74 protein-coding genes, 1 other RNA gene and 3 pseudogenes are annotated in these 94466 nt (G+C 56.0%); 20 read left to right on the plus strand and 58 right to left on the minus strand.

From position 1 onward, the window contains the following. A pseudogene (locus MELB17_RS14470) lies at positions 1-280 on the minus strand (iron-sulfur cluster biosynthesis family protein); the annotation flags it as partial. 270 nt (positions 281-550) lie between these two features. On the opposite strand from MELB17_RS14470, the gene metH reads away from it, so the two are divergent. Together metH and MELB17_RS14480 are read left to right on the plus strand one after the other, a co-directional pair. Further along, complete coding sequence (gene metH, locus MELB17_RS14475) at positions 551-4249, plus strand: methionine synthase (RefSeq protein ID WP_007351031.1); 3699 nt, start codon at positions 551-553, stop codon at positions 4247-4249. Between the two features lie 29 nt (positions 4250-4278). Further along, on the plus strand, positions 4279-4521 hold the full coding sequence (locus MELB17_RS14480; RefSeq protein WP_007351032.1) for a DUF2970 domain-containing protein: 243 nt from the start codon (positions 4279-4281) through the stop codon (positions 4519-4521). 206 nt (positions 4522-4727) lie between these two features. On the opposite strand, the gene MELB17_RS14485 is transcribed toward MELB17_RS14480, so the two are convergent. Together MELB17_RS14485 and sohB are read right to left on the minus strand one after the other, a co-directional pair. Next, entirely contained in the window at positions 4728-5747 is a 1020-nt protein-coding gene (locus MELB17_RS14485) for a YhdH/YhfP family quinone oxidoreductase (RefSeq protein ID WP_007351034.1), read from the minus strand. 49 nt (positions 5748-5796) lie between these two features. Then, the gene (gene sohB / locus MELB17_RS14490) at positions 5797-6885 is read right to left on the minus strand and encodes a protease SohB (RefSeq protein ID WP_007351035.1); all 1089 of its coding nucleotides are present in this window, start codon (positions 6883-6885) and stop codon (positions 5797-5799) included. Positions 6886-7066: 181 nt separating this feature from the next. Here sohB and MELB17_RS14495 point away from each other — a divergent pair, with 181 nt between their 5' ends. Then, entirely contained in the window at positions 7067-7381 is a 315-nt protein-coding gene (locus MELB17_RS14495) for an SCP2 sterol-binding domain-containing protein (protein WP_007351036.1), read from the plus strand. Positions 7382-7453: 72 nt separating this feature from the next. On the opposite strand, the gene MELB17_RS14500 is transcribed toward MELB17_RS14495, so the two are convergent. The 4 genes from MELB17_RS14500 to MELB17_RS14515 form a co-directional block, all read right to left on the minus strand. Further along, positions 7454-9166, minus strand: a complete 1713-nt coding sequence (locus MELB17_RS14500) for a hypothetical protein (RefSeq protein ID WP_007351037.1) — start codon at positions 9164-9166, stop codon at positions 7454-7456. A gap of 174 nt (positions 9167-9340) precedes the next feature. Continuing rightward, on the minus strand, positions 9341-10051 hold the full coding sequence (dnaQ, locus tag MELB17_RS14505; RefSeq protein WP_007351038.1) for a DNA polymerase III subunit epsilon: 711 nt from the start codon (positions 10049-10051) through the stop codon (positions 9341-9343). Between the two features lie 33 nt (positions 10052-10084). Further along, the gene (rnhA, locus tag MELB17_RS14510) at positions 10085-10525 is read right to left on the minus strand and encodes a ribonuclease HI (RefSeq protein ID WP_007351039.1); all 441 of its coding nucleotides are present in this window, start codon (positions 10523-10525) and stop codon (positions 10085-10087) included. Next, the gene (locus MELB17_RS14515) at positions 10522-11304 is read right to left on the minus strand and encodes a class I SAM-dependent methyltransferase (RefSeq protein WP_007351040.1); all 783 of its coding nucleotides are present in this window, start codon (positions 11302-11304) and stop codon (positions 10522-10524) included. Before MELB17_RS14515 ends, rnhA begins: the two co-directional genes overlap by 4 nt. Positions 11305-11454: 150 nt before the next feature. Here MELB17_RS14515 and gloB point away from each other — a divergent pair, with 150 nt between their 5' ends. The 8 genes from gloB (at position 11455) to MELB17_RS14555 (ending at position 22589) form a co-directional block, all read left to right on the plus strand. Next, positions 11455-12258 carry a hydroxyacylglutathione hydrolase gene (gene gloB, locus MELB17_RS14520; RefSeq protein WP_007351041.1) on the plus strand — a complete coding sequence of 268 codons (804 nt, stop codon included), beginning with the start codon at positions 11455-11457 and terminating at the stop codon, positions 12256-12258. Between the two features lie 287 nt (positions 12259-12545). After that, the gene (locus MELB17_RS14525) at positions 12546-14285 is read left to right on the plus strand and encodes a LysM peptidoglycan-binding domain-containing protein (protein ID WP_007351042.1); all 1740 of its coding nucleotides are present in this window, start codon (positions 12546-12548) and stop codon (positions 14283-14285) included. A gap of 327 nt (positions 14286-14612) precedes the next feature. Continuing rightward, on the plus strand, positions 14613-15956 hold the full coding sequence (gene iscB / locus MELB17_RS14530; RefSeq protein ID WP_083796401.1) for an RNA-guided endonuclease IscB: 1344 nt from the start codon (positions 14613-14615) through the stop codon (positions 15954-15956). Positions 15957-16109: 153 nt separating this feature from the next. Continuing rightward, positions 16110-17873, plus strand: a complete 1764-nt coding sequence (locus MELB17_RS14535; RefSeq protein WP_227498922.1) for an extracellular solute-binding protein — start codon at positions 16110-16112, stop codon at positions 17871-17873. Positions 17874-17940: 67 nt separating this feature from the next. Further along, positions 17941-19023: a microcin C ABC transporter permease YejB gene (locus tag MELB17_RS14540; protein ID WP_007351045.1), complete on the plus strand. Its 1083-nt coding sequence runs from the start codon at positions 17941-17943 to the stop codon at positions 19021-19023. Positions 19024-19026: 3 nt separating this feature from the next. Next, positions 19027-20070: an ABC transporter permease gene (locus tag MELB17_RS14545; protein WP_007351046.1), complete on the plus strand. Its 1044-nt coding sequence runs from the start codon at positions 19027-19029 to the stop codon at positions 20068-20070. A 1-nt stretch (position 20071) separates the two neighbouring features. Next, positions 20072-21691, plus strand: coding sequence for an ABC transporter ATP-binding protein (locus MELB17_RS14550; protein ID WP_007351047.1), 1620 nt, complete (start codon positions 20072-20074; stop codon positions 21689-21691). 103 nt (positions 21692-21794) lie between these two features. Continuing rightward, positions 21795-22589 (plus strand): enoyl-ACP reductase, encoded by a 795-nt coding sequence (locus MELB17_RS14555; protein ID WP_007351048.1) that lies wholly within the window; start codon positions 21795-21797, stop codon positions 22587-22589. 18 nt (positions 22590-22607) lie between these two features. Here MELB17_RS14555 and MELB17_RS14560 read toward each other — a convergent pair whose 3' ends face one another. Beyond that, positions 22608-22883, minus strand: coding sequence for a hypothetical protein (locus MELB17_RS14560; protein WP_007351049.1), 276 nt, complete (start codon positions 22881-22883; stop codon positions 22608-22610). Between the two features lie 253 nt (positions 22884-23136). On the opposite strand from MELB17_RS14560, the gene MELB17_RS14565 reads away from it, so the two are divergent. After that, positions 23137-24213 (plus strand): 3-deoxy-7-phosphoheptulonate synthase, encoded by a 1077-nt coding sequence (locus tag MELB17_RS14565; RefSeq protein ID WP_007351050.1) that lies wholly within the window; start codon positions 23137-23139, stop codon positions 24211-24213. 75 nt (positions 24214-24288) lie between these two features. Here the strand turns inward: MELB17_RS14565 and serS are convergent, their stop codons facing one another. From serS to leuC, 18 genes and pseudogenes are all read right to left on the minus strand, one after another. Beyond that, positions 24289-25563: a serine--tRNA ligase gene (serS, locus tag MELB17_RS14570; protein WP_007351051.1), complete on the minus strand. Its 1275-nt coding sequence runs from the start codon at positions 25561-25563 to the stop codon at positions 24289-24291. Positions 25564-25751: 188 nt separating this feature from the next. After that, positions 25752-27089: a replication-associated recombination protein A gene (locus tag MELB17_RS14575; protein ID WP_007351053.1), complete on the minus strand. Its 1338-nt coding sequence runs from the start codon at positions 27087-27089 to the stop codon at positions 25752-25754. Further along, entirely contained in the window at positions 27089-27775 is a 687-nt protein-coding gene (lolA, locus tag MELB17_RS14580; protein ID WP_007351054.1) for an outer membrane lipoprotein chaperone LolA, read from the minus strand. The genes MELB17_RS14575 and lolA overlap by 1 nt, the downstream gene beginning before the upstream one ends. 18 nt (positions 27776-27793) lie before the next feature. After that, positions 27794-29293, minus strand: a pseudogene (locus MELB17_RS26515) (DNA translocase FtsK); the annotation flags it as partial. 630 nt (positions 29294-29923) lie between these two features. After that, positions 29924-30460, minus strand: a pseudogene (locus tag MELB17_RS26520) (DNA translocase FtsK 4TM domain-containing protein); the annotation flags it as partial. 6 nt (positions 30461-30466) lie between these two features. Further along, positions 30467-31708 (minus strand): O-succinylhomoserine sulfhydrylase, encoded by a 1242-nt coding sequence (locus MELB17_RS14590; RefSeq protein ID WP_007351056.1) that lies wholly within the window; start codon positions 31706-31708, stop codon positions 30467-30469. A gap of 58 nt (positions 31709-31766) precedes the next feature. After that, a complete protein-coding gene (purF, locus tag MELB17_RS14595) occupies positions 31767-33290 on the minus strand; it encodes an amidophosphoribosyltransferase (protein ID WP_007351057.1) in 1524 nt (507 codons plus the stop codon). Between the two features lie 114 nt (positions 33291-33404). Next, positions 33405-33902, minus strand: coding sequence for a CvpA family protein (locus MELB17_RS14600; RefSeq protein WP_007351058.1), 498 nt, complete (start codon positions 33900-33902; stop codon positions 33405-33407). Between the two features lie 96 nt (positions 33903-33998). Further along, on the minus strand, positions 33999-34643 hold the full coding sequence (locus MELB17_RS14605) for an SPOR domain-containing protein (protein ID WP_007351059.1): 645 nt from the start codon (positions 34641-34643) through the stop codon (positions 33999-34001). Beyond that, positions 34640-35977, minus strand: coding sequence for a bifunctional tetrahydrofolate synthase/dihydrofolate synthase (gene folC / locus MELB17_RS14610; RefSeq protein ID WP_007351060.1), 1338 nt, complete (start codon positions 35975-35977; stop codon positions 34640-34642). The genes MELB17_RS14605 and folC overlap by 4 nt, the downstream gene beginning before the upstream one ends. Further along, a complete protein-coding gene (accD, locus tag MELB17_RS14615) occupies positions 35961-36887 on the minus strand; it encodes an acetyl-CoA carboxylase, carboxyltransferase subunit beta (RefSeq protein ID WP_036184922.1) in 927 nt (308 codons plus the stop codon). The genes folC and accD overlap by 17 nt, the downstream gene beginning before the upstream one ends. A gap of 225 nt (positions 36888-37112) precedes the next feature. Next, positions 37113-37739 carry a phosphoribosylanthranilate isomerase gene (locus MELB17_RS14620; RefSeq protein WP_007351062.1) on the minus strand — a complete coding sequence of 209 codons (627 nt, stop codon included), beginning with the start codon at positions 37737-37739 and terminating at the stop codon, positions 37113-37115. Then, the gene (gene truA / locus MELB17_RS14625; RefSeq protein WP_007351063.1) at positions 37732-38643 is read right to left on the minus strand and encodes a tRNA pseudouridine(38-40) synthase TruA; all 912 of its coding nucleotides are present in this window, start codon (positions 38641-38643) and stop codon (positions 37732-37734) included. Before truA ends, MELB17_RS14620 begins: the two co-directional genes overlap by 8 nt. Before the next feature lie 92 nt (positions 38644-38735). Then, positions 38736-41639: a FimV/HubP family polar landmark protein gene (locus MELB17_RS14630; RefSeq protein ID WP_007351064.1), complete on the minus strand. Its 2904-nt coding sequence runs from the start codon at positions 41637-41639 to the stop codon at positions 38736-38738. Positions 41640-42002: 363 nt separating this feature from the next. Further along, complete coding sequence (gene asd, locus MELB17_RS14635; RefSeq protein WP_007351065.1) at positions 42003-43118, minus strand: aspartate-semialdehyde dehydrogenase; 1116 nt, start codon at positions 43116-43118, stop codon at positions 42003-42005. A gap of 161 nt (positions 43119-43279) precedes the next feature. Beyond that, positions 43280-44353 carry a 3-isopropylmalate dehydrogenase gene (gene leuB / locus MELB17_RS14640; RefSeq protein WP_007351066.1) on the minus strand — a complete coding sequence of 358 codons (1074 nt, stop codon included), beginning with the start codon at positions 44351-44353 and terminating at the stop codon, positions 43280-43282. A 45-nt stretch (positions 44354-44398) separates the two neighbouring features. After that, on the minus strand, positions 44399-45046 hold the full coding sequence (gene leuD / locus MELB17_RS14645) for a 3-isopropylmalate dehydratase small subunit (RefSeq protein WP_007351067.1): 648 nt from the start codon (positions 45044-45046) through the stop codon (positions 44399-44401). Positions 45047-45065: 19 nt separating this feature from the next. Continuing rightward, positions 45066-46484: a 3-isopropylmalate dehydratase large subunit gene (leuC, locus tag MELB17_RS14650; RefSeq protein WP_007351068.1), complete on the minus strand. Its 1419-nt coding sequence runs from the start codon at positions 46482-46484 to the stop codon at positions 45066-45068. Between the two features lie 222 nt (positions 46485-46706). Here leuC and MELB17_RS14655 point away from each other — a divergent pair, with 222 nt between their 5' ends. Next, positions 46707-47594 carry a LysR family transcriptional regulator gene (locus MELB17_RS14655; RefSeq protein ID WP_007351069.1) on the plus strand — a complete coding sequence of 296 codons (888 nt, stop codon included), beginning with the start codon at positions 46707-46709 and terminating at the stop codon, positions 47592-47594. A 36-nt stretch (positions 47595-47630) separates the two neighbouring features. On the opposite strand, the gene MELB17_RS14660 is transcribed toward MELB17_RS14655, so the two are convergent. The 10 genes from MELB17_RS14660 to MELB17_RS14705 all read right to left on the minus strand — a co-directional run bounded on the left by MELB17_RS14660 (position 47631) and on the right by MELB17_RS14705 (position 58877). Beyond that, the gene (locus tag MELB17_RS14660) at positions 47631-48803 is read right to left on the minus strand and encodes an MFS transporter (protein ID WP_007351070.1); all 1173 of its coding nucleotides are present in this window, start codon (positions 48801-48803) and stop codon (positions 47631-47633) included. Between the two features lie 116 nt (positions 48804-48919). After that, entirely contained in the window at positions 48920-50014 is a 1095-nt protein-coding gene (gene aroC, locus MELB17_RS14665; protein WP_007351071.1) for a chorismate synthase, read from the minus strand. A 47-nt stretch (positions 50015-50061) separates the two neighbouring features. Beyond that, positions 50062-50964, minus strand: a complete 903-nt coding sequence (prmB, locus tag MELB17_RS14670) for a 50S ribosomal protein L3 N(5)-glutamine methyltransferase (protein ID WP_007351072.1) — start codon at positions 50962-50964, stop codon at positions 50062-50064. A 69-nt stretch (positions 50965-51033) separates the two neighbouring features. After that, positions 51034-52299, minus strand: coding sequence for a patatin-like phospholipase family protein (locus tag MELB17_RS14675; RefSeq protein WP_007351073.1), 1266 nt, complete (start codon positions 52297-52299; stop codon positions 51034-51036). 4 nt (positions 52300-52303) lie between these two features. Beyond that, positions 52304-53167 (minus strand): DUF4892 domain-containing protein, encoded by an 864-nt coding sequence (locus MELB17_RS14680; RefSeq protein WP_007351074.1) that lies wholly within the window; start codon positions 53165-53167, stop codon positions 52304-52306. A 68-nt stretch (positions 53168-53235) separates the two neighbouring features. Beyond that, complete coding sequence (locus MELB17_RS14685) at positions 53236-54156, minus strand: alpha/beta fold hydrolase (RefSeq protein WP_007351075.1); 921 nt, start codon at positions 54154-54156, stop codon at positions 53236-53238. 8 nt (positions 54157-54164) lie between these two features. Then, positions 54165-54515 (minus strand): PilZ domain-containing protein, encoded by a 351-nt coding sequence (locus MELB17_RS14690; RefSeq protein ID WP_007351076.1) that lies wholly within the window; start codon positions 54513-54515, stop codon positions 54165-54167. 147 nt (positions 54516-54662) lie between these two features. Continuing rightward, positions 54663-55685 (minus strand): DNA polymerase III subunit delta', encoded by a 1023-nt coding sequence (locus tag MELB17_RS14695; RefSeq protein ID WP_007351077.1) that lies wholly within the window; start codon positions 55683-55685, stop codon positions 54663-54665. Next, positions 55594-57831 (minus strand): DUF3488 and DUF4129 domain-containing transglutaminase family protein, encoded by a 2238-nt coding sequence (locus MELB17_RS14700; protein ID WP_007351078.1) that lies wholly within the window; start codon positions 57829-57831, stop codon positions 55594-55596. Before MELB17_RS14700 ends, MELB17_RS14695 begins: the two co-directional genes overlap by 92 nt. After that, complete coding sequence (locus MELB17_RS14705) at positions 57828-58877, minus strand: DUF58 domain-containing protein (protein ID WP_007351079.1); 1050 nt, start codon at positions 58875-58877, stop codon at positions 57828-57830. Before MELB17_RS14705 ends, MELB17_RS14700 begins: the two co-directional genes overlap by 4 nt. Before the next feature lie 101 nt (positions 58878-58978). On the opposite strand from MELB17_RS14705, the gene pabB reads away from it, so the two are divergent. Then, the gene (pabB, locus tag MELB17_RS14710; RefSeq protein WP_007351080.1) at positions 58979-60382 is read left to right on the plus strand and encodes an aminodeoxychorismate synthase component I; all 1404 of its coding nucleotides are present in this window, start codon (positions 58979-58981) and stop codon (positions 60380-60382) included. A gap of 77 nt (positions 60383-60459) precedes the next feature. On the opposite strand, the gene thrH is transcribed toward pabB, so the two are convergent. From thrH to MELB17_RS14740, 6 genes are all read right to left on the minus strand, one after another. Then, complete coding sequence (gene thrH, locus MELB17_RS14715; RefSeq protein ID WP_007351081.1) at positions 60460-61074, minus strand: bifunctional phosphoserine phosphatase/homoserine phosphotransferase ThrH; 615 nt, start codon at positions 61072-61074, stop codon at positions 60460-60462. A 120-nt stretch (positions 61075-61194) separates the two neighbouring features. Further along, positions 61195-62172, minus strand: a complete 978-nt coding sequence (gene cysB, locus MELB17_RS14720; protein WP_007351082.1) for an HTH-type transcriptional regulator CysB — start codon at positions 62170-62172, stop codon at positions 61195-61197. A 118-nt stretch (positions 62173-62290) separates the two neighbouring features. Beyond that, complete coding sequence (gene dinG, locus MELB17_RS14725; protein WP_007351083.1) at positions 62291-64420, minus strand: ATP-dependent DNA helicase DinG; 2130 nt, start codon at positions 64418-64420, stop codon at positions 62291-62293. Continuing rightward, complete coding sequence (locus tag MELB17_RS14730; protein ID WP_007351084.1) at positions 64420-65160, minus strand: general secretion pathway protein GspB; 741 nt, start codon at positions 65158-65160, stop codon at positions 64420-64422. The genes dinG and MELB17_RS14730 overlap by 1 nt, the downstream gene beginning before the upstream one ends. A gap of 3 nt (positions 65161-65163) precedes the next feature. Then, on the minus strand, positions 65164-66945 hold the full coding sequence (locus MELB17_RS14735; RefSeq protein WP_007351085.1) for an ExeA family protein: 1782 nt from the start codon (positions 66943-66945) through the stop codon (positions 65164-65166). 63 nt (positions 66946-67008) lie between these two features. Then, entirely contained in the window at positions 67009-67857 is an 849-nt protein-coding gene (locus MELB17_RS14740) for a VacJ family lipoprotein (protein WP_007351086.1), read from the minus strand. Between the two features lie 41 nt (positions 67858-67898). Here MELB17_RS14740 and MELB17_RS14745 point away from each other — a divergent pair, with 41 nt between their 5' ends. Further along, positions 67899-68306, plus strand: a complete 408-nt coding sequence (locus tag MELB17_RS14745; RefSeq protein WP_007351087.1) for an acyl-CoA thioesterase — start codon at positions 67899-67901, stop codon at positions 68304-68306. Between the two features lie 57 nt (positions 68307-68363). Here MELB17_RS14745 and MELB17_RS14750 read toward each other — a convergent pair whose 3' ends face one another. The 14 genes from MELB17_RS14750 to ffs all read right to left on the minus strand — a co-directional run bounded on the left by MELB17_RS14750 (position 68364) and on the right by ffs (position 85245). After that, positions 68364-69485: a beta-ketoacyl-ACP synthase III gene (locus tag MELB17_RS14750; protein ID WP_007351088.1), complete on the minus strand. Its 1122-nt coding sequence runs from the start codon at positions 69483-69485 to the stop codon at positions 68364-68366. An 82-nt stretch (positions 69486-69567) separates the two neighbouring features. Then, positions 69568-73563: an ATP-dependent RNA helicase HrpA gene (gene hrpA, locus MELB17_RS14755; protein WP_007351089.1), complete on the minus strand. Its 3996-nt coding sequence runs from the start codon at positions 73561-73563 to the stop codon at positions 69568-69570. Beyond that, entirely contained in the window at positions 73544-75220 is a 1677-nt protein-coding gene (locus MELB17_RS14760; protein WP_036184951.1) for an AMP-binding protein, read from the minus strand. The genes hrpA and MELB17_RS14760 overlap by 20 nt, the downstream gene beginning before the upstream one ends. Positions 75221-75411: 191 nt before the next feature. Then, the gene (locus tag MELB17_RS14765; protein ID WP_007351091.1) at positions 75412-76590 is read right to left on the minus strand and encodes a vWA domain-containing protein; all 1179 of its coding nucleotides are present in this window, start codon (positions 76588-76590) and stop codon (positions 75412-75414) included. 97 nt (positions 76591-76687) lie between these two features. After that, on the minus strand, positions 76688-77530 hold the full coding sequence (locus MELB17_RS14770) for an AAA family ATPase (RefSeq protein WP_007351092.1): 843 nt from the start codon (positions 77528-77530) through the stop codon (positions 76688-76690). 17 nt (positions 77531-77547) lie between these two features. Beyond that, a complete protein-coding gene (locus MELB17_RS14775; RefSeq protein WP_157133313.1) occupies positions 77548-79833 on the minus strand; it encodes a VWA domain-containing protein in 2286 nt (761 codons plus the stop codon). Between the two features lie 72 nt (positions 79834-79905). Beyond that, positions 79906-80244, minus strand: a complete 339-nt coding sequence (locus tag MELB17_RS14780; RefSeq protein WP_007351094.1) for a hypothetical protein — start codon at positions 80242-80244, stop codon at positions 79906-79908. Continuing rightward, entirely contained in the window at positions 80244-80693 is a 450-nt protein-coding gene (locus tag MELB17_RS14785; protein WP_007351095.1) for a YcgN family cysteine cluster protein, read from the minus strand. Before MELB17_RS14785 ends, MELB17_RS14780 begins: the two co-directional genes overlap by 1 nt. Next, positions 80690-80986 carry a YcgL domain-containing protein gene (locus tag MELB17_RS14790; protein ID WP_007351096.1) on the minus strand — a complete coding sequence of 99 codons (297 nt, stop codon included), beginning with the start codon at positions 80984-80986 and terminating at the stop codon, positions 80690-80692. Before MELB17_RS14790 ends, MELB17_RS14785 begins: the two co-directional genes overlap by 4 nt. Continuing rightward, positions 80983-82131, minus strand: a complete 1149-nt coding sequence (locus MELB17_RS14795; protein ID WP_007351097.1) for a ribonuclease D — start codon at positions 82129-82131, stop codon at positions 80983-80985. The genes MELB17_RS14790 and MELB17_RS14795 overlap by 4 nt, the downstream gene beginning before the upstream one ends. A gap of 24 nt (positions 82132-82155) precedes the next feature. Then, on the minus strand, positions 82156-82758 hold the full coding sequence (gene recR / locus MELB17_RS14800; RefSeq protein WP_007351098.1) for a recombination mediator RecR: 603 nt from the start codon (positions 82756-82758) through the stop codon (positions 82156-82158). Positions 82759-82781: 23 nt separating this feature from the next. Continuing rightward, positions 82782-83105, minus strand: a complete 324-nt coding sequence (locus tag MELB17_RS14805; RefSeq protein WP_007351099.1) for a YbaB/EbfC family nucleoid-associated protein — start codon at positions 83103-83105, stop codon at positions 82782-82784. A 4-nt stretch (positions 83106-83109) separates the two neighbouring features. Next, positions 83110-84978, minus strand: coding sequence for a DNA polymerase III subunit gamma/tau (gene dnaX / locus MELB17_RS14810; protein WP_007351100.1), 1869 nt, complete (start codon positions 84976-84978; stop codon positions 83110-83112). Positions 84979-85148: 170 nt separating this feature from the next. Further along, positions 85149-85245: signal recognition particle sRNA small type (gene ffs, locus MELB17_RS23915), an RNA gene on the minus strand. Between the two features lie 175 nt (positions 85246-85420). Between ffs and prsK the strand changes: the two genes are divergently transcribed. The 5 genes from prsK to MELB17_RS14835 all read left to right on the plus strand — a co-directional run bounded on the left by prsK (position 85421) and on the right by MELB17_RS14835 (position 93446). Beyond that, on the plus strand, positions 85421-87535 hold the full coding sequence (gene prsK / locus MELB17_RS14815) for an XrtA/PEP-CTERM system histidine kinase PrsK (RefSeq protein ID WP_007351101.1): 2115 nt from the start codon (positions 85421-85423) through the stop codon (positions 87533-87535). Between the two features lie 129 nt (positions 87536-87664). Next, complete coding sequence (gene prsR / locus MELB17_RS14820; protein ID WP_007351102.1) at positions 87665-89044, plus strand: PEP-CTERM-box response regulator transcription factor; 1380 nt, start codon at positions 87665-87667, stop codon at positions 89042-89044. A gap of 156 nt (positions 89045-89200) precedes the next feature. Further along, positions 89201-91630, plus strand: coding sequence for a tetratricopeptide repeat protein (locus MELB17_RS14825; RefSeq protein ID WP_007351103.1), 2430 nt, complete (start codon positions 89201-89203; stop codon positions 91628-91630). Between the two features lie 581 nt (positions 91631-92211). After that, complete coding sequence (locus MELB17_RS25690; protein ID WP_007351104.1) at positions 92212-92892, plus strand: PEP-CTERM sorting domain-containing protein; 681 nt, start codon at positions 92212-92214, stop codon at positions 92890-92892. Positions 92893-93212: 320 nt separating this feature from the next. Further along, the gene (locus MELB17_RS14835; RefSeq protein WP_036184928.1) at positions 93213-93446 is read left to right on the plus strand and encodes a PEP-CTERM sorting domain-containing protein; all 234 of its coding nucleotides are present in this window, start codon (positions 93213-93215) and stop codon (positions 93444-93446) included. 231 nt (positions 93447-93677) lie between these two features. Here the strand turns inward: MELB17_RS14835 and MELB17_RS14840 are convergent, their stop codons facing one another. Together MELB17_RS14840 and MELB17_RS14845 are read right to left on the minus strand one after the other, a co-directional pair. After that, complete coding sequence (locus MELB17_RS14840; protein ID WP_007351105.1) at positions 93678-93971, minus strand: type II toxin-antitoxin system RelE/ParE family toxin; 294 nt, start codon at positions 93969-93971, stop codon at positions 93678-93680. Further along, positions 93964-94206 carry a type II toxin-antitoxin system ParD family antitoxin gene (locus tag MELB17_RS14845; protein WP_036184932.1) on the minus strand — a complete coding sequence of 81 codons (243 nt, stop codon included), beginning with the start codon at positions 94204-94206 and terminating at the stop codon, positions 93964-93966. The genes MELB17_RS14840 and MELB17_RS14845 overlap by 8 nt, the downstream gene beginning before the upstream one ends. Between the last annotated feature and the right edge of the window lie 260 nt (positions 94207-94466).

Raw genomic sequence — 94466 nt, forward strand, 5'->3', positions numbered from 1 at the left:
TGATGTCAGCTGTCCGCCCATTTGGTCCTTGGATATCCACGTAGGCTTCTTCCAAAAATGGCACAGAAGCATGGTCCAAATACAAAGTGAACTTTTCCAGATCGAATTGCTCATCCGTCGGCACAATTTCATTAGGCGGACAGTAAGCAAGACAGGTTTCGGCATTTTTGGTGCCGGGCTGGGTGACAAAAATGCGCACACCCATACCTTTAACGTCCTGTTTTGAAATCAGTTCCGCAAGATAATCCCGCGCGGGGTCGGTCACAGTTACCACGGACATATTCTTAACTCGCTTTAGAATTTCATGACATTTTACGGCAGATGGCGGCAACATGAAAGACCAACCAAATTGGTTGGTCTTTATGCGGTATAATTACTTTCCGCTATTGCTCCAGTGCGGATTATCCAGCGTAAGAAGTACGCCAGAGGCGCAAAGTTTGCTATGATTTGCCGCCGAAAATTAACAGCAACGCCCTAGCGCCATTTTTACAGCGCTCAGTAGCCAGCAACGCCCGCGCCTGTTTTAAAACAATCGACGAAAGAGAAGCCCATGACTGACCGCACCACCCGCCTGAAACAACTGCACCAAGCCCTTAAAGAACGCATTGTAATTCTAGACGGCGGCATGGGCACCATGATCCAGCAACTGAAGTTGGACGAATCAGCATTTCGGGGTGAACGATTTGCCAATTACGCAAGCGATCTGCAGGGCAACAACGACCTGCTGAACCTGACCCAGCCCGCGCTTATGCGCAATATTCACGCAGATTACATGGATGCGGGCGCAGACATTATTGAAACCAACACATTCAACTCTTCACGTTTGTCGCAAGCGGATTATGGTCTGGAAGACATCGCCAAAGAGCTGAACGTGGCTGCCGCGCGAATGGCGCGAGAAATCGCCGATGAGTTTACTGCCAAAAACCCCGCGAAACCGCGCTTCGTGGCCGGCGCCGTAGGCCCCACGTCGCGCACCGCCTCGCTTTCACCGGATGTAAACAACCCGGGCTATCGCAACGTGGATTTCCAGGCCCTGGTGGATAACTACTACGAAGCGGTGGAAGGCCTGGTTGAAGGCGGTTGCGACCTGATTCTGATCGAAACCATTTTCGACACCCTGAACGCCAAAGCCGCCATTTACGCCACCCAGCAGTATTTTGAAGACAGTGGTATCGAGCTGCCCATCATGATTTCCGGCACCATTACCGATGCCTCTGGCCGCACTCTTTCTGGCCAGACCACCGAGGCTTTCTGGAATTCCATTGCCCATGCCAAACCCATCTCGGTCGGTCTGAACTGTGCCCTGGGCGCTGACGCCCTGCGGCCATACATAGAAGAGCTGTCCGCGAAAGCGGATACCTATGTGAGCGCCCACCCCAACGCCGGTCTGCCCAACGAATTCGGGGAGTACGACCAGACCCCGGAGGAAATGGCCGAAATCATCGAAGGCTTTGCCCGCGACGGTTTTCTTAACATTATTGGTGGCTGCTGCGGTTCGCGCCCAGACCATATTGAAGCCATTGCCAACGCCGTCGCCAAATACCCGCCACGGAAAATCGCGCAGCCGAAGCCGGCACTGCGCCTGTCGGGCCTGGAACCGTTTACCGGCGATGAACACACCCTGTTCATCAATGTGGGTGAGCGTACCAACGTCACTGGTTCCAAGCGTTTTTTACGCCTGATCAAAGAAGAACGCTACGAAGAAGCTCTAAGCGTGGCACGAGACCAGGTTGAGAATGGCGCGCAAATCATTGATATCAACATGGACGAAGGCCTGTTGGATTCGAAAGAGGTGATGGTCACCTTTTTGAACCTGGTGGCTTCAGAGCCAGACATCTGCCGCGTACCCATCATGATTGACTCCTCCAAGTGGGAAGTCATCGAAGCCGGTTTACGCTGCATTCAGGGCAAGGCCGTGGTGAACTCCATCAGCCTGAAAGAAGGCGAGGAAGAATTCTTCAAGCGAGCCCGGGACTGCATGCGCTACGGCGCCGCCGTGGTGGTTATGGCGTTTGACGAAAAAGGCCAAGCCGACACCTTCAAGCGTAAAACTGAAATCTGCAAACGCTCTTATGACGCACTGATGAGCATTGGTTTTAAACCGGGCGACATTATTTTTGACCCGAATATTTTTGCCATTGCCACCGGCATTGAAGAACACAACAACTACGCGGTGGACTTCATAAACGGCTGCCGCTGGATTCGCGCCAACCTTCCCCACGCCTCGATTTCCGGCGGTGTCAGTAACGTTTCGTTCTCGTTCCGCGGCAACGACGTGGTGCGCGAAACTATCCACTCGGTATTCTTGTACCACGCTATAAAAGCCGGCCTGAATATGGGCATCGTCAACCCCGGCCAGCTGGTGATTTATGACGACATTGAAGCGGAACTGAAAGAAGCGGTAGAAGATGTAGTGCTGAATCGCCGCGAAGACTCTACCGACCGCCTGCTGGAACTTGCCGAGCGCTTCAAAGGCCAGGGTGTAAAAACCCCGGAAGAAGACTTGGCATGGCGTGACCTGCCGGTCAAAAAACGCCTGGAACACGCCTTGGTGAAAGGCATTACCAGCCACATCATTGAAGACACTGAAGCCTGCCGGCAAGAAGCGGATCGCCCCATCCACGTGATTGAAGGCCCGTTGATGGACGGCATGAACGTGGTTGGCGATCTGTTTGGCGACGGCAAGATGTTCCTGCCTCAGGTGGTCAAAAGCGCCCGGGTTATGAAGCAGGCGGTAGCCCACCTGATTCCGTTTATTGAAGCGGAAAAATCCGGAGGCCAACAGGCCAAGGGCAAAATCCTGATGGCCACGGTGAAGGGCGATGTGCACGACATCGGCAAAAACATTGTGGGTGTGGTGCTGCAGTGCAACAACTACGAAGTGATCGACATGGGCGTTATGGTGCCCTGCGACAAAATTTTGGCCGCGGCGAAAGAGCACAACGTGGACATTATTGGCCTTAGCGGGCTGATCACGCCGTCACTGGACGAAATGGTGCACGTAGCCCGTGAGATGCAGCGTCTGGATTTTCACCTGCCACTGATGATCGGCGGCGCTACGACCTCCAAAGCCCACACCGCAGTGAAAATTGAGCCGCACTATAAAAACGACATCGCCCTTTACGTGTCAGACGCCTCGCGCTGCGTTAACGTGGCCTCAAAACTGCTGAGTAAAACCGCCAAACCTGACCTGGTAAAAGCGGCCCGGGCGGAGTACGACGAAATCCGCGAACGCCGCAAAAACCGTAGCGAGCGCACTAAACTGGTGTCGTTGAAGGAAGCTCGCGACCGCGCGCCGGAGATCGACTTTGACAATTACGTGCCCCCCAAGCCGGCCTTTCTGGGCGCCCGCTTGTTCGAAGAATACGATCTGAACGAACTGGTGCCTTACATTGACTGGACACCATTCTTTATTTCCTGGGATATCGCGGGCAAATATCCGCAGATTTTTGACGATCCAAAGCGCGGTGAAGTCGCCAAAACCCTGTTCGACGAAGCTCAGGTTATTCTTCGCAAAATGATTGATGAAAAGCGCGTAACCGCATGTGGTATAGCTGGTTTCTGGCCGGCGAACCGTCGTGGCGATGACGTTGTTGTGTACACCGATGAAAGCCGCACTGAAGAGCTCGCCGTGCTGCACCACCTGCGTCAGCAAGATGAAAAGGCACCCGGAAAGCCGATGATGGCGCTGTCAGACTTCGTGGCTGCTAAAGGCTATGAACACCCTGATTACGTAGGTGGCTTCGCGGTCACCACCGGCATCGGCGCTGAAGAAATGTCTAATGAGTACAGAGACGCCAACGACGACTACAACGCCATTATGGTAAAAGCCCTGGCAGATCGCCTGGCAGAAGCCTTCGCCGAGCGTCTGCACGAGCGCGTGCGCACTGAGTTCTGGGGCTACGCCAGTGACGAGAGCATGGACACCGCCGCGCTGATCAAAGAGCGCTATCAAGGTATTCGCCCGGCACCCGGCTATCCCGCCTGCCCTGACCACATTGAAAAGGCCACACTGTTTACCCTGCTGGACGCAACCGCCAAAACCGGCATCACCCTGACCGAGCACTTTGCCATGTTCCCGGCCGCTGCGGTCTCTGGCTGGTACTTTTCGCATCCGCAGTCCAAATACTTTGCCGTAGGTCGCATTGGCGTAGATCAAGTTGAAGACTATGCTGATCGTACCGGCCAAACCAAAGCCGAAGCCGAACGCTGGTTACAACCCAGCTTGGCGTACGATCCAGCGGAATAACGCTCTGATGTAAACAGCGGAGACCGGCTATGGACACAAAAGGCAATAATGAAACCGCTCAGCCCGGCAGCAAAGCGCTGCCGCGGCCGAGCTTCTTGAAAGTGATGCAGAGTATTTTGGCGGGCGCTCTGGGCGTTCAATCCAGCAAGCGCCACCAAGAAGATTTTGCCAACCCCAGCCCGTGGGCCTACATTGTTGGCGGGATACTGTTTACCACCTTGTTGATTGGCGGCTTGGTACTTCTGGTGAATGTGGTGCTGGCCAGCACCTGATCGCTTAAATCCAATGGCACCTACTGGCCAGAAACCCAAATCACCGCAAAAACGACCGCAAGTGTTATCAACACAACGGCTGCAATGGCGTCTGCCTGGCTATCACTGCGTACAGATTTACTCATATCCACTTCCCCGTGCTTAACTGTGAGAATAATTTCCCACAGTTAAGCACGAATTGCGCTATTTGCCACTCTCGGGATTAATTATCTGTGTTCCAACACAATCTTGCCGCTGGATTTGCCTGCCAGAAAGGCTTCCAGTGCGCTGGCAAGATCACTGCGTCCAATGACCTTGGCCGACTTTTCCGTTTGCGGACAGCCCCAAGGGCCAGCGAGTTTGTCCCAAATGACTTGTTTATCCGCCAGCGGAATTTCTACCGAGTCGATACCCAATAGGTTCACGCCGCGCAATATGAACGGCAGCACGGTGGTAGGCAACTCAATGCCGGCCACCAGGCCGCAACAGCTAACAGATCCGCCGGGCTGTACCTGCTTCAGCAGTTCTGCCAGCGGCGCGCCACCTACAGTGTCCACCGCATTGGCAAACGCCGGTTTCAACATCGGTTTCTTTTGCGCCTCCAGTGCATCACGGCCCAAAATTTCAGCCGCACCCAAGGTGCGCAAAGTGTCTTCCTGCTCGGCTTTGCCGCTGATAGCCACCACGTCAAAACCCAGAACCGATAGAATTTCCACCGCCACGCTGCCTACAGCGCCGCTGGCGCCCGAAACAGCGACTTTGCCCTGCCCGGGTGCTGCGCCCATGGTTAGCAGCTTGTGAACGCTCAGGCCGGCCGTAAGCCCTGCGGTGCCATAGGTCATGGCGGTTTTTGCCATCCAGCCCTCAGGCATGGCAATACACCATGCTGCTGGCACGCGAATGTACTCGCCGAATCCGCCAGCGGTGTTCATGCCCAAATCGTAACCGGTCACCAGCACCTGGCTGCCAACCGGGGGCGTGCCGGTTGCCGACTCAACCACTTCACCCGCGGCATCAATACCGGGTGTGTGAGGGAACTGTCGGGTAACGCCTTTATTGCCGGAGGCAGACAACGCGTCTTTGTAATTAAGTGATGAGTGGCTGACCCGGATCCACACGTCGCCAGCCGGCAAATCGGCTGTACTCAGCGTCGTTTCGCAGCCGCGATAACCGCCATCCTGCTCACTGACCTGCCAGGCCTGATAAGTCTGTCCATTTTGCTGCGGGTTGCTCTGAGATTCACTCATTGACGACTCCTGGTTTTGGGCACTGCAGGGCATTAACTACAGAACCTTTTTAATGCAAGTTCTGGTTGCGAAACACACTTAGCAAGCGCCAAACCGTATGCTCGACGGCGGCACTGGCTGCCAGCCCGAGCTTTTCCGGTAATGTGCGTTTGCGTTGATACGACACCAACACCAGCTCTGCGCGTTCTGCCGCCTCCAGTAAATACTCGTCTGAGGTTTGTATAACGTCAATCAGCTTTACGTCTAACGCACGGCGGCCAAACCAGATATCACCATTGGCAACCGCCGCCATGTCTAACTGGGGCCGCCGCTCACCTACGTAATCTTTGAACAGCTGATGGATGTCTTCAAGGTCTGCCAGAAATTTCTGACGGCCCTTATCGGTGTTTTCACCAAACACGGTCAACGTGCGTTTGTGCTCACCCGCAGTCAATACTTCAAAGTCTACGTTGTTCTTTTTCAGCAACCGGTGCACGTTGGGCAGTTGCGCCACCACGCCGATGGAACCCAGAATCGCAAACGGCGACGCCACAATGCGGTCTGCTACACAGGCCATCATATAGCCACCGCTGGCGGCTACTTTGTCTACACACACGGTCAAATTCAGTCCTTTGGCGCGGATGCGGTCCAGTTGTGCTGCGGCCAGGCCGTAGGAATGCACCATTCCGCCGCCACTTTCCAGGCGCACCACCACTTCGTCATGTTCCGGCTTAGCCACACTGAGTACGGCCGTAATGGCACGGCGCAGGCCCTCGGTGTCACTGGCCTTTATGTCACCATCAAAATCCAGCACAAACACTCGAGTTTTGACTGCGTCGTCCGCGGTCTCGGCGGTGTCGCTTTTTGCGCTTTTAACTTTGGCTTTTACCTTTTCGGCTTTGCGCTCGGCTTTCTCTTCTTTTTTGCGCAACTTGGCGAAGGCTTTGCGATCGAGGTCCGTCATCAAACGCGCTTCAATGCCCTCGCGCAATTTACGGTAGTTGTCATTGAGTTTGCGGATGCGCAGTTCACCGTCTTCGTGTTCACTGCTTTTCTCCCGCTGGGCGGCGGAGATAATCAGGGTAATAATCACCACCACAGCCAGCACCAAGGTAACGGCTTTCGCAAGGAAAAGACCATAGTCTGCAAGGAATTCCAAAGGGTTTCTCCCGTAGGTTCAGATAAGCAGACAAGTGTAACCCAGAGCTCATCGGGTGATAACCCGGGCATAAATTAAAACAATCGTTTGAACGCACTTGACAGCTGTCGCTACCGGCCATAAAGTCAGGAAATGAGTCGGGCTGTGTCGCCGTCATCACAACCATTTAAAGGGTAATTTTATGTCCGTAGAACAAATCTTTGAAAAGCTGGAACAGAGTTTTAACGCCGAAGCCGCGCAAGGTCTGGACCTGGTTTTTCAGTTCGATATTGAAGACGACAAAACCTACCACCTGGTGATTAACGACGGCACCTGCAAGCTACACGAAGGCGCCCACGACGACCCTTCCGTTACCCTGATCATGAATTCCGAAACCTTGGAAGACGTCGTTTCTGGTGAAACAGACGGCATGCAGGCGTTCATGGCTGGCCAACTGCGCGCCGAAGGCGACATGATGCTGGCTACCAAACTCGGCGACCTGTTTAACATGGGCTGAGTCTGTCCGCGTTTAAAAAAACCTGCCATGTCGGCAGGTTTTTTTCGCTCCGGGTTTGCTAGGTCGTCGGTTTTAAAGACGAACTTCGTCCAAAGACGTTTTCGCCAGGCGCAACACGTCGGCATTTCCGGGCTCGTGCTTGCCAATGTTGCCAATGTAGTATTCGAGGGATGTCAAAGCATCCGCCATGGCTTCCAGTACCTGTTCAGATGGCGGCTCGCTGTTGTCCAAAAGCTGGTGCTGTATGGCACCACCAACACGTTGCAGCACTTCGGCGGCATCCGGGTCGTTAATCATCACCAGTCCACCCCAAATGGTGTGCAGGGTGGTGGGCACGTTAGCCAGGTGCAGTTTGTCGTAATCCGATTCAATGAACGCTGTGATCGCTCGTTTGGCCAGAGTCAGCGCGCTACGGGCTTCGTCCGCCACCACCCACACGGCTTCGCGCAGGCACAGTGACTCTTCACGGCTATCAGACGGGTTAACGCTTGCCAGATCTGCATCGTTGGTAATGCCACGATTGGCAATCTGCAACACAACTTCTTCGATACCAAGCACAGAGTCCGCCAGACTGTGCAGTTCGGTTTCGTCTGGCAGACGCGATTCGTGCTCCAGCTGGCGCAACTTAATGGCTTCCTTGTTAGCGGTTGCTGCCAAACGCTTCAAATCCAACATCACCAGCGTGTTAGCCAACTTTTCCAGGATTTCGGCAATCAATCCCAGTTCAGCCAAGTCCGGTTCGATACCACGCTCAATGATGTCCAGCTTGTCTTTTAGTTGGTTCAGCTCATCCTGCATTGCTTCTGACAAGGACTTGAGCACATCACTGCCCGGGCCGTAAAGTTTGCGGGAATGAGATTCCAGAATGGCGTCCGAAAATTCTGCAGGCGCCAGGCGAAAGGCCTGAAGCACCTGCGCGACTTCGGGATTGGCCGAGCCACTGCAATGCAGCAGGTACACCAGATCGGTAAGCAAGTCGTCAGGTATTGGTTTATTGGCAGAATCAGCACCCACGTAAACCAGTTGGCGGGCGTATTTTTCAATCGCCATGAACAGGCGTTTACGCGCCTTGGAAAACAGCATTGCACGGTCAAGCATGGTATCGGCAACAATTTCCACCAGGCACCATAGTTGCCCCTGGGGTTTTCCGTTGCACAGCCGCGCAAAACCACGAGCGGCACGGCTGATGAGCTTCTTTGTTACTGCGTCGTTGCGTTCGTGCAAAATGCCCAGCAGCGCCACTTGATAGGTCAAGCGCATGCGCCGGGCCATAATGTCGTAATCGCTGGTGTCGTCGTCGGCGACAGGCCGCAGTTTCATGCCTTTGCAAAAGTCTGGGCGTTGCGCAAGGTCGAGCTTGAAATGCCAGGATTCCGGGTAAACAGCTTCTTTGCGCGCTTCGCGCAGTTCGTTGATCACCGGTAACAGCAGGTTGGGGTGGTCCTGGCGCTGATGGTGGTGGTATTCCACGTATCGGCGCAGTACGAATAAAGCTTTGTTGAGCGTGGTTAACAGAATATTCTTGTCGGTGGTTGCACCAACTGGAACGTTATTGCAGGTACTTACCGCCTCCTCGCACAGCAAGGTTCCGCCACGCAGCTCCACCAGTGTGAAGGTGCCCCGCAGCTGGTTCAGACAGTCCAGGCAGTTTTGCAGATCTTCGTCACTCTCCCGGTTTTCCTGAAAGCGCGCAAGGCCGTTTTCAGCCTGCCGGATGGTTTGCTCGATTTCACTTTTAACGAGATCGAATGACTGCGATTTCGTTGCCAGAGACGATTGCACCATAACTTACGCTTCCCTGTTGACCCTGCGGTGGCACCGCACGCTTTTTAACCGGTTACATCAAAAAATGTAGTAACTCCCATCAGTTATAACACAATTTTCACGCCACTCAACCAAGGCGTCAGGGCCAGGTAATTTCTTTCTACCCAGCTTGCTACGCAGTTCCTGACGCAGTTCTCATTCTGCACCCAGAACCTGGCTCCACACAGTCGAGCCGGCTTTTTTTTCCATCATCGCCATAAACTCGCGATGGGCCAGATCTTCATCTGCACTGGCACGAATCACCTGCAGTGCCTCGCGGGCGGCCTGCACCCGGCGGATACCATCGCCGTGGGCACCCTCACCCGAGCCGGCATCCAGCAACAGCGCGGTTTGGCCGCCCGTTAACAGCAAGTACACATCGGCTAGAATCTCCGCATCCAGCAGAGCGCCGTGCAATTCGCGATTGCTGTTGTCTACCCCGTAGCGTTTGCACAGCGCGTTCAGGTTGTTTTTTTGACCGGGGTGGCGCTTGCGGGCGATGGCCAGAGTATCAACAATTCCACAGTGTTCGGCGGTTTTACGGCCGCCGTCAAGACGGCCAAATTCGGCGTCCATAAAGCCGACGTCAAATGCCGCGTTGTGGATCACCAGCTCCGCGCCGCGGATAAACTCGAAAAATTCGTCAGCAACAACCGCAAACAGTGGTTTGTCGGCCAGAAACTCGTTGGTGATGCCGTGTATGGCAACGGCTTCGGCTTCTACTTCGCGGCCAGGATTTACGTAAACATGATAGTTGCGCCCGGTTAACGTCCGCTCAACCAGCTCTACGCAGCCAATTTCGATAATTCGGTGACCTTCGTTGGGGTCAATACCAGTGGTTTCGGTATCCAGTACAATTTGTCGCATGCAGTTACCCTTTACCCTTTTATGCTGAGCCAGTTAACCGGTCAGCTCTTCAACGCCTTGGTTGGCCAGCTGGTCGGCCAGTTCGTTATCCGGCACGCCGGCGTGCCCTTTCACCCAGTGCCAGTTTACCCGGTGGCGCTCGCTTTGTTCATCCAGGGCTTTCCAAAGATCGTCATTTTTAACCGGCTTTTTAGCCGCTGTTTTCCAACCGTTGCGTTTCCAGCCGGCCAGCCACTCGGTGATGCCTTTGCGCACGTACTGGGAGTCGGTATATAGCTCTACGTCACAATCACGCTTCAACGCTTTCAGCCCTTCAATCGCGGCCATCAGCTCCATGCGGTTATTGGTGGTGTGCTGCTCGCCACCGTGCAAGGTTTTGCAAACCTCGCCCCAGCGCAGCACCACTCCCCAACCGCCGCGCCCGGGGTTGCCCTTGCAGGCGCCGTCAGTGTACATAATCACGTTACCGCTCATTCACTCTCCTGATGATTCTGATGGCTCGTACGCGCCACTCCCACCGGCCGGTTACCCGCCAGGCGTATAACCTTCCGTTTACTCCACGCACGGCGGCCAGGCGTGCGGGCCAGTTCGCGTTTGCGCGCAAGGATACAGTAATAAGCGCCGCCCGGCATGAATCCGCTAGGCTGCCACTTTACCGGATTGCGTGCACAGCGCTGTAACGGTAAACCGTAAAAGCGGGTCACCGAATGTTCTATTTGAAAGCCCAATAACCGCAACCAGTCCTCCATTCGCCCCGCTGGCATAAAACGCCCGCCCCAAGGACCGCCCGACGGCCTGCCGAAGCGCCCGGACAAAAGTCGGCGCAGCCCCCAAACACTGAACGGATTAAAACCGGTAATAGCGATGCAGCCCTCCCCCCTTAACACCCTCGCTGACTCCCGCAGCACCTGATGGGGGTAACGGGAAAAATCCGCCGTGTGGGGCAAAATAACCAGATCCATCGAATCGCCGGGAAATGGCAGTTCATCCGCGTCGCAAACCGCAACCCCGCCAGGAATATCCGAATGCCATTGCGGCACGGTAATAATTCGTTGCAAAAAGTCGGTGCCGGTAGCCAGCGGCAGGCGATGGCTGACGCCGACCTGCAACTGACGGGCGCCGGTGTGGCTGGCCAATTTGTGGTCCAGGTACTGGCGCTGATCGGCCAGCAGAGCCCGGCCAAGCGGAGTCTGGAACCAGTGCTCGAAGCTGTCATGGCGCGCCTGGTAATCAATAGCTTCTTCGAGTTTCACTATACTGCTGCTCCTGTTAGCCCTGCTTTTTAACCCCACTTTTAAACTCTAAAGCTAAGCCGGCGCACGCCACCCAGGCCTGCAAGTTTTGGGGTAAAACGATGAATGCTTTATCATAGCAGCCACATTGGCTAAGCACATGGGTGGGTTATGTTGACGATTTCTGCAATACCGGCGTTCAATGACAACTATATATGGTGCATCGCTGACCCGCACCGGCACAACGCCCTGATCGTGGACCCAGGCCAGGCGCAACCGGTTCTGGACCACTTGGCGCAACAGGGCCTGGCGCTCACCGCCATTCTAATCACCCACCACCACCCTGATCACGTTGGCGGCGTAAAAGCGCTGCGCGAAGCGTATCCCGACTGCCGGATAATTGGTCCGGCCGACAGCCCGTTCAAAGGCAGCACAAACCCCATCCATCCTGGCGACACCGCGCTCTGGGAGGGCATTACTTTCACCAGCATGGCGGTCCCGGGCCACACGCTGGACCATATCGCCTTTTTTACCGACGACACAGCCATAACCGGGCGACCGCTGCTGTTCGCCGGCGATACTCTGTTCGTTTCGGGTTGTGGCCGGCTCTTTGAAGGAGCACCGGCGCAGATGCGACAATCCTTGGAAAGCCTGCGTCAGTTGCCTGACAACACGGCCGTTTATTGCGGTCACGAGTACACCCTGGCGAATCTCAGGTTTGCCCGCAGCTGGTTGCCACAATCAAGTGCCCTGGTTGAGTTTGAACAGCAATGCGAGCAGGCACGGGCGAACAACAAGGCAACAGTGCCATCCACCCTGGCTGAGGAAAAACGCCTGAACCTGTTTCTGCGTTGGGACGATCCAGACGTGATTCATGTCGCAAAAATCTATGCTAGTGAGCACAAACTACCCATAAACAGCCCAGACGACGTATTCGCCGCGATTCGTCACAGCAAGGATCACTTTCGCGGCTAACAGATCAAGATAAGGACAGATTTGAAATCTGTCCCAGGCGTGAGGTTCGGCAAGATAGTGACAGATTTAAAATCTGTCCCTGGTTCGTGGTTCTTGGCTCGGCAAGACTAGGTGCAGATATAAAATCTATCCCCAGTTTGTGCGATCTTCTCGCAGCGGTAACAATCGGTTTCTTGACCACTGGTAAACCACACCCATAAAATCCCCTTACTTTATTATTCGCAGCCAAAATCGCCGGGCACAATTTGCCATCGATTTGGCCCGCTATTTTCTCGGAACGTGTGTTTATGTCGCCCAACCGATTATTAACTTGCCTGTTTAGCGCCGCTCTTATTGCCGGTTGCGCCAGTGAACGCTCCGTCAGTAGCGCTGATAACCCTCTCGATTCCACACATGTAGCCGTCGCCAGCGGTGATGACGACCTTAAAGAGGCGGTCATCAAAGGCCAAGCCGATGCCAGCCAAGATGATCCGCTAGACGATGCCATTGCCCCGGAGCTAAAGGTCCAGGCCAGAACCGCCCGAAGTAAGCTAAACGCCGCCAATATTGAACAGCCCGCAACGCTAGCCGATAACGCTCTTGAAAACGGGTTCAAGACCGAGAGCACCGATTTGTGGCAACGCCTGCGGGACGGCTTTGCGCTGGATCATGACGTAGACCAACCGCGTCTGGAACAGCAACTGGCCTGGTTTGCCAGTCACCCTCGCTACATTGAACGGGTGATGGAGCGCGGTAGCCGCTACTTTCACTACATCATCAGCGAGACCGAACGCCGTGGCCTGCCCACAGAACTGGCCCTGCTGCCCATTGTAGAAAGTGCGTTTGATCCGTTCGCCTACTCCCACGGCCGCGCCGCCGGGCTCTGGCAGTTTGTACCGGCCACCGGAAAATACTTCGGCTTAACCCAAAGCTGGTGGCACGATGACCGCCGCGATGTCATCGCTGCTACCGACGCTGCTCTAACCTACCTCGAACGCCTGAGCAAACGCTTTGACGGCGACTACACACTTGCGCTGGCTGCGTACAACAGCGGCGGCGGCACTGTTTCCAGCGCCATACGCCGCAATACAAACGCTGACAAACCAACGGATTTCTGGTCGCTGAAGCTGCCGAAAGAAACCCGCCACTACGTACCAAAGCTACTGGCTCTGGCGAAAATCTTCGCCGATCCGCAAGCTTATGGTATCGATTTGCCAGCATTGGCCAACGAGCCTTACTTCGCCGTGGTTGAAACCGGCTCGCAGCTAGACCTGGCCAAAGCCGCCGAACTGGCCGCGACCGATATAGACGAAATGTACCTGCTAAATCCGTCTTTTAACCGCTGGGCCACCAACCCCGATGGCCCGCACCGTCTGTTGGTGCCCGTGGCCAGCGCGGAACGCTTTCGCAAGGCCCTGAAAACCTACCCGGTCAATCAACGTGTGTCCTGGCGCAACTACAGGGTGCGTTCCGGGGATAGCCTAAGCACCATAGCCCAGCGTTTTGAAACCACCGCACCGGTCATCCGCAAGCTTAATGAACTCAACGGCGACACAATCCGTATCGGCCAGCGCCTGATGATCCCATCCGCAACCGGCGACAGCGAAACCTATGCCCTAAGCGCCGCCCAGCGTCTGGAAAAGAAACAGTCGCGGCCGCGTGATGGCGACAAAGTCAGCTACCACGTTCGGCCCGGGGACACCTTCTGGGATATCGCCCGAGAACACCGGGTGAAAGTGCGTGAACTGGCTGCCTGGAACAGCATGGCACCCGGCGACCCACTGATCCCGGGCAAGAAGCTCGTGATCTGGTCGCAAAACGCCGAAACCACGGTGGCCAGTTCTGATTCCAGTGCCAGTGCGCGGATCAAAGCCCTGGTGCGCAAAGTCGGCTACAGCGTTCGCAAAGGTGATTCACTGGCGGCCATTGCCGGGCGCTTTTCGGTAAATATCAGCGATATTGCTGGTTGGAATGACCTAAATACCGAGCATTATCTGCAACCTGGACAAAGTCTGGTACTCTACGTGGACATCCGTAATAGCCCATAACCGGGTCACCATGAAAGTGGTTAAAACAACAAAGGTACCCGTCAACTACCCCGCCGTGAACGACGGGGCTTGTAGAGAACACCCTACACGCCAAGTTGACCAGGGAAAGCGGACACCAACCCGCTACGTTTACCACAGGTCGTTAAGACCCACTCCGGTGTGCTACCTCAGCACCGGACACTGGAAAACAGGGATCACGCTGGCGAAAGGCAAAGCGCCAAAAGTCTCAGTTGCCGCGCAAGCGGGAGCCGGTGGTAGACATTCCCGAGGGGAGAGAGGTTTCGGCCTCCGACACCAGACCCGTAAGGGTGATTATTGGAAAACGATATGGCTGTTTTTGTACTCGACAGACAAAAGAACCCACTGATGCCGTGCTCGGAAAAACGAGCCCGGCTCCTGCTGACCCGCAAACGAGCGGTGGTGGTGCGAGTGTATCCGTTCAGCATTCGCTTGAAAGACCGCACTGGCGGTACTGTCCAGAAAGTCGTGCTCAAAATCGACCCTGGCAGCAAAGAAACCGGCTTAGCGGTGTCCAGAGTCAGCGCCCAAGGGGAGCATGTATTGTGCTTAATCGAGCTGATTCACCGTGGCCGCCAGATCCGCAAAGCACTGGATCAGCGCCGGGGATGTCGGCGCAGGCGCCGGAGTCAGCTGCGCTATCGGGCGCCCCGATTCAACAACCGGACAAAGCCAAAAGGTTGGCTAGCGCCCAGCCTTCAACATCGAGTGGATACCACCACCAGTGTCATCAAACGCCTTTGCGCCTTGGTGCCGGTCACGTCGATCAGCCAAGAACTGGTGCGGTTTGACCTGCAACAGATGGAGAATCCCGAGATCAGCGGCGTTGAGTATCAGCAAGGTACCTTGTTAGGCTATGAAGTTCGGGAGTATTTGCTGGAAAAATGGGGTCGCGAATGCGCTTATTGCACTGTGACCGACACACCGCTGGAAATCGAACACATTGTTTCAAAAGCCAACGGCGGTTCAAACCGAATCAGTAACCTGACCATTGCCTGTCACGACTGCAATCAGGAGAAAGGTTCTCAAACCCTGGCCGATTTTTTCCAAACCTCCAAGCGCCTAAAAGACAAACAACCTCGGCTAAGCCAAGTTTTGAGCCAGTGCAAACGCCCCTTGCGGGACGCCGCGGCGGTGAACTCAACCCGCTGGGCGCTGTTCCAGTCGCTGAAAAACACAGAGCTTCCCGTGAACGTCGGCACCGGAGGACAAACCAAGTTCAACCGTCAAAGACTCGGTATCCCCAAAACCCACGCCCTTGACGCAGCTTGTGTCGGCGTTGTCGAACAAGTGTTTGACTGGCAAAAAACCACGCTACGGATAAAAGCCACCGGGCGCGGCAGTTACAAACGCACACGCTTAACAAAACACGGCTTCCCTCGCGGTTACCTCATGCGAGAGAAATCAGTTCACGGATTCCAGACCGGCGATATGGTTCGAGCGATTGTCCCAACCTGCAAAAAGGAAGGCACCTGGCTAGGCCGGGTCGCCATCCGAAAAACCGGCAGCTTCAACATTCAAACCTCGGACGGAGCCGTTCAAGGCATTCATCACCGGCACTGCCGGCTCATGCAAAAAGCGGATGGCTACGGCTATCACCTACAACCCACACCACAAAAAGGAGAAGGGAAACAGGAAAGTCTGTCGTGCTAACGCACGACGCGCACTCCCTCCCCGACCTAAAAGGACGGGGTTTCCCGCGCAAAATCGATGATAAAAAAACGCTTGAGTGAATCATCGGCCAAGCCTTTTAACCACTTATTTTGCGCTGCTGCCATCGGCTTCGCCATGGTTACAGCGCCGCTAATGGCGCAAAACAGCGACGCACCTCCGGCATCAAACACCAGCCCGCAGCATGGCATCGCCATGCACGGTAAACCAAAATACCCAGCGAATTTTTCCCATTTCGACTACGTCAATCCCAGTGCCCCGAAAGGCGACACTTTGCGCCTTGCGGTAGTCGCCAACGGTTTTGACACCTTCAACCCGTTTCATTTGCGCGGAGTGGCGGCGGCCGGCATCAGTGGTTATCTTTACGACACCCTGATGGAGTCATCCGCCGACGAGCCGTTTTCGGCCTATGGCCTGATTGCCGAATCCATTGAAACACCCGCCGACCGCAGCTACGTGGTGTTCAACTTGCGCCCCGAAGCCCGTTTTCAAGACGGCGAACCGATTACCGCCGAAGACGTCGCATTTTCCTTCAACACGCTGGTTACCGAAGGCCATCCGTTTTTCCGCAACTACTACGCCGATGTCAGCAACGTAACCGTGGAAAGCCCCCGGCGTATACGATTTGATTTCGACACCACCAAAAACCGCGAATTACCGATGATTCTGGGGCAACTGCCCATATTGCCGGCACACTACTGGGCCGATCGCGAATTCGGCGACAGCGGCTTGACGCCTCCACTGGGAAGCGGCCCCTACCGGATTGCCGAATTCGATGCCGGGCGGTCAGTGACCTATGAACGGGTGAATGACTACTGGGCGAAAGATTTGGGCGTGCGCAAGGGCCGCTACAACTTCAACCAGATCCGCTATGACTACTATAATGACGACACAGTCGCCCTGGAGGCGTTTAAAGCCGGTAATTTTGATTTCCGTCTGGAGTCCTCCGCCAAAAACTGGGCTACCTCCTACACCGGGCAACGCTTCGAAAGCGGTGAAATTATCACCGAAACCATTGGCCACCAGCGGCCAGCCGGCATGCAGGGCTTTGTGTTCAATACTCGCAAGGCCATTTTCAGTGATCCCAGAGTGCGCAAAGCGCTGACCTACGCATTCGATTTTGAATGGGCCAACCAAAACCTGTTTTATGACCAGTACACTCGTAGCGACAGCTATTTCGCCAACAGTGATTTGGCGTCTTCAGGCTTGCCCGAGGGCCGCGAACTGGAAATTCTTGAGCCCTACCGCGATTCATTGCCGCCACGGGTGTTCGATCAAACCTATCAGCCTCCGGTGACCGACGGCCAACAAGGCTTGCGCGCCAACCTCAAGATTGCATTGGAAGAACTTCGCGCCGCCGGCTACAGCATCAAGAACGGCAAGATGGTACACAGCGAAACAGGAGAAACGCTGGCCTTTGAAGTGCTGTTGTTTCAGAAAACGTTTGAGCGGGTGGTATTGCCGTTCAAAAACAACCTGGCACGCCTGGGGGTAGACGTTACCGTACGCCTGGTAGACAGCAATCAGTACGTGCAGCGGGTTCGTTCGTTTGATTACGACATGACCACCCAAGTATTTGGCCAGTCTGACTCCCCCGGCAACGAGCAGCGCGACTACTGGCATTCCACCAGCGTAGACGTAAACGGCTCACGCAATTACGTTGGCGTGAATAACCCGGTGGTGGACGCATTGGTCGAGCAAGTGATTCAAGCGCCCGACCGCGAAGAACTGGTGTACCGCACCCGCGCCCTGGACCGGGTTTTGTTAAACAACTATTACGTGGTGCCACACTGGTATCTGGCCAGTGACCGAGTAGCCTACTGGTCTTATCTCAAGCATCCGGGACACGCTGCGAAAAACGGCGTCGACATCAACAATTGGTGGATAGAACGACAGTGATTGTGGTGGATAGAACGACAGTGGTTTCGCGATTTAGCAAAGTAGGCCACTAGCAGATGAGACACTAATGGGCGTTTACATTCTGCGCCGTCTGGCGCTGATCATCCCCACTCTGATCGGCATTATGCTGCTCAATTTCGTCATTGTTCAGGCGGCCCCGGGCGGCCCGATTGAACAAATGATTGCCCAAATGCAGGGCCACGGTGGCAACACCCTGGCCCGTGCCGGAGGCGGCGACAGCAGCGGCGAAGTCGTCACCAGCAACGATAGCCGGGGCAGCCGTGGTATTCCGGACGAATTGCTGAAAGAAATCGAAGTCATGTACGGCTTCGACAAGCCCGCCCATGAGCGCTTTTTCAAAATGTTCAAAGACTACGCCACTCTCGATTTCGGCGACTCGTTTTTCCGTGATAAAAGCGTGCTGGAACTGATTCTGGACAAAATGCCGGTGTCCATTTCCCTCGGGCTCTGGTCCACGCTTATTATCTATCTGATTTCTATTCCCCTGGGCATTCGCAAAGCGGTCAGTGACGGCTCACGCTTTGACGTATGGAGCAGTTCGGCAATTGTGATTGGCTATGCCATTCCCGGCTTCCTGTTTGCCATATTGCTGATCGTACTGTTTGCCGGCGGCAGCTACTATGACTGGTTCCCCCTGCGCGGGCTTACCTCCAGCAATTTCGACGAAATGACCTGGTATCAGCAGGTGGGCGACTATTTCTGGCACCTGGCGTTGCCTGTGACGGCCAATGTGATTGGCGGTTTTGCCACGCTCACCCTACTCACCAAGAACTCGTTTATGGATGAAATCGGCAAGCACTACGTGGTCACTGCCCGCGCAAAAGGCCTGGAAGAAAAACAGGTGCTTTACGGCCACGTCTTCCGCAACGCCATGCTGATTGTGATCGCCAGTCTGCCCGGGGTTCTGGTGTCGCTGTTTTTCACCGGATCCTTGCTGATTGAGGTTATCTTCTCCCTCGACGGTCTCGGACTATTGGGCTTTGAAGCGGCCCTGAACCGGGATTACCCGGTGATATTTGGCACCCTTTTCATATTCACTCTGATGGGCCTGTTGCTGAAGCTGATCAGCGATATCACTTACGTATTGGTAGACCCGCGCATCGATTTCGAAAGCCGGGAAGGTGCCTGACCCGTGGCAACCTTGACCGCATTGTTCTCAAAGCTAACCCCCATACAGAAACGCAGGCTCGCTAACTTCCGCGCCAATCGTCGCGGCTTCTGGTCGCTGTGGCTGTTTTTGCTGCTGTTCGGACTGGCTCTGATGGCAGAGGTCATTGCCAACGATTCGCCGCTGCTGATGTCGTATCAGGGCCAGTTGTACGTCCCGGTTGTTCAGGATGTTCCAGAGGAAACCTTTGGCGGCTTTTTACCCACCACTGCAGATTACCGCGACCCGTTTATCGCTGATGAAATCAACGCTAACGGCTGGATGCTGTGGCCACCCATCCGCTTCAGTTACAACACCATTAATTACAATCTGGACGTGCCTTCGCCGGCGCCGCCCAGCGCCGAAAACTGGCTAGGCACAGACGACCAGGGCCGCGATGTTGCCGCCAGGGTTATTTACGGCTTCCGCATTTCCGTGCTGTTCGGGCTGATTCTAACCCTGGCCAGCTGCGTAGTGGGTGTTGCCGTAGGCGCACTGCAAGGTTTTTACGGCGGTAAAGTGGACCTGTTCGGCCAACGTTTTATCGAAATCTGGTCCGGCCTGCCGGTGCTTTACTTGCTGATTATTCTGTCTGGTATTGTGCAGCCAAACTTCTGGTGGCTGCTGGGCATTATGCTGATGTTCAGCTGGATGGGGCTGGTGGATGTGGTGCGTGCCGAATTTTTGCGCGCGCGTAATTTTGAATATGTGAAGGCGGCAAGGGCACTGGGGCTGGACAACCGGAAAATCATGTTCCGCCATATTCTGCCCAACGCCATGGTGGCCACCCTCACCTTTTTACCGTTTATATTAACCGGCGCCATTACCGGGCTGACCTCGCTTGATTTTCTGGGTTTTGGTCTGCCTTCCGGTTCGCCGTCATTGGGCGAACTGATTGCCCAAGGCAAAGCCAACCTTCATGCCCCCTGGCTGGGCATCTCGGCGTTCGTGTCCCTGTCGGTGATGCTGACTTTGCTGGTGTTTGTCGGCGAAGCGGTGCGCGATGCTTTTGACCCGAGGAAAAACTGATATGACGGGTCAAAAAACACAGCCGTTATTATCCATTAATGACCTGGCCATCAGCTTTAACGGTCAACCGCCGCTGGTGCGAGGCCTGGACATTCAGGTACACGCCGGAGAAACCCTGGCTCTGGTCGGTGAAAGCGGCTCTGGCAAATCCATTTCAGCGCTGTCTGTGCTGCGCCTGTTGGATGCCCGCCACGTTAGCTATCCCAGCGGCCAGATTCTGTTCCAAGGTGAAGACCTGCTAAAAGCCCCGGAAAATCGCCTACGCCAGGTGCGCGGGCGCCAAATCAGCATGATTTTCCAGGAGCCGATGACCTCGCTGAACCCGCTGCACACCGTGGAAAAACAAATCAGCGAAACACTGGCCTTACACAAAGGCCTGCGCGGTGACCAGGCTCGGGCCCGCTGCCTGGAGCTGCTGCAATTGGTCGGTATAGACGATCCGAAAAGCCGCCTGGCCAGCTACCCGCATCAGTTGTCTGGTGGGCAGAAACAGCGGGTAATGATCGCTATGGCGCTGGCCAACGAGCCGGAACTGCTGATTGCTGACGAGCCCACCACCGCGCTGGACGTAACCGTGCAAAAGCAGGTCTTGGAACTGTTGCAGCAGTTGCAGGAAAAGCTGGGCATGGCCATTTTGCTGATCACCCACAATCTGACCATTGTGCGCCGCTACGCCGACCGGGTGGTGGTGATGGAACAAGGCCAGTTGGTGGAACAGGCCACGGTTGAAACTCTGTTTACAACGCCACAGCATCTGTATACCAAACGCCTGCTAGACGCCGAACCACCCGAATCACCGCCCGCCAGGCCCGACATTAAAAATGCAACGCCGCTGCTGCGGGTTCGTGATTTGAATGTGCGCTTTACCACGGCCAAAACCCTGCTAGGGCGTGTAAAATCGAGCTTTCATGCGGTACAAGACGTTAATTTTGAGCTGGAACGGGGCCAGACTCTGGGCATTGTAGGCGAAAGCGGTAGCGGCAAAACCACCATCGGCCACGCTCTGCTGAAGCTGACAGCGGCCAGCGGTCACATTGATCTGGATGGCCAGCCCTTAGCGAACCTGAACCAGAGACAGTTCCGCCCTTTTCGCAAACGCATTCAGATTGTGTTTCAGGACCCGTTTGGCAGCCTTAGCCCGCGCATGTCGATTGCCGAGATTGTTCAGGAAGGCCTTGAGATTCATACGCCAGATACCCCCGAAGCCCAAGACGCGCTGGTGGTGCAGGCGCTGACGGACGTTGGTTTAAACCCGCAGGACCGCCACCGTTACCCGCACGAATTTTCCGGCGGTCAGCGCCAGCGTGTGGCCATTGCCCGAGCTCTGGTGTTACAGCCGGATTTGATCATCCTGGACGAGCCAACCTCGGCTCTGGACCGAACCGTACAAAAGCAGGTGATTGAGCTGTTACAATCGCTGCAGCGAAAATATGCGCTAAGCTACATTTTTATCAGTCACGACTTGGCGGTGGTTCGGGCGCTGAGCCACAAACTGTTGGTGTTGCAGTATGGCCGTATTGTGGAATACGGCAAAGCCGCCGAGATATTTGCCGCACCTGAACAGCCGTACACACGGGAGCTGCTGAATGCAGCCTTCTTTTACCAAAAAACTTTAGACTAATTGAGCCTTACGCTCAGCCATCAAACCGGGATAATGCTCGCAAATCTTGAACATAGCGTCATACGTTAATAAAGCGTAACGCGTTAATATAAGGAGAACACCCATGGGAATTCTCAGTGGCAAAAGAGCCCTGATCGTTGGCGTTGCCAGCAAATTGTCGATTGCCTACGGCATCGCGGAAGCCTTCGCCCGCGAAGGCGCCGAACTGGCCTTTACTTACCAAAACGAAAAACTGCAGCCGCGGGTCGAGAAATTCGCCGCACAATGGGGCAGCACGCTAACCTTCCCTTGTGATGTCGCCAGTGATGACGAAATCAACAACGTGTTCACCGAACTTGGCAAGCACTGGGACAACATCGACATTATCGTTCACGCCGTGGGTTTCGCCCCGGGCCACGAGCTTGACGGCAACTACGTCGACGTGACCACACGTGAAGGTTTCCGCATTGCCCACGACATCAGCTCCTACAGTTTTGTGGCTCTGGCCAAAGGCGCTCGCGGCATGATGCACGAAGGCAGCTCACTGCTGACCCTGAGTTACCTGGGCGCAGAGAAAGTCCTGCAGAACTACAACGTTATGGGTCTGGCAAAAGCCTCTCTGGAAGCTAACGTGCGCTACATGGCCGCCAGCCTGGGCCGCGACGGCATTCGCGTGAACGGTATTTCTGCCGGGCCGATCAGAACTCTCGCGGCGTCTGGTATCAAGAGCTTCCGCAAAATGTTGGCCGAAAACGCAAGGCGCGCCCCGCTGCGCCGCAACGTAACCACCAATGAAGTCGGCAACGCCGCGGCTTTCTTGGGTTCCGACCTGTCCAGCGGTATCACTGGCGAAATCATGTATGTCGATGCCGGTTTCAACATTACGGGTATGGGCGAACTGGAAGACGCAGAGATTTAGAGAATCGATCTATTGGGATCAGCTATGCAAAACGCCGGCTTCAGTAATTGAGGGGTCAAGAATCGCAATCAAGTGCCCGGGTTTCAGCCCGAAAACCTGTTTTTCAGCCTTCCGCAGGCGCCGGCCTTGCAACGCTCGTTGCACCAGCGCCGAGCGCCCGGCGTGGGAATTCCAACCACGCAGATACTGCAAGCCGCCAAACGCAGTCAGCAAGCTGTCACTGAAGGCCGACGACCCCTTTCCATTCAGCTGCCAGACTAAATAAAAACGTGTGCGAGCCAGGCGGCGGTCCACGCATCGGCTTGAGTGTCGCAGTCGCTACTCACCGGATACGATAAATCAGGCACTCCAATACTGATGAGCGCCTGTTCCGTTTTGCAGTAATCTGTAGCCTTAGCCTGACGAGCGGGTGGCTGTGGCGGCTTAAAAGACATGGAGCTCCCGCTTTCAAGAGCGTTGAAAAGGCCGGACAAATAACGCAGTATAACGAACTAGCCGAAGCTTTACCGAAAACCTCCGGTGCTCTTATCAGGGAATAATCATAACTATGTCAGGCACGAAATTAGAGAACCTGAACGTGGCGAGCCAGGAAACATTGATGCCGCCTGAAACACTTAAACAAGATCTGCCGCTTACAGACAAAGCAGCCGCCACCGTGGCGAAAGGTCGCCAGGATATATACAACATTATGGACGGCACCGATCACCGGCTTTTTCTGGTGTTAGGCCCCTGCTCCATTCACGATGTTGATGCTGCCTTGGATTATGCCCGACGCCTGAAAAAGCTGGCTGATGAAGTAAGCGATACACTGTTGATTGTGATGCGGGTCTATTTTGAAAAACCCCGCACCACCGTGGGCTGGAAAGGCCTGATTAACGATCCCCGGCTGGACGACACCTTTGATATTCAGCAGGGCCTCCACATCGGCCGCAAACTGCTTATTGATATCAGCGAACTGGGCCTGCCCACGGCCACCGAGGCGCTAGACCCCATTTCCCCGCAGTATTTACAAGATGCGATTTCCTGGTCGGCCATTGGTGCCCGCACCACCGAATCGCAAACCCACCGGGAAATGAGCAGTGGCTTGTCTATGGCCATTGGCTTTAAAAACGGCACCGATGGCAATCTCGACGTTGCCGTAAACGCCATGAAATCCGTGTCACACCCCCACAGCTTTCTGGGCATAAACCAGCAAGGCCAGGTTGCCATTATTCGTACCAAGGGTAACAACTACGGCCACGTGGTTCTGCGCGGTGGTGGTGGCAAACCCAATTATGATTCAGTCAACGTTGCCCTGTGCGAACGGGCTCTAGAGAAGTCTGGCCTGCGAAAAGCCATCATGGTGGACTGCAGCCACGCCAACTCCAGCAAAGACCCGGCTATTCAACCCCTGGTGATGAACGACGTGTCTAACCAGATTCTGGACGGCAACACCTCCATCCAGAGCCTGATGATTGAAAGCAACATCAACTGGGGCAACCAGTCGATCCCGCAGAATCTGGCAGACTTGAAGTATGGCGTATCGGTTACCGATGCCTGTATTGACTGGGAAACCACCGAAAAAGCCGTTCACGACATGCGTCACAAGCTCAAAGATGTGCTGCCAAAACGCGCCAGAGCTTAAGATAAAGGACAGACTTAGCATGATAGGGACAGATTTGAAATCTGTCCCTGGTGCGGGGTTCGGCTTTGATTTGAGTCAGCCGATCTTGTCCAGACCACGCATATACGGCTTCAGAACGTCCGGCACTGTAATGCTGCCGTCTTCCTGCTGGTAGTTTTCCATCACCGCAATCAAAGCACGGCCAACGGCCAGACCTGAGCCGTTGAGGGTGTGAACCGGCTCTGGTTTTCCGGTTTCCGGGTTGCGCCAGCGCGCCTGCATGCGGCGGGCTTGAAAGTCTCGGGTGTTGGAACAGGAAGAAATCTCGCGGAACTTCTGCTGCCCCGGCAGCCATACCTCCAGATCGTAAGTGCGAGCAGCGGAAAAACCCATATCGCCGCCGCACAAAGCCATGATGCGGTACGGCAGTTCCAGCAGCTGCAATACTTTCTCAGCATGGCCGGTCAATGCATCCAGCGCCGCGTCGGAATCTTCAGGCCGCACAACCTGAACCAGCTCCACCTTGTCGAACTGGTGCTGGCGAATCAAGCCACGGGTATCACGGCCGTAAGAGCCAGCTTCACTGCGAAAGCAAGGCGTGTGACACACCATTTTCAACGGCAATTCAGCGGCATTCAGAATGCTGTCGGCGATCAGGTTGGTCACCGGCACTTCCGCAGTGGGAATAAGGTAAAGCGGCTTTTCACTCTCTACACGGAACAGGTCTGCTTCAAATTTTGGCAGCTGGCCGGTGCCAAACAGCGCGTCGGCGTTCACCAGATAAGGCACGTAAGCTTCGGTATAGCCGTGCTCTTCGACATGAAGGTCCAGCATAAACTGCGCCAGCGCCCGATGCAGGCGAGCCACCTGGCCGCGCATCACCACAAAACGGGAATGAGCCAGATTCGTCGCCGTTTCAAAGTCCATACCATTCAGGGCTTCGCCCAGAGCAACGTGGTCTTGCGGCTCAAACAAAAACTCGCGGGGTGTGCCCCAGGTGCGAAGCTCAACGTTATCATCGTCGTCTTTACCCGCGGGTACGCCCTCATCCGGCACGTTAGGGATAGCGGCAAGAAAGTGATTCAGTTCTTCCTGAAGTTCGCGCAGCTCGTCTTCAGCTTCGGATTTGCGCGCTTTCAGGTCATCTACTTCGTCCAGTAACGGCTGTATGTCTTCGCCAGACGCTTTGGCTTTACCGATAGACTTGGATTTTTTATTCTGCTCGCTTTGCAGGGTCTCGGTCCGCACCTGAAGGCCACGGCGGCGCTCTTCCAGCTGCTCAAAGGTGGCGGTATCAAAGGTGAAGTTTTTGATGGCCAAACGGCGGGCAATATCTTCGGTCTGGCTGCGGACGCGTTTTGGATCGAGCATGAGTATCCTGACTGGTCGGTTTAACAATGATTTTATGAATGGCCGCCATTATACCGTCACGGCAGCGCGTGGCCAGTGCTTCAGCCACAGGCCACCCTGATGGAAAGCCCAGTGCTTCAGCCACAGGCCACCCTGATGGAAAGCCCAGTGCTTCAGCTACAGGCCACCCTTAAAGATAACCCAGTACTTCAGCTGTAGCGTTTGCGTGGGCTGGCGGCGTTCAGTTGGTCCAAGCGCTGGCGCTTTTCAGCGAGTTTGATTTCCAGGCCGCGAGCCACCGGCTCATAATACCGGCGCTCGTTGATGGCATCGGGCAAGTAACCTTCGCCGGCCGCAAAAGCGTCGGGCTCGTCATGAGCATAACGATAGGATTCGCCATGACCCATGGATTTCATCAATTTGGTAGGTGCGTTGCGCAGGTGTACCGGTACTTCGAAATCTTTATCTTGGCGGATGTCAGCCATACACTGGTTGAACGCCTTATAAACAGCGTTGCTTTTTGGCGCCATAGCCAGGTAAATCACCGCTTGCGCCAGCGCCAGTTCACCTTCGGGTGAACCCAGGCGTTCTTGGGCATCCCAGGCTTCCAGAGTCAGCTGCAGCGCCCTTGGGTCGGCGTTACCTATGTCTTCACTGGCGATACGAACCAGCCGGCGGGCCACGTACAGCGGGTCGCAGCCGCCGTCGAGCATACGGCACATCCAATAAAGCGAGCCGTCCGGATCAGACCCCCTCACCGACTTGTGCAACGCCGAAATCTGGTCGTAGAAAACATCGCCGCCTTTATCGAAACGGCGCAGGCTGGTTTGCATCACCAGCTCAAGCTGGTCTTCACTGACGCTATCGACACCATCAGCGTCTGGCTCCGCCAGATCGGCGGCCACTTCCAGAATGTTCAGTGCCCTGCGGGCATCGCCGCTGGCGGCGCTGGCCATCATCGCCAGTACGTCCTCGGCCACCCGTAGGCGACCACCAAAGCCTTCTTCGGCGCTTAGCGCGCGGATAAGCAGGCGCTGAATATCGTCGTCTTCCAGATTCTTCAATACGTAAACGCGGGTGCGGGACAGCAGCGCGCTGTTTAACTCGAAAGACGGGTTTTCGGTGGTGGCACCCACAAAAATAAAGGTGCCGTCTTCAATGTGCGGTAAAAAGGCGTCTTGCTGACTTTTATTGAAGCGGTGAACTTCATCCACAAACAGCAAGGTGTCCTGACCGCTGCCCTGCTTACGTGCCCGCGCACGCTCAACGGCCGCGCGTATGTCTTTTACCCCGCTAAGTACCGCAGATACGTTTTCAAAGGCCAGGTCACTCACGTTAGCCAGCAATTGGGCGAAGGTGGTTTTGCCCACCCCAGGCGGGCCCCACAAAATCATTGAATGCAGCTGGCCCTGCTCCACCGCCCGCCGCAGCGGTTTGCCGGGCCCAACCAGGTGGGGCTGACCCACATAGTCTGCCAACTTGGCTGGCCGCATGCGTGCGGCCAGCGGGCGGAATCCGCCGCTGCTGGCGAACAGGCTATCTTGCATTAGCTACCGTCACGGATAATATCCACACCAGCCGGGTAGTCCAGCTTGAATACCGACGCGGCTATATCCGCGTTCAGCACAATGTCATCAAAGCTCAGAATACTGATTTGCGACAGGGAATCTTCCATTCGCATTTCCTGCAGCTGCCCGTCAAAAAACGACATCCGCAACGCGACGAACAGTGAATCCGGGCTTTTAGGCGTTAGCGTAAATTCGCGGATGTTGTCGCCCACCCTGCGGGTAGAGACGTCATAGGTCTGCGCCAGGTTATCCACCTCACCGCTCAGCAACAAAGCCGGCGTGGCCTGCACATCGCTGTTTAGCTTGTGCACGGTAACCTGCTCCAGGTCTGGATCGTATACCGACACCTCATCGCCGTTACTGACGATGTGCTGGGCCATAGGCGCTTTGCTTTCCCAGTAAAAAAATCCCGGACGCTTGGCTTTCATAGAGCCGTGGCTTTCCTGAACGCGTTCACCGCCGTTGCCCACCACAATCTGGATAAAGTCAGCCTGGTATGTCTGGTAACCCCTCAACAACGCAGCCAGTTGAGTCGCCGCGTCTTTCTGCAGTCCCTCTTTTTGTAAGTCGTCACTAACCGCCGCCGTTGCCGCGCTGGTCAGAATCATTGCAAACAGCGCTGTGGCCAGCTGTTTCAAAACACCCGTTGTGCTTTTATTCGCCATACTGCCTGCTCCTGGACACTAGTTCCGTGGGGGCGGCGGAGCCAATACTTCCCGCGCGCCGTTGTGGCCTGCCGAACTGACAACCCCCGAAGCTTCCATTGCCTCGACCAGGTTGGCGGCACGGTTATAGCCAATCTTTAATTTACGTTGGACCGACGATATCGACACCCGGCGGCCTTCTGTCACGAACGCCACGGCTTCATCAAACAAGGTATCCGTTTCGCTGTCATCATCGTTCAAGCTGGGTACGCCAGGCAGATTTTCGCCTTCGGCGCCATTAAGAACGTCGTCTATGTATATCGGCGCGCCTCGGGCTTTCCAGGCACTGACCACCCGGTGCACTTCATCGTCGTCGACAAAGGCGCCGTGTACCCGCACAGGCAAGCCAGATCCCGGTGGCAAGTACAGCATATCGCCATGGCCCAACAGCTGCTCCGCACCGCCTTGGTCGAGCACGGTACGGGAGTCAATTTTTGACGACACCTGAAACGAGATACGGGTGGGAATGTTGGCCTTTATCAAACCGGTGATGACATCCACCGACGGCCGCTGAGTAGCCAGAATCAGGTGAATACCGGCGGCGCGAGCTTTCTGGGCAATTCGCGCGATAAGCTCTTCCACTTTTTTGCCAACAATCATGATCATGTCGGCAAATTCGTCAATCACCACCACAATAGAGGGCAATGGTTCCAGTTCCGGCCGTTGCTGCTCGTCGTTATCCAAGTATTCGTCGGGCTTCCAGAACGGGTCCCGCAAGGGCTCACCGGCCTCCGCCGCTTCTTTTACCTTACGGTTATAACCGGCCAGGTTACGCACGCCCAAGGTGGCCAGCAGGCGATAACGCCGTTCCATTTCAGCCACACACCAGCGCAGTGCATTGGCGGCTTCTTTCATGTCTGTAACCACCGGCGCCAGCAGGTGGGGAATGCCGTCGTAGATGCTCAGTTCCAGCATCTTCGGGTCTACCATAATAAAGCGCACTTCTTCCGGCCCGGCCTTCAGCAGCATACTCAACAGCATGGCGTTCACCCCGACCGATTTACCGGAACCGGTGGTACCTGCCACCAGCAAGTGGGGCATTTTCGCAAGGTTGGCCACTATGGGGTTGCCGCCTATGTCGTTGCCAAGCGCCATAGTCAGCGCGGAGGTAGATTCGGCAAATACCCGCGAACTCAATACTTCACTCAGCCGCACCATCTGGCGGTATTCGTTGGGAATTTCAATGCCCACCACGGATTTCCCGGGGATCACTTCAACCACCCGCACGCTCAGCACCGCCAGGGAACGCGCCAGGTCTTTCGCCAGATTGGAAATTTTGCTGACTTTGACGCCCGCAGCCGGCTTGATCTCGAAACGGGTAATCACCGGGCCGGGATTCACCTCAACCACTTCTACGGTGACCCCAAAGTCGGCCAGCTTTTCTTCCAGCAGCCGCGACATATGTTGCAGGGATTCTTCGGTGTAGCCTTTTTCCTGCTGCTCCTCCGGCGGGTCTAGCAGCGAGATCGGTGGAATCGGGCTCTCGATATCTTCCAGCAGCGAGGATTGCTTGCCGGCTCCATTACCGCCGCCGGGCTTGCCCTGATCGTCTTTTTTAAACGGCGCGATCTTGAAAGAACGGCCAGGGGCCTGAGAAGCACCTTGGGGCGCGCTGTCAGCGGAAGCCGCTGCGGATGTGGATGTGCGCGCTGGTGGTCGCGATGCAGGTGCGGGCCTACTGCGTTCGAAATCGCTGTAATCGCCGCGGGCGCTCTCGTCATGGGCACTGAAACTTTCAATACGCGCCGGCTCGTCGTCTGAATCAGCGCTCAGGTCAAAGCAGTTTCCGGAGTCATCGCTGCGTTCCGTTTCAGATTGGCCACGGCGGCCAAACCCGGGAATACACTGCCACCAACGCACTCGTGCAACCGCTCTGTCCGCGCGAATCTCGGTATCAAACTGGTCTGAAGACTTCCCTTCAACCCTATGATTTAAAAGAGGTGGCTGATAACTTTCGACGGCTTCTTCGGCTTCTTCGGCGTCTTCCCGGGCTGAAATGCGACCTTTGAACCAGTCTTGTATCCGGGTGCTGACTCTCAGAGCGATGCCGCCCAACTGGTCCATCAGCCAGAACCAGGAAAGCCCGGTGGTAACGGTTAGAGCAAACAAAAATATGGCAATCAATACCAAGGTGGTGGCCGGCAGGTTAAAAAACCGCACCATAGCATCTGCTACAGCAACGCCCATCACGCCGCCGGAAGATTCACCCAGACCAAAAAGAGAATACAGCGACAACAAACTGGTCGCCGACAGCAGAATCAGAATAAACCCGCCAAAACGCACGATTAACAGGGGCCAGTGGACGTCTTGGGATCGATTGCGAAGGCGAATCAGCAGCAGAGCGTAACCTGCCACCATGGCTGGGAAAAGCCATGCCACGTAGCCAAAGAAATTGCGCAGCAGGCTGGCCAGCCAGGCACCGCTGCGGCCGGCGTAATTCAGCACCTGGGCGTCATGACCCACACTGGCCCAACCGGGGTCATTGGCGTGGAAGCTGAACAGCGCCATGCACAAATAAATCGCCAGGGCAATTAGCGCAATAACAGCGCCCTCGCGGGCACCTTGGGCCAGCAGCTTACGAAAACGCAGCTGTTTATCAGTCAGCGGCTGGGCCGATGTGTTTTTTGCTTTTGCGCTTGCAGCCATGAATACTCAGATGTTGCCATGACCGGGATTCTGAAGGGCCTGAAAACCCCGGTCAAGATCGGCTTTCAGGTCGTCAATGGCTTCAATGCCTACCGACAGGCGAATCAGGTTTTCACTGATACCGGCCTGCTCTTTATCTTCAGGCGACAACCGCCCGTGGGTCGTTGTTGCAGGGTGGGTGATGGTGGTCTTCACATCGCCCAGATTGGCGGTAATAGACACCATGCGAGTGGCGTCAATAAAGCACCAGGCCTCTTCCCTGCCCCCTTTTACCCGAAATGACAATACGCCGCCGAAGGCCTTTTGCTGGCGTTTGGCCAGTTCATAATGCGGATGCTGCGGCAGGCCGGTGTAAAAAACCGTTTCCACCGCGCTCTGCTGCTGCAGCCATTGGGCCAACTCTAACGCATTGTCACAGTGGGCTCGCATACGAATTGGTAAGGTTTCCAGGCCCTTCATGAACACCCATGCGTTGAACGGGCTCATGGTTGGGCCTGTTGCCCGCAAAAACACGAATATTTCTTCCAGCAGCGCGTGGGGGCCTACAACGACGCCGCCTACACAACGGCCCTGGCCGTCCAGATATTTGGTGGCGGAGTGGGTTACCAGGTCTGCGCCCAACGCCAGCGGCTGCTGCAGCACCGGGGTGCAAAAACAGTTGTCGACGACTAACAGCGCATCGTGGGCGTGGGCCAAATCGGCCATCTTGCGAATGTCTGCCACTTCGCACAGCGGGTTAGACGGCGTTTCCAGAAACAACATCCGGGTATTGGGCCGAATAGCCGCTTCCCAGCCGGCTTGGTCTGTCAGTTTTACAAAGGTGGTTTCAACACCAAATTTGCTCAGGTATTTCTGAAACAGCGAATTCACCGTGCCAAATACGTCCCGTGAACACACCACATGGTCACCAGCCTTCAGCAGCGCCATACAGGTGCTGGTAATAGCGGCCATACCCGAAGCCATTGCCACTGCCCGCTCGCCGCCTTCCATCGCCGCAATGCGGTTTTCAAAGGCGGTCACCGTGGGGTTGGTAAAACGCGAATAAATATTACCGGGCTCTTCACCGGCAAAACGCGCGGCCGCTTGCGCCGCGCTGGCGTAAACGAAGCTGGACGTAGGGAATATAGCGTCGCTGTGTTCCAGCTGACCGGTACGAACCTGCCCCGCGCGCACCGCCAGGGTATCGCCAGACACGCCGTCCAGGTCTGATTCTGGTATCAAAACCGATTCTTCGCGGCAAAATGTCATTGTCTTCTCCTGGTCATGGTTTTCTGCTGGTCATAGAATTCTTGTGCGATTTAAAGCATCAGTCTTCGTCGTTATGCATGTCTATACTGCCGTTTTCGGTATCGTTCGTCACAGTGCCGGAGCGGGTTGCATCGTTACGCTGGCCATCCAGCCGATCCAGATAGGCACGATCAATATCGCCAGTTACGTATTCACCGGTAAACACCGAACATTCCCAGCCATCAATATCACTATTAACATCGCTAACAGACGTAATCAGGTCTTCCAGGTTCTGATACAGCAACCAGTCGGCGCCGATCAATTCGCGGATTTCTTCCACAGTGCGATCGTGAGCAATCAGTTCTTTAGCAGACGGCATATCAATGCCGTACACGTTGGGATAACGCACCGGGGGCGCGGCCGAAGCGAAATACACTTTGCGGGCGCCGGCATCGCGGGCCATCTGCACGATTTCCTTGCAGGTGGTACCGCGCACAATGGAATCGTCAACCAGCATCACGTTCTTGCCACGGAACTCCAGATCAATGGGATTTAGCTTCTGGCGTACCGATTTCTTGCGCATGGTCTGGCCAGGCATGATAAATGTACGGCCAATGTAGCGGTTTTTGATAAAGCCTTCGCGGAATTTCACGCCCAGACGGTGGGCCATCTGCATAGCCGAGGTGCGGCTGGTGTCTGGTATCGGCATAACCACGTCGATATCGTGATCGGCGAAATCCTTCAGCACTTTATCCGCCAGAGTTTCACCCATGCGCAAACGCGCTTTATAAACCGAGACTTTGTCCATGATGGAGTCCGGACGGGCGAAGTACACATGCTCGAAAATACACGGATAGAGCTTTGGCTGTTTGGCGCACTGCTCACTGTGAAAGGTGCCGTCGGTTTCAATATACACCGCTTCACCCGGCGCAATGTCGCGTACCAGGGTGAAACCGGAGGCGCCCAGGGCCACACTTTCAGACGCAATCATATATTCCTTGCGGCCGTCACTGGCTAAGCGCGCGCCATAACAGATCGGGCGAATGCCATTGGGGTCGCGGAAACCGACAATGCCGTAGCCAGTAACCATCGCGATAACCGCGTAGGCACCGCGGCAGCGTTCGTGTACAGAACGCACGGCGGCAAAAATATCGTCTTTGGTCGGGTGTAGCTTGCCCAGCTTCTGGAGCTCGTGAGCGAACACGTTCAACAACACTTCCGAGTCTGAATTGGTGTTGATGTGGCGCAGGTCAGTGCGAAACAAGTCGGTACTGAGCTCGTCAGAGTTTGTCAGGTTGCCGTTGTGGGCCAAAGTGATGCCGTAAGGGCTGTTGACGTAAAACGGCTGGGCCTCGGCAGAGCTCGCACTGCCAGCGGTAGGGTAACGAACGTGACCAATACCGACGTTGCCCACTAACCGGTGCATATGGCGGGTATGGAAGACATCGCGCACCAGGCCGTTGTCTTTACGCAGGTAAAAACGCTCGTCTTCGAAGGTAACAATACCTGCTGCGTCCTGGCCCCGATGCTGAAGAACGGTCAGCGCATCATAAAGCAACTGATTCACGTGCGAAGTGCTGACGATACCGACGATGCCACACATGGAATAGAGATTCTCCGAGTGTTAAAACTGAATGAAAGACACGCCAGGCAGATTGCCTGATAGAGCGCCTGGCGTTTGAATAACCGGGTTTTCTTAGATACCTTACTCCGCGCTTTAGGGAGTAAGGTATCCGGAAAGCTCATCACCGAAGGTACGACGGGACCAGTCTTCTAACACCGACAACCGGTCAATCATCAGCGATTCTTGCCACCAGGTGTCTTGAGACACCGGTGTGTAACGCAACAAAGCAATGCCCACCACCACAACCAGCACCCCACGCAACAGGCCAAAGCCCATACCCAGCACCCTGTCGGTGCCGGATAAACCTGTGGCCCGCACCAGCTGTCCGATAATGCCATTAATGATAGCGCCCACGATAAGCGTACCAATAAACAGAATCGCGAACGCCGCAACTGACCTTACCATGGGCGTTTCCACGGTGCTGGCCAGTAGCGACTGCATCTGGGGGTGAAATGTGCGAGCAACAATGAAGGCCATTACCCACGTAACCAACGACAGGGCTTCGCGAACAAAGCCGCGCCTTAGGCTGATCAGCGTTGATATGGTAATAACCGCAATAATGACCCAGTCAATCCAGATCAACGCATTCATGAACCACCCGGGCGACGCAAATAGAGAGGGCAGATTCTATCAGGAAACCGCGCCCTGCCAAACCACCGTTGCGATAAAACCTGGTTGGGCGGCTTATTAATCAGGGCTGGTAACCAAACTGTTGAGGCTGAAAGCCTTGTCGAGGGCCGCTTTGGCCGCTTCGGATTCGGATTTGCTGGCGTAAGGCCCACTGAATACCCGTGTCAGCCGGGTGTCGCCGCGGCTGAACTCTTGAAGGTGTGAACTGTAGCCCTTTTCGCGGGCGTTATCACGCAAACGCCGGGCGTTATCGGCATCGCCAAAGCTGCCCAGCTGCACAACCCAGGCGCCTTCCAGAGAGCGACTGAACTCTTCCTCGGTTTGCGGACTGGGCTCCGACCGAGCCGGTGCTGGCTTAACCTCTGCCACCGGTGGCGGCGTAACGGCGTTGCTGACCGCAGTCGGCTTTGTCGGCTCAGGCGCCTCAGGCGCCACTTCTTCAATTAGCTGAAAGTTCCCAGACCCGCTGGCACGGTCCGCTGCGACTGCTTCTGGCCCAGAGACGCTCTGATATTCTGGCATGACGGTCTGCGGTGGTGGCTCGGTGCTCACTTCTGGAAATGGCGGTTCTTCGGGAATGTTTATCGAGGTGGAGTTGCGCCCGGAATGGGGCTCGTCAAAGATCATCGGCACAAAAATAACCGCCAGTGAAATCAGCACCAGGGCGCCGATGATCCTCTGCTTTAATCCATCCACAATCATGCTCCCGGGTTGGTAACGGCGGCGCTTGGATACAAAAGGTTGCGGGCCGCCGCCACAGTAAAGAACGAACCAAACACAATCACAATGTCATTAGCACGGGCTTGGCCACGGGCTTCAGCCAGGGCCTCCGGCACCGAGTGCCAGTAACCTGCAGGCTCAATGCCGCACTGCTCAAACTGCGCATTCAAAGCCTCGGCGCTGTAGCCGCGGGGAGCTTCCTTCAACAGTCCGGCCAGATACCAGCTGTGAACCACGCTGGCCATCGCTTTGGCAACGCCTTGCACGTCTTTATCCGCAAGCGCACCGTAGACCGCGTGAATGCGGGTTTCCGGGTGCTGTAACAGGCGCAACCGGCTCGCCAGCCAGCAGGCAGCGTGAGGGTTATGCCCCACATCCAGAATCACCAGCGGCGAAGTGGCTACCTGTTCAAAACGCCCGGGCACCGACACTCCAGCCACGGCTCGCTCGATTTGTTGAACACCCAGATTGGGCGCCAAGGTGCGGGATGCAACAACCGCTGCAGCCAGACTTTTTACCGGCAGGGCAAAATCTGGCAGGCGAAACTCTTCGTCTCCCAGCTCAAGATTCACCATCGCCGGCTGGCTTGAACACTGCACCAACTGATAATCACGGCCCAGCAACGTCAAGTCTACCTCTTGCGATAAAGCTTGCTGCAATACCGAACGCGGAGGATCAAAATCGGCGTAAACCGCAGGGATACCCGGTCGCAACACCCCGGCTTTTTCAAAGCCGATAGACTCCCGATCGTTGCCCAAAAAGCTCGCATGATCGATATCTATCGACGTAAATATCACAAAATCCGCGTCTAGCACGTTCACAGCATCCAGACGACCACCCAGACCAACCTCCAGAATCCAGTCGTCTACATCGGCTTCGGACATGGCAACAAACGCCGCCAGAGTGCCGAATTCGAAATAGCTCAACGACACTTCTGCCCTGGCCTCCTGAACCCTTTCGAACCCGTAAATCATTTGCGCGTCCGAAATCTGCTCGCCCAGCAGGCGTACCCGCTCGTTATACACCTGAAGATGCGGCGACGTGTAGGCTGCCGTGCGGCGCCCTGCTTCCTGCAACAACGCTTCTAGAGCTGCAACCGTGCTGCCCTTGCCGTTGGTGCCGGCCACGGTAATAATGCGAGCCTCGGGCTTACCCGGAAACAGTCTCTGCAAAACCACCATCACCCGGTCCAGTCCCAGCTCGATTTCAACCGGATGAATGGCCTCAAGGTAGCTCAGCCATTGGCCCAGGCTGGCATCGGCGCCGGGGGCCGTTATTTTCGGCGCGTGCTGATCCGGCTTATGCGACTGAGGCATCGTCGTCCGGCTTTTCAGTCACTTCAATTTCAATGGGGGCCTCGGTGTCAGGTTTTTCCAAATTGCCAAATTTTGCCAGCAGGTGTCCAATTCGTTCGCGCATCTGGTGACGGTGCAGAATCATATCGATAGCGCCATGCTCCAACAAAAACTCGCTGCGCTGGAAGCCTTCGGGCAACTTTTCACGCACGGTCTGCTCAATCACCCGCGGCCCGGCAAAGCCGATCAGTGCGTTAGGTTCGGCGATATTCAGGTCGCCCAACATGGCCAGGCTGGCCGACACGCCGCCAAATACCGGGTCGGTCATTACCGAAACATACGGCAGGCCTTGTTGCTTCATACGCTCAAGAACAGCGGCGGTTTTGCACATCTGCATCAACGAAAGAATGGCCTCCTGCATACGCGCGCCGCCGCTGGCAGAGAAGCACACCAGAGGAATACGCTCTTCCAGCGCCACATTGGCCGCCCGTACAAATTTTTCCCCAACCGTCTGGCCCATAGAGCCACCCAGAAAATTGAACTCGAAGGCGCAAGCCACCAGTGGGAGCCCCATGGTGGTGCCCTTCATGGCCAACAAGGCGTCTTTTTCACCAGTCGATTTCTGGGCCTGGGTCAGGCGGTCTTTATAACGTTTGGTGTCTTTGAACTTAAGGCGGTCCCAAGGTTCCAGATCTGCGCCAATTTCTTCGCGGCCGTCTGCATCCAGAAAAATATCAAGGCGGCGGCGGGCAGCCACTCGCAAGTGGTGATTACACTTCAGGCACACGTCCAGATTTTTTTCCAGCTCGGGCTTGTACAAGAAGGCGCCGCATTTCGGGCACTTTTTCCAGAGGCCTTCCGGAACACCGGTCCTCGTCTTGGATTCCGAGCGGATCTTGCTCGGCATTATTTTATCTAGCCAACTACTCATGATTTAATCCCGTCTGTAGAACCTGTTTTGATCGTTCTATTGTAAACACCCGCTACCGGCCAGCAGTGACACCCTCGGATAGCGTGTTTGATTACCCTATTCTGGCAGCATGCCATGCTGTGTAAACGTCTCATTCAATGAAACATAGTACATACAACGCCGGGCTGGCCCAATTTTTCCAATCGCGTACCCTGCCCCCGCGCTCTATTTAACGGATCTGTAAGTCTACCAAGACCCAGCGCTTCTGGTCGCGGCCACGAAGTCTGCCATTTTTTTGGCGCATTTGATGCCTTTGCCGATTTCCACGCCGCCACTAACGTCCACCGCCCAAGGGCGTACCTGATGCACGGCCGCGGCAACGTTATCAGGTTGCAAACCACCGGCCAGTATCAATGGCAACGGCCGTTGTTCAGGAATCAGTGACCAGTTAAATCCGTGGCCGGTGCCCCCGTATTGCTCAGGGTGCCAGGCATCGACCAGCAAACCGGCTGAATTCTGGTACTCCTCAAAGGCGCGTTCAATCTGCCCTTGCTGCCGTACCCGTATGGCCTTAATCCAGCGGCGCTGGAACTGCTCACAGAAAACAGCGGTTTCGTCACCGTGGAATTGCAGCAGGTCCAGAGCCACCTGCTGCAACACCTGCCTTACAAAATCCGCCTGCGGATTCACAAACAATCCCGTTACGCTAACAAACGCCGGTATCTGCGCTGCCAGCTGCCGCGCCAAATCAATACTGACAGCCCGCGGGCTTGCGTCATAAAACACCAGGCCAATTGCGTCAGCGCCAGCGGCCACTGCGGCGTCGATATCCTCTGGGCGGGTCAGGCCACAGATCTTTACACGGCTAGTCACAGTTGGGCGGCCTTTGTTTACGGTGGATATGGGTGGCCGAAACCGGCCGATTCTGCTCCGCGCTAAACCATGGCTCAGCAAACGCCGGGCCACAGCTGGGCTGGGGTATTCCGAATTCTGCGGGATAACCCACGTCTACCAGGTACAAACCATCAGGCGGCGCCGTCACGCCAGCTTGCCTGCGATCCTTCGTCGCCAGAATCTGGCCAATCCAATCCGGCGCCTGCTCCTGGCAACCTACGGCCATCAAGGCCCCGGCAATATTGCGCACCATGTGATGCAAGAAAGCATTGGCCTGAACGTCAATCACCAAATAATCGCCTTTGCGCGTTACGCTGATGCTCTGCAAAAATCGAATCGGGCTATGAGACTGACAGCCAGCGGCACGAAAAGCACTAAAATCGTGTTCGCCAACCAGCGCCTGGGCCGCCTGATGCATGTTTTCGGCATTCAGAGGCCGAAAGTTCCAGCTAACCTGGCCACGTTGAATACCTGGGCGCACCGGGTTGTTATAGATAATGTAGCGGTAGCGACGGTAAACCGCGGAAAACCGGGCGTGAAAGTCACCCTGGCACTGGCCAGCCCAGCGTACGGAAATATCGAAAGGCAAGGCGGTATTAATGCCCATCACCCAAGAACGCATCGTGCGCAATGACGGCGTATCAAAATGAACCAGCTGGTAACTGGCGTGAACGCCGGCATCGGTGCGGCCCGCACACACCAGTTCTACATCGTGATCGGCGACTTTGCTGGCGGCTTTTGCCAACTGTTGCTGCACAGCGCGAATACCGGATTTTTGTTGCTGCCAGCCGTGGAATTCACGGCCATCGTATTCGAAGACCAATGCCACACGGCCGTTGCCAATGGGTGTATCCGCTGTAAGCGCCTGGGGTTCAAGAAACAAAAGTCAGCCCGATGTGTTGTCTGGATGTTAAAAGACAAAGCCGGCGGTCAGAAGTCTCTGAGCGCCGGCTTTATTTAAAGGATTATAACCAATCAGGACAGATTTTTAAGCAGTTCCTTCGCTTCTGTCTTCTGTTCATCGGTGCCTTCGAGTTCCACTTCCATCAAAATGTCGCGGGCGCCGTCGATATCGCCCATCTCTACGTAGGCCTGCGCCAAATCCAGCTTGGTTGCTGCCTCGTCGGTGCCAGCCAGGAAGTCGAAATCATCGTCGTCACCCAGATCGCTCTCGTCGATCGCTCGAGGCGCGCCACGTGCCACAATGGGTAGGTCTTCTTCTAAAAGATCCTCTTCCAACAAGTCCACTTCTGGAAGGTCGTCTTCCGACAGGTCGTCCTCAGGAAAGTCATACGCCGGAAGGTCTTCTTCGGGCAACTCCAGCGTCTCTAGATCGTCCAGGCTGATGTCGTCTTCGTCGTCTTGATTCGCGGCCAACTTAATGCCCAGCTCTTCCTCGGCTTGCGGATCATCACCCAGCTCCAAAGCCAACAGTTCTGCGTCGGTCATTTCCGACAGTTCTTCTGCTTCTGCTTCTGCTTCATCGCCATTGGCGTGATTGGTGCTGTCTGCGCTATCAGCAAATTCGCCCATCAGCGCCAGGTCGTCGTCCGAAATCTCCAGGTCCAATTTATCCAGATCAGGGTCCAGCTTGCCCAAATCCGATTCTTCCATGTCAAAAGGCTTGAGTTCGACCTCGGGGTCGTCTTTATCAAGTTCGGCATCCAACTCGTCCAGGAAGGCCTCATCCAGGCTTAGATCGTCATCGTCAGACGTCTTGCCGGCCGTGTTGACGGGTTCGTCAGCCTTAGCCGTGTTGTCCGCCTTGGCCAAGGGTGCGGCGTCTTCATCGGCAAATTCCCTGGCGAAGTCGTCGGACAACACAAAATCGTCAAAATCTTCCGACGCTTCAGACTTTGCGGGCTCTCCCTTGTCGCCAAGGCCTTCAATAGTGGACAGATCGTAGTTTATCAGATCGTCTGACGCTGGATTGGTGCTGTCTGTTGCATCTTCTGATTCCTCATCGAAGCTCCCGAAAGAGCCGGCAAAGGAACCGGAGCGCAATTCAGATTCAAGATCATCGATGCTGGGTGCCGCTTCCGCCTGCTCAAGATCTGTCAGCAAACGATCAGCCTCTGCCATGGCCTCGTCATCATCTAAAGCACTGAGCTCGCCATATTGGCGCTCAAAAGCCACTCTATTCTGGGCGTCCGCGTAGACCGCCAGCAACTTCAGGCGCAGTTCGGTGCGGCTAGGCTCGCGGGAAATCGCAGACTCCAGAGTATTTACCGCCTGTTCGTGCTGACCGTAAGCCAAGTAGGAATCAACCTCTGCCAGAACGTCTGGCCCAGCTTCAGGCGCTGACGGTTCATGATCGTCAAGGTCCAGGTCAAACGAGTTGGATCTTGGTACGAGTTCAACCGGGGGCGCTTGTTCAAAGTCGGTATTGTTCTCGGCTACATCCTGGTTTTTGGATTTGCGGCGAGACACCAGAAGCAACAGTAACAACAGCAAAAGCAAACCGCCGCCCAGAACCATCTGGTACAGCGGGTTACTCATAATACTGTCGACCAAACCACTCGGGGCCACGCTTTCTTCGACCGGATCAGGCTGTGTCGCCTGTGGTTGTGCATCCTGCTGAGATTGCACCGTAACCTCAGCAGGCGGTTCGGCTTCGGCCTGAGTTTCGGCGTCATCCTCTACAGTAACGGCGGGGTCGTTGGTAGCATTCGCTGTATCACCAGTCTCAGCAACTGCGGGGTCATCGGCGGCATTTTGGTCCATGCTGTCAACTGCGCGCTCACCGTTGATACCAGCCTGCTGCATGTCGGCCAACTGGCTGTTTTTCAGCTCCAACAACCGCTGCAGAGTTTTCATCTGCTCTTGCAGTGAATCGACACGGGTATTTAACTCGCTGTTTTCACGGCGCGCACTGTCAAGTTGTTCGAGCGCTACCGTGGTGCCGGCATCTGCGCCATCCACCTGGTTGCCATCAGTACCGGCAGACCCGCTCTGTTCAGTGTTATCAACAGTTTGCGGCGCTTCGGTCTCGGCCACAATCAGTTTCAGTTCCGCATCCCCGCCGTCTATTGCCGCGGGCGCAGAAGGCGCAGCCGCTGCGCTGGCATCAATAGTTGCACGGGCTGCGATGACGTCCTGGTTTTGCACTCGCACAGCCTGGGTGGCTTGGTCCCTGCCAAGTCGCTCAATCTGCGCCAGCGTAGGTGCGCGCAGAACTTCACCGCGTTTCAGCCGGTTGATATTGCCGCCTATAAAGGCATCAGGATTAAGGTCCTGAATCGCCAGCATAACCTGCTGCACAGATACGCTTTTGTTTGGGCGCATCTTGATGGCAATACTCCACAGGGTGTCAGACGACGTTGTAGGGCCGTAAACACTGCCAGACGCAAGAGACTGAGTGGAACCAGAACCGGCTGGCGCAGAGCGGCTTACCGCGTCGCTATTTGCGCTGGGCAATGAGTTGCTGCCGCCAGCAGACGATGCCGCTACAAGCGGTTCCCGGGTGCCGGTTTCTGCCGCATACACGGGTGGGTCTACCAGCACCGCGTATTCACGCAGCAAGCGGCCGCTGGGCCAGGTTAGCTCCAGCAGAAAATTAAGGTACGGCTCTCGTAACGGTTCGCGGGAAGACACGCTTACTGCCAAGCTGCCATCACTGCGGGTAACCACCTGAAATTTCAGCTTACTGGCAAACTGGCCGCGACTAAGACCCACTCGCTGATAAGCGGATTCCGAAGCCACATTTACGAAAACATCACCAGGGCTGACGCCGCGACTCTGGCGCAGCACAATTTGTGCATCCAGAGGCTCATTCAAGTAGGACTGAAGCTCCACTTCCCCCAATCCCAGGGCTTGTGCAACGCCAGAGCCAAGACCTCCAGCCAGTGCCAGAGCAACCGCAAGCTTGCGTACCTTCATGCTTTTTCCTTTCCAGTCTCCGTTGTTCGTACCTGCTTCGGTGCACGACGGCGTTAAAGCAGTTTCGGACGAGGTTGGATGACTTCCGTCTGGGTGTTGTATAAGTGTGGCGGAACTTTAATCCTCAACTCGGCCAGTATTGTTGATAAGCATCATTTTATCAATGAATCAACGTTCTTCAGTGCACTGCTGCGCTACTTTGCCAACTTTTCATCGTAAACACACAGCCATCACAAACATAAATTCATTGCGGGCACTGAGGCGACACCAGCTTTTGTGGTTCTAAAAATAACAGGGGCGAAGGCTGAAAGCAGCCTTCGCCCCTCACCCGGTTGGTTGAAACCGGACGCAGTTGGCATTAAATCAACGACTCTGAAGAATTCGCAGCATGCGCCTCAGCGGTTCTGCCGCGCCCCACAACAGTTGATCGCCCACAGTAAACGCAGAAATGTACTCCGGCCCCATGGCCAGTTTGCGTATACGGCCCACTGGAATACTCAGAGTGCCGGTTACTTTCGCCGGTGTCAGCTCCTGCATGCTGGCCTCGCGCTCATTGGGAATGACTTTCACCCAATCATTGCCGGCGGCCAGAATCTTCTCGATTTCGGCAACAGGAAGATCTTTGCGCAGCTTTATGGTCAGTGCCTGACTGTGTGAGCGCATGGCACCGATTCGAACGCACAAACCGTCAATGGGAATCGGATTGTCGCTGCGACCCAGAATCTTGTTGGTTTCTACACCGGCTTTCCACTCCTCCTTGCTCATACCGTTTTTGAGCTGTTTGTCGATAAACGGAATCAGGCTGCCCGCCAGCGGCACGCCAAAGTGCTCGGTCGAAAAGTCGTTGCTGCGCATGGTGTCGGTCACCTTGCGGTCAATCTCCAGAATCGCAGAAGACGGGCTATCCAGCTCGGCCTTAACGCTGCCGTTCAGCTCGCCCATCTGGTTCAGCAACTCGCGCATGTTCTGCGCGCCAGAACCGGAAGCGGCCTGATACGTCATGGGCGATACCCATTCAATCAAGTCCTGCTCCAGCAAACCGCCCAAGGCCAACACCATCAGGCTCACGGTGCAGTTGCCGCCGATGTAATCTTTCACGCCTTTGTCGAGCGCAGCGTCAATCACGTTGCGGTTAACTGGGTCTAGAACAATCACAGAATGGTCAACCATGCGCAGGGTAGAAGCAGCGTCTATCCAATAGCCGTTCCAGCCGGCGTCACGCAGTTTCTGATACACCGCCGAGGTGTAGTCGCCGCCCTGGCAGGTCAGAATCACGTCCAGGGTTTTTAGAGTGTCGATATCGAAGGCGTCCTGCAGCGGCAAAATGCCATCGCGGCCCACATCCGGCGCCGGTTGCCCGGTTTGCGACGTAGAAAAGAATACCGGTTCGATATCCGCGAAATCATTTTCTTCACGCATGCGCTGCATGAGGACAGAACCCACCATGCCACGCCAACCTACAAGCCCAACTCGCTTCATGCGGCTTTTGAACCTCTTTTATACCTGCCTGCTGCCGGTGTCGCTGGCGCAGACAAAATGAATTTTTCCGCAGCAACAACGTCGCATTACTGCGAATTAGAATGCTGTCGGACTAGAATGCTGTCGATTTAAAATACTATCGATTTGAGAGCACTGTCCAATTATAGCTGCGCCAGTACCGCTTCACCCATTTCACGGGTAGAAACCCGGGTGCAGCCTTCCGACATTATATCCGCTGTGCGCAAGCCTTGGTCCAGTACCTTGCCAACCGCGGCTTCAATGGCTGCGGCGGCGGCACCTTCATCGAGGCTATAGCGTAGCATCATCGCAACGCTAAGAATGGTCGCCAACGGATTTGCAATGCCTTTGCCGGCAATATCAGGTGCCGAACCATGGCAAGGCTCGTACAGGCCCTGCTTCGCCGAGTTCATCGAAGCCGATGGCAGCATGCCGATGGAGCCTGTCAGCATGGCGGCTTCGTCAGAAAGAATATCACCAAACATATTGCCGGTTACAATCACGTCAAACTGTTTGGGTGCGCGCACCAGTTGCATCGCGGCGTTATCCACGTACATGTGAGACAGCTCTACGTTCGGATACTCGAGCTTGAGCTCGTTCATGATCTCACGCCACAGCACGGTCACTTCTAACACGTTGGCCTTGTCGACCGAGCACAGTTTTTTGCCGCGCTGCTGGGCTGTTTCAAACGCGACCCGGCCAATACGGCGAATTTCAGTCTCTGTGTAGGCGTAAGTGTTATAGCCCTGGCGCTCACCGCTTTCCAGCTGCCGCACACCGCGAGGCTGACCAAAGTAAATACCGCCGGTCAGCTCACGGATAATCATAATATCCAGCCCGGACACCACTTCCGGCTTCAGCGAAGAAGCAGACGCCAGCTGCGGATAAAGAATAGCAGGGCGAAAATTGGCAAACAGTTCAAGTTTGGAACGCAGGCCCAGCAAACCTTTTTCCGGACGTTTCGCCATCGGCAGGCCGTCCCACTTCGGGCCGCCAACGGCGCCCAGCAGAATCGCGTCGGCCTTGGTGGCCAACTCCAGGGTTTCATCCGGCAGCGGAGTGTCGGAATCATCCAGCGCAGCACCGCCAACCAAGCCGTGCTGAAAACTCAAATCAAGCTTGAACGACTCATTCACCCGGCGCAGTACTTTTTCCGCCTCGCCCATGATTTCAGGGCCAATGCCGTCGCCCGGCAGCAATAATATGGCTCGTGACATATCAGGTTCCTTGATATCGGTTTCGACATTGGTTTAACAGCCACATTACTGGCCGGCACCAAACAGCCAGGGCGCGGTTTTGCGGCGCGCATCTTCGTAATCCTGAATAACATCGGCGTCTTCCAACGTTACACCAATATCGTCCAGACCATTCAGCAGGCAGTGGCGACGGAAGCCGTCCACCTCAAAGCTGAAAGATTCGCCAGACGGCGTGATAACGGTGTTGTCTGCAAGATTCACCGTCAGTTCATAACCTTCGCTGGCCTCAGCTTCAATAAACATCTGATCAACTATTTTTTCATCCAAAACAATAGCCAAAAGCCCATTTTTAAAGCAGTTATTATAAAAAATATCAGCAAAACTGGGGGCAATAATCACCCGAAAGCCAAAATCTTCCAGCGCCCAAGGCGCGTGTTCACGACTGGAACCGCAACCAAAATTGGTGCGGGCCAGCAGCACGCTGGCGCCGCTGTAGCGTTTCTGGTTCAGCACAAAATCCGTGTTTAACGGGCGTTGGGAGCTGTCCTGGCCAGGCTGGCCCTCGTCCAGATAACGCAATGCATCAAACAGGTTGGGGCCGAAGCCGGTGCGTTTTATGGACTTCAAAAATTGCTTGGGAATGATCATGTCCGTGTCCACGTTGGAACGGTCCATGGGGGCTACGAGGCCCTGGTGTTGGGTAAATGCGCGCATGGTTATTGTCTCCTGTGGATCAGTTCAGCATTTCACGAACGTCAACAAAATGGCCGGCAATCGCTGCCGCCGCTGCCATAGCTGGGCTAACCAGGTGGGTACGCCCGCCAAAACCCTGACGGCCCTCAAAGTTGCGGTTAGAGGTAGACGCACAATGCTCGCCCTGGCCCAACTTATCGGCGTTCATGGCCAGGCACATAGAGCAACCGGGGTCGCGCCATTCCAGGCCCGCTTCCAGGAAAATCTTGTCCAGCCCTTCGGCTTCGGCCTGCAATTTAACCAAACCCGAGCCCGGCACTACCATAGCCTGCTTCAAACTACCCGCCACCTTGCGGCCTTTAACTACCAGCGCCGCCTCGCGCAGGTCTTCAATCCGGCTGTTGGTACAGGAACCAATAAATATCCGGTCCAGCTTGATGTCGGTGATCAACTGATTGGGCAGCAGGCCCATGTATTTCAGCGCACGTTCAAGCCCTTCACGTTTTATCAAATCGGTTTCTTGCGCCGGATCTGGCACCCGGCCGGCCACATTCGCCACCATTTCCGGGGAGGTGCCCCAGCTTACCTGAGGCTGAATATCCGCCCCTTCAAGCTCAACCACTTTGTCGAATTCGGCGCTCAGGTCACTGTGCAAGGTGCGCCAATGAGCAACGGCTGCATCCCAGGCTTCACCTTCGGGTGAAAACGGCCGACCCTTGACGTAATCAATAGTGGTGCCGTCTACCGCCACCATGCCAACGCGGGCGCCGGCTTCAATCGCCATATTACACACCGTCATCCGGCCTTCCATACTCAGGCCTTGTATGGCGTCGCCGCCAAACTCGATAGCATGCCCGGAACCGCCAGCGGTACCGATTTTGCCAATAATCGCCAGCACTACGTCTTTGGCGGTTACGCCTTTACCCAACTGGCCCTTCACTTTCACCAGCATGTTTTTCATTTTCTGCTGCACCAGGCACTGGGTAGCCAGCACGTGTTCCACTTCCGAGGTACCAATACCGTGGGCCAGGCAGCCAAAAGCGCCGTGGGTCGAGGTATGGGAATCACCGCAGACAATGGTCATACCGGGCAAGGTTGCACCCTGCTCGGGGCCGATCACGTGCACTATGCCCTGGCGTTGGTCTTTAATCTTGAATTCAAGAATGCCGAACTCGTCGCAGTTGCTGTCCAGGGTTTCTACCTGAATGCGCGATACCGGGTCTACAATGCCGTTGATTCCCATGGCGCGGTCAGTGGTAGGCACGTTATGGTCGGGCGTTGCCAGATTGGCATCAATCCGCCAAGGCTTTCGGTTGGCCAGGCGCAGACCTTCAAACGCCTGCGGCGACGTCACTTCGTGCAGCAGGTGGCGGTCAATGTAAATAAGCGCAGAGCCGTCATCACGCTGTTTTACCAGATGATCGTCCCACAATTTGTCGTACAAGGTTTTACCCGCCATGATTGCTCTCTCATCGTTTTGGGGTTTTAAAAAAAGCTCATCACCGTTGATACAGCTGCGCCCTTTAGAATTCTGATTGTCTGAACAGTTTAAAGTGCCTGACCAATAACCTCAATTCATGTTTTTTATGCATAGCATTCCTGTTTGGAATACTATCGAATAGAATGAAACGTTTCAGGGTGTTGTAAAAAGCACTTTTATCCGACGGCGGTCATGGTAGATATGGATTCCAACACGTTGCGCGCCTTTCTGGCCATTGTTGACCAGGGCTCGTTCTCTGAAGCCGCCGAGCAGCTGCACATTACCCAGCCTGCCATCAGCAAGCGGCTGGCCGCTCTGGAGGCCCAGCTCGGCGCCGAGCTGGTTGATCGCAGCCAGCGCCAGCTTAAGTTAACCGACGCCGGCGCTCGGCTGCTGCCCCACGCCAGGCGAATTCTGGATGAAATCCACAACGCCCGCATTGCGCTGTCGCCAAGCACCCGCGAAGTGGCCGGTGAGCTACAGATTATTGCCAGCCACCACATTGGCCTGCACCACCTGCCAAACTGGCTGCGGCGTTTCAAACGCGACCATCCGCAGGTCACCCTTGATCTTCAATTTATGGAATCAGACGCCGCCTACGCCCAGATGCGCAAACGCGGCGCCGAACTGGCGTTTGTTACCCTGAGCGATGGTATAGACCCGAACTTTAAGGTGTACGCCCAGTGGCCAGACCCAATGGCGTTTGTGGTCGGGCCGGAGCATCCGCTGGCAGCGCTGGAACAGCCTACTCTGGCGGACTTGTCTGGCCACGCTGCGCTGTTGCCAGACACCAGCACGGGCACTTACCGGTTGGTCAGCCGGCTATTTATGGAGGCCAACCTGCCATTAAGCTCGCAGATGCCCACAAACTACCTGGAAACCCTGAAAATGATGACCAGTGTGGGTCTTGGCTGGAGCGTATTGCCGGTGCGCATGCTGGACAGCAGCCTGCGGGCGCTGCCGGTAGCACATTCGGTGGCGCGGCTGATGGGTGCTATTGGCCTGTCAGGCAGAGACTTAAGCGGTGCCGCCCAGGCTCTGCTGGCGATTGTGGAACAACAGGAAAAAGCCCGGCGCGGTAACCGCTAAAGCGGGGAAAGATTCCCTGCAGAGCGGGGACAGATTTCAAATCTGTCCCCGCTTTGCCTCCAGCTCAGGCGGCGGAGGCGGTGGTCGCAAGCCGCGCCAGGCCGCGGCGAATGCCAGGGCGGTGACAACCGCGCTGCCCAGGAAGGCCGCGGAGGTATCAATACCGTCTACCAGGAACCCCGCACCCCAGGCACCCAAAGCCCCACCGGCACCAAACGTTAACCCGCTATAAAGGGCCTGCCCCTGGCCGTGATGATGGCGGCCAAAAAAGCCCTGAATGTACTGCACCGACACCGCATGTAACGCGCCGTAAGATGCCGCATGCAACAGCTGGGCAAATATCAGCACCGGCAGCACCGACGCCATTTCCGCAATCAGCAACCAGCGCAGCAGGCTTAGCAGCAAGGCCGCCAGCACAATGTGTCGCACGCTGAAACGCGCGCCCAGGCGATGCATCACCATAAACAGGACAATTTCGGCGATAACCCCCAGTGACCACAACAGACCAATGGCCAGCTTGCCGTAATCGTGCAGCTGCAGGTGAATACTGAAAAACGTGTAGTAAGAGCCGTGGGCCACTTGCAGCAAAAAGTTCATCACAAAAAACGCAATCACCGCGGGATGAGTCAAAATGGCCTTCAGGCTGCCCCGCGGGGACTTCTGGGTGCGAACGATTTTTTCAACCGGCAGCATCCAGGCCGACACCGTAATGCCGGCAAACAGCGGAATCAACAGCATCGGCAAATAGCGAATATCCACCCATTCCAGCAGTACGCCAATCAACGCCACGGCGGCAATAAAGCCCACCGAACCCCACAGGCGGATTTTGCCGTATTGGTTCCGCTGCGCACCCAGAACCTGAAGGGTGATGACTTCGTAAAGGGGGAGTACCGCGTTCCAGAAAAAAGTGAACGCCAGCATAACCAGCAGCAGGCCGGTGAAGCCCGGCTCTAGAAACACGCCAGCAAAACACAAGGAACCGACGATCGTACCGAAGCGGACCAACCGCACCCTTTGCCCGGTGCGGTCGCCCAAATGGCCCCACACGCTGGGAGCCACAATCTTGGTAAGCTGGATGGTCGCCATCAGACTGGCGATTTGCAGATAGGAAAAACCGCGGCCTTCAAGGTAAAGCGACCAGTAAGGCAGCATTCCACCCAACAGGGCGAAGAACCAGAAATACAAATTCGACAGGCGCCAGTGCGTCACTGTTACCCCTTACCTTTGATTCGCGCCGCTACCTTTCAGTACCATTTTCAAGCCAGTAGGGACGGATTTCAAATCCGTCCCCGATGTCTCGTCCCTGGTGTCTCATCCCTGGTGTATCAAAGCTGAGGCAGCACCGGCGTGGTTACCCGCACATCAGCGTTCTGGCCGCGATGGCGCAAATAGTGGTCCATTAGCACAATGGCCATCATCGCCTCGGCGATGGGCGTCGCGCGAATGCCCACGCAGGGGTCGTGGCGGCCGGTGGTGATAATCTCGACCGGGTTGCCGTCGACATCAATACTCCGGCCCGGCAAGCGCAGGCTGGAGGTCGGCTTGAGTGCGATACTTGCCAGAATGGGCTGGCCGGAGGAGATACCCCCCAGAATGCCACCGGCTTGATTCGACAAAAACCCTTCCGGCGTCATTTCATCACGGTGCTGAGTACCTTTTTGGTCAATACAGCCAAAACCGGCACCAATTTCAACGCCTTTTACGGCGTTAATACTCATTAAAGCATGGGCAAGGTCTGCGTCTAGCCGATCAAACACCGGCTCGCCCAGCCCCGGTGGTACGCCTTCGGCCACCACATTAATACGGGCGCCAATCGAGTTGCCCTCTTTAACCAACGCTTTCATGTAGGCTTCCATTTCCGGCACTTTGCTGGCGTCCGGGCAGAAAAACGGATTCTGGTGTACTTGCTCCCAATCCAGGGTTTCGGCTTTTATCGGGCCTAATTGGCTCAGGTAGCCACGCACAGTAATGCCGAGGCGCCGCAGCAGGAATTTGCGTGCTACGGCGCCAGCGGCCACTCGCATGGCGGTCTCGCGGGCCGAAGAGCGCCCGCCACCGCGATGATCCCGCTCACCGAATTTGTGGTGATAGGTGTAATCAGCGTGGGCCGGGCGAAACTGGGTGGCAATTTTTGAATAATCTTTGGAGCGCTGATCGGTATTTTCAATCAGCAGACCAATGGACGTGCCGGTGGTGCGACCTTCAAATACACCGGAAAGAATGCGCACTTCATCGGCTTCGCGGCGCTGGGTGGTGTAGCGCGACGTGCCCGGTTTGCGGCGATCAAGATCGTACTGCATGTCTTCTTCAGACAGCTCGAGCCCCGGCGGACAGCCATCTATCACACACCCCAAAGCGGCCCCGTGGCTTTCACCAAACGTGGTCACCGTGAACAGTTTGCCAAATGTGTTTCCAGACATAATTCAGTATCTTATCCAGTTGTTATAAAAATTGTATAAAGACCTTATCAGCTGTTCGCCAGGTATTTACGCAAGTCTTTAGCGACAATAGCGAGCACCCCGTCGCCGCCGTTTTCAAACTCCAGCCAGGTCAGCGGCAGCTGAGGATAGGCCGCATCCAGCTCTGGCCAGCTGTTACCGACTTCCACAATTAACAGACCGTTGTCGGTCAGCCGTTCAGCGGCTCCGGCCAATATGCGATGGGCAATCTCCAGGCCGTCTTCACCGGCCGCCAGGCCCAATACCGGCTCATGGCCGAACTCCGCAGGCATACCGGCCAAGTCCCGTGCATTCACATAGGGCGGGTTGCTCAGAATCACATCGTAACGTTCATTCAGATTGCTGAACACATCCGATTGCACGGTGCGCACCCGCTCGCCCAGTTGATGCATGGCAATATTGGAATCGGCCACTGCTAGCGCGTCGGTGGAAATATCCGCCAGGTCGACCTCGGCGCCGTCAAACACCGTGGCTGCGGCAATACCAATGCAGCCGCTGCCGGTACACAAATCCAGAATACGCTCCACATAAACATCGCCCAGCCAGGGCTGCAAGCCATTTTCCAGCAGCTCAGCCAGCGGTGAACGCGGCACCAGCACCCGTGGGTCTACGTTAAATGGCAGCCCCATAAACCAGGCTTCGCCCAACAGATAGGCCAGCGGAACCTGCTCTTCTACTCGGCGTTCTATGCGCTCCAGAATCAGCTCGCGCTCTTCGCGTACCAGGCGCGCATCCAGAAACAGGCTATTGTTTTCCAGCGGTAAATGCAGGCTGCGCATAACCAGCTGTACCGCTTCGTCCCAAACGTTGTCGGTGCCATGGCCAAAGTACAGCGGCGACTTGGCAAAACGGGAACAGGCGTAGCGCAAAAAGTCGCGTACGGTGGCCAAATCATCAACGGGGCGGGTCACGGCGAAAGAGTCCTGTCTGAACGGAAAATAGACCTACAGTATACGTGTTTTGGCTGTCTTGCGCGCGGCCTAAACCGCCAGCGGGCCTGAGCTGCTGTGGTCTTTCTCATAGCGGTCCAAAGCCGCTGCCATGCGCTCACGGCCAAGCTGAATCAACTCTGGTGCTTTGTGGAAATCGTAGCTGCGGCATACGTTTTTCGGAATATTCACCAACAGGTCGGGCGGGTAGCCGGCAATTTTGTACTGCACCAGCACGCTCTGCATGGTTTCAATGGCCAGGTTCATCACCTCGAACTTACCAATACCCAGCTTTTCCCAGTTAATGGTCTGACCTTCGTCCTGAGCTTTGCCGGTGCTTGTCGGCTCGGGCGATTTCGGGCTTTGTACCGCTTCTTCTCCGGCCTGCTTACGCTGTTTTTTGGCGCTCTGCTTTTGCACTTCGCGGCTGATTTTATCTTCCGCAGGCTCGCCGTCGACTTTGCCGCCGGCCAACCCTTTCAACGTGTCCCAGTCAAACCAACGCGACGCCTTTTCGCGCATAGCGCCCATCCACTCTTCACTGTCGTCATCGTCGTCGAGGCTGGTAAAAGCCGCATCCAACAGCTGCTGGCTGCGCTCTTCTTCACCCGCCAGGTTCACCGCTACAATCAGGTCGGCGTGGGCCGAAATGGTCGGAATGATCGGCAGCGGGTTCAGGGTGGCGCCGTCAACCAGCACCCGGCCGTTCAGCACCAGCGGCGTCACCACACCTGGAATGGCTACCGACGCGCGTATGGCCTGGTCCAGCGGGCCTTCCTGAAACCAGATTTCCTTATGGCCAAGAAGGTCTGTCGCTACCGACGTAAACGCAATGGGCAGGTCTTCTATGCGCGTATCGCCTAGAATGTCGCTTACAATAGAAAAAATTTTCTCACCGCGAATAGCGCCCACCGCACTGAAGGTTACGTCCAGCAGCCTAAGTACATCGAACTGCCCTAATCCCGTTACCCAGTCTTTGTACTGCTGCAGCTTTCCCGCGGCGTACATGCCGCCCACCAGGGCTCCCATAGAGCAACCGGATATCGCAATAATTTCATAGCCGCGCTCGTTAAGCACTTCAATGGCGCCAATATGGGCATAACCGCGGGCACCGCCGCTGCCCAGGGCGAGGGCTACGGTAGCGCGCTTTTGCCGAGGCGCCAGCTTTTTGTCTTTGCCGGTTTCCGACGCACCGGCAGACGCCAGGCCGCCGCTTTCGACCACCACGGAACTGCTGCTCGCGGCGGTTTTCGCGGAACCTGCCGCCAGGCTTTTGCCAGCAGCTGCAACAGCCTTGTCATCGTCGTTAGATGTCATGCCATCACCTTGAAATAACTAAAATTTCCACACGGTTACCCTTGCGCAGCGGATCTGACTGAACGATGCTCGGGCCCACCACCACTAACTGCTGGCGTTCCTTCACAATGCCAGTTTGCACCAGCAAATCAGACATGGATTCACCGGCCGTGCGCGCGCGAGCCATGGCGTCTTCCAGCGGCTCGCTGCCTTCCAGTTCCGAGTAGGTGATCAGTATCACGGTACTGCCGTCGGCATCGGCCCAGTCCCGTAACATGCGGCGGTCCTGTGATTTCCAGTCAAAGCGCACAATAAAGCCGTCTTGCCAAGCTACGATTAGAGGCCCGCGAATGCGACTTTGCAGGGATCCCAGGCCTGGCACCACGGCGCCCGAGCCAACCTCGAAGTGCTCTACCCAGACGTATTCGCTCTGGTTACCGCGGGTAACCGTGTATACCAGAGTCAGCCAGCGCTGGCCGTCTTCGCTGACGGTGCCCACCACCAGGTAATCCTGTGCGGTATCCCGGCCAAGCAGCATGGATTTGTCAAAAATCTGATTGGCCCACACGTTGCTGCGGCCGCAGCGCACGCCTGTACATTCGAACAAGATGTTAGCGCCGGAATTCAGCAGCGCCTGGCGATAGTGATTCAACGCACCCACCCGGCTGGCGTCTGCGTTAATGCGATACAGCAGGCTGTTGCCGGATACCGGCAGCCGAGCCATCACATCGGAGCGAATTTCGCTGTTAATCTCTCGCACCGGGCTGAACAGAACAAGATGCCCGCCCGACTCCAACGGTCGGGTTTCTTCCAGCTCTGACAAGGGAAACGGCTCTGGAGCTGTCTCCGGAAATGCAGCCAGTGCCTGTTTGCTGGCAACAGCGAGCATCGCTCCAATTGTTAATGTAGCTCCAATAACAAAATTTTTCGCACATTGACTATGCAACACAGCATCACCTATTGATTCAAAAATCGTTTAACAGCCTCGGTCACCGGACGGGTATCGCCATCCAGATGACAGTGGTGGCCGCCGGGAACATCAACCTGCTGAAAATCTTTAATCACTTGGGCGCGGATGTGGGTAGTGTCAGCGTTGTCTGCCAACAATCCAGATTGCGCCCGCACAAATAACGTTGGCGTGCTCAGCGCCGCTAAAGACGCCAGCACCTGCTGTTCTGACGGCATCAGCGCCGAAGGGTGCCGCAACCGCGCATCGGTGCGCCACACCCAACCGCTTTCCACTTTTTGCATATTACGAGGTATAAGGGCCAGAGCCGCTTCCGGGCTCAAAGGACTCAGGCCGCCGGCCCGTACCTTCGCCGCTGTCGCCAAGTCCGGATACAACGCCGGCTTGCTGGAGCCCGCCAGGCGTTTGCTGATGGAACGGCGCAATTGGGGAATTACGTCGTCTTCGTGACGGCTGAGCGCACCCAGGCTGTCAATCAGCACCAGTTTGCGCACCCGCTCGGGGAATGCCGCAGCGTAAAGCGCCGCAACAATGCCGCCAAGGGAGTGCCCAACCAAGTCCAACGGAGTCTTGTCAGCGTCAAAGTGAAGCTCGATAAGTTCGGCAAGATCCGCTACGTAATCCATCAACACATAATGTTGCCCCGGCGGGCGATGGCCGGAGCGGCCGTGGCCTGCAAAATCAAACGCGTACACGTCGCCAACACCGGTCAGTTCCGGTGCCAGATGGGTAAATGTATCGCTGTTATCAAGCCAGCCGTGCAGCAACAACATTGGCCGCAAGTTCGCGGCTTCGGGCTGTGCAGGCCAGCTCAAACCCGCCAGCGTGATGTGTCCCAGTGGCCAGAGAGCTTCCCGCCCGGCGGCAAATTCTGTGCCTGTATCCGCCAACGCGGCAGCAACTTCGGTCATCGGGTACCTCAGAGTGTATGGGTGGGGCGGTCAGAACTCAGCGAACCCGCCAAATACGACTCGATTTTGGTTCTGGCCAATTCAGCGTCAACACTGAACTGTACGCCAATACCGGCCGCGCGGTTCCCTTGTGCGCCTTTTGGTGTAATCCAGATAACCTTGCCAGACACCGGCAACTTCTCCGGTTCGTCCATCAGATTGAGCAGCAAAAACACTTCGTTACCAAGCTGGTACTGCTTTTGGGTGGGAATAAACAGGCCACCCTGGCGTATATAAGGCATATACGCAGCGTAGAGCACTGCTTTGTCTTTAATGGTCAGGGTTAATATGCCACTGCGATTTCCGAATCCGGGCCCCATAACAAATACCTTATCTGTGGTGTGTCAATAAATGGTTCAATAAACGTTTCGGCAAACGTATCAATAAATATCGGTTAATCATAACAGTAGCGAGACCGATGCGGGTATTTGCCGGCTCTTCAATCAACATTAGCCTGCGCGGCTATCTCAGCCGGCACGCTGGCGTTTTGGCATCAGTTGTTGCCACGCCAGCAGCAGCCGGCTGGCTTCCAGCTCCGGGCTGGCATTGTATACAACGGCTTCACGCCCTTCACGCACCGCGCCCAGCAATTCATGGGCGCGCCAGGGCGGATTGCAGCCCGCCAGGAAGCGCAGCATATCCGCGGCTTCATGGTGCGCCGGCTCACCCCCGGCGCTCAGGCGGGCCAAGTCTGCCGCCCAGCCTTCAAACAGCCCCAGGGTTTCATCCAGCCCCAGGGCTTTGAAGGCTTTGGCAGCATCGGCCAGGGTCATCTGGTTTTTCATAAAATCGCGAAAACCGCAAAAAGCCGCGTCGTGCAGCGCTATAAAGCCGCTGTTCAGATAATCCAAAGCCAGCCTCGGGGCATTGCCAGCCAACATCAACGCTTTCGCCACGGACGTGCTTTCCGGCTGCTTTTCAGGTGGCAGCAGGGCCAGCTGGCCCACCAGCCAGCGTTCGGCGTCAGCGGCCACGGGCACCGGCAACGTATGAGTCTGACAGCGCGAGCGAATCGTCGGCAACAACGGCCGGCCGCTTTCCTGTAACAGCAACAACACGGTATCACCGCTGGGCTCTTCGAGGGTTTTCAGCAACGCATTGGCGGCGTTGATATTGAGCTGGTCGGCGCGATCAATAATCGCGATTTTACGATGACCCACCTGAGGTGACGCAGAAGCAAAATTAATCAATTCCCTGATTTGAACAATGCGCACCATGCGCGATTTTTCAGGGGCGTACACCCGCACATCGGGATGGCTTCCGGCACGTTTCAATGCGCACTGTTTGCAGTGGCCACAGGCTTGTGGCATTCCCTGCGGGTCGGTTTGCAGTTGATCACACAGCAACAAACCGGCAACCGCATCGGCCCAGGCACGTTTACCAACACCGCGCTCGCCATTAATAATCAGTGCGTGGGGCAGCCGCGACTCCGTCAACTGTTTCTGCACGCTGTGCCAGGCTTTTGCCAGCCAGGGCATATCGGTCGCCATATCGGTGTCCTGGTGTATCAATCCTTTGCCTCGCTGCTCGCTTAGAATGATTCGCTCGATTGAGCGGGAGACTCGCCTGCCGGCGCTGCCGTTTCATACGGGCCAGCAAGCGCCGCAGAAGGCGGATATCCGACGCCGGCCGCGCAACTGCATCAACCGTTTGGCGACTATAGTAATGAGTATTGACCACACCGGCAAAAACTCTGGCAGAATCCGCCAGCGCCGGCTCCGCCCGTACCAGCCGTTCAGCCAGTCCCAGGGGCGTTTCACCCTGGCGTACGGGTACACCAACACCCGCGCAAAACCTTTGCCAACGCTGAAGTTGACGCGCCACGCCGGTATGGCGACCGCCCTGCCGGCCGCGCCAGGCACTGATCAGCCCGGCCAACAACAGTGCGGCCGCCACAGTGCCAGCACTGATATAACCCAGGTCGCGCATGGTAAGGCCACCAGGCAAGCGCGACAGCAGGTCCATCTGGCTCTGGCCCTGATACCCTACCACCCAGCGTTGCCACTGATAATTGATGCGGTCCAGCTGCAAGCTGGCCCAAGTCAGCAGCGGCAAGTTGCCGTACTTTTGCGGCGACAACCAGCTGTTTTCCAGAAACGAACCTTCTTCTGCCATCGCCTCGCGCAGGCCGGATTCAATGCGCGACGGCGCAATTGCCGCGGTCGGGTCAAGCCGAATCCAACCCGAACCCTCAAACCAGCCCTCTACCCAGGCGTGGGCGTCGTATTGACGCACAATCAGGTATTCGTCGCCAGCCCCCGATTCACCGCCCTGATACCCAACCACCACCCGCGCCGGAATACCGGCAGCACGCAGCACAAAGGTCATGGCGCCGGCGTAATGGGCGCAAAAACCGCGTTTCACATCGAACAACAAGGCATCAATACCGTTATCCGGCATCACGGGCGGCCGCAGAGTATAAAAGTAGGACTGCTCGCGGAAACGTTGCAGCAGCGCAGTGGCTACTCCACGGTCGTCATACCGGCTGCGCAGTTCGTCAGCCAAAGCCCTCGCCTGCGGGTTGCCTCGGCCGGGCAGTTGCAATAATTGACGGCGCTGCGCCGGTGGCAGTTGCGCGTCGGGATTAACCGGAGGCGTTTCCAGGGCCAGGCGATAGCGCACACTGGTGTCCGCGGGGCGACGGAAGCGAAACAGATCTTGGTCTATTTCTTCAATATTGGGCGATGCCGCCACCGAATCCGCCAGCGCGAACGCCCAACTCTGATCGGTGGGTTCCAGCAATATTTCATATTGGTTTACGTCCAGGGGCCCGGAAACGCCTTCGATTTCAACCCGCCCCAAGCGCCGGAAGTCTGGCTGTGCAGACTGTTTCCAGGTTGCGCCGTCAAGGTAATCCAGCGTCAGGCCGCGCCAATAGCGTTGCGCCTGGGGTGGTGTCTGCCCGCCGAAGCTGACACGAAACGCACGCTCGCTGCTCTGGGCCAGGTTAGAAATATCGCCCGGGGTCATCTGATCGCTTATGCCGCTTCGGGCCTGGCCCGACACCAGCGGAACGCTCCACAGCGGCGCAATGCGCGGAAAGAACACAAACAGCACAATCACCACCGGCAGCATTTTTAGCAGCAAGCCAGCCAGGCGGCGGCCGCCAGAGCGCACCCCCGCGGGCAGTTCAGGCGCGTTCAGCACCTGCAAGCCCAGCAGCAATAACACCACCGAGGTAAAATTAAACAGGGTCCAGTGTATGGCCTGATGAAACAAAAAGTTCACCGCAGCCATGTACAACAATATGAAAAAAAGCACGTAAAAATCACGGGCGCTGCGGGTTTCAAGCCACTTAAGCGCCACGCACAGCACGAAAAATGACGCGGCAGTGTCTACCGTGAACTGGCTTTTTACGGTGGCCACGTACAATCCGCCCAACACCACCACCAATCCCGTTCGCCACCATCGCCCAGGTAAGCGTACACGGCCCAGGCGCGCCAGCCAGCGCCAGGTCATAAGCGCAACACACACCACCAAAAGCCAGGTCGGCAGTCGGTCCCACTGTGGCACCAGCAATAGTGTAAACGCCGCCACCAGCCATAAAAGCGCCTTGCCAGGCAGTTGCGCAGCCTGCACTTGAACGCCTGAACCGAGGGTTGGCGAAGACTGCTTGTTACGTCGGCGGAGGGTCATTGCGGGCTCCCGGTGCTGGCGACATCCAGCGATTCCGGGTCGGCGCTAGTGGATTTCAAACGACTGCCAAAGCGGCGGGGCTGGTTGTCACGGGGTTTCTCTCGTCCCCACACCGCCAGCGCGCGCTGGCAGCGCAATGCGTGGGCAGCGCCGCTGTCTGGTTCTATCAACTGCCCCGGCAAACTCAGCCCGTAGCGCACATCCAAGCGTTGGCGGTCATCCACCAGAAACGCCAGATAACTTAAACGCATTTCGCTACTTGCGCCTATAAACGCGTGAAAATCTAACCATTGCGGGTTTCCGGCTTGCCCTTGCCAGTCTGCCACCACCAGCTGCCCGGTCCGGGCAAAACGTTTCCACAGTACGCGCTGGCTGGAATCGCCTTCGCGCCAAGGCCGTAAATCGGCGCTGTCTGAACCGGCCTGAACACTGGCCACCGCCTCGCTTTCGCCGTCCTCGGCGGTGGCCCGCAGTTCGGGCGCAGTGATGGGTTTTGCAAAGGCCAGTCCAGCTGACACCGGCCGCAACCAGGACCAAGCTTTCAACAGCCCAAAGGGATAACGGGTTTCTATTCGAATTCGGTCCGGGCGCACATAACCACGGCTCGGAGCCCAAACCAGCACAGACGTATCACGGCTTTGCCCGGCTGGCACACTTACCCACACCGGCAACGAACCCCCGCTGCTAACCTGCACCGCAATGGCGTCGTCTTTACCAGCGGTCAGGCGCAAGCTGAACGGCACTGTGTCACCGGCAACGGCCTCTCCCGCCCGGCTTAGAGCCAGAGTCAAACCTGCCAGATTACGGTGGGTCTGGTGCATGGCGCCCACAAACACTCCGCCAAGTATAAAGGTCAGCATATAAATCAGACTGTTTTGATAGTTGATGCCGGTAATCAGCATAATCAGTAGAAGTGCACCGAACATCACGCCGGCACCGGTAGGCAGAATAAACAGATTTTTCTGGCTGAACGTCTGGCAGTCAGATCTGGGCAGGCGTCGATTCACCCAGCGCTGCCAAAAACCATCGATTGTCGGTTTCTTCATTGTCATAAATCCAGTATACGTAACAGCCTTTCGCGAATCGCGAGCGTATAGACAAATCGTCGAATAAATTCCCCTTCAAAAGAATACGAGAGGTTTTCCCTTTGATAGCGGCTACACCCATCAGCGCTGATCAATTTGCCAGGCTTCAGGTCCATGCCAGCCAGTGCAGCGACTTTGTCTGCCTGGGTGCTCCTGGGGCGGAAGCTGGCCGCGGTGAACGCTTTGGTTTCACTGCACTGGCAACCGAGACCGTAGCGCTTGCAGGCAGCGATGTATACGCCGATAAAGCTGCGCTGGCCCGCACCGCGCACTTTATGGAGAACCAGCTAGCGCAGATGGAAAGTCAGCATTCGCAGGTTAACGAGCCGGCGTCGCAAACGACACCCTGGCTGAATGGCGGCTGGCTGGGTTTTGCCAGTTACGAGTTGGGGTATCGGCATTTGAAAGCTCCGACGAATACGGCAACAGCTACTCCACCCAGCGCCGACCTCAATCCATTGCCCGCCATGCAAGCCGGTTTGTACCTGTGGATGGCGAGCTGCGATCGGCAAAGCGGACAATATTACCTGTGGATTCATCCGCGGTGCGCAACGGCAACTCGGGCACAACTTGCGGACTGGCAACAAGAAGACGCAGCTTCGCCCCTGCCCGAACAATACTGGCGCATGACCAAAGCCTTTGCGCCACGGCAATCAGCGGCAGATTTCATGGCCGGCGTTGAACGAGTGAAAGAGTACATTCTGGCGGGCGACTGCTATCAGGCCAATTTGTCCCAGCAGTTCAGCGGGCAGTACCGGGGCGACCCCTGGCGCGCCTATCAGGCGCTTGCCAGCGCGCACCCTACGCCCTACGGCGCCTTTCTGCGGCTTGGCGACCAGGCCATTGTATCGGCCTCGCCGGAGCGTTTTCTTCAAATCAGCGGCGATACCGTTCGGACCAGCCCTATCAAAGGCACACGGCCACGGGGCAAAGATGCCGAGCAGGATCGCGCCCTGGCGCAGGAATTGATGGATTCAGAAAAAGACCGGGCAGAAAATCTGATGATTGTGGATCTGCTACGCAACGATCTGGGCCTGAACGCGGCCACGGGGTCTGTGCGTGTGGATAAACTGTTTGCGCTGGAGTCTTATCGCAATGTACACCACTTGGTAAGCCACATTCGCGCAACGCTGACGCCCGGGGTATCACCGCTGCGGGCGTTTTTCGATGCTTTTCCGGGTGGTTCGATTACCGGCGCGCCAAAAATTCGCGCCATGGAAATTATTCAGGAACTGGAGCCGCACTGGCGCGGCCCTTACTGCGGCTCAGTATTCCATCGCAACTTCGACGGCCAGCTAGACAGCAGCATCGCCATTCGCACCCTGGTGTGCGACAACACCGGCGCCATTCATTGCTGGGGCGGCGGCGGCATAGTCACGGATTCAGAAGCCGAGAGCGAATATCAGGAAACCCTGACCAAGGTAAAACCGCTGATGGACTGCCTGGAAAAAGCAGGCGGGCTATAGGTAAGAGGTATATAGCTAAGAGGTATATAGGCCCGCTCTCTTACAACACAAGTCCCGGTTCCAGATTTAAAAGGCAATCAGGCGCTGTGCACCAGGCTGGCCTTCAGGAATTCCTGTTTCAAATCGTCAAACGTCTGCACTGCCGGGAACTGCGGAAATTCGCTGATCACGTTTTGCGGCGCGTGGAACAAAATACCGGCCTCAGCCTGCGCCAGCATGGTGGTGTCGTTGTACGAATCGCCGGCGGCAATCACCCGGTAATTCAGCAGCTGGAAGGCGCGAACCGACTGGCGCTTGGGGTCACGCTGGCGCAGCAGGTAGTTGGTAATCTGGCCGTTGTCCGCTACTTCCAGTTTGTGGCACAGCAGCGCAGGATGGCCCAGCTTGGCCATCAGCGGCATGGCAAATTCGTAGAAAGTGTCTGACAGAATCACCACCTGAAAGCGCTCGCGCAGCCAGTCCAGAAATTCCGCTGCACCGGGCAGTGGGTCCAGCCCGCCAATGACTTCCTGAATTTGCAGCAGGCCATAACCGTATTGGTTTAACAGCTTCAGGCGCTGCTTCATCAGTACGTTGTAATCAGGAATATCGCGGGTGGTTGCCTTGAGTTCTTCAATGCCGGTTTTCTCCGCAAACGCAATCCAGATTTCTGGAATCAATACTCCTTCAAGATCAAGGCATGCCAGTTCCACAGTGCTCTCCTGTTTCATCAATAAAGGAAGATTCGGTTGCAATCACAGTGCTGCGCACCCGCATCGGTTCGCTATGATAGAAAAAACCGCACGAAATTGCATCGCTCTACAAACAGCCCGTCAGAGCACGGGTAGCTCTACATTCTCGAACAGCGCTTCAATCTCAGCGCGGTTGCTCTGTTTAGACACAACCTGATCCACTACGTCGCGGGTCAGGTGGGGAGCAAAGCGCTGGATGAAATCGTACATATAACCACGTAAAAAGGTGCCCTTGCGGAAGCCAATATGGGTAATGCTGCTGTCGAAGAGCTTGCTGGCGTCTATCACCACCAGGTCAGTGTCTACTTTCGGGTCGTACGCCATGCTGGCAATAATGCCCACGCCAAGCCCAAGGCGCACGTAAGTTTTGATCACGTCGGCGTCGGCTGCGGTAAACACCACCTTGGGAATCAGGCTTGCGCTTTTGAAGGCTTCATCAAGCCGCGAGCGGCCGGTAAAACCGAATACATAGGTTACCAGGGAATATTCTGCCAGCTTGGAGAGGGTCAGCTTCGGTTCCGCTGCCAGCGGGTGGTCTTTGGGCACCACGATGCAGCGATTCCAACGGTAACAGGGCATCATAATCAGGTCGTTGAACATTTCCATGCCTTCGGTGGCAATGGCGAAATCGGCCGTGCCGGTGGCGGCCATTTCTGAAATCTGGGTGGGCGTACCCTGGTTCATGTGCAGAGACACGTCTGGATAGGCGTCCAGAAACCCACGAATCACCGGCGGCAAGGCGTAACGTGCCTGGGTGTGGGTGGTGGCAATGCTTAAGTCACCGGCGCGCTGATTGCTAAATTCCTGGGCAATCTTTTTGATACCCTCGGCGCGGCGTAAAATTTCGCCGGCTTCGCGCACAATAATCTCGCCGCCCGGGGTAATGCGGGTCAGATGCTTGCCACTGCGGGCAAAAATCTCAAGCCCCAGTTCGTCTTCCAGCAGGCGAATCTGCTTGGAAATACCCGGCTGCGACGTAAATAGACTCTGCGCAGTAGCAGACACGTTCAGGTCGTGATGCGCAACCTCCCAGATGTAGCGTAGCTGTTGTAGTTTCATTAGCTGGGTTGCTCCTTGGACGACCGGCGCAACGGGCCGATTCGCACTCACTGATTTAAAGGTTGAAGACCAGCATTTTACGCATAAGAAAATTATTTTTCATTCTTTTTTAGAATAATTAATACTCAATCACCCGCCGAAACGGCGGCAGCGAATCCAGCAACAGCTGGCCATAGCGCCGCGCCACAATGCGCCGGTCCAGAATGGTCACCCGCCCGGTGTCTTCTTCGGTGCGCAGCAAGCGCCCTACTGCCTGAACCAGCTTAATAGAGGCTTCCGGCACGGTAATCTCCATAAACGGATTACCACCGCGCTGGGTCACCCACTCCGCCAGGCTGGCATCAATCGGGTCATCGGGTACTGAAAACGGCAAACGGGTAATGACCACGTGGTGCAGGTACTTACCCGGCAGGTCTATGCCCTCGGCAAAACTGGCAACACCAAACAACACGCTGGGCCGGCCTTCATCCACCCGCGCACAGTGTTGGCGCAGCACTTCGCCTTTAGCCATGTCGTCCTGGGTAATAATCAGCCCGGGGTAGTCACCGGCTAGAGCGTCCCTTACCTGATGCATCTGGCGCCGCGACGTAAACAACACCAGGGTCGCGGTTTCCCCTTGCCACAGCGTGGGCAGGCGTCCAATCAGCTCTTCCAGAAAACCGTCGTCGGTGGGCATGGCCTTCATGGCCGGCACTTCCACCGTGGCCATCTGCTGGTAACGGAACGAGCTGGGCACCACCAGGTAGCGGGCGTCTTCCGGCAATCCCGCGCGGGAGCGAAGGCGATCAAATTTACCCAAAGCAGTCAGCGTGGCGCTGGTTAATACAGAACCGTAGGCCCGCGACCACAGCCGCGTATGCAGCAGGTCGTCGGCTAAAACCGGCGAGCTGTAAAGGGTGATATCCTCGCCGTGGTCCCAGCGCTGGCGCACTGTCCAGCGTGCCGGCGGCGGGCTTTTTGTTTCCTCACACCAGGCCGCCCACAGGCGCAGCTGCTCTTCGGAGCGGCTGTGGAACGAGCCAATCACCGGATACCAGGATTCTGCCGTTTCCCGGTCAATATCGTGGGTTTTGCGCTCGTCAAAGGCACCCTGGAGCTCTTCAGCCAGAGCGCCCAGGTGGCGCGAAAAATTAGCGCTGGCAATGCGCGCTTCCGCCGCCAGTTCCGCCATGGCGTCCGGCAGCTGGCCTTCGGGATAGCGCCACTGGGCCGAGCGGCGCTCGTCGTTGAATTCCCAGGTAATATTGTGTTCGCAGTATTCGTATACCCGGGTGACCACCAGGTCGACTTCCCGCGCGGCTTCGCTGATGCGCTCCAGGGTTTTTGCCCCCTGGGTGCCCGGGCTCAGGTGCGGCTGCATTTTTACCAGCATCTGCGACAGCTGTTTTAACCAGCTGCGAGTAGAGTTCAGCGAAATAGATGCGGCGAAGTGATTCAGCGCTTTGTCTGGCAGGTGGTGGGCTTCGTCAAATATAAACAGGGCGTTTTCCGGCTCTGGCAGTATCGCGCCGCCGCCCAGGGCCAGGTCCGCCAGCACCAGGTCGTGGTTGGCTACGACTATATCGGCGGCGTCCAGATCTTTGCGGGCCTCAAAAAACGCGCAGCTGTCAAAATAGCTGCAGTGGCGATTGGTGCACTGGCGATGGTCGGTGGTTACCTGGCGCCAGATATCGTCCGGAATCTGCTCCGGCCAGTGGTCGCGGTCGCCGTCCCACTTGCGTGCGCCGTAGCTGGCCAGCATTTCCTCGAAAAACGCGCGGGTGCCGGGTTCCTCTTTACCCGGTGCATCCAGCAAAAACAGCGGCATGGTGTCACTGTCGCCATTGCCTTCGTCGTGCAAGCGGCCTTCCAACCGAGACATGCACAAATAGCGGCCGCGGCCTTTGGCCAGGGTCCAGTTTATATCCAGCTTGCTGTGCTTTTTCAGGTCTGGCAGGTCTTTCAGAACAATCTGGTCTTGCAGCGCCACCGTGGCAGTGGAAATCACCAGGGTTTTATTCAGGGCTTTAGCCACCGGAATGGCGGCAATCAGGTAGGCCAGGGTTTTACCGGTACCGGTGCCGGCTTCTACCACGCAGGCCGAAGGCGGTGACGTACGCTGGCCATCGTTGTCGGTGATGTCGCCCATATAGCGAGCTATTTCGGCAATCATCAGGCGCTGGCCATAACGTGCGCGCACCTGCTTACCCGCCAACATATCGCGGTAAGCCTGCTGGATTTGCTGTTTGGTCTGTTCGCTCAGGGCCATCAGCGCGGGCTCATCCAGTCGCGTACTATACCCAGTCGAAATTGTTGCCCTTGCCTGCTTAACACCACGCCATCCTCAGTAATTTCTTCCACCCGCAGGCCTTGAAAGCTATCGCCCGGCCGCAGATTCTGATTATTGATCATTACCCTGCGGGCCTGTAGCACCGAGGCAAATATGTGACTGTTTACCGTCAAATCCGGCACGCTGCGCTGGAACGACAGCGGCAGCTCAACCAAGTGCGGAACACGCACGCCATCTGCGCTGCTTGCAGGCGCCTCTGCGCCCGAGGACACCAGCGGGCCAATCTGGTCCCAACCCTGGTTATTGCGATTGCCATTGCTATCAACCGCACCACTGTTGCCGTAGCCCGACGGCACAATCACCGTCGGTGATTGATACTCTGAAGAGAACGCTGATTGAACGCCTGACGGTTGCGGCGCTGAAATCTCGTCCACTGCCGCTGAATTCTGCGTAGCCGTTGCCGGCGCAGAAATTACGGCGACAGCGGCCGGCGCTTGTTCCGGCGCACTTAGGTTCGTCACGGCGTCGTCTTGCGAGGGCCAAAACACATAGCCCAGTATCCCGGCATTCAGCAGCAAACCCGCTGCCAACAGAGCCTGTACTGGCCAGTGCCCCTTTGGCCGGAGATGAATCAGCTGCAGCTGGCGCCCCAAATCCGGCACTTTGCCTTGATGGCGCTCGCTCTCCGATTTACGCAGCGCATCTAATATATAAGACATGCTCTAACTCTCCGGCGGCGCGGACGCCGCTTTATTAGTGGTCAGAGCGTCGCCTTTGTCTTGCAGGCGCGGCACCGCTGCGTTCAGGTCATTGTGCATCTGAATCACCGTCATGGTGCCGGCCACACCGTCTTCGGTCAAACCCTTCCGGCCCTGGTACCAGCGCACTTGGTCTTTGCTGGAGCGCCGCTTTAGCTCGGCATTGAGTGCGTCGTCGTCAGCGGTCAAACGGTCCACCAATTCCATCATGCGCGCGCTCAACCACAGGTTTTCGCCGTTGTCGCCGCTGAACGGGCTGTTTGGGCGCAGGTATTCCGGGTACTGCCACAATACTCGATAGTGCCCGAACCACAGCGGTTCCAGATCGCTAAAGGCAACGCTCACCGGCCCCTGCTGCGTCAGCAGGTCGGCCTGCTGCTGATGCAAACGCCGCAACACCACGTAGCGGTCGCCGGTATCACCAGCATCGCTTTGCGAGCGGCTCTCTGATTCGCCCCTTAATCCGCCCCTTAATCTCAATATGGCCGGCCGGTCAATCAGCTCCAGGCTTAGCCGGGTTCCGGTGCGCTCCAGGCAGCCAAGCCCCTCAGCCCGGGCAAAATAACAGGCTATGGGCGCTTGTTGCGGCTGATAGTGAATCTGCCAGGCGCCAAACAACTGCACAAACGCCGCCGAGAGTTCGAGACTGTGCACCTGTAGTTCAAACTTTGTCAGCCCATCAGCGCTGCCGGCTGTTTCAGCAACCGTTGCCGGCGCGGCAGTATCGCGTTTTATACGCCCACTGCGCTGAGTCGCCTCGTCGTCCGCCAGTGCCGCATCTATTATTGGACTTTCAGCAGCCGGGGACGAAATAAGCCCGTCAAAATCGCCATTATTCCAATGCTGTACGGCCCACAGGGTTAACACCACGGCCATCAACAGGGACGCCAGAAGCGGGCCGAGGCGGCGGAGCCTGGATGCTTCCAGCCCGCTGCAAGGATGGCTGCCGCGAACCTCCCGCGCCGCGGTGCGGATATGAACCGCAGTAATTTCGTGTTCGCCCTCGGCGTAGGCGCCCAACAACGCGCGATCACTGATCAGGTTAATCAGTCGCGGTATGCCCTGGCTTTCACGAAATAACCGCCGCCTGGCAGCGCGGCTAAACAATTCGCCGCGCACACCGGCCACGCTGAGCCGGTAGCGCAAATACGCGGCCAACTCCTGGCGATTGATCGCTTTAAGGTGATAACGCGCGGTAATGCGCTGGTTCAGCTGCCGCAGCTGCGGTAACGCAAGAATTTTTTGCAGCTCGGGCTGGCCCAGCAGCACAATCTGCAACAGTTTTTTCTCGGCGGTTTCCAGGTTGGTCAACAGGCGCAGCTGTTCGAGCACACCCGCTGACAAATTCTGCGCCTCGTCAATAATCAGAACTTTGTGCCGACCGGCAGCGTGGGCTTGAAGCAGATGGTGGTTAATCAGGTCTACCAGCTGTTTGATGCTGGCGTCGTCGCGGTGGGGTATTTCCAACTCGTCGCAGATCACCATCAGCATTTCAGCGGCAGACAGGCGCGGGTTGATAATCAACGCAATGTCGGCATTTTGCGGCGCGTTTTCAATAAAACAGCGGCAAATGGTGGTTTTCCCTGTGCCCACTTCCCCGGTAATCACAATAAAACCACCCTGCCCGGGAATGCCATACATCAAGTGCGCCAGGGCTTCTTTATGGCGCTCACTGAGGTACAAATAGCGCGGGTCAGGCGCTATGGAAAAGGGGGGCTCGCGAAAACCGAAGAAGTCGTAATACATGGTTACGCTAGTATCCCGTTTGGCTAATGCATGAACCTGTTGAGCGAGAGATTCCTTAACTCATTAGAAGTCATCAAGCATCAGGTCGTCACTGTCGTCGGCGGCAAACGGATCCCGCTGTACCTTGCCGTCGTTAATCAGGAAATCGCGGCGCTGCATATACGCATTGCGAAAAAACACGTAACGGTCACCGGAAATCAGCTTTTCAGCCGGAATCAGGTCAGCCCGCACGTCCACCAGCTGCAAGCCACGAGCGTACCCGTTGTATGGGCGTTCAATTTGGTCCCAGCTGGATGGCAACAAGAAGCTGTCGACACCAAAGCCTGCAAAATCCCGCGGGTTGGATGGCCCCAGCACGGGCAGCATTAAGTAGGAGCCGGCGCCCGAACCCCAATGGCCCAGGGTTTGGCCGAAATCTTCCGGGCGCTCGGGCAAGTCCCAGGCGGTGGCCACATCAAACACGCCCGCTAGCCCGAACACCGTATTAAAGGTAAAACGACCTGCGGCCACGACGGCCGACTCCAGCTTGAATTGCAACACACTGTTGGTGAAATTGCTGAGTTCACCCAAATTGCTGAACACATTGGTAACGCCACGGTCCGCGAACTCCGGCATAATCGCACGGTAACTTTGGGCGATCGGCTTCAGCAACCAGCGATCCAGACTTTCGTTAAACGCAAACACCTTGCGGTTCCAATTTTCATAGGGATCGCGCTTGTGCTTGCTGGAGTTTGTGGTCACGGGCGCAGATTCGGTAAACCCTGCGCTTGCCCGTTGGTCTGCTGTCTGTGTCGATTGCTGGGCCTGAGCCTGGGCTTGGCCGGATGCAAATAGCAGCATCAACGCCAGCGCCACCAAGGCACCACGGGGAAGCACAAACAGTGAGCAGGGCCGGAGACTAAATTGAATCATATTAAGCTCTTTGCATTCTACATTTACAAACGGAGAAATCGATGTCGGTACCGGGAAATCTTGTCAGCACAATCACGGCTCCCCTACGCTGGGGTGATATGGACGCCTACGGGCACGCCAACAACACAGTGTACTTCCGCTTCTTTGAGGAAGCCCGAATTGTCTGGCTGGCCGACATCAATATCGGCATGAACGGTCCTACTGGGCCCATCATCATAAAGACTAGCGCGACCTTTCTAAAGGAATTGAAGCACCCTGCCAACTTGGTGATTACCACTTACGCCGACAAAGCCGGCAACACCAGCCTCGACACCTACCACGAGATAAAAGACGCAGACAGCGGCCAACTCTACGCGGAAGGATACGCAAAGCTGGTATGGTTTGATCACAACACCCGCAGTTCCTGCCCTTTGCCAGGCACCCTGCGCGCCCTTGCCACAAACACCTGATTAGCCTGAATGGTTTGAAAGAAAACGGCGGCGGGCAAATCACCCGTCGTTTTTTTGTCAGCGGCGGCGCACAACCACGCTGCCAATAGAATAACCGGCGCCAAACGAGCATATTACGCCAACATCCCCGGACACCAGGTCGTCTTTATTCAGGTGAAAGGCAATGATGGAACCGGCGGAGCTGGTGTTGGCGTATTCATCCAGAATCACCGGTGCCTCGTCTTCGGTGGCATCGCGGCCCAAAACCCGACGCGCAATCAGGTGGTTCATGTTCAGGTTAGCCTGGTGCAGCCACATGCGCCGCAGCTGATCCGGCGTCAGCCCAAGGCTCTGCAGATGGTTCTGAATGGTGTCGGCCACCAGCGGTGACACTTCTTTGAACACCTTTCGACCCTGCTGCACAAACAATTTGTCTGGCTGACCAATACCGCTGTCGTCGGCGCGGTTCAAAAAACCGAAATTGTTGCGAATGGCGTTGGAATACAGGGTTTTCAGATTAGTACCCAAAATTTCAAAGCCGACGGCCGGCGCTACTGCGTCTTCCCGCTCCACCAGAATGGCGGTGCAGGCATCACCAAATATAAAGTGGCTGTTGCGCTCGCCAAAATTCAGGTGACCGGAACAGATTTCCGGGCTAACCACCAGCACCGCGCGGGCCGTGCCGTTTTCCACCGAATTCACCGCGGCCTGCAAACCAAACGTGGCAGAACTACACGCCACATTCATATCGTAAGCAAAACCCTGAACGCCCAACGCGCTCTGAACTTCAATCGACACCGCGGGGTAGGCCCGCTGCAAGTTGGAACAAGCCACAATCACCGCGTCTACGTCATCCGCGGTTTTACCCGCCTGCTGCAGAGCTTCGCGACAGGCCGCTACGGCCATATCGCACTGCACCGAAGGCTGATCGTTGGCGCGGTCCGGAATATTTGGCTTCATTCGCGTGGGGTCCAGAATGCCCTCTTTATCAATTACGTGGCGGCGCTTTATACCAGACGCTTTTTCAATAAAGGCCGAAGACGAATGCTCCATGGCCAAATGCTCACCGCGGGCAATCGCATCGGCATGCTCGGCGTTGTGCAGGTCTACATACTGATTAAACGTTGCAATCAGTTCGTCATTGCTGATGGTTGCCGGTGGTGTGTACAAACCGGTTCCGCTGATGATGGCTTTAATCACGCTAACCCCATGTTATGGTGAAAATCTCAAAGGTAAAAAGAAAAAAGGGTACCACAGTCACAGGCGTTTGCCCGCGCTCCCATTACACCCGGGTAGCCTGCCACTGTTTATCAAGGCGCTTGATAGACACCGTCATCTGCGTACCCAACTGCTGGGCGAAAAACGACACCCGGTATTCTTCCAGCATCCAGCGGTAGAGCTCAAGCTCTGGGTCTCTTACACCCTGGCGCTGCTGCTCAACAAGCTTGCTGGCATAACGCGCCCACAGCGGTTCAATAGTATGCAAGAACTCCCGCTCGCGGCCCATTTCACGCGACATCTTCTCAAACCGTGCCAAAGCCGCTTCAAAATAACGCCCAAACTGGGCCAGAGACTGCGCCGGCGTGTTCACCAAAAAACCAGGGTAAACAAGATTTTGCATTTGAAACTTAATGTCAGCCATGGAATTGGCCAGGGCCAGACTAATCTTGCCCTTCAGCCGTTTTGCCACCTGTTGGTAGCCATGCATGGCCTGGTGAAGGTGGTCTACTGCGGTTTCGAGCGCTGGAATGAAGTCGCCCCGGTGCTGGTTGAAACAAGCATCGAACGCCTCCGGGCTGCGGGGTAATGAACCACCAAAAAAGTGCTGCATGGCAGTCGACAGCAGCAGGTCGTCCAGCAGAATACGCGCCTGCCCTACGGGTGCGAACATCAGCGCTGCCTGTTTGAATTTCGGCAGCTTGCGCTCCAGATCGTCCAGGGTGTTGCCGAAACGATTCAGAATCAGCCGGGCGATGGCCTTGCGGGTAATGGTTTCCGCCGTTAACGAGTCCAGGCAGCGGGTTTGCCGCACTTCTTTTCCCAGGTCTTCCAGGGCCGGATACACAGTCACCTGCATACCGCCTTTTTCGGTTTGCACCTGCCGCGCCAAGGTGCCGAACTTCCAGCTGGCATGCGTCGCTGTGGTGGTCTCGTCTTTGCTGTCGGTGGCGGTAATCGACGCCAGGGCCTGTTCGGCTTTGGCCTCAAGCTGGTTTTGCAAATCAACGGTTTCACGGCTTTCCGCGATGACTGTACCTTTGTCCCCAGTCACCCGCAGATTCATTCGCAGGTGCCGCGGCAGATCGTTTTGCTGCCAGGATTGCGGGTCTATCTGCACCCCGGTCATGCGCCGCAGCTGCGCGCCCAGTTGCAAAGCCAGCGGCTCATTAGAAGGCTGAAGATTAGCCAGAGCCGCGTCGACAAAATCCGGCACCGGCACAAAATTACGCCTTAGGGATTTCGGCAGCCCTTTTACCAGCGCAATACACTTTTCCCGCAGCAAGCCGGGCACCAGCCATTCCAGGCGACGCGCCGGAATCTGTTTCAGTGCCATCAATGGCACCCGAAGAGTCACGCCGTCGCGCTCGCTGGTGGGCTCAAACTCGTAATCCAGCGGGTATTTCACCCCCTCCCACTCCAGAAAATCCGGGTAGAGGGCATCCGCCCGGGCGTCCAGCGGGCGCTGCAGCACGTCTTCTTCGGTCAGCTCCAGAGCTTTCAGCTCGGCAGCTTCCAGATTTTTCCACCAGTGCTCAAAATGGCGACCGCTGACGATGTCTGCCGGCAAGCGCTGATCGTAAAAGGCCACCAGGGTTTCGTCGTCTACCAGCAAATCCCTGCGACGGGTTTTCTTTTCGAGGTCTTCAACCGATTCCAGCATTAACCGGTTAAGTTCGATAAAAGGCGCCTGCGAGCGGTAATCGCCGTCTACCAACGCGTGGCGAATAAACAAGTCGCGGCAGGCGGCCGGGTCAATGTCGCTGTAAACAATGGCGCGGCGAGGAACAATGTCCAGGCCATATAGGGTGATTTTTTCAAAACCCATCACCTGGGCGCGTTTTTGCTCCCAGTGCGGTTCAAAATAGTGATGCTTTACCACGTGGGCCGCCAAGGGCTCTATCCACTGGGGCTGAATAGACGCCACCATGCGCCCGAACACCCGGCTGGTTTCCACAATTTCAGTGGCCACAATCCACTTGGGTGCGGTTTTCGCCACCTTCGAGCCCGGGAATATCAGCAGCTTGCGATTGCGCGTGGCCATGTATTCGCGGTTTTCGAACTTTGTTGCCACTTGCCCCAACAAACCCGCCAACACCGCGGTGTGTACCGACTGATAGCTGGCGGCCTGGGGATTCAGCTTAAGCTTCTGTTCGCGGCAAATCAGCGTCAGTTGGCGGTGCACATCACGCCATTCGCGCATGCGCATCCAGCTCAGAAAGCTTTTTTGACAGACTTTTTTCAGCTGATTCAGCGACAGTTCCTGGCGCTGCTCTTCGTAAAAACTCCAGATATTCAGCAGGGTAACAAAGTCGGATTCTTTGTCATTGAAAGGCGCGTGGGCCTGGTCGGCCTGCTGCTGTTTGTCTTGCGGCCTGTCACGTGGGTCTTGCACGCTCAGCCCGGCAATAATAATCAGCACTTCACTCAGGCTGCCCTGCTCCGCAGAGGTTACCAGCATGCGCGCCAGACGCGGGTCCAGGGGCAGGCGCGACATGGTGCGACCAGCCGCGGTTACCCGGCGCTTGTCGGTGACCGCACCCAGCTCTTCAAGCAGTTTGTAGCCATCGTTTATCTGGCGATTATCCGGCGATTCCAAAAACGGAAAGTGACGAATATCACCCAGGCCCGAGGTGGCCATCTGCAAAATCACCGAGGCCAGATTGGTGCGTAGAATTTCGGGGTCGGTGTATTCCGGGCGATTGATAAAATCGTTTTCGTCATACAGGCGAAAACAGATGCCCGGCGCCACCCGCCCACAGCGGCCGGCGCGCTGGTTAGCGCTGGCTTGGGAAATCGGTTCTATAGGCAAGCGCTGAATTTTCGAGCGCACGCTGTAGCGGCTGATGCGCGCCACACCGGTGTCAATCACGTAGCGAATGCCCGGCACCGTCAGCGACGTTTCTGCCACGTTGGTAGACAACACCAGGCGCCGGCCGCGATGGCTCTGGAACACCCGGTTCTGTTCCTGATTGCTGAGCCGCGAATACAGCGGCAGCACTTCGGTGTGCCGCAGCTCGGCGTGGCGCAGCACGTTGCTCAAGGCACGAATTTCCCGCTCACCGGGCATGAACACCAATACATCGCCCGGCGGCTGACTGGCACTGCGTTCGTGCTGCTCAATTTCTTCCAGCGCCTGCAAGACGCCGTCGGTCCAGCCCTGATCGCGGTCGTCGTCATCGCCTACCAATGGGCGATAGCGCACTTCTACCGGAAAGGTACGGCCGCTGACTTCAATCACCGGGGCGTTATTGAAGAATTCGCTAAAGCGCCCAAGCTCAATGGTGGCGGAGGTAATAATGATTTTGAGGTCGGGCCGCTTTGGCAGCAGCTGTTTCAGATACCCCAGCAGAAAGTCGATGTTCAGACTACGCTCGTGGGCTTCGTCGATAATCAGCGTGTCATAACGGTCTAAAAACGGGTCGTGCTGGACTTCCGCCAGCAGTATGCCGTCAGTCATCACTTTCAGGCGGGAATCTTCGGAGGTGGTATCGGTGAAACGAATCTGGTAACCCACTTGCCGGCCGGTCTGTTCACCCAGCTCTTCGGCAATGCGCGCCGCCACGCTGCGGGCGGCAATACGCCGGGGCTGGGTGTGGCCAATCAAACCACGAATACCCAGGCCGGCGTTCATGCAAATTTTTGGGATCTGGGTGGTTTTACCAGAGCCGGTTTCACCGGCAATGATCACCACCTGATTGTCCGCAATAGCGGCGGCTATGTCGTCTACTCGCTCCGAAACCGGCAAGCCCTCAGGGAAGCTGGCCGGTTTGTGCAAGCGCTGGCGCGACTGCACTTTTTCTTGCCCGGCTTGCAGCCAGCGGCCGATTTTTTCCAGCTCTTTGGTGCCAGGGCGGCCTTTGGCGCGGGCAAGAGTTCGGGTTATGCGGGCGGCTTCAAGCTGCGCGCAGGCGCCAAGCTGTTCCGCAATGCCATGAACAGCGGCACGAACAGCCGTGCGAGGGTCAGCGTGCGTTGCTGCGCGAGGTTCAGGGGGCGTTGCCGCCCCAGCCGCGTTAGGAAGCGTGTCTGTGGAAGGTTTAGTGATTACTTGCTTCATCCCTTAGTTCGCGGCGCAACACTTTGCCAACGTTGGTTTTTGGCAACTCGGTGCGGAATTCAAAATGCCGCGGCACTTTGTAGGCGGTCAGGCGTTCACGACAGAACTCTTTCAGCTCACCGGCGGTTACACCTTCTTTGGACGCAATCAGATACACCTTTACGGCTTCACCGCTTTTTTCGTCAGGGATGCCCACCGCGGCACATTCCAGCACGTTAGGGTGGCCGCTGATCACGTCTTCGACTTCATTGGGGAACACGTTAAAGCCAGAAACAATAATCATGTCCTTTTTACGGTCCACAATGCGAATGTAGCCATCTTCCTGAATAACAGCCACGTCACCCGTCCGCAAATAGCCATCGTCGGTCATGGATTTACGGGTGTCGTCCGGGCGCTGCCAGTAACCGCGCATGACCTGCGGACCCTTAACGCAAAGCTCGCCGCGCTCGCCAAAGGGCGTTTCATTATTATCGTCATCCACGGTTTTCAGCAGAGTACCCGGCAGCGGCAAACCAATGGTGCCCAGCTGAATAGCGCTGCGCGGGTTAAAACTCACCACCGGCGAGGTTTCAGTCATGCCATAACCTTCACAAATTTCGCAGCCGGTCACTCGCTTCCAGGTTTTAGCCGCCTTAGACGTCAACGCCATGCCGCCGGAAGCGGTCAGCTTCAGATGGCTAAAATCCAGTTTGCAGAATTCTTCGTTATTACACAGCGCCACAAACAGCGTGTTCAGACCCAAAAACGCCGTGAATTCATGATTTTGCAGCTCTTTCACAAAGGCGTCTATATCCCTCGGGTTGGGAATCAGCACGTTGTGGGCACCGGCTTCCAACAGGGTGCCGCAGTTCAGAGTGAACGAGTAGATGTGATACAGCGGCAGCGGTGCAATCACCACTTCTCTGCCTTCAATAATGTTGTCTTCCAGCATCGGCCGAATCTGCAGCAGGTTTGCCACCAAATTGCCGTGAGTCAGCATGGCGCCTTTGGCCACGCCGGTCGTGCCACCGGTGTACTGCAGCACAGCGATGTCGTCCTTTTTGCATTCAACCGGAGTGAATTTTTCGCGGGCACCGGCTGCCAGCACCGCGGGTAATTTGTGGGCCTGAGGCAGATTGTACGCAGGCACCATCTTCTTGACGTGCTTGACCACCGTGTTCATCAGCGTGCGCTTAAAAGTGGAATGCATATCCGCCACTTCGGTCACAATCACATGTTCAATGCTGGTATTGGGCAGCACTTTTTCCACGTTGGCGGCCATATTAGCCAGCACCACCAGCGCTTTTGCGCCCGAGTCATTAAACTGGTGTTCCATTTCACGGGTGGTATACAGCGGGTTGGTGTTCACCACAATCAGCCCGGCGCGCATGGCACCAAAGGTAACCACCAAATACTGGCACACGTTCGGCATTTGGACGGCAATGCGGTCACCCGGCTTCAGGTCGGTTTTGTTCTGCAGCCAGGCTGCAAAATTACGACTATGAACATCCAGATCTCTATAACTGAGGGTAACGCCAACGGCAGACACTGCTGGACGATCCGCGTACTTGGTCACCGCCTGATTGAACACGTCAACCATGCTAGCGTATTTTGCCAGATCGACATCCAAGGCCATACCTTGTGGGTACTTGCCCTGGTAAAACTGCTCGAAATTCATCATTACTCGAACTCCTGTCTGGGCTTTTCTAGTTATAATAATTGGCCTGGCAAGCTGTGCGACCGAGCTTTTTCGCTGAAATCAAGTCGACGAAGGTCTAAGTCGCAGAATCGACGAAAGAATAGCAGTTTTGAGCTCAAGCAAATAGCAGTTTCTACCCACCACCTTGTTCATTTTCCAGCAAATTACCGCTATTTACTCAGCTGTTTCATGGCGCCTTCCAAGCCTTCCACCGTCAGCGGATACATCTGGTTATCCACCAGCTGACGGGCCATGGCCATAGAGCCGCCCTGCGCCCAGAAGGCCTCTGGCATGGGATTCAGCCAAACCACTTTGCGAAAATGATTGGTAATGCGTTGAAACCAGGTAGCACCGGATTCTTGGTTCCAGTGCTCGATAGAGCCGCCCGGATGGCTTATTTCATAGGGCGCCATGGTGGCGTCCCCCACAAAAATAACCTTGTAATCCGAGCTGTATTTATTCAGCAGCTCCCAGGTCGGCGTTACCTCGTTGTTGCGCCGAACGTTCTGGGTCCACACGCCCTCGTAAATGAAGTTGTGAAAGTAAAAATACTCCATATGCTTGAATTCCAACCGCGCCGCTGAAAACAGCTCTTCACATTCGCGAATGTGCGGGTCCATAGAGCCGCCGACATCAAAAAAGATCAGCACTTTTACTGCGTTGTGGCGCTCGGGCACCATTTTCAAATCAAGGTATCCGGCGTTACGGGCGGTGGAGCGAATGGTGTCGTCTATATCCAGGGTATCGGCGGCGCCCTGGCGGGCAAATTTACGCAACCGGCGCAGCGCCACTTTAATGTTGCGAATACCCAGGGTAACGCTGTCATCCAGGTCTTTAAACTCGCGTTTTTCCCACACTTTTACCGCGCGACCGTGGCGCCCTGTTTTCTGGCCGATACGAAAGCCTTCTGGATTGTAGCCATCCGCACCAAAGGGCGAGGTACCGCCGGTGCCAATCCATTTGTTACCGCCGGCGTGGCGCTCTTTCTGCTCTTCCATGCGCTTTTTGAAGGTTTCAATCAGTTCTTCCAGGCCGCCCAAGGAATCGATTTTGGCCTTTTCTTCATCGCTCAGGTGTTTTTCAAACTCGGCCCGCAGCCAATCGTCGGGAATCAGCGATTGCAGCAACTCATCCAGATGCTCGATGCCCTCAAAATACACTTTGAAAGCACGGTCGAATTTATCGTAGTGGCGCTCGTCTTTGACCAGGCACAGGCGCGCCAGATAATAGAATTCTTCCATGTCGGCAAAGGCCAGGCGGTGCTGCAGAGCTTCCAGCAAGTCGAGAAACTCCCGCAGGCTGGCCGGCACTTTCGCCCGTCGCACTTCCAGAAAAAAATTAATCAGCATAAAACCCTACCTTTAAACCACCGCACGAACGCATCGGGCCAGAACACCCTCAATCGCTACCCACAAGAGCACTGCACTCCAGCGAAACTCGCCATCCTTAGCCGCGGCGGCGCGCCATAAACGCCAGCTTTTGCAACAGGTGAACATCCTGCTCGTTTTTCACCAGGGCGCCGTACAGCGGTGGCAAAGCACTACTGTTGTCTTTCTGGTGCAGCATCTTGGCAGACAGCTCATCGGCCATCAGCAGCTTCAGCCAGTCAATCAACTCAGAGGTAGACGGCTTTTTCTTCAAGCCAGGCACCTTGCGCACGTCAAAAAACACTTCCAGGGCATCGCGTACTACCTGCTGCTGAAGGCCCGGAAAGTGCACGTCAACAATACTTTGCATGGTGCCCTGGTCGGGAAAGCTAATGTAGTGGAAAAAGCAGCGGCGCAGGAAGGCGTCGGGTAGTTCTTTTTCGTTGTTGCTGGTGATCACAATGATCGGCCGATACTTGGCCTTAACAAATTTCTGGGTCTCGTAAACGTAGAACTCCATACGATCGAGTTCCTGCAACAGGTCGTTGGGGAACTCAATGTCGGCCTTGTCGATTTCATCAATCAACAACACTACCTGCTCGTCAGACTCGAAGGCTTCCCACAATTTGCCGGGAATGATGTAGTTGCTGATGTCTTTCACTTTCTCATCGCCCAGCTGGGAATCCCGTAGCCGCGACACCGCATCGTATTCGTAAAGGCCCTGCTGGGCTTTGGTGGTTGACTTGATGTGCCAGGGAATCAAACGCTTGCCCAAAGCCGCCGCCACTTCTTCCGCCAGCAGGGTTTTGCCGGTGCCGGGCTCGCCTTTGATCAGCAGCGGGCGTTGCAGCGTGATAGCCGCGTTGACAGCCATTTGCAGGTCGTCGGTGGCGACGTATTTATCGGTGCCGGTAAATTTCATGTTCTGGGTCCTGTAAGTTACTTCTTGCGATCGTTGTCGGGCGTATTCTTTGGCTTGGGCCCCGTGCCTTTGTCAGCGCTTTTGTCAGTTTCGGTGCTTGGCAGGTCATCAAATTCAGACAGGTCATAATCGTCCAGACCAAACTCCTCATCGGCCGGCTCCTCTGGTTCTTCAAGCACCTTGTCTAGCTCGTCATCAGGGACCGACAGCTCGAAATCGTCATCAAAACTCAAAGGTTCAGGGTCGCCTTCTTCCGGCTTTATCAGCGGTATGGTCTCTTCGGGCAGTGGCTCGGGCTCCCTGGGCTGGGGTAGGTCCTGGGCAGTCACATAAGGCTCTGGCTCTATGGTAGGCACTGGGGCTTCTTCAACCACGGGCTCGACAGCGGGTTCTGGTTTTAACTCTGGCACCTTTTCAGGCTCAGGCTCAGGCTGAAGCTCCGGCACCGGCTCTAACCCTGACTCTAACTTTGGCTCAACCAGGTCGCCCGGGCTTAATTTCGGTACGTTTTCAGGCTCGTCAATGTCGGTAATCACCGGCACGGCAGCCACTTCCGGGGCTGGGACGGGCGCAGCGGCTTCTGCTTCCACATCAGTTTCGGCGTCAGTTTCGGCATCGATTTCATCGGTGTTTTTGCGTTTGCGCAGCAGCAACCAGATCAACAAGGCCAGCACCAGAAGAGCGCCCGCGCCGGCCGCCATCATCCAGGGCGCTATTGCTGAATTCGCACTCTCGGGTTCTGCCGGCTCGGGCTTGTCCAATTCAGTAACGTCTATTGGCTGTATCGGTTGTGCAGCTGCTTCCGGTTCAGGGGCCGGCTCGAGCTCAGCGACAGGCTCAACTTCTGCGGCAGGTTCGCTGGCGGGTTCAGGCTCGGGTGCCTCATCAACCATAGGCGCTGTATCAGGCTGCGGCTTGGGCTCAGCAGGGGTGGCAGTCTTAAACGGGTTAGCGGCGCCCGTCTCGGGCGCAAATATGGGCGCCTCTGCGGCGGAAGCTTCGGCACCGGCGGCAGGTTCAAAACGGGTAGTTCCGGAGAACTTGCGCGCAAAGGTGCTGCTGCGCGCTTCAACTACCACCTGGTACTGGCCAGCGGTCGGCATTTCGGCAATGTTATAGCGATACACGCCATCTGCTGGCGGGCTCTGCTCTGACAACACCTTGGTACCGCTACGGCCATCTTCATTTGCCAGCGTCAAGTCAACGCTCAGCACACTCAGAAAATCGGCATTGGTAATCGGTTCATCACCGTCAAAAAGCCCGACTCGAATCGCCAGCGGTTTCTCAATGGAGAAGATGCCGGGAATGGGGCTCACAATCATCCGCAAATCACTCACCACGCTTACCCGGCTGCCCTCGCCTAGCTGGCCGTCCAGGCTCCAGCGTCCGGCTACGGGGTCAGTTACGGTAATCAGGTCATAACCCGGTTCGCGGGCCCAGCGAATATTGTCCGGGTGCTGCTGCAAGGTGGTCGCGGCTGCACCGGGCGCTTTCAAAGCCAAGGCGCGGTTAGCAGAGGTTTCATTGTCGCCCCAGAAAATCAGCGCGGTGTATTCGGTTACGCTGGCGTCTACCATAAAGCCGTCGTCGTCTATGGGCGTCTGTTCTTGTGGCACGGCGGCGTTAAAGGCATCCAGAAAAGCACGGCTCAAATCATTGGCGTTTTCCGCCACGTGAAAGCTGCCGTTTGAATCGGAGGCCAGTTTGCGCAGAAACTCGGTGTCTGCCTCGGCCGACAGCGCTACCGCGTGAAAACGCGCGCCCTGCTGCTTCAACGGCGGAACCAAAGTGTCCAGAATGCGGTTAGCCTCGGCCTTATTAGCACTGGGGTTTCGGCTGATGTCCACCTTGCCGTCGGTCAGCACAATAAAGTGGGTGTTACTCAGCACGCCACCGGTAAAGTAACCGTCGCTGGCGGTTTCAATGGCCGCCCCCAAATTGGTGCGCATGGCCACGGAATTGATCGCGTCGCTTTGCTCAATCGCCATATCGCGCCAGGCATCACTGACTTCGCGGTGGGGCACCAGCATGTTCACGTACTGGCCGAAGGTCCACACACCGGCCGTGGCGCCATCGGGCAGCAATCGGGCCAGCAAGCGCACCGCCGGGCGGCGCAGGTTTTGCGGATCGTTTTGCTTCATAGAGCCGGAAATATCAACAATAATGCGCACGTCCACGGCGCCCGGCAACTGCGGGCTATCCGCCTGCTCTGCCTGAGCCTGAGCCATGCCCGAAAACGCCGCCACCAGCGTAATAACAAGCGCGAGCCACAGTGTTTTGTGCGTTACCAGAGTTGATTTCATGAAGCGTCCCACCACGTTTTCCCTGTGTAAAACGGCCATAAAATGAACAGCCGCCGATTTATTGTTCAACGCTCAGCGTTTCATCCGATAACGCACCAAGTCCAGAATCCACACCAGCAGCAAAACCATGCCGGCCAACGCAAGATTTAACAAGGCAGCGCTGGCCGCAACGCTGTCACCCAGAATCAGTTCATAACCGCCGTACAACCAGGCCGGAATCCACCAACCGGCTATATCTATAGACTCCACCGGTGCCACCAGAATAGCCGCCAACGCAGCTAACAACAGTGTACGCAACCCGTAAAACGGCAAAAACCGCAACAACCGCTGCATCATCCATAAAAACAACACCAGCCCTACACCATAGGCGCCCCAAAACAGCCAGTACACGTTCTGTAATTCCGCATCCATTATGTCATTACCCAGTGAATAATATGTTCTTCCCAGTCTTGCTCGGCCACGGCCGCCTCTGACACCACCTTACCGCGCACCGACACACCCGCATCGTGCACGGATTGAGGATCGCCACTGCGCAGCGGGTGCCAATCGGCCAATGGGCGACCGTCTGCCAGAGTGCGATAGGCACAGGTATAGGGCAGCCAGTGATAATCCGGCAATGTTTGCGGCGTAATCAGCGTGCATCCGGTTACTTTTTCCAACCGCTCGGGGTAGACCGTGCAACCGCAGGTGTCAGTATCCATGTACTGGCACACTAAATCCGTATGGTATACCTCACCGGTGTCTTCATCTTCCAGCTTGTTCAGGCAACACTTCCCGCAACCGTCACACAGAGACTCCCACTCGGTCGGTGTCATTTCGTGCAGGCGTTTACGCTGCCAGAATGGCACCTGGGCAATCATCGGTTGCGCTGCCCCAGCTTCATCTTGAACTCAACAATTGCCATGTCCTGCTCTTCCGGCATCTGAAGGAAAAAGCCTTTGTCGGCAATGCCCGCCAAAACCTGTTCGGCGCTGGTGCGAGCCAATTTTCGCTCGGGCGTCAACACCAGATCCATAGCGTGTACCGGCTTGCCAAACAAAGTGCGAAGGGTTTCCGGCAAGTCATCCCACAGGTGACCTCGGCGCACATACAGATAAGTGTCGGGCTTTTTACTGCTGCGAAAAACGGAAACAAAGTCGCGGGTTTTGGTCACGAAAGCAGTTCCTCGATTGCGCCCCGAACCGGAGCCAGTATCTGGCTGCGCCAGCCTTCAAAAAACGGATTACCCGCCAGCTGTTGTTGCTGCACAACGGCTTCCAGGCGCTTGCGCGGCGCCAGCAATTCTATCGGAATATCAGCCGATTCCGCAGCACGCACAAAGTGTTTTTTCAACTGCTTGTAAAAGCCCTGCTGGTCTCGGGTCAACGGCGCCGGAATCGGCTCTATGGCCACATCATCGGCGGCATCTGCTTTTGCGATCAGCGCCACCAGAGTATCGCCGTGGCGCCGAACCTGGCCGGATGCCAGGCCCTGAATGCCCAACAAAGCGTTCAGCGTTTTGGGCTGCGTTTCGGCCATTGCCAGCAACAAAGGGTCTGCCATTACCCAGTTACGGGGCTTGTCCTGGCGATGACATTCGCGCTCGCGCCAGCTAACCAACGCCTGCAGCACCTGTTGCTGCGGGGCGCTTAAAGGCCAACCGCCGCGCAGCTTTAAATAATGCCGGGTGGAATCGTCCTGGCTTGCCAGGTCTGCAGCAAAGCGAGCGGATTCTTCCACCAGGGCCTGTTGCAGCCCACGCTCAGCCAACACTTCTTGCAGCCAGTCATAAATCGGTTTTAAAAAGCGCACATCATCAATGGCATAACGCTGCTGGACATCGCTCAAAGGTCGTGAAATCCAGTCAGAGCGGGTCAGCGTCTTGTCCAGGCTTTCACCAAACAGGCTTTCAACCAATTTGGCGTAACCCATAGAAAACCCGAGCCCGGCAAATGCCACGCCCAGCTGCAGATCAATTACGCCCTGCATGGGAATGCCCAACCAATGGCGGAACAGTTCCAGGTCTTCACTCACCGCGTACAATAGCTTCGGGCGTTGGGCGTCTTCCAGAGCCGCGCGAAAACCGGCAGAGGCCTCAGCCACTTCCGGGTCCACCAGGCGAAATTGATCGGCCAGCCCAAGCTGCACCAGGCCCGGAATGGGGTAATAAGTGCTCACCCGCTCGAATTCGGTATCCAGAGTCAAAGGCTCTGTGGGCTGCGCCGCCAGCCAGTCGTCCAGCTGCTCAGGGGTTTCCAGCCATAGCACCGGTTCGGATGGCGCAGGCGCTGTTAGCCGGGGAAGTTCATTCGCATTCATAAAGTTGCCTGATCGGGAAATGACTTAGCCAGCTAAAGGTTTGCGGCCGCGGAAAGCGTGGGTCAGGGTAAAACCGTCAACATAGCCCAACTCGCCACCCACGGGAATGCCGTGGGCCAGCCGAGTAATCAGTACGTTGTTGTCGGCCAGGCGGTCGGCAATGTAGTGCGCCGTAGCTTCGCCTTCCACGGTGGGATTGGTGGCCAATATTAACTCGGTTACGCCTTCATCGCGCACCCGGTGAACCAACCGGTCAATACCAATCTGCTCCGGCCCAATGCCATCAATGGGGGATAAATGCCCCATCAGCACAAAATAACCGGCGCGGTAGTCACCGGCCTGTTCGATGGCCAGCAGGTCTGACGGACTTTCCACCACGCACAGCACACCGGTGTTGCGTTCCGGGTTTTCGCAAATGCCGCACACGTCGGTGTCGGCAAAATTCTGGCAGCGATCGCAGCGGCGCACGCCGTCCATGGCCCGACCCAAAGCATCACCCAGGCGGCTACCGCCACTGCGGGCGCGTTCCAGCAAATGAAAAGCCATACGCTGGGCGGTTTTCTGGCCTACGCCGGGTAGCACCCGCAAGCTTTCAACCAACTCATCCACCAGAGGACTGAACACCATAATAATCCCAAAAGTTCAATAATTTAGAAAGGCATCTTAAAGCCGGGAGGAAGACCCATGCCAGACATCATGCCAGACATTTTATCTTTCTGATTGGCGTCCACACGGCGCACTGCGTCGTTCACCGCCGCCGCCAACAAGTCTTCAAGAATGTCTTTTTCTTCGCTCATCAAAGACGGATCAATCTCCACTTTACGAACGTCGTGCCGGCCGTTCATCACCACCTTCACAAGCCCCGCACCCGATTCGCCAGTCACTTCTGCTTTGGCGATTTCTTCCTGGGCTTTTTGCATGTTTTCTTGCATTTTTTGGGCTTTTTTCATCAGCTCGCCCATGTTATCCATCATAACGTTATCTCCTGTTTGAGCCGGCCGGGCTCTTTCTGGGGACTTCAATCGGTCGAATACTGTCTTCCACGACACGGGCAGCAAACCGATCCACAATCGATTGTACCAGCGGGTCGGTGCGAATGGCCTGCTCCGCCGCCTGCTGCCGGATCTTACGTTGGCGCTCTTCATAGGCAGCCGGCGTGTCGTCTGGCCGCCCTCTTTCTATACGTAATTCAGTGGCATCGCCAAAGCGATTTCTCAAGGCAGCCAGAATTTTTTCTTCATGGCGGGCGTTCAGCAGCCGCGCGTGGCCCTCATCAATAGTCAGCAACACGGTATTGCCTTCGTGCAGCATAGAGCCGTGGCTGGCCAGGTTTCCCGGCATGCCCGCAATATTCAGACTGCGGAAATCCCGCTGCCAAACAAATTCACCGTCAGCTAATGCTTCCTCCGCCACTTCTGGTTGCGCTGACAACTCACTGGCCGACGGCACTGGCTGCATTGGCTGGTCATCAGGCTGCGATTTTGGCTGAACAGCAGCCTCAAACGCCTCATCAGCGCCATAAAAGGCCCCGTCGTCCGGGTAATCTACGTCTGTGCCGGGCTGAGGCTCCCAAGGTGGAATCGACTCAACCGGCGTTCGCTCTGTCGGTGGCGGCGCCGAAGCAGCCGGGGCCAACGGCTCCGGCTTCTCTGGCACTGGCGATTCAGGTTGATTCGAGCTAGCAGCAACAGGGTCTGGTTCATCGCGGTTTCCAGCAGGTGCCGACTCCACGGCGATCGCCGTGGGCGGTTCCCGACGAGCGGCTCCCGGCCGGAATGCCAACATACGCAGCAGCGTCATCTCGAACCCCATGCGCGCGTCCGGCGTTATCGCCAGATCTTTGCGCCCCATCAACGCCACTTGGTAAAACAGCTGCGCGTCTTCCGCACTCAGCTTTTTGGCCAACGCCTGAATCTGGCGGGCGTCGCCCAAGGCGTTGTCCGCACTGCCAGGCACCACCTGCTCCATCGTCACCCGATGGAACAGCGACAACAGGTCCGCCAGAATTACCCCGTAATCTGGCGCAAAATCGGCAATACGGCCAATTTCCGTCAGCAACGCGGGGCCATCACGAGCAACCAAAGTGCCCACCAAACTTTCGATATCACGCTGATTAATCGTGCCCAGCATGGAACTGACATCGCTTGCCGCCAGTTGCTGGTTACCAAACGCAATTGCCTGATCCGTCAGGCTCAGGGCATCGCGCATACTGCCGTCCGCTGCGCGAGCCAGAAGCCACAGGGCCGGTTCTTCAAAAGGAATTTTTTCAGCGGTCAATACGTGGTTCAAATGGCCGGCGATGTGTTCCGGCGTCATCCGCTTCAAATTGAACTGCAGGCAGCGCGATAACACCGTCACCGGCAGTTTTTGGGGATCGGTGGTGGCCAGCAGGAATTTTACGTGCTCTGGCGGTTCTTCCAGAGTTTTCAGAAAGGCGTTGAACGACTGATTGGTGAGCATGTGCACCTCGTCAATCAGGTACACCTTAAAGCGCCCGCGGGTGGGCGAATACTGCACGTTGTCTGTCAGCTCACGCATGTCGTCAACGCCGGTGCGCGAAGCCGCGTCTATTTCAATCAGGTCAACAAAGCGGCCTTCCTGAATTTCGCGACAGCTGCCGCAAACACCGCAAGGTTTCGCCGTAATGCCGGTTTCACAGTTCAAACAGCGGGCCAACAGGCGGCCGATGGTGGTTTTTCCCACACCGCGGGTGCCGGTAAATAAATAGGCATGATGCAGGCGTTGGCTTTCCAGCGCGTGGATTAACGCCTGAAGCACGTGTTCCTGCCCCACCATGTCTTCGAAGGTGCGCGGGCGCCATTTACGGGCAAGTACCTGGTAGCTCATAGTTCGCCAATTGCCGTGAAAAATCGCATTAATTCTAGCATGGATGCTAAAACCGAAAAACAGAGGGTATAAGTAACGAAGAGTAAGTAAAGAGTAATCGAAAAATTAACAGCAAAATAGTCGTGAGCGGGGCAATAGCAGAAAAACGGGGGGGATAGAATAGGTGGTGGCCCCACCAGCGACACTCCGGCACACATATCGACCGCTGCGGCTGCTCCCTTCCGGGTCTGACCGGGTTCACGGTTTCATGTTGCGAAGGCACCAATAGAGCCACCATAACGGCGTTTCAGAATGTTTCCCTGAAAGCGGCGCGCATGATAACAAACGCCACGGGGTACTACAAGGCCATGCGGGCTCGCCCAAGCGGGCGTTTTAATTTACTCTTCATCTAACCTGCGTCCATAGCCACAAGCAGCCGCCAGAACAAAACCCGGAAGAGTCCATGTTTAACGATTTCGACGCCCTCAGCCACGCCGTTGCGTTTATCACTTACGGCCTACTGGCGATTCTGATTGCCGCCCGCTACATGCGCCGCAATTCCGATCGGGCCCTGTTCTTTGCGGCACTGGTATCCACCTTGTGGGCAGCGGCTCTGGTGACCCAGTCCATCTGGGGATTCCCGGATTTTGCCGTGCGTTACCTGCTGGAACTGCTGCGCGACGGCGCCTGGATTGCCCTAATTTTCACCCTGCTGGGCAGCGCATTGCCAAACGACGGCACTGCGCGAAAAATCAAACAGGCCCTGGCAGGCGCCGTTATTGGCCTGTTAGTGGCACTGCTGCTGGCCAGCGCCGCTGAACACTTTGGCGTAAATCACATACTTTCCGGCAAAACAAAAATAGTGGGCCAGCTGGCGCTGTCGGTCATCGGCCTGCTGCTGATCGAACAAATCTGGCGCAACTCCCTGGGCTTTCGCCGCTACAGCATCAAATACATGTGCACCGGCGTGGCCACCATCTTCATCTTTGATTTTGTGATGTACGCCGATGCCCTGCTGTTTGGCCAAATCAGCCAAAACTTCTGGGACGCCCGCGGGCTCGTCAACGCCCTGCTGGTGCCACTGTTTGCGGTAAACGTGGTCAACACCCGCAAACAGCCCATAGATTTCCGGGTATCACGGCGCGCCGCCTTTCACGTTGGCACCCTGCTGTTCGCCGGCGCCTACCTGATGTTTCTGTCGGTTGCCGGCTACTACATCAAAACCGTGGGCGGTAGCTGGGGCGACGCCCTGCGCATTCTGTTCTTCACCCTGGCGTTGGTATTTCTGGCTACCCTGCTGCTGTCGCGCCGGCTGCGGGCCCGCATGATGGTTGCCATCAGCCAGAACTTTTTTGACTACAAATACGACTACCGCAATGAATGGCTGAAAATGACCAAAGAGCTGGCCAACCTGACCGACTCGCCGCCCCTGCCGGAACGGGTTATCCGCATCCTGGCAGACCTGGTAGAAAGCAACGCCGGCGCCATCTGGCTGCAAGACGACCAGAACCGCTACCAGTTGAAAGCCACCATCAACATGAGCTTCGATCGTCACACCCTGATTGACCCCAATGACGACCTGGTGCGCTATTTCCGCGATAAGGAATGGATCATAGACCTGAACGCCTACAAGGCAGATCCGGTTGCCTATGACTTATTAGAAGTACCAGACATTCTCAGCCAATGCCCCAATGGCTGGCTGATCATCCCGCTGTACCTCGGCAACGAGCTTTACGGTATGGCACTGATCGGCGCGCCCCTCATCCAGGTAGAACTGAACTGGGAGAACTTCGATTTAATCCGGGTGGTTGCCCGCCAAACCGGCAACCTGCTGGCCCAAGCCGATGCCCAGAGCGCGCTCACGCGGGCCATGCAGTTTGAAGCCGTCAGCAAAGCGTCTGCCTTCATGCTGCACGATTTGAAAACCGTGATCGCGCAACTGTCCCTGCTGGTCAAAAACGCGCCAAGGCACCGCGATAACCCGGCGTTTATTGACGACATGATTCAAACCACAGACCACGCAGTGAACAAAATGTCGAACCTGGTCACCCACATCCAGAAGCCCCAGGACAGCCAGGGGCAAATCGCAGAAAAAATCAACCTGACAGACGTACTCCGCAGCGCCATAGCCGACGCCAGCAGACGTAATCCAACACCGCATTTTGATTATAAAGATGGCGACGTGTGGATAAGGGCAGACGCCGAACAGCTGGGCACCGTAATAGGCCATTTGCTGCGCAACGCCCAAGACGCCACGCCGCCAGACGGCGACATTGCTGTCACTTTAAAAGTCGCCCGCGGCACCGCCGTGGTGTTTATTCAGGATTCCGGCAGCGGCATGACCGAAGAATTCATCCGCAACCGCCTGTTCAAGCCCTTCGAAAGCACCAAGGGGCTGACAGGCATGGGCATAGGGGTTTACCAAACCCGGGAATACTTGCTGGAGCTTGGTGGAAGCATTGATGTCACCAGCGAACCGGGCCTGGGCTCGTGCTTTTCAATGCGCCTACCGCTGGCCGACGCCGCAGCTTCAACTGCCACCAAGACCGCAACGAAAGAAACTCAACCAAACCAATAGAAATACGACGCTACAGAATACATGTCGATGCAAAAGCGTGAATTGGCACACACAACCGTTGCAAACTGCGGGCTTTGAGTTAAGACTTCTAAAGTTAGACACACGCGTTAACAAGGAACGAACAAACCCGTGACGAGACAATTACTGATTGTAGAGGACGACCCGGGTCTGCAAAGCCAGATGCGCTGGTGCTTCACCGACGACCTGCAAGTGTCGGTTGCCGCCGACCGCGAAACCGCCCTTGCCCTGCTGCGACGACTGGAACCCGAAGTGGTAACCCTGGACCTGGGCCTGCCGCCAGACCCCGGCGGAAGCACCGAAGGCTTCGCCCTGTTGGAAGACATATTACGCCTGGCACCGATGACCAAAGTGATCGTGGTGACCGGGCGTGAAGAAAAAGAAAACGCCGTAAAAGCCATTGGTATGGGCGCCGCCGACTTCTACCAGAAACCGGTAGACGCCGACATTCTCGGCTTTGTGGTTAACCGGGCGTTCCGCCTGGCCGAGCTGGAAAAAGAAAACCTCGAACTGGCCAACCGCGACGTCACAAGCGTAAAAGGCATTATCGCGGCCAGCCCGCAAATGCTGGCCGTGTGCCGCACTCTCGAAAAGGTTGCGCCAACCGACATTACTACCCTGATCAACGGCGAAACCGGCACCGGCAAAGAAGTACTGGCCCGCGCCCTGCACGACCTAAGCCCAAGGGCGCACATGCCCTTCGCCGCCATCAACTGCGCGGCCATTCCAGATAACCTGCTGGAAAGCGAACTGTTTGGCTATGAAAAAGGCGCGTTCACCGGCGCCACCCAAAGCAAAAAAGGCAAAATTGAAAGCGCCAACGGCGGCACCCTGTTTCTCGATGAAATCGGCGACATGCCCATGGCGCTTCAAGCCAAACTGCTGCGTTTCCTGCAGGAACGAGTGGTAGACCGGGTCGGGTCACTAAAACCCACGCCAGTCGACGTGCGCGTGGTGTGTGCTACCCACCGCAATGTGAACGAACTGATTCAGGAAGGCACTTTTCGCGAGGACCTTTATTACCGCATCAGCGAAATCACCCTGGATTTGCCCGCGGTTCGTGACCGCGACGGCGACGCCCTGGTCATCGCCCAGTCACTGCTGAAAAGCCTGAGCAAACAGCTAGACCGGCCCGGCCTGAGCTTCGGTGAAGACGCCATCACCGCCATAGAAACCTACCCCTGGCCCGGCAACGTGCGCGAAATGATCAACAAAATAAAACGCTCAGTGATTATGGCCGACGGCAAACGCATCACCACAGATGACCTCCAGCTGCCCTTAAGCACCGACAACACAGACGCCAGCGACAGCCAGCTGAACCTGCGCAAAGTGCGAGAAAACGCCGAACGCGCCGCCATCGTTCAAGCCCTGCGCACCAGCAACTCCAACATGGCGCAAGCGTCCCGACTTCTTGGGGTTACCCGCCCCACCCTGTACAACCTGACTGACAAATACCGGATTAACACCTCAGCCGATGCAACAGAAAGCTGACCCGGGAATCGCGGACGGTGCCGGTGCCGGGGACGGATTTCAAATCCGTCCCCTACGCTAAAGATCAAACTGGGGACAGATTTCAAATCTGTCCCCTCACCCAAACTTAGGGACAGATTTCAAATCTGTCCCTTACCTTCATCGGAGCCATAAACGATGTCGATAACAACACCCAAGAAAAAACTCCCGCGGCTGATCCTGCTGGGCAGCCTGATTCTGCCCCTGCTAAGCGCCTGTAACAGTGGCCCGGACACCTCCGAAGCGCTGTCGCACCTGAGTCGCGCAGACACCTACGCCGAGCAGGGCCAATACCGCTCGGCCATTCTCGAAATCAAAAACGCTATCCAGACCGAACCAGAAAACGTCAACCACATCGCCCGGCTGGGCGAGCTCTATTTGGAGCTGGGCGCCAACAAACAGGCCGTTGAACTGCTGGAACCCTGGCTGAAAGACTACCCGCAAGCGGTAGCCCTGCCTTTAGCCCGGGCCTATGTGGAAGAACGCAAACACCTGTCGGCCATCGAAACCCTGGCATTGGCAAACCCCGAAAGCTCTGACGAGAAACTCGAAGCGTCCCTGATCGAAGCCAAAGCCATGCGCCTGTCTGGTGACGTTGACGGGGCAGTCACCGCCTACAGAGACATTAGCGCCAATTACTCCACCAGCGTAGATGCCATAACAGGGCTAATAGAGAGCCATATTCAACAAGGCAATGCCCGTACGGCGCTGGGGGCCGCCAACGATTGGCTGGCCAGCCACGAAACCACGCCAGCCGTTCTCTATCTAAAAGGCCTGGCCCAGTATCAACTTGACGAACTGGAGCCCGCCACCGCCACGCTGACAAATGCCGTCACAGGCATGCCAACGTCAGACATGTTTCTACCGTTAAGGGGCCAGTTATTGTCGCTGTTGTCACGAGTATTAACCGAACAGGGCAAAATCACCGAAGCCCAGGTATACGGCCGCATTTTGGCCGAACAAACCGACTCAGGCGCCCGGGAACAGGGCGAAGCCGTTATCGCCGCCATTCAAGCTGGCAACTTTGACGAAGCCAAAACCATGCTGCGGGACATGCGCAAGCTAGACCCAGACAACGAACAGTTGGCCTTAATGCTGGGCACATTGTCTGCAGGTACCGGTGAACTGGAAGAAGGCGCCGAATTGCTGTCCGGAAACCTGGACCCGGAAACCACCCCAACCCGCTTCATTCGGGCGTCTACCATGGCCCAGATTGACGTGGGCGAACGGGAAGAAGCACTGGCCACTCTGGAACGTGCCGTAAAAGCCCGGCCCAACGACAACGATCTGCTGGCCATGCACGGCGTTCTGGCTCTGAGCATGCCCGGTCAGGAAGCCGCAGGCGTCACCAGCCTGAGCAAAGCCATTAGCAACGAACCCGATCGCACCCGTTTAAGGATTGCGCTGGCCCGGCACTACATCAATAACCAGCAAACCGAACAGGCGCTGGGCCAACTGCGGATGGCGTTTACCACCCAGCCGGCAGATTGGGCAAGCACGGCGATCTATTTAAGCGTGCTGATAGACAGCGGCGAAACCCGCGAAGCAGAAGACGTACGCGACTCGCTGATCAATGGCTACGGCAACGAGCCCCAAGCGGTTTTACTGGCAGCCATCGCTGACGGGCGCATGGGCAACTCCGGCCCGGCCATCACCCGGCTTGAAAAGCTGACCACAGACAACCCGAACATGCAGCCAGCGCACCTGGCCCTGGCAAATCTGTATGCCTCAACCGATAACAGCGATAAAGCCGTTGAACAACTGCTAGCCGCCGCCGTCATTACGCCAGAGGTGATCGGGCCGCTGCAGCAGGCCGGCCAGCTATACGCCAGCAACCACAGCGTTGAGGAAGTTCAGCAGTGGCTGGGCACCGTTGCTGAAACGCATCCGCCACTGGCACCAAATGCCAGCTTGTTGTCTGCGTTAATCCACATACAACAAGGCGATGTAGAACAGGCGCGAACCCTTCTAGAGCCAATGGCCAACGAAGATAACCCCATCGGCTACAGAGCCTACGGTCAGCTACTGGCCGCAGAGTCTGTTTTAAGCGCACAGGCCGAAGATTACTCAACGGCCCTGGCTAAAGCAGCAGAAGCCATTGCCATACAGCCCGAAAACGTCGGCTTCGCACTGCTGCCCGCGCGCATACTGATTACCGAAGGTAAAAACACTGAAGCGTTAGAAGCACTTCAAGCCGCCGCAGAGACCCACGACAATCACGTTGCTATTCTGATGGCCCAGGCCGACCTGCAAATGAACCAACAGCAGGATCAGCCAGCGACCGAATTGTATGAACAAGTGGTGTTAGCGCAGCCCAACAACGTAGTGGCGCTGAACAACCTGGCCTGGCTGCTGCGCGAAAAGAACAACAGCCGCGCCATAGAACTGGCCAGCCGCGCCAGCGAGCTGGCACCCGAAGCGCCAGACATACTCGACACCCACGGATGGGTTCTGCACCTGGGCGGCAACCACGCACAAGCCAAGCCCATCATTGAGAAGGCCTTGGCGCTGGCGCCAGATAACGCAGAAATCCAAGCACACTTGAAAACCATAAACGAGGCACTGTAAAACAACCTGAAACCCCGCAGTCTTTGCAAACCGAAACCGGGGACAAGAAAGCCGGGGACAGATTTCAAATCTGTCCCCTATTTAACCCCCCCACCAAAACCGGCCCCTACCAACTTCCCTGCATAACCCAAAAAGCCGCTGAATCCCACATTCAGCGGCTTTTTTTATGGCGATGTCGAATTTCTTTACGCTGACGCTCACAACATTACCTTACCGCAACCCTCTAATTTTAAAGCTTTTCATGAAAAACTCACTCAACTTCAACGAGCGATAGCGCAATACGCCTGCCGAAAACGAGAAGCCCCCTAAAAGATGACATCATTGTATTCCCTACCGAATTACGCAGAAGATGTAGAAACAGCGAGGCCAATACAAACCCGGCGTCGACATTTTATACACTTATCATACCCTCGCACCCTCGATTACTTTTTAACCGATCCTACCCTTTTGTATTTTGAGTACTTTTTTAACTTGGCCCTCTTATTGCTAGTTAAAGTTACAAACCGCTTGCAGTTAAGGGGCAAAACTTCCCGGCTCAAACCCATTTTGCGCAGGGATTAGCAAAACACAGGGGAATGATTATGAAAAAAATACAACTGAAAACCACACTCCTTGCCAGCGCTTTCGCTGTTGCGGCTTTAGGTATGAGCTCGGTAGCAAATGCAGTGCCTATGCTTACAGGGCCTACTTTTAATGTCGGACCGGTGGGCGCGGGTTGCCCAACATACGCTTGCGCGGATCTTGGCAGCACTTTTGCCGGTTCCGGAGTTTCCGTTACCGGAGGCGCTATCGTTAATCCGGGAGTCGACGTATCCGGGGCTGCCGCCACGCCGGGTAAATACTTTGGCGATTTTGCCAAGACGCGTTCCTACAACGTAACCAGCTCAAAGAACGCTCCAACCGGTGCATCAAGTTCAGTCAAAGTTACCGGATTGGATGGTAAATTTGATTTTTACTGGGGTTCGATTGATCACGCCAACAATTTAGATTTTTACCTGAACAACAGTGTTTTAGACACCAGTACTGACCGCTATACTGGCACCCAGGCTTTGGCCCTTGCTTCAGCAGCATCGATTCCCACAGGCGCCAACGGTCGAACTGATGCTTACTTCACTTTCTCAGGGGACTTCGATGAGGTGAGGATGAGTTACAACGCCGTTGCCTTTGAATTCGCCCGCGCAGTACCTGAGCCAGGAACATTGGCGCTGCTGGGTCTTGGCCTTGCCGGTCTCGGCGCTGCACGTCGTCGCAAAGCTGCCTGAAACCATTGAGCGTTTGACGGGATCAGAAAGCCGGATTACGGCAGAGTGTTTGAAAAAGTCAGCTTCGGCTGACTTTTTTTGTGGGCCAGACCGGGGACAGATTTCAAATCTGTCCCCTACCTTCCACAAGCGCCCAAACCTGCCCCTCAATCCAGTGAACTCAAGGCAGCCCAAGCGTCGAGATTCTATACACTTCCCTCCGCAAGTGCCCAAGTGCAAGTGCCGGGGTCAGGTCTTGCGTTTTGCCCATGCCTTGCCATTTTACTGTAATCGTCTCAGTCCATTCCGGCTCAATTAGAATCACGGGAAGGAGTCAGGGAATGGCCAAACTGCTGCGACTGGAATTTTCCGGTGCGTTGGACCATCTGACGTCTCGCGAAAATCGGATTATTCAAGAAGCAAAACGCAAGACCTGCCCCAGAGAAATCCCTACAACATGGAATGGCTACGTGGAGAGCATCTCGGTACGGCTCGCCCCTGAACCAGCTACGCTAGCTTTGTTAGGCCTTGGCCCTGCAGGTTTAGTCGCTTCTCGTAAACGTCGAATTTCTTGACACTTCCTGAGCCTGCATTGCACTAGCAGCGCCGAGACTCAAGACAGTCATCGAGAAGGAAAAGCCAGTTCTTATGAGCTGACCTTTCTTGTCTGTCGCTCACAAAGGTCAAAGCGTCCAGAAAATGACCATCCAGTAATCATATCTTAAGGTGTGACTCTCCGGTAAGACCGTAAATTTAGTTGACCAGTTATCTCCTGTTGAATCTCATAGTTTTGAAGCCTGGGGGGCTCAAAACTCGAAGAGATGCCTCCATATACCCATCCGCTGGTGAAGTACACGCATTACAAAAACATCGTGCTCACGTTGCCGGTAAAAAATGGCATGCTTTTGGTGATCATGGCGGCGTACACCGACTGCAATTTCTGGACATTCCCAGCCCATCGATGGCGAGCCGGATAAAAGCTGAAAAGTTCTGTCCAAATCGTCGGTATAAATGTCAGCTTGAAGAGCTCCAAAATTAAGCAATGTGTACTCGTAGATAGCGGCAAAATCTTCAGCCGCCAGGTTTGAAAGCTTATACATGGTGTTGTTGTTTTACTCGAGCGGCAATGTCATGCAAAGACAGGTCGCTTTCTCCACTCCGCTCGCCAGCTTCCACGGCAGCTCTTAACGCGGCTAGCTGGTTTTCCTGACGCTCTAGCAATCGCAAAGCCGAGCGAACAACCTCGCTGGTTGAACCGAACCTTCCAGACTCAATGAGTTTACCTATAAAGTCATCTAACGGAGCCCCAATTGTAATACTGGTTGTTCTGGCCATGACACCACTCCACTTGTGTTGATAGTTAACACAATTATAGAGCCTCAAATACTTAACAACAAGTTGGCATTTTCTCCCGCAATCAGTCGCGGCTCTGAGCCGTCGCTGGTGGCACAACAGCCCCCTATCCCGACGCCCTTCTTCTATGTTTTCCCACTCATGAATAAACAGTATCCTCTGCACTATCAATACACACAGCAGACCCGCAAGGTTATGGCCAGACGGGAACCGGGGACAGATTTCAAATCTGTCCCCTACCT

This window comes from Marinobacter sp. ELB17 (genome assembly GCF_000169375.1).
Classification (GTDB): domain Bacteria; phylum Pseudomonadota; class Gammaproteobacteria; order Pseudomonadales; family Oleiphilaceae; genus Marinobacter.

Excerpts from the sequence above, each read along its gene's own strand:
- metH (WP_007351031.1), top strand. The coding sequence starts at position 551 with ATGACTGACCGCACCACCCGCCTGAAACAACTGCACCAAGCCCTTAAA.
- MELB17_RS14480 (WP_007351032.1), top strand. The coding sequence starts at position 4,279 with ATGGACACAAAAGGCAATAATGAAACCGCTCAGCCCGGCAGCAAAGCG.
- MELB17_RS14485 (WP_007351034.1), bottom strand. The coding sequence starts at position 5,747 with ATGAGTGAATCTCAGAGCAACCCGCAGCAAAATGGACAGACTTATCAG.
- MELB17_RS14495 (WP_007351036.1), top strand. The coding sequence starts at position 7,067 with ATGTCCGTAGAACAAATCTTTGAAAAGCTGGAACAGAGTTTTAACGCC.
- MELB17_RS14500 (WP_007351037.1), bottom strand. The coding sequence starts at position 9,166 with ATGGTGCAATCGTCTCTGGCAACGAAATCGCAGTCATTCGATCTCGTT.
- dnaQ (WP_007351038.1), bottom strand. The coding sequence starts at position 10,051 with ATGCGACAAATTGTACTGGATACCGAAACCACTGGTATTGACCCCAAC.
- rnhA (WP_007351039.1), bottom strand. The coding sequence starts at position 10,525 with ATGAGCGGTAACGTGATTATGTACACTGACGGCGCCTGCAAGGGCAAC.
- gloB (WP_007351041.1), top strand. The coding sequence starts at position 11,455 with ATGTTGACGATTTCTGCAATACCGGCGTTCAATGACAACTATATATGG.
- MELB17_RS14525 (WP_007351042.1), top strand. The coding sequence starts at position 12,546 with ATGTCGCCCAACCGATTATTAACTTGCCTGTTTAGCGCCGCTCTTATT.
- iscB (WP_083796401.1), top strand. The coding sequence starts at position 14,613 with ATGGCTGTTTTTGTACTCGACAGACAAAAGAACCCACTGATGCCGTGC.
- MELB17_RS14535 (WP_227498922.1), top strand. The coding sequence starts at position 16,110 with ATGGCGCAAAACAGCGACGCACCTCCGGCATCAAACACCAGCCCGCAG.
- MELB17_RS14540 (WP_007351045.1), top strand. The coding sequence starts at position 17,941 with ATGGGCGTTTACATTCTGCGCCGTCTGGCGCTGATCATCCCCACTCTG.
- MELB17_RS14550 (WP_007351047.1), top strand. The coding sequence starts at position 20,072 with ATGACGGGTCAAAAAACACAGCCGTTATTATCCATTAATGACCTGGCC.
- MELB17_RS14555 (WP_007351048.1), top strand. The coding sequence starts at position 21,795 with ATGGGAATTCTCAGTGGCAAAAGAGCCCTGATCGTTGGCGTTGCCAGC.
- MELB17_RS14565 (WP_007351050.1), top strand. The coding sequence starts at position 23,137 with ATGTCAGGCACGAAATTAGAGAACCTGAACGTGGCGAGCCAGGAAACA.
- serS (WP_007351051.1), bottom strand. The coding sequence starts at position 25,563 with ATGCTCGATCCAAAACGCGTCCGCAGCCAGACCGAAGATATTGCCCGC.
- MELB17_RS14575 (WP_007351053.1), bottom strand. The coding sequence starts at position 27,089 with ATGCAAGATAGCCTGTTCGCCAGCAGCGGCGGATTCCGCCCGCTGGCC.
- lolA (WP_007351054.1), bottom strand. The coding sequence starts at position 27,775 with ATGGCGAATAAAAGCACAACGGGTGTTTTGAAACAGCTGGCCACAGCG.
- MELB17_RS14590 (WP_007351056.1), bottom strand. The coding sequence starts at position 31,708 with ATGACATTTTGCCGCGAAGAATCGGTTTTGATACCAGAATCAGACCTG.
- purF (WP_007351057.1), bottom strand. The coding sequence starts at position 33,290 with ATGTGTGGCATCGTCGGTATCGTCAGCACTTCGCACGTGAATCAGTTG.
- MELB17_RS14600 (WP_007351058.1), bottom strand. The coding sequence starts at position 33,902 with ATGAATGCGTTGATCTGGATTGACTGGGTCATTATTGCGGTTATTACC.
- MELB17_RS14605 (WP_007351059.1), bottom strand. The coding sequence starts at position 34,643 with ATGATTGTGGATGGATTAAAGCAGAGGATCATCGGCGCCCTGGTGCTG.
- folC (WP_007351060.1), bottom strand. The coding sequence starts at position 35,977 with ATGCCTCAGTCGCATAAGCCGGATCAGCACGCGCCGAAAATAACGGCC.
- accD (WP_036184922.1), bottom strand. The coding sequence starts at position 36,887 with ATGAGTAGTTGGCTAGATAAAATAATGCCGAGCAAGATCCGCTCGGAA.
- MELB17_RS14630 (WP_007351064.1), bottom strand. The coding sequence starts at position 41,639 with ATGAAGGTACGCAAGCTTGCGGTTGCTCTGGCACTGGCTGGAGGTCTT.
- asd (WP_007351065.1), bottom strand. The coding sequence starts at position 43,118 with ATGAAGCGAGTTGGGCTTGTAGGTTGGCGTGGCATGGTGGGTTCTGTC.
- leuB (WP_007351066.1), bottom strand. The coding sequence starts at position 44,353 with ATGTCACGAGCCATATTATTGCTGCCGGGCGACGGCATTGGCCCTGAA.
- leuD (WP_007351067.1), bottom strand. The coding sequence starts at position 45,046 with ATGCGCGCATTTACCCAACACCAGGGCCTCGTAGCCCCCATGGACCGT.
- leuC (WP_007351068.1), bottom strand. The coding sequence starts at position 46,484 with ATGGCGGGTAAAACCTTGTACGACAAATTGTGGGACGATCATCTGGTA.
- MELB17_RS14655 (WP_007351069.1), top strand. The coding sequence starts at position 46,707 with ATGGATTCCAACACGTTGCGCGCCTTTCTGGCCATTGTTGACCAGGGC.
- aroC (WP_007351071.1), bottom strand. The coding sequence starts at position 50,014 with ATGTCTGGAAACACATTTGGCAAACTGTTCACGGTGACCACGTTTGGT.
- MELB17_RS14675 (WP_007351073.1), bottom strand. The coding sequence starts at position 52,299 with ATGACATCTAACGACGATGACAAGGCTGTTGCAGCTGCTGGCAAAAGC.
- MELB17_RS14680 (WP_007351074.1), bottom strand. The coding sequence starts at position 53,167 with ATGCTCGCTGTTGCCAGCAAACAGGCACTGGCTGCATTTCCGGAGACA.
- MELB17_RS14685 (WP_007351075.1), bottom strand. The coding sequence starts at position 54,156 with ATGACCGAAGTTGCTGCCGCGTTGGCGGATACAGGCACAGAATTTGCC.
- MELB17_RS14690 (WP_007351076.1), bottom strand. The coding sequence starts at position 54,515 with ATGGGGCCCGGATTCGGAAATCGCAGTGGCATATTAACCCTGACCATT.
- MELB17_RS14695 (WP_007351077.1), bottom strand. The coding sequence starts at position 55,685 with ATGGCGACCGATATGCCCTGGCTGGCAAAAGCCTGGCACAGCGTGCAG.
- MELB17_RS14700 (WP_007351078.1), bottom strand. The coding sequence starts at position 57,831 with ATGACCCTCCGCCGACGTAACAAGCAGTCTTCGCCAACCCTCGGTTCA.
- MELB17_RS14705 (WP_007351079.1), bottom strand. The coding sequence starts at position 58,877 with ATGAAGAAACCGACAATCGATGGTTTTTGGCAGCGCTGGGTGAATCGA.
- cysB (WP_007351082.1), bottom strand. The coding sequence starts at position 62,172 with ATGAAACTACAACAGCTACGCTACATCTGGGAGGTTGCGCATCACGAC.
- dinG (WP_007351083.1), bottom strand. The coding sequence starts at position 64,420 with ATGGCCCTGAGCGAACAGACCAAACAGCAAATCCAGCAGGCTTACCGC.
- MELB17_RS14730 (WP_007351084.1), bottom strand. The coding sequence starts at position 65,160 with ATGTCTTATATATTAGATGCGCTGCGTAAATCGGAGAGCGAGCGCCAT.
- MELB17_RS14735 (WP_007351085.1), bottom strand. The coding sequence starts at position 66,945 with ATGTATTACGACTTCTTCGGTTTTCGCGAGCCCCCCTTTTCCATAGCG.
- MELB17_RS14740 (WP_007351086.1), bottom strand. The coding sequence starts at position 67,857 with ATGATTCAATTTAGTCTCCGGCCCTGCTCACTGTTTGTGCTTCCCCGT.
- MELB17_RS14745 (WP_007351087.1), top strand. The coding sequence starts at position 67,899 with ATGTCGGTACCGGGAAATCTTGTCAGCACAATCACGGCTCCCCTACGC.
- hrpA (WP_007351089.1), bottom strand. The coding sequence starts at position 73,563 with ATGAAGCAAGTAATCACTAAACCTTCCACAGACACGCTTCCTAACGCG.
- MELB17_RS14760 (WP_036184951.1), bottom strand. The coding sequence starts at position 75,220 with ATGAATTTCGAGCAGTTTTACCAGGGCAAGTACCCACAAGGTATGGCC.
- MELB17_RS14765 (WP_007351091.1), bottom strand. The coding sequence starts at position 76,590 with ATGCTGATTAATTTTTTTCTGGAAGTGCGACGGGCGAAAGTGCCGGCC.
- MELB17_RS14770 (WP_007351092.1), bottom strand. The coding sequence starts at position 77,530 with ATGAAATTTACCGGCACCGATAAATACGTCGCCACCGACGACCTGCAA.
- MELB17_RS14775 (WP_157133313.1), bottom strand. The coding sequence starts at position 79,833 with ATGAAATCAACTCTGGTAACGCACAAAACACTGTGGCTCGCGCTTGTT.
- MELB17_RS14780 (WP_007351094.1), bottom strand. The coding sequence starts at position 80,244 with ATGGATGCGGAATTACAGAACGTGTACTGGCTGTTTTGGGGCGCCTAT.
- MELB17_RS14785 (WP_007351095.1), bottom strand. The coding sequence starts at position 80,693 with ATGATTGCCCAGGTGCCATTCTGGCAGCGTAAACGCCTGCACGAAATG.
- MELB17_RS14795 (WP_007351097.1), bottom strand. The coding sequence starts at position 82,131 with ATGAATGCGAATGAACTTCCCCGGCTAACAGCGCCTGCGCCATCCGAA.
- recR (WP_007351098.1), bottom strand. The coding sequence starts at position 82,758 with ATGGTGTTCAGTCCTCTGGTGGATGAGTTGGTTGAAAGCTTGCGGGTG.
- MELB17_RS14805 (WP_007351099.1), bottom strand. The coding sequence starts at position 83,105 with ATGATGGATAACATGGGCGAGCTGATGAAAAAAGCCCAAAAAATGCAA.
- dnaX (WP_007351100.1), bottom strand. The coding sequence starts at position 84,978 with ATGAGCTACCAGGTACTTGCCCGTAAATGGCGCCCGCGCACCTTCGAA.
- prsK (WP_007351101.1), top strand. The coding sequence starts at position 85,421 with ATGTTTAACGATTTCGACGCCCTCAGCCACGCCGTTGCGTTTATCACT.
- MELB17_RS14825 (WP_007351103.1), top strand. The coding sequence starts at position 89,201 with ATGTCGATAACAACACCCAAGAAAAAACTCCCGCGGCTGATCCTGCTG.
- MELB17_RS25690 (WP_007351104.1), top strand. The coding sequence starts at position 92,212 with ATGAAAAAAATACAACTGAAAACCACACTCCTTGCCAGCGCTTTCGCT.
- MELB17_RS14835 (WP_036184928.1), top strand. The coding sequence starts at position 93,213 with ATGGCCAAACTGCTGCGACTGGAATTTTCCGGTGCGTTGGACCATCTG.
- MELB17_RS14840 (WP_007351105.1), bottom strand. The coding sequence starts at position 93,971 with ATGTATAAGCTTTCAAACCTGGCGGCTGAAGATTTTGCCGCTATCTAC.
- MELB17_RS14845 (WP_036184932.1), bottom strand. The coding sequence starts at position 94,206 with ATGGCCAGAACAACCAGTATTACAATTGGGGCTCCGTTAGATGACTTT.